At 40.0% G+C, this 115,343-nt stretch carries 105 protein-coding genes, 4 tRNA genes and 4 pseudogenes (1 of these 113 running past the window's edge); 32 read left to right on the top strand and 81 right to left on the bottom strand.

What is annotated here, in order from left to right:
• Together H8S51_RS01090 and H8S51_RS18150 are read right to left on the bottom strand one after the other, a co-directional pair.
• Nucleotides 1-3, bottom strand: partial view of an endo-1,4-beta-xylanase gene (locus H8S51_RS01090; RefSeq protein ID WP_241070829.1) — the 5' portion only. The gene continues 4,116 nt to the left of window position 1, outside the view; the window shows 3 of its 4,119 coding nt (coding positions 1-3); its start codon is at nucleotides 1-3; its stop codon lies off the left edge, out of view.
• A gap of 234 nt (nucleotides 4-237) precedes the next feature.
• Nucleotides 238-4,026, bottom strand: a complete 3,789-nt coding sequence (locus H8S51_RS18150; RefSeq protein ID WP_301332353.1) for a glycosyl hydrolase 53 family protein — start codon at nucleotides 4,024-4,026, stop codon at nucleotides 238-240.
• Between the two features lie 429 nt (nucleotides 4,027-4,455).
• On the opposite strand from H8S51_RS18150, the gene H8S51_RS01070 reads away from it, so the two are divergent.
• Nucleotides 4,456-6,474, top strand: coding sequence for a methyl-accepting chemotaxis protein (locus H8S51_RS01070; protein ID WP_186900494.1), 2,019 nt, complete (start codon nucleotides 4,456-4,458; stop codon nucleotides 6,472-6,474).
• Nucleotides 6,475-6,661: 187 nt separating this feature from the next.
• On the opposite strand, the gene rpsR is transcribed toward H8S51_RS01070, so the two are convergent.
• The 11 genes from rpsR to H8S51_RS01015 form a co-directional block, all read right to left on the bottom strand.
• A complete protein-coding gene (gene rpsR / locus H8S51_RS01065) occupies nucleotides 6,662-6,925 on the bottom strand; it encodes a 30S ribosomal protein S18 (RefSeq protein WP_006856617.1) in 264 nt (87 codons plus the stop codon).
• Between the two features lie 30 nt (nucleotides 6,926-6,955).
• Nucleotides 6,956-7,402, bottom strand: a complete 447-nt coding sequence (locus tag H8S51_RS01060; RefSeq protein ID WP_006856616.1) for a single-stranded DNA-binding protein — start codon at nucleotides 7,400-7,402, stop codon at nucleotides 6,956-6,958.
• A gap of 49 nt (nucleotides 7,403-7,451) precedes the next feature.
• A complete protein-coding gene (gene rpsF, locus H8S51_RS01055) occupies nucleotides 7,452-7,742 on the bottom strand; it encodes a 30S ribosomal protein S6 (RefSeq protein ID WP_006856615.1) in 291 nt (96 codons plus the stop codon).
• 118 nt (nucleotides 7,743-7,860) lie between these two features.
• Nucleotides 7,861-8,061, bottom strand: coding sequence for a DUF951 domain-containing protein (locus tag H8S51_RS01050; protein WP_117920538.1), 201 nt, complete (start codon nucleotides 8,059-8,061; stop codon nucleotides 7,861-7,863).
• A gap of 22 nt (nucleotides 8,062-8,083) precedes the next feature.
• Nucleotides 8,084-8,557 (bottom strand): LURP-one-related/scramblase family protein, encoded by a 474-nt coding sequence (locus H8S51_RS01045; protein ID WP_055194607.1) that lies wholly within the window; start codon nucleotides 8,555-8,557, stop codon nucleotides 8,084-8,086.
• A 41-nt stretch (nucleotides 8,558-8,598) separates the two neighbouring features.
• Nucleotides 8,599-9,321 (bottom strand): NAD-dependent protein deacylase, encoded by a 723-nt coding sequence (locus H8S51_RS01040; protein WP_015561138.1) that lies wholly within the window; start codon nucleotides 9,319-9,321, stop codon nucleotides 8,599-8,601.
• 2 nt (nucleotides 9,322-9,323) lie between these two features.
• Nucleotides 9,324-11,030 carry a methyl-accepting chemotaxis protein gene (locus tag H8S51_RS01035; RefSeq protein ID WP_186900493.1) on the bottom strand — a complete coding sequence of 569 codons (1,707 nt, stop codon included), beginning with the start codon at nucleotides 11,028-11,030 and terminating at the stop codon, nucleotides 9,324-9,326.
• Between the two features lie 163 nt (nucleotides 11,031-11,193).
• A tRNA-Met gene (locus tag H8S51_RS01030) sits at nucleotides 11,194-11,267 on the bottom strand.
• Nucleotides 11,268-11,333: 66 nt separating this feature from the next.
• Nucleotides 11,334-11,858, bottom strand: coding sequence for a spore maturation protein (locus H8S51_RS01025; RefSeq protein ID WP_006856611.1), 525 nt, complete (start codon nucleotides 11,856-11,858; stop codon nucleotides 11,334-11,336).
• A 52-nt stretch (nucleotides 11,859-11,910) separates the two neighbouring features.
• Nucleotides 11,911-13,575 carry a two-component system response regulator gene (locus H8S51_RS01020; RefSeq protein WP_015521781.1) on the bottom strand — a complete coding sequence of 555 codons (1,665 nt, stop codon included), beginning with the start codon at nucleotides 13,573-13,575 and terminating at the stop codon, nucleotides 11,911-11,913.
• Between the two features lie 91 nt (nucleotides 13,576-13,666).
• Nucleotides 13,667-14,287, bottom strand: coding sequence for a hypothetical protein (locus H8S51_RS01015; protein WP_015521780.1), 621 nt, complete (start codon nucleotides 14,285-14,287; stop codon nucleotides 13,667-13,669).
• A 146-nt stretch (nucleotides 14,288-14,433) separates the two neighbouring features.
• On the opposite strand from H8S51_RS01015, the gene H8S51_RS01010 reads away from it, so the two are divergent.
• Entirely contained in the window at nucleotides 14,434-16,311 is a 1,878-nt protein-coding gene (locus H8S51_RS01010) for a DUF885 domain-containing protein (protein ID WP_241070828.1), read from the top strand.
• A 5-nt stretch (nucleotides 16,312-16,316) separates the two neighbouring features.
• On the opposite strand, the gene rsmI is transcribed toward H8S51_RS01010, so the two are convergent.
• The 29 genes from rsmI to H8S51_RS00865 form a co-directional block, all read right to left on the bottom strand.
• The gene (rsmI, locus tag H8S51_RS01005; RefSeq protein ID WP_186900492.1) at nucleotides 16,317-17,162 is read right to left on the bottom strand and encodes a 16S rRNA (cytidine(1402)-2'-O)-methyltransferase; all 846 of its coding nucleotides are present in this window, start codon (nucleotides 17,160-17,162) and stop codon (nucleotides 16,317-16,319) included.
• A gap of 359 nt (nucleotides 17,163-17,521) precedes the next feature.
• A complete protein-coding gene (locus H8S51_RS01000; protein WP_241070783.1) occupies nucleotides 17,522-18,847 on the bottom strand; it encodes an IS1380 family transposase in 1,326 nt (441 codons plus the stop codon).
• A gap of 136 nt (nucleotides 18,848-18,983) precedes the next feature.
• Complete coding sequence (locus H8S51_RS00995) at nucleotides 18,984-19,133, bottom strand: hypothetical protein (protein ID WP_186900507.1); 150 nt, start codon at nucleotides 19,131-19,133, stop codon at nucleotides 18,984-18,986.
• A 46-nt stretch (nucleotides 19,134-19,179) separates the two neighbouring features.
• Nucleotides 19,180-21,027: a DUF262 domain-containing protein gene (locus H8S51_RS00990; protein WP_186900508.1), complete on the bottom strand. Its 1,848-nt coding sequence runs from the start codon at nucleotides 21,025-21,027 to the stop codon at nucleotides 19,180-19,182.
• 112 nt (nucleotides 21,028-21,139) lie between these two features.
• Complete coding sequence (locus H8S51_RS00985; RefSeq protein ID WP_022461260.1) at nucleotides 21,140-22,453, bottom strand: ATP-binding protein; 1,314 nt, start codon at nucleotides 22,451-22,453, stop codon at nucleotides 21,140-21,142.
• Between the two features lie 192 nt (nucleotides 22,454-22,645).
• Nucleotides 22,646-22,999: a TnpV protein gene (locus H8S51_RS00980; protein ID WP_186900509.1), complete on the bottom strand. Its 354-nt coding sequence runs from the start codon at nucleotides 22,997-22,999 to the stop codon at nucleotides 22,646-22,648.
• 139 nt (nucleotides 23,000-23,138) lie between these two features.
• Entirely contained in the window at nucleotides 23,139-23,645 is a 507-nt protein-coding gene (locus tag H8S51_RS00975; RefSeq protein WP_241070992.1) for a MerR family transcriptional regulator, read from the bottom strand.
• On the bottom strand, nucleotides 23,629-24,462 hold the full coding sequence (locus tag H8S51_RS00970) for an ABC transporter ATP-binding protein (RefSeq protein WP_186900511.1): 834 nt from the start codon (nucleotides 24,460-24,462) through the stop codon (nucleotides 23,629-23,631). The genes H8S51_RS00975 and H8S51_RS00970 overlap by 17 nt, the downstream gene beginning before the upstream one ends.
• Nucleotides 24,463-24,489: 27 nt before the next feature.
• Nucleotides 24,490-25,272, bottom strand: a complete 783-nt coding sequence (locus tag H8S51_RS00965; protein WP_186900512.1) for an ABC transporter permease — start codon at nucleotides 25,270-25,272, stop codon at nucleotides 24,490-24,492.
• Nucleotides 25,272-26,342, bottom strand: coding sequence for an ABC transporter substrate-binding protein (locus H8S51_RS00960; RefSeq protein ID WP_186900513.1), 1,071 nt, complete (start codon nucleotides 26,340-26,342; stop codon nucleotides 25,272-25,274). Before H8S51_RS00960 ends, H8S51_RS00965 begins: the two co-directional genes overlap by 1 nt.
• A 30-nt stretch (nucleotides 26,343-26,372) precedes the next feature.
• The gene (locus tag H8S51_RS00955) at nucleotides 26,373-26,714 is read right to left on the bottom strand and encodes a P-II family nitrogen regulator (RefSeq protein ID WP_006856601.1); all 342 of its coding nucleotides are present in this window, start codon (nucleotides 26,712-26,714) and stop codon (nucleotides 26,373-26,375) included.
• A gap of 15 nt (nucleotides 26,715-26,729) precedes the next feature.
• Entirely contained in the window at nucleotides 26,730-27,092 is a 363-nt protein-coding gene (locus H8S51_RS00950; protein WP_186900514.1) for a P-II family nitrogen regulator, read from the bottom strand.
• A gap of 62 nt (nucleotides 27,093-27,154) precedes the next feature.
• Nucleotides 27,155-28,861 carry an allophanate hydrolase gene (locus tag H8S51_RS00945; protein ID WP_186900515.1) on the bottom strand — a complete coding sequence of 569 codons (1,707 nt, stop codon included), beginning with the start codon at nucleotides 28,859-28,861 and terminating at the stop codon, nucleotides 27,155-27,157.
• 16 nt (nucleotides 28,862-28,877) lie between these two features.
• Complete coding sequence (uca, locus tag H8S51_RS00940; protein ID WP_186900516.1) at nucleotides 28,878-32,459, bottom strand: urea carboxylase; 3,582 nt, start codon at nucleotides 32,457-32,459, stop codon at nucleotides 28,878-28,880.
• A 30-nt stretch (nucleotides 32,460-32,489) separates the two neighbouring features.
• Entirely contained in the window at nucleotides 32,490-33,143 is a 654-nt protein-coding gene (locus tag H8S51_RS00935; protein ID WP_157350674.1) for an urea amidolyase associated protein UAAP2, read from the bottom strand.
• 70 nt (nucleotides 33,144-33,213) lie between these two features.
• A complete protein-coding gene (locus H8S51_RS00930; RefSeq protein ID WP_015561129.1) occupies nucleotides 33,214-33,933 on the bottom strand; it encodes an urea amidolyase associated protein UAAP1 in 720 nt (239 codons plus the stop codon).
• A gap of 194 nt (nucleotides 33,934-34,127) precedes the next feature.
• Nucleotides 34,128-34,913 carry a helix-turn-helix domain-containing protein gene (locus H8S51_RS00925; protein WP_015561128.1) on the bottom strand — a complete coding sequence of 262 codons (786 nt, stop codon included), beginning with the start codon at nucleotides 34,911-34,913 and terminating at the stop codon, nucleotides 34,128-34,130.
• 88 nt (nucleotides 34,914-35,001) lie between these two features.
• Complete coding sequence (locus H8S51_RS00920) at nucleotides 35,002-36,012, bottom strand: ABC transporter substrate-binding protein (RefSeq protein ID WP_186900517.1); 1,011 nt, start codon at nucleotides 36,010-36,012, stop codon at nucleotides 35,002-35,004.
• On the bottom strand, nucleotides 36,009-36,563 hold the full coding sequence (locus H8S51_RS00915; protein WP_186900518.1) for a cysteine hydrolase family protein: 555 nt from the start codon (nucleotides 36,561-36,563) through the stop codon (nucleotides 36,009-36,011). The genes H8S51_RS00920 and H8S51_RS00915 overlap by 4 nt, the downstream gene beginning before the upstream one ends.
• Before the next feature lie 122 nt (nucleotides 36,564-36,685).
• Nucleotides 36,686-37,411: a helix-turn-helix transcriptional regulator gene (locus H8S51_RS00910; RefSeq protein ID WP_186900519.1), complete on the bottom strand. Its 726-nt coding sequence runs from the start codon at nucleotides 37,409-37,411 to the stop codon at nucleotides 36,686-36,688.
• Entirely contained in the window at nucleotides 37,408-37,575 is a 168-nt protein-coding gene (locus tag H8S51_RS00905) for a hypothetical protein (protein WP_022111878.1), read from the bottom strand. Before H8S51_RS00905 ends, H8S51_RS00910 begins: the two co-directional genes overlap by 4 nt.
• Nucleotides 37,576-37,875: 300 nt before the next feature.
• Nucleotides 37,876-38,895: an Ig-like domain-containing protein gene (locus H8S51_RS00900; protein WP_186900520.1), complete on the bottom strand. Its 1,020-nt coding sequence runs from the start codon at nucleotides 38,893-38,895 to the stop codon at nucleotides 37,876-37,878.
• 154 nt (nucleotides 38,896-39,049) lie between these two features.
• On the bottom strand, nucleotides 39,050-39,802 hold the full coding sequence (lgt, locus tag H8S51_RS00895) for a prolipoprotein diacylglyceryl transferase (protein WP_186900521.1): 753 nt from the start codon (nucleotides 39,800-39,802) through the stop codon (nucleotides 39,050-39,052).
• A gap of 122 nt (nucleotides 39,803-39,924) precedes the next feature.
• On the bottom strand, nucleotides 39,925-40,665 hold the full coding sequence (locus H8S51_RS00890) for a tRNA1(Val) (adenine(37)-N6)-methyltransferase (RefSeq protein ID WP_186900530.1): 741 nt from the start codon (nucleotides 40,663-40,665) through the stop codon (nucleotides 39,925-39,927).
• Nucleotides 40,655-41,566: a PSP1 domain-containing protein gene (locus H8S51_RS00885; protein WP_117920553.1), complete on the bottom strand. Its 912-nt coding sequence runs from the start codon at nucleotides 41,564-41,566 to the stop codon at nucleotides 40,655-40,657. The genes H8S51_RS00890 and H8S51_RS00885 overlap by 11 nt, the downstream gene beginning before the upstream one ends.
• 1 nt (nucleotide 41,567) lies before the next feature.
• Nucleotides 41,568-42,617 (bottom strand): DNA polymerase III subunit, encoded by a 1,050-nt coding sequence (locus tag H8S51_RS00880; RefSeq protein ID WP_117920555.1) that lies wholly within the window; start codon nucleotides 42,615-42,617, stop codon nucleotides 41,568-41,570.
• 120 nt (nucleotides 42,618-42,737) lie between these two features.
• Complete coding sequence (locus H8S51_RS00875) at nucleotides 42,738-43,181, bottom strand: YaaR family protein (protein ID WP_117920556.1); 444 nt, start codon at nucleotides 43,179-43,181, stop codon at nucleotides 42,738-42,740.
• Between the two features lie 82 nt (nucleotides 43,182-43,263).
• A complete protein-coding gene (locus tag H8S51_RS00870; protein ID WP_118209767.1) occupies nucleotides 43,264-43,866 on the bottom strand; it encodes a nucleoside/nucleotide kinase family protein in 603 nt (200 codons plus the stop codon).
• Between the two features lie 30 nt (nucleotides 43,867-43,896).
• Entirely contained in the window at nucleotides 43,897-45,387 is a 1,491-nt protein-coding gene (locus H8S51_RS00865; protein ID WP_118209801.1) for an aminotransferase class I/II-fold pyridoxal phosphate-dependent enzyme, read from the bottom strand.
• A 107-nt stretch (nucleotides 45,388-45,494) separates the two neighbouring features.
• On the opposite strand from H8S51_RS00865, the gene mobA reads away from it, so the two are divergent.
• Nucleotides 45,495-46,100, top strand: coding sequence for a molybdenum cofactor guanylyltransferase (mobA, locus tag H8S51_RS00860; RefSeq protein WP_117920559.1), 606 nt, complete (start codon nucleotides 45,495-45,497; stop codon nucleotides 46,098-46,100).
• A gap of 24 nt (nucleotides 46,101-46,124) precedes the next feature.
• Here the strand turns inward: mobA and H8S51_RS00855 are convergent, their stop codons facing one another.
• The 3 genes from H8S51_RS00855 to H8S51_RS00845 form a co-directional block, all read right to left on the bottom strand.
• Nucleotides 46,125-47,000, bottom strand: coding sequence for a hypothetical protein (locus H8S51_RS00855; RefSeq protein ID WP_186900522.1), 876 nt, complete (start codon nucleotides 46,998-47,000; stop codon nucleotides 46,125-46,127).
• Nucleotides 47,001-47,630 carry a type IV toxin-antitoxin system AbiEi family antitoxin domain-containing protein gene (locus H8S51_RS00850; RefSeq protein ID WP_186900523.1) on the bottom strand — a complete coding sequence of 210 codons (630 nt, stop codon included), beginning with the start codon at nucleotides 47,628-47,630 and terminating at the stop codon, nucleotides 47,001-47,003.
• Between the two features lie 269 nt (nucleotides 47,631-47,899).
• Nucleotides 47,900-49,306, bottom strand: a complete 1,407-nt coding sequence (locus H8S51_RS00845; protein WP_118209765.1) for a D-alanyl-D-alanine carboxypeptidase family protein — start codon at nucleotides 49,304-49,306, stop codon at nucleotides 47,900-47,902.
• A gap of 280 nt (nucleotides 49,307-49,586) precedes the next feature.
• Here H8S51_RS00845 and trmB point away from each other — a divergent pair, with 280 nt between their 5' ends.
• A complete protein-coding gene (trmB, locus tag H8S51_RS00840) occupies nucleotides 49,587-50,225 on the top strand; it encodes a tRNA (guanosine(46)-N7)-methyltransferase TrmB (RefSeq protein ID WP_118209764.1) in 639 nt (212 codons plus the stop codon).
• 239 nt (nucleotides 50,226-50,464) lie between these two features.
• Here trmB and H8S51_RS00835 read toward each other — a convergent pair.
• Nucleotides 50,465-50,537: transfer RNA gene (locus H8S51_RS00835), tRNA-Lys, on the bottom strand.
• Nucleotides 50,538-50,721: 184 nt separating this feature from the next.
• On the opposite strand from H8S51_RS00835, the gene pepT reads away from it, so the two are divergent.
• Nucleotides 50,722-51,945, top strand: coding sequence for a peptidase T (gene pepT / locus H8S51_RS00830; RefSeq protein ID WP_186900524.1), 1,224 nt, complete (start codon nucleotides 50,722-50,724; stop codon nucleotides 51,943-51,945).
• Between the two features lie 172 nt (nucleotides 51,946-52,117).
• On the opposite strand, the gene H8S51_RS00825 is transcribed toward pepT, so the two are convergent.
• From H8S51_RS00825 to H8S51_RS00790, 8 genes are all read right to left on the bottom strand, one after another.
• Nucleotides 52,118-53,692: a hypothetical protein gene (locus tag H8S51_RS00825; RefSeq protein WP_241070826.1), complete on the bottom strand. Its 1,575-nt coding sequence runs from the start codon at nucleotides 53,690-53,692 to the stop codon at nucleotides 52,118-52,120.
• Nucleotides 53,693-53,834: 142 nt separating this feature from the next.
• Nucleotides 53,835-53,984 (bottom strand): ATP-binding protein, encoded by a 150-nt coding sequence (locus H8S51_RS00820; RefSeq protein ID WP_186900531.1) that lies wholly within the window; start codon nucleotides 53,982-53,984, stop codon nucleotides 53,835-53,837.
• A 193-nt stretch (nucleotides 53,985-54,177) separates the two neighbouring features.
• Nucleotides 54,178-54,381, bottom strand: a complete 204-nt coding sequence (locus H8S51_RS00815) for a hypothetical protein (protein ID WP_186900526.1) — start codon at nucleotides 54,379-54,381, stop codon at nucleotides 54,178-54,180.
• Nucleotides 54,366-54,797: an Rrf2 family transcriptional regulator gene (locus H8S51_RS00810; RefSeq protein WP_117920568.1), complete on the bottom strand. Its 432-nt coding sequence runs from the start codon at nucleotides 54,795-54,797 to the stop codon at nucleotides 54,366-54,368. The genes H8S51_RS00815 and H8S51_RS00810 overlap by 16 nt, the downstream gene beginning before the upstream one ends.
• A gap of 66 nt (nucleotides 54,798-54,863) precedes the next feature.
• Nucleotides 54,864-55,265, bottom strand: coding sequence for an HI0074 family nucleotidyltransferase substrate-binding subunit (locus tag H8S51_RS00805; protein WP_118209759.1), 402 nt, complete (start codon nucleotides 55,263-55,265; stop codon nucleotides 54,864-54,866).
• Complete coding sequence (locus H8S51_RS00800) at nucleotides 55,249-55,518, bottom strand: nucleotidyltransferase family protein (protein WP_117920570.1); 270 nt, start codon at nucleotides 55,516-55,518, stop codon at nucleotides 55,249-55,251. Before H8S51_RS00800 ends, H8S51_RS00805 begins: the two co-directional genes overlap by 17 nt.
• 96 nt (nucleotides 55,519-55,614) lie before the next feature.
• Entirely contained in the window at nucleotides 55,615-56,988 is a 1,374-nt protein-coding gene (locus tag H8S51_RS00795; RefSeq protein ID WP_186900527.1) for an MFS transporter, read from the bottom strand.
• Nucleotides 56,989-57,013: 25 nt separating this feature from the next.
• A complete protein-coding gene (locus H8S51_RS00790; protein WP_186900528.1) occupies nucleotides 57,014-59,026 on the bottom strand; it encodes a right-handed parallel beta-helix repeat-containing protein in 2,013 nt (670 codons plus the stop codon).
• A gap of 287 nt (nucleotides 59,027-59,313) precedes the next feature.
• On the opposite strand from H8S51_RS00790, the gene H8S51_RS00785 reads away from it, so the two are divergent.
• Complete coding sequence (locus tag H8S51_RS00785) at nucleotides 59,314-60,270, top strand: helix-turn-helix domain-containing protein (RefSeq protein ID WP_186900529.1); 957 nt, start codon at nucleotides 59,314-59,316, stop codon at nucleotides 60,268-60,270.
• A gap of 51 nt (nucleotides 60,271-60,321) precedes the next feature.
• Here the strand turns inward: H8S51_RS00785 and H8S51_RS00780 are convergent, their stop codons facing one another.
• The gene (locus tag H8S51_RS00780; RefSeq protein WP_241070825.1) at nucleotides 60,322-61,506 is read right to left on the bottom strand and encodes an IS630 family transposase; all 1,185 of its coding nucleotides are present in this window, start codon (nucleotides 61,504-61,506) and stop codon (nucleotides 60,322-60,324) included.
• 82 nt (nucleotides 61,507-61,588) lie between these two features.
• On the opposite strand from H8S51_RS00780, the pseudogene H8S51_RS00775 reads away from it, so the two are divergent.
• Nucleotides 61,589-61,711: pseudogene (locus tag H8S51_RS00775) on the top strand (IS3 family transposase); the annotation flags it as partial.
• Nucleotides 61,712-61,728: 17 nt separating this feature from the next.
• Here H8S51_RS00775 and H8S51_RS00770 read toward each other — a convergent pair.
• A pseudogene (locus H8S51_RS00770) lies at nucleotides 61,729-62,031 on the bottom strand (ParB N-terminal domain-containing protein); the annotation flags it as partial.
• Between the two features lie 811 nt (nucleotides 62,032-62,842).
• On the opposite strand from H8S51_RS00770, the pseudogene H8S51_RS00765 reads away from it, so the two are divergent.
• Nucleotides 62,843-64,155 (top strand): annotated as a pseudogene (locus H8S51_RS00765) (IS30 family transposase).
• 534 nt (nucleotides 64,156-64,689) lie between these two features.
• On the opposite strand, the gene H8S51_RS00755 reads toward H8S51_RS00765, so the two are convergent.
• The 17 genes and pseudogenes from H8S51_RS00755 to H8S51_RS00675 all read right to left on the bottom strand — a co-directional run bounded on the left by H8S51_RS00755 (nucleotide 64,690) and on the right by H8S51_RS00675 (nucleotide 80,931).
• On the bottom strand, nucleotides 64,690-66,516 hold the full coding sequence (locus H8S51_RS00755; protein ID WP_186900488.1) for a hypothetical protein: 1,827 nt from the start codon (nucleotides 66,514-66,516) through the stop codon (nucleotides 64,690-64,692).
• Between the two features lie 26 nt (nucleotides 66,517-66,542).
• Complete coding sequence (locus H8S51_RS00750) at nucleotides 66,543-67,025, bottom strand: toll/interleukin-1 receptor domain-containing protein (RefSeq protein ID WP_186900487.1); 483 nt, start codon at nucleotides 67,023-67,025, stop codon at nucleotides 66,543-66,545.
• A complete protein-coding gene (locus tag H8S51_RS00745; protein ID WP_186900486.1) occupies nucleotides 67,022-67,411 on the bottom strand; it encodes a TIR domain-containing protein in 390 nt (129 codons plus the stop codon). The genes H8S51_RS00750 and H8S51_RS00745 overlap by 4 nt, the downstream gene beginning before the upstream one ends.
• A gap of 14 nt (nucleotides 67,412-67,425) precedes the next feature.
• A complete protein-coding gene (locus H8S51_RS00740; RefSeq protein ID WP_186900485.1) occupies nucleotides 67,426-68,394 on the bottom strand; it encodes a caspase family protein in 969 nt (322 codons plus the stop codon).
• A gap of 13 nt (nucleotides 68,395-68,407) precedes the next feature.
• The gene (locus H8S51_RS00735; protein WP_186900484.1) at nucleotides 68,408-68,620 is read right to left on the bottom strand and encodes a DUF3892 domain-containing protein; all 213 of its coding nucleotides are present in this window, start codon (nucleotides 68,618-68,620) and stop codon (nucleotides 68,408-68,410) included.
• Between the two features lie 295 nt (nucleotides 68,621-68,915).
• The gene (locus H8S51_RS00730) at nucleotides 68,916-69,851 is read right to left on the bottom strand and encodes an RloB family protein (protein WP_186900483.1); all 936 of its coding nucleotides are present in this window, start codon (nucleotides 69,849-69,851) and stop codon (nucleotides 68,916-68,918) included.
• A gap of 3 nt (nucleotides 69,852-69,854) precedes the next feature.
• Nucleotides 69,855-71,237 (bottom strand): AAA family ATPase, encoded by a 1,383-nt coding sequence (locus tag H8S51_RS00725; RefSeq protein WP_186900482.1) that lies wholly within the window; start codon nucleotides 71,235-71,237, stop codon nucleotides 69,855-69,857.
• Nucleotides 71,238-71,481: 244 nt separating this feature from the next.
• Nucleotides 71,482-71,751, bottom strand: a pseudogene (locus H8S51_RS00720) (ParA family protein); the annotation flags it as partial.
• A 17-nt stretch (nucleotides 71,752-71,768) separates the two neighbouring features.
• Nucleotides 71,769-72,740 (bottom strand): ParB/RepB/Spo0J family partition protein, encoded by a 972-nt coding sequence (locus tag H8S51_RS00715; protein WP_241070822.1) that lies wholly within the window; start codon nucleotides 72,738-72,740, stop codon nucleotides 71,769-71,771.
• 205 nt (nucleotides 72,741-72,945) lie between these two features.
• Nucleotides 72,946-73,017 (bottom strand) — tRNA-Arg (locus H8S51_RS00710).
• A 504-nt stretch (nucleotides 73,018-73,521) separates the two neighbouring features.
• Complete coding sequence (locus tag H8S51_RS00705; protein ID WP_330646698.1) at nucleotides 73,522-74,412, bottom strand: DUF3881 family protein; 891 nt, start codon at nucleotides 74,410-74,412, stop codon at nucleotides 73,522-73,524.
• A gap of 88 nt (nucleotides 74,413-74,500) precedes the next feature.
• Entirely contained in the window at nucleotides 74,501-75,535 is a 1,035-nt protein-coding gene (locus H8S51_RS00700; protein ID WP_186900481.1) for an HD-GYP domain-containing protein, read from the bottom strand.
• Nucleotides 75,536-75,560: 25 nt separating this feature from the next.
• Nucleotides 75,561-76,082 carry a DUF4446 family protein gene (locus tag H8S51_RS00695; RefSeq protein ID WP_118209756.1) on the bottom strand — a complete coding sequence of 174 codons (522 nt, stop codon included), beginning with the start codon at nucleotides 76,080-76,082 and terminating at the stop codon, nucleotides 75,561-75,563.
• A 41-nt stretch (nucleotides 76,083-76,123) separates the two neighbouring features.
• Nucleotides 76,124-77,032, bottom strand: a complete 909-nt coding sequence (locus tag H8S51_RS00690; RefSeq protein WP_186900480.1) for a ParB/RepB/Spo0J family partition protein — start codon at nucleotides 77,030-77,032, stop codon at nucleotides 76,124-76,126.
• A 3-nt stretch (nucleotides 77,033-77,035) separates the two neighbouring features.
• Nucleotides 77,036-77,803, bottom strand: coding sequence for a ParA family protein (locus H8S51_RS00685; protein WP_117920589.1), 768 nt, complete (start codon nucleotides 77,801-77,803; stop codon nucleotides 77,036-77,038).
• 1,467 nt (nucleotides 77,804-79,270) lie between these two features.
• Nucleotides 79,271-79,912: a response regulator gene (locus H8S51_RS00680; protein ID WP_117920590.1), complete on the bottom strand. Its 642-nt coding sequence runs from the start codon at nucleotides 79,910-79,912 to the stop codon at nucleotides 79,271-79,273.
• A 14-nt stretch (nucleotides 79,913-79,926) separates the two neighbouring features.
• On the bottom strand, nucleotides 79,927-80,931 hold the full coding sequence (locus tag H8S51_RS00675; protein WP_186900479.1) for a sensor histidine kinase: 1,005 nt from the start codon (nucleotides 80,929-80,931) through the stop codon (nucleotides 79,927-79,929).
• A gap of 184 nt (nucleotides 80,932-81,115) precedes the next feature.
• Between H8S51_RS00675 and H8S51_RS00670 the strand changes: the two genes are divergently transcribed.
• A complete protein-coding gene (locus H8S51_RS00670) occupies nucleotides 81,116-82,087 on the top strand; it encodes an alpha/beta fold hydrolase (protein WP_241070821.1) in 972 nt (323 codons plus the stop codon).
• A 108-nt stretch (nucleotides 82,088-82,195) separates the two neighbouring features.
• Here H8S51_RS00670 and rsmG read toward each other — a convergent pair whose 3' ends face one another.
• The 8 genes from rsmG to rpmH all read right to left on the bottom strand — a co-directional run bounded on the left by rsmG (nucleotide 82,196) and on the right by rpmH (nucleotide 89,437).
• Nucleotides 82,196-82,912, bottom strand: coding sequence for a 16S rRNA (guanine(527)-N(7))-methyltransferase RsmG (rsmG, locus tag H8S51_RS00665; protein WP_186900478.1), 717 nt, complete (start codon nucleotides 82,910-82,912; stop codon nucleotides 82,196-82,198).
• 91 nt (nucleotides 82,913-83,003) lie between these two features.
• Nucleotides 83,004-84,980 (bottom strand): tRNA uridine-5-carboxymethylaminomethyl(34) synthesis enzyme MnmG, encoded by a 1,977-nt coding sequence (gene mnmG, locus H8S51_RS00660; protein WP_186900477.1) that lies wholly within the window; start codon nucleotides 84,978-84,980, stop codon nucleotides 83,004-83,006.
• Nucleotides 84,981-85,080: 100 nt separating this feature from the next.
• A complete protein-coding gene (gene mnmE / locus H8S51_RS00655) occupies nucleotides 85,081-86,454 on the bottom strand; it encodes a tRNA uridine-5-carboxymethylaminomethyl(34) synthesis GTPase MnmE (protein ID WP_186900476.1) in 1,374 nt (457 codons plus the stop codon).
• 128 nt (nucleotides 86,455-86,582) lie between these two features.
• The gene (jag, locus tag H8S51_RS00650) at nucleotides 86,583-87,209 is read right to left on the bottom strand and encodes an RNA-binding cell elongation regulator Jag/EloR (protein WP_006857741.1); all 627 of its coding nucleotides are present in this window, start codon (nucleotides 87,207-87,209) and stop codon (nucleotides 86,583-86,585) included.
• A 24-nt stretch (nucleotides 87,210-87,233) separates the two neighbouring features.
• Entirely contained in the window at nucleotides 87,234-88,526 is a 1,293-nt protein-coding gene (locus H8S51_RS00645; RefSeq protein WP_117920616.1) for a YidC/Oxa1 family membrane protein insertase, read from the bottom strand.
• Between the two features lie 24 nt (nucleotides 88,527-88,550).
• Complete coding sequence (gene yidD, locus H8S51_RS00640) at nucleotides 88,551-88,760, bottom strand: membrane protein insertion efficiency factor YidD (RefSeq protein ID WP_117920594.1); 210 nt, start codon at nucleotides 88,758-88,760, stop codon at nucleotides 88,551-88,553.
• A gap of 27 nt (nucleotides 88,761-88,787) precedes the next feature.
• Nucleotides 88,788-89,126, bottom strand: coding sequence for a ribonuclease P protein component (gene rnpA / locus H8S51_RS00635; protein WP_006857739.1), 339 nt, complete (start codon nucleotides 89,124-89,126; stop codon nucleotides 88,788-88,790).
• 176 nt (nucleotides 89,127-89,302) lie between these two features.
• Nucleotides 89,303-89,437: a 50S ribosomal protein L34 gene (rpmH, locus tag H8S51_RS00630; protein ID WP_015561063.1), complete on the bottom strand. Its 135-nt coding sequence runs from the start codon at nucleotides 89,435-89,437 to the stop codon at nucleotides 89,303-89,305.
• Between the two features lie 690 nt (nucleotides 89,438-90,127).
• On the opposite strand from rpmH, the gene dnaA reads away from it, so the two are divergent.
• From dnaA to H8S51_RS00515, 23 genes are all read left to right on the top strand, one after another.
• Nucleotides 90,128-91,486: a chromosomal replication initiator protein DnaA gene (gene dnaA / locus H8S51_RS00625; protein WP_241070820.1), complete on the top strand. Its 1,359-nt coding sequence runs from the start codon at nucleotides 90,128-90,130 to the stop codon at nucleotides 91,484-91,486.
• A gap of 337 nt (nucleotides 91,487-91,823) precedes the next feature.
• A complete protein-coding gene (gene dnaN, locus H8S51_RS00620) occupies nucleotides 91,824-92,936 on the top strand; it encodes a DNA polymerase III subunit beta (protein ID WP_117920595.1) in 1,113 nt (370 codons plus the stop codon).
• 45 nt (nucleotides 92,937-92,981) lie between these two features.
• Complete coding sequence (locus H8S51_RS00615) at nucleotides 92,982-93,197, top strand: RNA-binding S4 domain-containing protein (protein ID WP_118209752.1); 216 nt, start codon at nucleotides 92,982-92,984, stop codon at nucleotides 93,195-93,197.
• On the top strand, nucleotides 93,194-94,300 hold the full coding sequence (recF, locus tag H8S51_RS00610; protein WP_186900475.1) for a DNA replication/repair protein RecF: 1,107 nt from the start codon (nucleotides 93,194-93,196) through the stop codon (nucleotides 94,298-94,300). Before H8S51_RS00615 ends, recF begins: the two co-directional genes overlap by 4 nt.
• Before the next feature lie 4 nt (nucleotides 94,301-94,304).
• A complete protein-coding gene (gene gyrB, locus H8S51_RS00605; protein ID WP_186900474.1) occupies nucleotides 94,305-96,242 on the top strand; it encodes a DNA topoisomerase (ATP-hydrolyzing) subunit B in 1,938 nt (645 codons plus the stop codon).
• A gap of 89 nt (nucleotides 96,243-96,331) precedes the next feature.
• Entirely contained in the window at nucleotides 96,332-98,956 is a 2,625-nt protein-coding gene (gene gyrA, locus H8S51_RS00600; protein WP_006857736.1) for a DNA gyrase subunit A, read from the top strand.
• Between the two features lie 33 nt (nucleotides 98,957-98,989).
• On the top strand, nucleotides 98,990-100,090 hold the full coding sequence (locus H8S51_RS00595; protein ID WP_186900473.1) for a hypothetical protein: 1,101 nt from the start codon (nucleotides 98,990-98,992) through the stop codon (nucleotides 100,088-100,090).
• A 28-nt stretch (nucleotides 100,091-100,118) separates the two neighbouring features.
• Nucleotides 100,119-101,054, top strand: coding sequence for a hypothetical protein (locus H8S51_RS00590; RefSeq protein WP_186900472.1), 936 nt, complete (start codon nucleotides 100,119-100,121; stop codon nucleotides 101,052-101,054).
• Complete coding sequence (locus H8S51_RS00585; RefSeq protein WP_186900471.1) at nucleotides 101,027-101,962, top strand: helix-turn-helix domain-containing protein; 936 nt, start codon at nucleotides 101,027-101,029, stop codon at nucleotides 101,960-101,962. The genes H8S51_RS00590 and H8S51_RS00585 overlap by 28 nt, the downstream gene beginning before the upstream one ends.
• Nucleotides 101,963-102,288: 326 nt before the next feature.
• Entirely contained in the window at nucleotides 102,289-102,651 is a 363-nt protein-coding gene (locus H8S51_RS00580) for a hypothetical protein (RefSeq protein ID WP_118209747.1), read from the top strand.
• Nucleotides 102,652-102,665: 14 nt separating this feature from the next.
• The gene (locus H8S51_RS00575) at nucleotides 102,666-103,394 is read left to right on the top strand and encodes a hypothetical protein (protein ID WP_118209746.1); all 729 of its coding nucleotides are present in this window, start codon (nucleotides 102,666-102,668) and stop codon (nucleotides 103,392-103,394) included.
• Nucleotides 103,395-103,542: 148 nt separating this feature from the next.
• Entirely contained in the window at nucleotides 103,543-103,986 is a 444-nt protein-coding gene (locus H8S51_RS00570) for a LytTR family DNA-binding domain-containing protein (RefSeq protein ID WP_186900470.1), read from the top strand.
• Nucleotides 103,987-104,040: 54 nt separating this feature from the next.
• Nucleotides 104,041-104,499: a DUF3021 domain-containing protein gene (locus tag H8S51_RS00565; RefSeq protein WP_241070819.1), complete on the top strand. Its 459-nt coding sequence runs from the start codon at nucleotides 104,041-104,043 to the stop codon at nucleotides 104,497-104,499.
• Between the two features lie 142 nt (nucleotides 104,500-104,641).
• Nucleotides 104,642-107,509, top strand: a complete 2,868-nt coding sequence (locus H8S51_RS00560) for a glycoside hydrolase family 3 C-terminal domain-containing protein (protein WP_186900468.1) — start codon at nucleotides 104,642-104,644, stop codon at nucleotides 107,507-107,509.
• Nucleotides 107,510-107,764: 255 nt separating this feature from the next.
• Nucleotides 107,765-108,631: a Rossmann-like and DUF2520 domain-containing protein gene (locus tag H8S51_RS00555; protein ID WP_186900467.1), complete on the top strand. Its 867-nt coding sequence runs from the start codon at nucleotides 107,765-107,767 to the stop codon at nucleotides 108,629-108,631.
• Between the two features lie 32 nt (nucleotides 108,632-108,663).
• Nucleotides 108,664-109,491 (top strand): 3-methyl-2-oxobutanoate hydroxymethyltransferase, encoded by an 828-nt coding sequence (gene panB, locus H8S51_RS00550; RefSeq protein ID WP_118209743.1) that lies wholly within the window; start codon nucleotides 108,664-108,666, stop codon nucleotides 109,489-109,491.
• Nucleotides 109,492-109,503: 12 nt separating this feature from the next.
• Complete coding sequence (panC, locus tag H8S51_RS00545) at nucleotides 109,504-110,349, top strand: pantoate--beta-alanine ligase (protein WP_186900466.1); 846 nt, start codon at nucleotides 109,504-109,506, stop codon at nucleotides 110,347-110,349.
• 13 nt (nucleotides 110,350-110,362) lie between these two features.
• Nucleotides 110,363-110,755 carry an aspartate 1-decarboxylase gene (panD, locus tag H8S51_RS00540; protein WP_118209741.1) on the top strand — a complete coding sequence of 131 codons (393 nt, stop codon included), beginning with the start codon at nucleotides 110,363-110,365 and terminating at the stop codon, nucleotides 110,753-110,755.
• Nucleotides 110,756-110,934: 179 nt separating this feature from the next.
• Entirely contained in the window at nucleotides 110,935-112,080 is a 1,146-nt protein-coding gene (locus H8S51_RS00535; RefSeq protein WP_118209740.1) for a putative ABC transporter permease, read from the top strand.
• A 41-nt stretch (nucleotides 112,081-112,121) separates the two neighbouring features.
• The gene (locus H8S51_RS00530) at nucleotides 112,122-112,967 is read left to right on the top strand and encodes a fumarate hydratase (RefSeq protein WP_118209739.1); all 846 of its coding nucleotides are present in this window, start codon (nucleotides 112,122-112,124) and stop codon (nucleotides 112,965-112,967) included.
• Between the two features lie 102 nt (nucleotides 112,968-113,069).
• Nucleotides 113,070-113,621 (top strand): Fe-S-containing hydro-lyase, encoded by a 552-nt coding sequence (locus H8S51_RS00525; protein WP_117920609.1) that lies wholly within the window; start codon nucleotides 113,070-113,072, stop codon nucleotides 113,619-113,621.
• A gap of 97 nt (nucleotides 113,622-113,718) precedes the next feature.
• Nucleotides 113,719-114,777 (top strand): Gfo/Idh/MocA family protein, encoded by a 1,059-nt coding sequence (locus tag H8S51_RS00520; RefSeq protein ID WP_118209796.1) that lies wholly within the window; start codon nucleotides 113,719-113,721, stop codon nucleotides 114,775-114,777.
• Between the two features lie 173 nt (nucleotides 114,778-114,950).
• A tRNA-Ser gene (locus tag H8S51_RS00515) sits at nucleotides 114,951-115,038 on the top strand.
• The last annotated feature ends 305 nt before the right edge of the window (nucleotides 115,039-115,343 follow it).

Raw genomic sequence — 115,343 nt, 5'->3', positions numbered from 1 at the left:
CAAACCCCGTTCTCCTCCTTTTATATATTTTTGACAGTTACAAATTTATGTTAGCATGAGCAAATATTAAAAATAGGGGATTTTTTATAGAAAAAAACCGGACAAATAATAGAATACACTCTCTGCAGACATTCATTATCATGAGTTAAAAAAGTGGAGAATCCTGCAAAAAACAAAATTCTCCACTTTCTATCATGTTTTTACCACATGACATATATTATAAATTTACTTTTTGGGCTACTTACTGATCTTTACCTTCTTTGCACCGCTGAAACTTCCATAAACTTTTGCGCCTGTGGAATCTTTCTTATAAGCACGCACTTTGACATAATAAGTCTTGCCTTTTGAAAGTTTGCTTAAGGTTTTTGATGTTCCTGTCACTGTCTCTTTCTTTACATTTTTCTTGAATTTCTTATCTGTAGAGTAAACAATCTCGTATCCATCTGCGCCGGAAACTTTCTGAAGAGTTACTTTTGCTTTCTTTCCGGAAAGCGCTGTCACTTTCTTTACAGCGCCCTTTTTCACAACGACTTTTTCCCATTTTGCATATACAGTAATGTTCTTTTTACTGTTCTTTGCGATCGTTGTGATTTTCTTTGTGTACTTGCTGTCTGTATACCAGCCTTTAAATGCATAACCTTTCTTTGAAGCTGCCTTTAAGTTGATTTTCTGGTTGTAATAATACTCCGGATTCTGGTCGTTATTTTTTCCTTTCCCCAGTTTATAAGTGATCTTATAACCTACTGTGATCTTACAGGAAGCACTCACACCACTGCCGTCTTTTGCTGTCGCTTTGATCGTGGCAGTTCCATTTTGCAACGCTTTTACTTTTCCGTTTTTGTCAACGGCAGCAACTTTTTTGTTGGATGAAGACCACTTTACAGCTTTATTTGTTGCTTTCGACGGTGTAACAACTGCCTTCAATGTAAGGGTTTCACCTTTTTTCATTCCAGCCTGTGTCTTGTTTAATGTAATTTTACTTACTTTGACTTCTTTTGTCTCTGTGTCTTTATTTCCGTTATTATCTTCGATCTTATTCCACTTTGCATATACCGTGATCTCACCGGTTGTTCCTGCCTCGATCAGCGTGATCTGTTTTGTAAAACCTGAATCTTTATACCAGCCTTCAAATGTATATCCGGAACGTGTCGGATTTTTAAATGTAACCGTCTGTGTTTTATCATAAGAAGCCGGGTTCTGATCGTTGTTTGTTCCACCATTTAAAATATAGTTGATCTTATATGTTTCATAAGCTTCTGTGCTGTACAGATATACATCATCAATCGTTCCCCATGCTTCTGCATCACCTGCTACATGGATCGTTACGGTCAGTTTATCTCCAGCGGAAGCGGCGATTCCTTCTGCTTTTGGCTGCTGCCATACTTTCCATCCAGCCAGAGAAGCATTTCCGGTCTGTGCTGTATTCTGCGTATCATTGGAAAGTGAGATACTGACTGCCTCAGAATCTCCTCCATCATTACCCTGAATATACATATATGCACTGTATACACCGGATTTTGTAACTGTAACAGTCTGTTTTGCTGTAAAATCAACTGCGCTTGATGACCAGAAATGCAATCCCATGCTTCCACTTCTTGGATCTTCTTTCGTATTTCCCTGTGCACCATTTCCTTCGATCGTCCACGCATCACAGCCATCTTCAAATCCACCCTGCTGCAACAGGTTTTCCGGCAGTACGGACACGCTGCAGGTCGTGCTGAGCGTGGAAGTATTTCCCTCACCGTCTGTATAGGATACAGTACCTTTTACTTCATGGGTTCCATATGTCGTAATTGCTGCAATATCATCACTATTCCATGTTACAGAAGCGGTATCTTCTGATCCGTCATTAAACTGTACTGTAACAACTGCCGGTAATACTGACGCAATATCTGCTCCATATGCAGCTTCCACAGCATCCGGTGTTGTCACTGAATCAAGTCTTTTTGTTGTGGTTGCTCCGGTATTTACATACTTAAATACGTTTAAAGATGCAAGTGGTTTTCCATTAAAATCAAACAATGCCTGATTATCAACTGCTGAACCTCCATACCATTTGCCTGCATCATCTGCATCATATTCGCTTGCATAGCTTGCAGCCCATCCGGAACCGTATTTCTCCCATGCTGCCTTGTTTGAAGCAAGTACTTCTTCTGCATTATCCGCACTGCTGTCGTATACAGTTACCGGAATCCACGCCGGCTCCCAGTAAAATACACCGATACCATTGTCACCGACATTGTTGATCGCTGAAATAACACTTCTTACTTCATTTGCCTGTCCCTGTATGGAAAATGTATAATCCATACCATCTACTTTTGTATCATTATTACCTTTACGAACAGTATTTTCATGTCCATCGCCATCCTCTAAACTTGTTGCCCAGGATGTCTCTGCTACCATTACTTTTTTGTCATAAGTATCAGCAATATTCTTTAAAGTACTGGTAAGATTGTCAAGTGTTCCATGCCAGTATGGATAATAAGAAGATGCAAATACATCATAGCTTACATCATATGTATTCAGATTTTTTGCATAAGTTGCATAGTTTGCGCTTTTTTCCGGATTTGCAAAATGAACAGCAACTAAGATATTCTTTCCTTTTGCCTCTCCTGCTGCGTGAACCGCATCTGCACCGGCATCAAAGATCCTGCACATGTTTTCCCATGTACTCTCACCACAGACACCGTTGTTTGTCTCATTTCCAACCTGAACCATTCCAACATCAACACCTGCATCTAACAGTTCTGTAATGCTCGCTGTTGTATAATCAGATACAGCTGTCACTTTCTGATCGATCGTATAACCTGCCCAGGCTTTCGGTGCCTTCTGTTTTCCCGGATCTGCCCAGAAATCAGAATAATGGAAATCAATTAACACCTTCATGCCTGCGTCGGTTGCCCATTTTCCGATTTTCTTTGCTTTTGCAAGATCGTTATTTCCACCACCGTATCCTTTTCCATTGCTGTCATATGGATCATTCCACACACGTATACGCACATAGTTGACACCTGCTTCTTTTAACTGGCTGAAGAACTCCTGATCACCTATCACGTTACCGTTCCAGTCTTTGAATGTCACTCCGCTGTCTCTTAAGCTGACATAAGATGACACATCCACACCTTTGATAAAATCATCGCTCAGTCCATCTACTTTCTGTACAAAAATACCATCAGCTCCGGTATCAACGATGCCTGCATCAACCAGTGCATCTTTTGCAGCCTGCAGGACTGTTTTAGCTTCTGTTAATTCCTCTACGGTTTTGTTGTCTTTATCCCCATAAACTGCTTTTGCTGATGTAAGCGCTGTCTGTAATGCACTCCAGGTATCTGAAGTGTAATCTGACTCTGTCAGGGCTTCACAGGCTGTGATAAGGGTATTTAAAGCCTCTGCTGCTTCGGTTTTTTCCTCTCCATCAGACAGATTTTTTGTTAATGTAATGTCATCTACATCGAACCAGTATCCGGCACCTAATGTACCTGCAATTTTAATAATAATACTTCCGCTTTCATCTACTACTATATTTTCAACCTTAAACGTCGACCAGTTATTCCAGCCATTTTCCGTACTTAATACTGTACTCTCGTCTCCCGCATAAAACTTTAAATCTGCAGTTTTATCATTTTCTCCATCTATACTTAACATAGCGGTATAATTTCCTGCTGAAAGTCCCGTAATCTCCTGAGACATAACAAACTCGGCTTCGTTTTCCGACCAAATGTTGATATAACCCGTCGTATTATTTGTCATACCTGTGTCTGTACCTTTTTTTAAGTTTGGCGAATAATCGCCACCACCCAACAAAAATGTCCATCCAGATGCATCTGTCTCAAAATCTCCATTTGTTATCAGATTACTGCTGCTTGCAGTTTTTACATTCTCCGTACTTTCCTTTGTCTCTTCCACACTCACAGAAACTGTCTCTTCGCTTCCTGCTGCCCAGACATCCGTTGCCCCGGCACTTGTCACAATCAATGTCGCTGCCAGTGCCGCTGCCAGCATGCGCTTTACCATCCCACTTTTCATTATTTTTCCTCCCTCAACATCTTGTTTGCGCAACGCTGTTGTTCCTATGCTCTGAAAGAAATTTCATTTTCCCAGTTTTAACAACATTTCTCGTTTTTTTCTTTGCGCAACCGTTTGTTCATATTGCTATTATATATGCCACATATAACTTGCGCAATAGACACAAATCATAGAATTTGCATGCACTTTTTGTGCACTTTGTCTTTATATTGCATTTTATTCATATTATTTTTGTGCTTTTATAAAATATTTTTCTATAAATCCACGCCCAATTTTTGCGCAACAGCGTTCGTTTTTTTACTATACTTTTCCATTTTATCAGCAAAAATTTCTGTTTATTTACTTTATTTATAATTATTTTCAATAAATTCGTTGTTTTTCGTTTGCATGGGTATATAATGGAAGAAAAACGCAAAGGAGCATACGGTTATGAAAAACAAAAGAAAACAGATTTCCAATGAAATCTCAATCCGCATTCTGTCGGTCGTTATCACAATATTCGTCATTTTCTCTATTGTAGTTGCGATCATGATCGGGAACATCAGCTTGTCCTCGCAGAAAGACGAACTGGAACTGCAGTCAAAAGCTGCTGCATATCAGCTTGAAACCTTTTTTAAAAAATACACAACGACCGTGGAACAGATGGCTCTCAATCCCGATATACGGGAAATCCTGACTGAAACTAAATCCGGCGATTCTATTAAAGAAGCCACCCTTTATCAGGATGTATTTAAAGAGCTGCAGAGTCATCAGGCAACAGACAGTGAAAACATTCTTGCTGCCTGGATCGGTGATATTGATGCTAATGTTCTGACCCAGTCAGACGGCTATACCAGTGACAGTTCTTTTGATATCACGCAAAGAGACTGGTATCAGGTAACACAAACCGGTAAAAGTATGCTCACCAACGCTTACACAGATGTCAGCACAGGCAAATTAATTTTAAGCGCCGCCGCACCCGTATACGATCCTTCCGGAAAAAATGTTGTCGGTGTTGCCGGATTGGATATTGCCTTAGACCATATCAACGAATTATTTTTCTCCTACACAGTAGGTGATAATGGTTTTGTAATTCTTTTAACATCTGACGGAACCATCATTTACCATCCAAATACAGATTATCAGTTAAAAACCCTTACTGAGATTGGTGTAAGTGATGATGTTGTCAATGCTCTTGGAGGTGGAAATACCGCAGTAAAATATACCATTGGAAATAAATCGAGATATGGATATATTGTAGACATTACAGATACCGATTATTTTGTTTTAAGCTGTCTGCCATCCAGTGAATATTTTTCCAGCCTCACCATATGCATGGTTATTATGCTTGTACTGATTGTCATCGGTATTGCAGCCACTGTCATTGCCATCCGCAAAGTCGCTTCTGCTATTACAAAACCGATCAGTACATTAAATGATGTTGCACAGGAACTTGCCAAAGGAAACCTTGATGTATCCCTTAAGATTCACTCTGACAATGAAATCGGCGAACTGTCTGACTCCATCCAGTTAACGGTAGACCGCCTGAAGGAATACATTAATTACATTAATGAGATTACCTATGCCTTAAACCGTTTAGCAGATGGAAAGTTAAAATTTACACTGAAATATGATTATGCCGGAGATTTTTCAAAAGTAAAAGAAGGTCTTATCAATATTTCTGAATCCATGCAAAACATCATGACTGATATTATCAACACTTCCAGTCAGGTGTCTGCCGGTTCTGAGGATCTTGCCAAAGCAGCACAAAGTATTGCGGAAGGCGCCACCACACAATCGGCTTCCGTAGAAGAACTTGTTGCCACCACAACTGCTGTTACCGATCAGGTAAAAGAAAATACTGCTGCTGCACAGGTTGCGGCTGATGAAACATTAAAAGTAACTGATATGATGCGAAACAGCAAAGATCAGATGTCACTAATGACAGAAGCAATGAATAAGATCACACAGACCTCCAATGAGGTTGTCGGCATCATTAAGACAATTGAAGATATCGCAGACCAGACAAATCTGTTAGCATTAAATGCTTCCATTGAAGCTGCACGGGCAGGTGAAGCCGGAAAAGGATTTGCTGTTGTTGCCTCCGAGATAGGTTCTTTAGCCGAGGAAAGCTCCAAAGCAGCCAATACGACCAAAGATCTCATCGGTATTTCCATTAACGAAATTGAACATGGAAACCAGATTGTAAATGACGTCGTCACTTCCATTCAGGAAGTCATGGAGGCTGTTCAGAAAGTAAATGAAATGATTTCAAAGAGTTCCGAAACTTATGTCCAGCAGGAGCAGAGCATGGAACAGCTTGAGATTGGTATTGAAGAAATTTCTAAAGGAGTGGAAGACAACTCTGCCGCTGCCGAAGAAACTTCTGCCACATCGGAAGAGCTTGCCGCTCAGGCTACTACGCTAGAGCAGCTTGTACAAAGATTTGACCTGACCAACGAGGAATAACACGCGGATCTAACGCCGGAACAGTTAAAAAATCCCCTGTAACCAGCAATACAAATATAGCAGGTTGCAGGGGATTTCTTCTATTCAATGTAAATTCTATTCACTGTGAATTTTATTCGTTGCGAATTTATTCGTTGCGAATTTATTCGTTGCGAATTTATTCGTTGCGAATTTATTCGTTGCGAATTTATTCGCATACGTATGGCATTAATGCAACGTGACGGGCTCTCTTAATAGCTACTGTAAGAGCTCTCTGGTGTTTTGCACAGTTGCCAGTGATACGACGAGGAAGAATTTTTCCTCTCTCAGAGATGTATCTCTTTAATTTGTTTGTATCTTTGTAATCGATTACGTTATCTTTTCCACAGAAAACGCAAACTTTTTTTCTTCTATGCATCGGGCGTCTCTTCATTGGTGCGCCATCTTTGTCTGCTGCTTTATTGAAAGCCATGATAATTACCTCCTGTTGTTATGATCTCCATTAGTTAAATGGTAACTCTTCATCAATTCCATCCGGAATATTCATGAAGCCATCACCTGCTGCACTGCTCGGTGACGGTCTGTCGGAAGGATTAAAACCGGAATTATCTCCGCCGCCGCTGGCATTTTTGCTCTCTGCAAACTCTACATTTTCAGCAACAACGTCCGTCGTGTAAACACGCTGTCCGTCTTTGTTGGTGTAGCTGCCAGTCTGAATACGACCTTCCAGAACGAATTTTGTTCCCTTACGTCCGAATCTCTCCAAAAACTCTGCTGTTCTGCCAAATGCAACACAGTTGATAAAATCTGTATTCTGATCATCTCCGTCACGGCGGAAACGGCGATCTACTGCAAGTGAAAATCTTGCGATCGCAGTAGCACTCTCGCCCTGAGAATAACGGATCTCTGCGTCTCTGGTTAATCTTCCCATAAGAATAACTTTGTTCATATACGATTCCTCTCTTCTATCAAACAAACCGTTGTCAGTTCAAAGAATCTTATTTCTCGTCTTTTCTTACTACTAAGAAACGAAGAACATTGTCCATGATGCGGACATCGCGCTCAACTTCTGCCGGAACAGTAGATGCAGCGTCGAACTGGATGAAATAATAGAAAGCTTCTGACATCTTCTGGATCTCATATGCTAATTTCTTCTTACCAGCCTCTTCTACTTCTGTTACGTTACCACCGGCACGAGTGATGTACTCTTTTGCCTTCTCTACGGTAGCTGTTCTCGCATCGTCTTCGATCTTTGCACTAACAACAAGCGCTAATTCATACTTATTCATGCGAATTTTCCTCCTTTTGGTCTCTGGCCCGCTCTTATAAGAGTGAGCAAGGAATTTAATAATATATCACGAAGATATATTTTATCATAAAAATCAATAGTTTGCAAGAACTTTTTACTCAGCTTCCTTGCTTAGCTTCCTTTTTGCGGATTTCTCTGGTATTTTTCTCCACAAGTTTTCTTGCGATCATGATCTGGTGCCCGCAGCCTAAGCATTTCAACCTGAAATCTGCACCCACGCGCAGGATCTCCCATTCACTGCTGCCGCACGGATGCTGCTTTTTCAACCGCACCACATCACCAACTTCATATTTATCCATAAATCCTCTCTATTCTCCTATACTATTTATTCTGCGAGCAATTTGCTGCATCAATTGCGATCACAAGCATCATTCCAAGCAGTTCATCGCCCGGATTGGTAAAATCGATCACATACGTATCACCCCAGTGGAGTAATTGTTTTGAAATATGAATAATGGAACTGCAGCCGGAATATACATCATAATCCCAGCCAAGGAAATCTCCCTCCACACGCCATCCATTAAAATCAATATCATATTTCGGCCGGAACAGGGTAAACTGTTTTTCGATCTGTCCTCTTTTGATCCCACCTGTTTCAATTTCAAAGACCGGAAGAAGATTAAACAGCTTCTGACGGATCATTCCAACCTCAACATGTGCCGCATCATAGACATGGATCTGATGTCCAAGTGCAAACACCTCTGCCCTGACAAAATACCGTACATTGCCCTCCTCATCATAGACATCATAAGTATCTGACCATGAAAACACTCTCTGTTTTATCAGTAAACGCATACATTCTCCTTTTTAGACGTTTAAAATAGTACTTGCTCTGTTTACCGGATCTGTGAAAACACCTCACCAAGCCCTGCCTGGATTAAAAGATCTGCTCTGCCATCCATCGGTGTTGTAGATTTATTGATAAGCACCAGCTTGTTTCCCCGGTAATAGTCGATCAATCCTGCAGCCGGATATACTGCCAGCGAAGTTCCACCAATGATAAGCACATCTGCATGGCTGATATAAAATACAGCATCCTCTAAGGTCTGCTGGTTCAATCCCTCTTCATAAAGCACCACATCCGGTTTGATCTTACCTCCACACGCATCACACAGAGGAATCTCTGTACCGGATTTTAAAATATATTCCGCATCAAATCCTTTTCCACACTTCTGACAGTAATTGCGATGCACGCTGCCATGCAGCTCTAAAACATGCCTGCTTCCTGCCATCTGATGCAGTCCGTCAATGTTCTGTGTGATGACGGCCTTTACCTTGCCCGCAGCCTCTAACTCTGCAAGTTTCTGGTGTGTCACATTTGGTTTTGCATCAAGGCATAGCATCTTATCACGGTAAAAACGGTAAAATTCTTCTGTATGTCTCATATAAAAGGTATGACTTAATATCGTCTCCGGTGGATAATCATATTTTTGATTATAGAGTCCATCCACACTCCTGAAATCAGGGATGCCACTTTCGGTAGAAACGCCTGCTCCCCCGAAAAATACAATATTATCTGACTCCTGTACCATTTCTAAGAACTTTTCTATATTTGACATGATCAATCCTTTCTCAGGACAAACTGTCCCACCAGTTCATTTAAAGACACTGCCTGTGCAGACAGCTCCTCACTGGTTGCAGATGATTCCTGTGCTGCTGCAGAATTTGACTGAACCACCTCTGAGATCTGGTTTACCCCTGATTCTGCCTGTTCCATCGCTCTTGCCTGCTCTGCCGACTGTTCGCTTAACATCTTTGATTCCTCAGCGATCTCTTTGATTCCTTCAACTACTTCCTCTAATGCCGCAGAAGCGCTTTCTGCCGCCTTATTCCCCTCTGCGATCTCCTGCAGGGAACCTTCGATCAGCTGGCGGGTATCAACTGCTGACTGCGCACTCTGCTCTGCCAGTTTCCTGATCTGGTCCGCAACAACCGCAAATCCTTTTCCCGCTTCCCCTGCACGGGCAGCTTCGATCGCTGCATTTAAGGATAACAGATTCGTCTGGCTTGCAATATCTTCGATATCAGAAATAATATTTTCGATTTTGGTTGATGTCTCATTGATCCGTCCCATAGCATCCGTCAAAGCCGTCATCTGTTCGCGGCTGTTATCTGCCTGCTTTGCATACTGGCTTGCTTTCTGGTGCGATGCCTCAAGCTTTTCTGCCGTGGCATTGACATTGTCCGTAATGTTCGTGATCGTTGCCGTCAGTTCTTCCACGGAACCTGCCTGGTCTGTTGCCCCTTCTGCCAGTGCCTGTGCAGATTCTGCCAGATTTTCAGAACCAGCAGAAACCTGTTTTGAAGCATCTTCAACCTGCTGTAACGTACTGTTCATCTGACGGTTCATCTTTTTCATGGCATCTTTTAAGGCTACGAATTTTCCGACATATTTATCTTCGTTCCTGGTTCCGACAGCATAATTACCAGCCGCCATTTCTCCTAACAACTCCCCTGCATCCGTAATGATCAGGTTCAGATTATGCGCCATCTGTTCTGCTTCTAAGATCATCTCTTTGATCTCGTCATCTGCCTCGCTCTCCGGGAACGGGCTGTCAAGATCACCTTCTGCAAATGATTTCAGACGTTCTGCCAAAGCTGTCAGAGGCTTTTCTATATCTACAGCTATCGTATTTCCGATACGGATGGAAATCACAATACAGACCACGATCACCGCTATGATCACGATCATAAATATGAGCTCCATATTATGTAATGATGCCTTTGATGCATCACCCTTTTGTACATTCAGATCCATCAGTGTTGCCAGATCCTGATAAATTTTGTCATACTGTGGTGAGAGTTCACCGGTGTCGATTTCCTGTGCTTTTAAATAACCATCATCCGAAGATGATGTTGCAAGCTCTAAAACTTCTGCATCAATATCCCAATAGCCGTCCAGATCCGTAACTAACGTATTATATGCCTCTTTTGCCTGTGGGAAAACCATGGTACTTTCTATGTCTTTCAGATATGTTTCAAAGGCTTCCTTTTTCTGATCATGCAGCGATACCTGTGCCTCGATCATGTCCTCCTCATCATATCCAACAACAGCACGCAGGGCGCTTCTCGTCTCTGAAAATGTAACCATTGCCTTACCGATATCTCCCTGCGAGAATCCATAATTAGTCATCGCATATTCATATCGGCCAGACGCGACCAGCATTGCAATAATTCCAAGCACTGCTGCGATCGTCGCAATGCCTGTTACCATTTTAAATCCGGTATTTAACCGCTTTTTTATCTTCATGTCTTTCAGCTTTTGCATAACCGTTCACCTTCCCTTTTGTAATATACCTTTATCATGCATAATTCTAGTATATTTTCGATGCATTTTCAAGGTTTGCCACCTACGATACTGCTAAATTTTATCATCAAAAAACAGTAGTCTAGCAATCTGCTTTCTGCAGCTCTAAACTACTGTTTTTTAGTTGCGGGAACAGGATTTGAACCTGTGACCTTCGGGTTATGAGCCCGACGAGCTTCCAGACTGCTCCATCCCGCGATATTGCAACAGAACAAATGCCCTGTTCGTTTACATAACATTATTATAGACCTTTTTTTCTTTTTGTCAAATCATTCCTGCCAGCACTACGCTCGCAGCCATTCCTGCTGCCGTTGCAGCCAATGCCCCGGCAAGCGTATACCGGCTTTTTTTAATCTTTACACTCATGAAATAAACAGACATCGTGTAAAAAATCGTCTCCGTACTTCCTAGCATGATCGATGCCATACGCCCTAAAAGCGAATCTGTTCCATACTCCTTATAAATGTCTAAAAGTAATCCTGTTGCCGCCGAAGATGAAAACATTTTCACAACAGCAAGCGGAAGCAGTTCGGACGGGAATCCGATCTTTTCTGTGAAAATAGCACATACATTTGAAAAACATTCCAGAAATCCGGACGCACGCAGGATTCCAACAGCAACCATCAGTCCGATCAGTGTTGGCATGATCCCTATGACTGTTTCAAATCCGTCTTTCGCTCCCTCGATAAACTCTTCGTAGATATTGTGCCTGCACAACAGCCCATATCCGATAATCAAAAAAATCAGAAGTGGTATCATGATATCGGATAAAAACATCATTATCTGCATAGGACACTTCCCGAAGCTGCTGTTAGTTTATTATATGTATCAGCGATTCACATTATTCATGCGATTTTCGCGCCAGACGTTCATAATCCTCCTGTGGCATTGGTTTTGCGAAATAATATCCCTGAATATAATTACAGCCAAGTCTCTTGAGCATCTGTACCTGTTTCTTTTCTTCAACGCCTTCTGCAATGACCGGCATATCCAGCGCTTTTGCCATCTGGATAACTGCCGCTAAGATCTTTTCTCCGCGCCCATCATCTTTGCCTTTGGAAAGAAACTTCATATCAATTTTCAGCACATCCAGATCAATGTCCTTTAACACGTTCAAAGATGAATATCCGCTTCCAAAATCATCCATCAGAATTGTAAATCCTGCCTTGTGCAGATAATTCACCGCATTTAAGATGACATTTTCCGTATCGGAAAAAACACTCTCCGTCAGTTCTAAGTGCAGGTACTCCGGTGGTATCCGGTATTTTTCCACAAGATTGACCAGTGACTCTAAAAAATTTGGATTATAAAGGTTGACACGGGAAACATTCACAGAGATCGGATCCGGCTTACGTCCTGCTCTTAACGCCGTGGCAATAAGCTGGCAGACCTGATCCCACACATAATAATCAAGTTTTATAATAAAACCGTTTTTCTCGAAAACAGGTATAAACTCTCCCGGTGAAACCATCGTCCCATCCGGTTTTTTCCAGCGTACAAGTGCTTCCGCGCCACGCGGCGTATAACCATCTAACTCATACTTCGGCTGAAAATAAACGACAAACTGTTTTTCCTCAAGTGCCGTATCCATTTCGTTTATGATCTGCTGCTCCCGCTGCATCTCTTTTCCCATCTGTTCCGTGTAGAGTGCCTCATGATGCATATACTGCCCCTTGCATTCCTGTGCCGCAATTACAGCATGCTCATAGATTGCCGATACCTCCATCTCCTTGTCCCGGATGATATAACATCCCGCCGACGTCTCAAGATAACAGCGCAGCTCCCCGTTTTTCTTCACCTGTTCCCGGATCTTCTGGGCGATCAGCAGTGCATCCTGTTCTTTTTCTACCGCAACACAGATTCCAAAAACATCGGAATTTAATCTGCCATAAGTATACGTCTTATATGCGCTGAGTACACCGCAGATATTGTGCGCCATACATCTTAACAGACGGTCTCCTTCTGCCGCACCATAGAAAGAATTGATCATTTTAAACCGGTCAATATCCAGCCGGATAAATGCAAATGTCTGATCCTTACTGTCATCCAGCATCTCCCTCGTCTTCTGGTAAAACATCTGACGGTTATAAATTCCTGTCAGGGAATCATACTCTAAAAAGTGCTGTTTGCTCCTTTTGATGGCATTCATGACACGAAACCAGATGATCTCCCGGTGGAATGACTTCGGTATAAAATCCCATACCCCATACTCCAGACAGCGTTTTTCATTTTCTACATTGTCTTCCGTTGTCGCAATGACGATCGGAATATACTTATATTCACTGTGTTTTTTGAATTCCTCCAGGAAAGCAAATCCATCCATTACAGGCATAATAAGATCCAGTATAATTGCCGCTACCGAAAGTCCTTTATCCTTTTTCAGATACTCCAGTGCCTTTTTCCCGTCTTCTGACTCTACGATCTGATAAGCTTTACGGAAAATATCAGCCAGGGACTGCCTGTTGAGCTTATTATCATCTACAATCAAGATCTTATTTTTTTTCATTGGTATCCCTCACTTTCTCTGAGGATTTGTCTTACACATAAATCTATTCTCATTATAATGTCTTTTATCAAATAGTACAACGAATTATTTGTCAGATTTTATAAATATTTTGTCTGATTTTACAAAAAATAATCGCAGTCAGTGTACTGCATGTCGTTGCGATCAGTGCCGGACCGACGATCTGCGCCGGATTCACACTTCCATACTGGCTGCGGTAGGCAATAATGTTTACCGGTATGATCTGAAGGGATGAAATATTGATGATCAAAAAATCACACATCTCGTTGCTGGCGGTCCGCTCCCCTTTTTTTACTGTGCCATCTGAAAATGCTTTCTTTCCACGCTCTTTTTCTAATTCCGCCAGCGCCTCCATCGCTTTTAATCCGGCTGGTGTTGCTGCCCATCCCAGTCCGAATATATTTGCAATCATATTGGTGGCAATATATTTATTTGCCGGATGATCTTTTGGAATATCCGGGAACAGAAAATGCAGCACCGGCGCAAGACGCCTTGACAATCCTGCAATGATACCTGTTTTTTCAGCGATTTTCATCAGTCCAACCCAGAAAGACATCACTCCCATCATGGTAATACAGAGTGTTACCGCCTCTTTTGCCGAGTCAAGCGCTGCCTGCGTAACCGCCGGAAGTGTGCCGTGAAATGCGGCAAATACAACGCCTGTCAAGATCATAAATGCCCAGAGATAATTCATATGTACCTCTCCGGTTTTTCTTTTATTTTATTTCTATATATCGCCATATATGTACCATTATTCATATAGAACTTTTTCAGTTATTTTTTCTAAATGTCAACATATATATCACTAACACCTGGATTTTTGAACTGAGGTATTTTATCTTGATATGGTTTTCTGATATTTTTCACAAATTTCCACGCTTAAGCCGGATATCCACACTTTTTCTCATTTTGCTGGTCGTTTTCCCCACAGTTTTCTCAGACGGATGCGCTTTCTCCAGGCATGCTCCGGATCAGTCTGCCCGTATCTCTTCCGGATATGAACCGGATCAGGCAGATTCCGTTTCTTCTGAATCCACTGATAATGACAATCAACGCACAGACAGCTCATCCGCGAATGCCTTTGACGAGTTTTTATTGCAGCTTTTCCGCTCGGAGGCTGCCCAGAATACCATAAACCTTCATTTTTCCCTCTCCTCCCCGGAATCTTACGGAATCACAGAAGTTCCAATTTCACTTGGCAGTATTTCCAGTCAGGCATCAAAGGAAAACCGTGCAGCCCTGGAAAACACGACTGCCGCCCTAAAACGTTTTGACCGCGAAAAACTGTCCAAAACCCGGCAGCTGACTTACGATATTTTGTCGGATTACCTTGCCATGGAGCAAAAGGGGACTGATTTTTCACTTTATGAAGAATACTTAACCCCTTCCTCCGGCACTCAGGCACAGCTTCCAGTACTTTATGAAGAGTATCGTTTTTCCTCCGAAGATGACATCAAAACTTACCTGAAACTGCTGCCCCTGACCAGTTCCCATTTTGACCAGATCATTGCTTTTGAAAAGCAAAAAGCTGCCGCCGGGCTCTTTATGTCCGATGCCATCTGTAAAAGTGTGATCGAACAGTGTTCCCGTTTTGCAGACGATGGGGACGATCATTATCTGATCTTAACTTTCAATAAAAAAGTGGATGCTTTTAAGGATCTGTCAGATGAACAGAAGACCGCCTATAAAAAACAAAATGAAAAGATTGTAAAAGAAGTGATTTTCCCTGCCTATACTTCACTGGCATCTTCCTTAACCAGCCTGCTTGGCAGCGGAAAAAATGAAAAAGGGCTCTGTTATCTGAAACACGGCAGAGATTATTACGAATATCTCGTCTACGAAAATACCGGCTGTGCGGATTCGATTGCGGATATACAGACTATGATCGGTCAGAAAAGACTTTCTGATCTAAGCGAAGCCGCCGCCCTGACGGATTCAAATCCCTCTCTCTGGAAGGATGCACAGAAAGCTTCTCTTTCCTATGCAGAACCCGCCTCTGTTTTAGAACAGTTGAAAGAACAGATGCAGGCAGATTTTCCAAAGGCTCCGGATGTTTCTTACACCGTCAGTCCTATTGAGGAATGTATGGAAGATTATCTTGCACCGGCTTATTATATCACTGCACCAATTGATGATTACAATGCCAATTCAATCTATATCAATGCAAAAACGGATGCATCCACCATGCGGTATTTCACAACGCTCGCCCACGAGGGTTTTCCCGGCCACCTGTATCAGACGATCATGTCCTATCAGTCCGGACTGCCGGCGATACGCAGTATTTTAAACTATCCGGGATATGTGGAAGGCTGGGCGACCTATGTGGAGATGATGTCCTATCATTATGCCGGGCTGAGGGAGGATGCCGCAACGCTTCTCGCCTTAAACCAGTCTGCCCTTTTAAGCCTTTATGCCTCGACCGATATCGGCATCCATTATGACGGCTGGTCGCTTGCCGATACGATAAAATTCTGGAACGATTACGGGATCAGCGATCCGGACACCATTGCAGAGATTTACCGCTATATCATATCAGAACCGGCAAATTATCTCCGTTATTATGTGGGTTATCTGCAGTTTCTGGAATTAAAGGACTATGCAAAGGAAATCTTTGGCAGTGATTATAATGAAATCTCATTTCATCAGGCAGTGCTTTCGATCGGCCCGGCACCGTTTCAAATCGTAAAGGATTATCTGAAAGATTTTTACCAGAAGTGACGAATCTACTCTTCCTTCAGCAGTGCCTGATATACATCCCGTTTGCTCATGCCGCGGTCTTTTGCCACCAGTTTCATCGCCTCTTTGTGCGGTATCCCCTGGCTTTCATATACCTGCATATGTTCCTCTAACGACATATCCTCCCAGGACTTTCTTGCCTCCTCGGCAAGTTCCTCGAAGGTTTTTCCATGAATCACGAGCACATACTCCCCGCGGGGTTCGTTCTCCTCATAGTAGGCAAGACTTTCTGACAGAGTCGTGCGCATTTTTTCTTCATAGCGCTTCGTGAGTTCCCGGCAGATGGATATCTGCCGGTCTCCGAGCGTATCATACAGTTCTTCTAATGTTTTTACAAGATGATGCGGCGCCTCATAAATAATGATCGTGCGTGTTTCATCCTTTAACTCCTGCAGAATAGCAGCCCGCTCTTTTTTCTCCCGCGGCAGAAATGCCTCGAACGCAAAACGCCTTGTCGGAAGCCCGGACATCGTAAGTGCCGTAATACACGCCGCTGCCCCCGGCAGGGATGTCACTTCAATTCCTTCCTCATAACAGATGCGCACTAAATCTTCGCCCGGATCGGAAATTCCCGGCGTACCCGCATCCGTGATCAGCGCAATGTTTTTTCCTTCCCGCAGCTTATCTGCAAGCTGATATGCTTTTTCTATCTTATTGTATTCATGATAACTCGTCATCGGCGTTTTGATCTCAAAATGATTCAACAGCTTAATGGAATTTCTGGTATCTTCCGCTGCGATCAGATCCACTTCCTTTAATGTGCGAAGCACCCGGTAGGTGATATCCTCAAGATTGCCGATCGGCGTTGCACATAAATATAATTTTCCTGACATGCCAGTCTCCGTTTCTGTTTTTAAAAGTGGTTTTTGTTTCGACACAACTTCTATCTATTAGCACATTATAAGGCTGCCGTGAGGAATTGACAAGAAAATCCTGTCCTGATGTACACAGTACGAATTGTATTAATTTATGCTATTTTTTCCGTACAGCTCGAAATATTTATCCGCCTGCTGCAGAGATATATTTAACCTGAATTATTCACAGAACAGTATCTGAACTGATAACTGTACCATGAATCCCCAAATTGACCCATGTAGCCTAAACATCGCTCAACCAATCTCCAAAAAGGGTATAAAATCCCTGTAGCAGAGTCCTGAGCGGTTATTAAGCTGTCAAGGTTCGTTAATAGTTGCTATTCCAGCTGTACATTCAGCTTACCGATATTTGAAAGTGTCTCATAGAATTCATTCTTATAAGGGCAGCTGCTACACAGCTTGAATGTGATATATCTTGCTGAACGAATTACTTTTGCAGCAATCTTCAGCAGTTTTAAACGGACGGTATCTATGCGTTGTTTTCGCATGTTTGCTGATAACGCCAATCGTCTAAACCAATTAAATATGTTATACGCAAGAGCGTGTACCTGAAGTCTGTTTGCATTTACGATTCTGGTATGACTGCTTACGGAAGCAAAATCAAAACCGGATTTGCTTTCTTTGATAAAGTTTTCCATCAGACCTCGCTTGCAGTAAAATTTGATAAGATACTCTGGTGCGGAATCCATGTTTGTGACAACAAATGTGTACATGTAAACCATCTGGTTTTCCGGCTTTTCAACCTTGCATACCACACGCCTTTCATAAGGCCATGACTTTGCTTTGTACATGAATTCACCATAAACTACCGCATAATCCACTTTGTTATTTCTGGTGATTTCATTAAGTTCATCCACAAAATAGGATGCTTTTTCACGGAGAAGACCATTCTCCTTCAGCCGGATCACATAGCTTGTGCCGTTTTCTTCACACTGCTTATAAAGATCAGGAGTCGCAAAACCACTATCACCACGAAGCAGAATACGGATTGCAGGATAATCATTCTGGTATTCATCCAGTATCGGCTGCAGGAAGTCAACCACTCCTGTACAGGAATACTGTGTTCCATCACGAAGCTGTACTTTTATCAGATCTCCAGTCATTCCGTCATAACAGACAAGCGGATGATAACCATTGCTTTGATAATGAAAGTTAAAGGCTCTGCCTTCCTGTCTGCCGTATGCATCAAGAAGGGTGGAATCCAGATCCAGAATAACAGCCGATGGCATCTGAATACTGTAAATTTTCTTCCGAAGCACTCTGGCAATCGCAAGGAACTGGTTTAAGGTATCTTCATCCATACGGTTAAAGAATCTCGATACCGTAGGCTGTGATGCAAGCGCATCTTTTTCAAGTACAGACTTGAATACCGGATCATTGGTCAGTTCATCGGAAGCATCATCTTCGAAATAACCGGCAATGATCATATATATCATCTGGAGCAGATTTTTCTGATCCGTGTGATATCTGAATAATGCAGGATCATTGGTCTTGAAAGTTTTGTCTAAAAGCTTATCAATACCAAGCTTGCTTATGAATTCTTTGATAAGAAGCAGACCTGCATCGGAGGAGAGATCTCCTCCATCAAAATTTATTTTTATCTGTCTATTGCTTTCTAAGGCTAAGGTGTTTACAATACTCATAAAGGGCTCCTTTGGGTTATTTTTTAAGATTCGACACCTTAATTTTACCACAAATGGATGCTCTTTTTTCATTCATCTGATAGGTGAAAAGCAATATTCAGTTAAAATATAGAAACTATGTGGTTTTCAGCCACTTTCACGGCTGTGCCGTGAATAATATAGGCTCAATTTTCTTTTTGCCGTCAACACCTGTAATGTTAATATATCCATCTTTTTGGGCTCTTTGTAACGGCGTAAACAGCACTGGTTCAAATGCTGTTTTAGCTATATCATTGATATCAAACATTTTCATTCTCCTTATCTGGAATTTTAAGCTCTGATAGAAAGTAAAATTACTCGCCAAAGATAAACCTAACGATTCTATCACTTGCTTTGTCAGTGGCGCTCATAATATCATCTTTCTTCCAATAAGGCTTATTAGCACTCTGATATTTGGAAACCAAGGCACGAGCTATAGGATATTTGCTATCGATATATCCTGTCTTGTTCTCGAGTTTAGTTGAAACCTTAGTTCTAAACCATTCGTTTCCGATTGCTCGATTAATCTTTTCTTCAAGAAGAATCTTGTTGCCTAATTTGTTTACGACGTCGTAGAATTCTTCTTCACTGTCAATCTCGGCATCTTTTCTAATTTCCTGAAGGTTGTTGCCGCTATATGGCATAATGTGTTCAATGTCATATTTTGTTCCAAGTGTAAAACTCAGACCTTTTTCTTTTGCAAAAAGAAACTCGTTCAGATATACCAGCACATTGCCATCATAGTCATGTAAAGCTGCCCAAATAGTTTCTTTATCCCAATTAGAACGGATATGTTCATTAAAATCCTGTGTGATTGCATCGACAGTGGTGCTTTTACTAACGAGCTTGACTTCTGCCCCAAACAAAAATGTCTTAAAATATTTACTGGAATAACCAACATCGACAAGTTCGAGAAGAGAAAACAGACGAAGCAAGCACTCAAGAATCGGTTCAACAAGTTCTTCTGTAATATTATCCTCATCGAATCTAAAGAAGTAGCTTGCCAAGAACAGTTTTGTGTTCTCGTTGAACTTTAGCAGAACTTTCATTTGAGGATATTCAGAAACCTTTTTCCAAACCTTAGCCAGTTTAACCATATCAGAACACATACCGATAGGATCAGTAATTGGCATTTTATTAATCTCAGTAAAATACCTTCTCAAGCCAGGTGTAGTCACATTGATTGCACCTGTTTCACTTATCGTTTCTTTGTTAACCGTTCGTATGTAATACATATACTGCATCAAGATCGAATTGATATCTGCTATACGAGTGCTTTCCAATTCGTTTATGCAGTTGTTCAACTGTTTCCACAAATCCGCAAACTCTTTTTCTTTTCCTCTTTTTTCTGCTTCCGCATATAGTTTCGCAGAGATGATATCCGAGTCGTAAAGAGGAAGCCCATCAGAGTTGAGAGAATTAAACATAGTGATAGCTTGCTCAACTTGCCAACTTTTAATTTCAATTACTTCACAGTTGTCCGTAATGGATTTTGCAATACTGTTCAATTGAGAATCTGACAGTTCACTTATCTTTCCATAGAAGAATTTGAAATTCCTAAAAAAGTTAGTATATCTGTTATCTTTTTGCTTGTATTTGATTTTAATTACTCTTGCTTCTGCTGAAGCGTAATCCGTAGCTTGAAGAATTGTTGACAATTCTGTCTTGTATTGCTCGTTTATAGAAAAATTCTCAAGGATGATTCCACGACGGCATATTTCAGCATCTTTAGCTGCATCGGGCTTGTCTGAAATATCTTCTGTTTCTGCTTTGTACAGAATACCCATTATTCTTCTTCTGCGTTCCTGTAAACCACGACAAAGGCTTGCAGAGTCCTCGTCACTTGCGGTCCTCTCAATTGCAATATTGATTCTGACCAGCAAAGCTTTTAATAACAACAAAAATGTGGTAGTTCTCTGCTGACCGTCAATAAGTCCATACTTTGTGTCATTATCCTGACAGTTGATAATAATTGTTCCGAAGAAGTATCTATCCTTGCTTTCGCTTTCAACAAAGTCATTGATGTCTTGCCAAAGCTTATCACAATTATCAATGCCCCAAGAATACGCACGCTGGTATTCCGGTATGGTAAAAACAGTATCTTCTTCGAGTTTCAGATAATCACCAATCTTTTTAAGTTTGGGTTCAATATTCTTTGCCATAATCAGGCCTCCATAACCGTTCTAAATATTTCATTGAGCTACCGTTCGTCTAACAATAATATTTATCCATTGTCACACATTACTCAGCTTGGCGCTGTAATGAGAATAACATTTAACTTAGCTCATCTATTGTTTTATCAATCTTCTCAATTGCATAGAGCGGCAAATTTATAAGCCAATCTTCCTTTTTGAAATCTGCCATCGAAGTACGAACAGATATATCAGGTGAAAACTTCTCCTGATATGTTTTCAAGCTCTTTGCTCTAAGGTTAACTTCTGCCTTCACTTCAACCGGAATAATTTGCTCACCTGTATCAATAACAAAGTCAACCTCACAAGAACCCCTATCGTTGGTATAATAATAAATACCTAAATCTTCGATGGTTTTTAATTGCTGACAAACATACTGTTCAGTAAGAGCGCCTTTGAATTCGACAAAAAGATCGTTCCCATCAAGCAAAGTACGTTGACGAAGCCCCGTCATGCATCCGAGCAATCCCACATCTACCAAAAATAACTTAAATGCTTTTAAGTCCTCATACGCCCGTAGCGGGATGCCCGTTGCATTTACACGGCTGACCTTATGAACGAGACCGCAATCACTGAGCCACATAATTGCGGTTTCATAGTCTTTCGCACGGGCACCTTCACGGACAAGCCCGTAAATGAATTTTTTGTTTTCTTTGGCTAACTGAGAAGGAATACTGTTCCACAACATACGAAGTCTTGGTACAATCTCATTTGGAGCATGTTTAGAGAAGTCTTGTTCGTAGGCTGCAAGGATTCGCTTTTGAATTTCACGGACCTCGTTAAAGTCTTTGTTCTCTGCGAAGCTTTGCACAGCTTCAGGCATACCACCGACAAAGTAGTATTGCTTTAAGGAATCGATATATGTTTGCTTAAAGCATGTAATCATCCCAAAGTCTTGCTTATCAAGAAGTTCGGCAAAACGTTCCTTATCGGTTGCCATCAAAAACTCTTTGAACGAAAGAGGATAAAGCTTTAAGAAATCTACCTTGCCAACGGGAAAAGATGTGCCTTGATGCAAAGCGATACCAAGCAAAGAACCGGCACATACAATGTGGTACTGCGGGGCGTTTTCATAAAAATACTTAAGAGATGCCAGCGCTCTCGGAACTTCCTGTACTTCATCAAAAATCAATAAAGAATTGTCTGGATCAATTTTGCGACCAGCATACAACTCTAATCCCATAATTAAGCGGTCAGTATCCAAGTCAGAAGCAAATAACTCTGCCATTCTGGAATTAGAGTCAAAATTGATATATATGGCATCTGTATACGCCTGCTTGCCGAATTCTTTCATTAGCCAGGTCTTGCCAACTTGACGTGCCCCTTCAATAATTAAGGGTTTGCGGCGTTTACTTTGTTTCCATTTTAATAGCTTTTCAATAGCAATTCGGTACATACATGCACCTCCGTCATCATAGTGTAAGTATAGTGTATCACACAGTCACAAAAATTACAACGATTTTTAGTCTGTTAAATACATTTTTACAGCGATTAAAGTTGATAAGTTTCACAATATTCTGACAAATATTAAAATACAAGCGATGCTTGGTAGGTTTACCGAGCACCGCTTGCGTGTAACTTTATTTAGTTAGCAATAAATCAATTCACATTTGATGATTCCTTCTGCTCGATTACGAATACTGTTCATAGCTCCGACCCATGCCATTTGGTTAGTTGCTTTTAACTCCCCTGTCACGCCCTCAGAAGCCTTCAATTGCTCAATAATAAGTTCCAGACGGTTCTGTGCCTGCTCATTCAAATCAGCGAGATATGTCCATAGCTCCCCGGTCAAGCAAAGGTCATCAAAGCGGATGGGATTGGATTCTCTCAAATATTCTCTGTGTATCCGTCCCCATCGACCAATAGATCTTGTTTCCTCTTGTAATTTAATATCAGGTATGAAGTAATCTCCACAACGAATATAGTTCAATTCTTGCATCATGTACGCCTCCTACTAAAGTTGAATAAATATATTAGTGATGAAAAAAGCGATACCTAGTTGTTAAAACCAAGTATCGCCAATTTTTCTTGTCGCACCCTGTACGGCAGCTACCCTATGTCAGTAATGTTCTCATGCTGTCTTATTGGAAGCTGCCGTCATCGCTCAGATTTTGTTTTAACATTGTCACATCCAAAAGATACTCTTCCATCTCTGTCCGATATACTTTCGAGACAACATATATGCTCTCTTTTAAATGACAGATTTTCCACTCCTGTGGTACACCGGCAGCTTCTTCTTTTTGCATCTGCTCAATGTAGCATCTTTTTTCCCGGATATTTTTAAGCAGTCTGCGTTTTACGGCAATTTCTTTTTCCAGTTCGGTTTCTTTCTCCGAAAGCAGTTTCAGGGACATTGCAACATCTCTGTTTTCCATAAATGTGCGAATGTCCCCAAGACTCATACCCATGTCCCGCAGCTCTAATATCGTATCGATCTGTTCAATCTGATCTAAGGAGTAATACCGGTATCTGGTGTCCGGATCAATATACCCCGGAGTAAACAGACCGATACGGTCATAATGCCGCAATGTTTCTGTTGTAATGTGCTTGATCTTCCCAAGCTGCGTTATACTAAGATAAGCTTTCATGTTCAATTAATTGATTCACCTTCCTGCGGAGTTCAATGAACTCATCCGTATCTTTAAGTGACAGATCACGATCATACGGCAGCAATACCGGAACCTCTGCCTTTACGGTTCCCGGTCTCTGGGTCAGCACATAAATTTTGCTGGATAAAAAGACTGCCTCCTCTATATCGTGTGTGACAAAAATAACAGTCGGCTTTTCCTCCTGCCAGATCTGGCGCATTAAAAGCTGCATGTCCGCTTTGGTCTGCGGGTCTAAGGCGGAGAACGGTTCATCCATAAGCAGTACCTCCGGGCTGTTTGCCAGTGCTCTTGCGATCGCAACCCTCTGTTTCATACCACCGGAAAGCTCCCTTGGATAACTGTCACGGAATTTTTCCAGTTTGATGATCTTTAAATATTTATTCAGAATCTCTTCCTGCTGGTCCGTCGGCATTTTCCGCAGTTTTAACCCGAACTTAATGTTATCTCCGACTGTCATCCACGGAAAAAGTGTATAGGACTGGAATACCATGCCACGGTCCGCTCCAGGGCCTATGATGTCACGATCCTGAATGACGATCTTTCCCGATGTCGCAGTGTCAAGACCGCCGATCATACGCAAAAGAGTGGATTTACCACAGCCGGACGGTCCTACGATCGATACAAATTCATTTTCCATGACATTGATATTCACATCTTTCATCGCCTGGACATCGCCTTTGGCAGACGGATATATTTTCTGCAGATCTCTGACATAAACGGTACTGTTTGCAAGATTTGCCTCTATATGATCTTCCGCAGGCGGAAGTATATTCTTTTTTTTCTTAAAAAATCCCATATGCTAAAACCTTACCTTTCTAACGGTTTACGCAGCCGCCCACGGAAACAGTTTTTTATTTAAAAATGCAAAAATGCGGTCCGTAATCAGTCCAAGCAGACCGATCAAAATAATGTTGGCAAAAATAGCGTCCGTCTTTAAGAAACGCTGCGATTTTAAGATTGTGTATCCAAGTCCTGTATTGGCAGCTACCAGTTCGGCGCTGACCAAATAGGTCCACGCCCAGCCGATCATCATTCGCAGTGTTTCCATCAGCCTTGGCATCATTGCCGGAATCAGGATCTTAAAGATCGTCTTTGGAGTGTTTGAACCTAACGTATAACCGGCATTGATCAGATCATCCGGTACCGCAAGCGCATCATCCGCAACCATTAATACCAGCTGGAAAAATGTACCGATAAAAATGACCGTGATCTTTGCACTTTCCTCGATTCCCACCCATACCATGATAAGAGGTACAAATGCCGGAACCGGCATATAACGGACAAACTCACACAGTGGGCGGATAAATGCTTCTGCCTTTTTGAATGTTCCAACTAAAATACCGATCGGGACACCTAAAAGAACCGCATATACAAAACCAAGGGTGATCCGGTAAATACTGATTCCTGTGTTTTCAAGCAGGCTGCCATCCTTGATGGACTCTATATAGAAGCGCACCACATTTTGTGGTTTCGGAAGAAAAATTTCCTTGATCGCACCACTCTCACTTGCAATCAGCCACGCAGCAAGCACAAAGACGAATGAAAGTATTGCAAACAATAGATATTTTTTCCTGTCGATTTCCTTTCTTATCTTAATTCGAATCATTATTCTGCCCCCTTAATGTAGGTATCATCCAAAATAGAGCTTAAATCATCCGGGATCTCATCGATCATCTTAGTTGATAACAGGAACTCAGCCGATTTCTGTAACGTATAAGAAAGATAGGTGTAATCATCACCGTCTTTAAAAGTTTCTTCATTCTTTGCCTTATCAAAAATAGTAACCCCGTCTAACATGGTCATATAATCATCTCTGGTAAGCTCTGCACCGTCGCAGATTGCCTGAATGAACTCATCATCTCTTGCATTTAATTTTTCAACACCATCAAACCAGGAATCGACGATTTTCTGTACCGCATCGGAACTTGAATCCAACACTTCCTGTCTGACCGCAAGTGTATCCGGGATCAAACCAGGCTCTTCCTTTGTTCTGTACAAAAGTTTTCCACCTGCATTGATCGCTGTGGAAAGTGTCGGCTCCCAGAGCACTGCTGCATCAATACTTCCCGCAATGAATGCCGGCCCTGCATCGTTGATCGTCATATTGACAAAGTTGACATCATCGACCGTCATATTGTTTTCTTCTAATATTTTCAGCAAAAACATATGCTCTAAGGTACCAACCTCAGTTGCAACTGTCTTACCCTTTAAATCTTCAATACTGTTAATTCCATCCTGTACCACGATACCATCTGCACCGTAGGAATTATCATTGACTAAAACAACTTTAAAATCCACACCCTCATTGACCGGCGCTACCGCATCGGAAGCTGCAATACAGATACCATCCACCTGTCCGGAATAAAATGCAGTCAGTGAATCGCTATATACCGGGAAAAACTGGAGGTCAACATAGACACCATTCTGTTCAAAAATACCGGTGTCCTTCACGCCGTACCATGCATACCAGCCGGACATCGGGCTGACACCAAGGATGAACGGATTGCTTTCTGTTCCTTTTGCCTTACCTGCATCTGCAGTCTTTTCCGTCGCTTTTGCACTATCACCATTTGCTGTACTGTTTCCTAATGTGCTGTTATTTCCACATCCTCCTAACATGGCAAGTGCCATCATTGCAATAAGCAGAATACTGATACTTCTCTTAATTTTTTTCATACGGTTGTCCTCCTCTTCCTCTTACTGCGCTTACATGATCGCTTCGATTCCTTTTTCTCCGGTTCTTACGCGGATCGCATCATTAACCGGAAGTACAAAAATTTTTCCGTCTCCGGCATGATTCGTCTTATTAACCTCCACAACCGTGTCGATCAGTTTCTGTAAATCTTCATCCCTGACAAACATATCGATCATTCTTTTTGCGACCAGTCTGTGTTTTACCGGTGCCCCCTCATCATAATCGTAATGTACCGGGCATTTTCCTCTTCCGATGATTTCACGGATCGTCATGGAATGAAATCCTGCCTGGTCTAAGGCATCTTTCGTCGGAAAATACATTTTCGGTCTTAATATAATCATTACCTCTTTCATCGCGGCACCTCCGTCCTATAACTCGTCTTTTCCACTGCTGATCGTGATTGCACGCTCCACATCGCTGACAAAAATTTTTCCATCTCCGTAGGTTCCGTTTTTATCCACTCTCGCGTTTTCAACAATTACTTTCAGCACCTTATCCACGTCCCCATCTTCCACAACAAGCATGATCAGTTCTTTGGGGATTTCATCATAATAGGTGTCACCTACTTTTAAACCTTTCTGTTTTCCACGTCCAAGCACGCTCATTTTGGTTGCTGCTGCAAAACCGCCTGCAAGCAGTGCATCAAGTACATCCTCTGATTTTTCCGGTCTGACGATCGCTTTTATCATCTTCATATTTGTATCCTCCATTTCTTCCTGCTTATTGTTCATTAGCTACTTCATTCCTTATTTATGCCTTTTATCATTACATGTTTGTTATTACGTCTTTATTGTTACACTTCGTACTTCCCGATATCAGTGATCTCCTTTGCGTTTGCCAGCCCGTATTCCTCACACAGAAATCCTTTTACAATCCTGCCATCGGATAATTCCACATCCCCGATACAGAGTGGTTTCCTGATCTGACCTAAAAATGCTCCGACACTCACAACCGGCAGTTCATAGATATCAACTGCGATCGCAGCGCCTTTTTTATCGTCATACACCATGCCCGGTTTCTCCGGTACCGTATCCAGACGGTACATCCTGTAATGTGGTGCGGTGTTTACACTTTCCCGATAGGAAGCCCCAAGCTCTGTCAGCTGGCTTTCCAATGGAAATCCTTTTTTATGCAGTCCGCATACCGCAAACGGGATACTCTGTGTCTTTAAAAACTGTTCCGCCGTGCCAAGGATCTCGCCCTCCTGATCGGATAATGAGAAAATGGTAATTCCAAACGGAATGCCTGTATCTGCCGTATTTTCCGGCACTGCTATGGCACACATGTCAAGCAGGTTACAGTGATTTGTATAAAGTCCCATCTGACTGTTTGTGGAAATCGGATCTTTTCTGACATCATCTCTTTTAAATGTACCGCCCGCCGTCGGCATGATGAGAACGGCGTCTTTTAAAATGTGTCTTGCCCGCATCCGGTATTCCTGTAACTGGTGCATCGCCTCGAATACTTTTCTTGCCGTGTGCTCCGGTTTATCGCCTGACCTTAAAACTGTTTCTGTTACCGGAAATACTTTTCCCGGGTGGCTCTCCACGAAATCACCGAGATCTTTCCAGCGCTCTGCCACCCAGGGTCCGTCATAAAGAATGGATGCTGCCTTTGAAAACATCGTGTAATCGATATATTCCACGGTAATTCCCATATCCTCGATCCGCTTTTTCGCCTGTTCCCATTTTGCTTTGTAAATATCTGCATATGGTCCGTAAAATGTCACACCGTCTTTTGCCAGACAGATTTTTTTCGGAAGTTTTGGCAGTGGCTCTTTGTACGCCCTTGACCAGCAGCACTCTTCATCCACGCCGCGTGCCGCAAGGTTGACTTTCTCTGCATCTTCCAAGCTGTTTGCAAACACGGTGACACAGTCAAGGCTTGCGCATGCCGGAACCACTCCTTTGGTCGACCAGGCACCGAGAGACGGCTTGTAGCCCACCAGACAGTTTAATGCTGCCGGTACACGGCCGGAACCTGCGGTATCTGTTCCCAGTGAGAACGCTGCCATTCCAAGTGCCACAGAGACTGCGGAACCGGAACTTGATCCACCGCTGATCAGCTCTGGATCAAGTGCGTTTTTTACTTCTCCATAAGGGCTTCTCGTTCCGACAAGACCTGTTGCAAACTGGTCTAAGTTGGTTTTCCCAACCGGAAATGCGCCTGCCCCGATCAGTTTTTTTACAACCGCTGCATCTTCTTTTGGATCATATGCATAATCCGGACACGCTGCTGTCGTAGGAGATCCCGCCACATCAATGTTGTCCTTGACTGCAAACGGGATACCCCATAATGGAAGCGATTCCATATCTTTTGGAAGTTTTTCAATGTAACCCATCATCCGTTTCAGATCCGGCGCGACAATCCAGATATTATAATCCCTGTACTTTTCTGCCCGGCGCACGATCTCGCCGGCAAGCTCCGCCGGGGTAAGTGATCCTTCTTTATAACTGTTTCTGATCCATGTCATTGTCAGTTTTTTGGGGAAATATTTCATATTTATCACTCTCCTTTTACACGCGGATACTTGCCGCAAGCTGTCCGGAATTTACCTGTTCGCCCGGTTTTAAATATACTTTTTCAATGGTTCCGCTGTACTCTGCCGTAACCGGGAATTCCATTTTCATGCTCTCTAAGATCACAAGAGTGTCCCCCTCTCTGACCTTCTGTCCGTCCTCAACTAATACCTTCCATACACTTCCCGGAATATTGGTTCTTGCTGCCTCACAGCCGTCCGGTACGGTTTCTTCCACGATTGCCGGTGCATCCTGTGTCTCGGAATCAAACTCATCGAGTCCTTTTTCTTTCCACATCTGCCGCTCAGCCTCAAAAGATGCTTCCTGATGGTCTTTAAATACACGGATCGTATCTTCATGCTCTTTTAAGAACTCCTGATATTTTCCAAGATTGAAGCTTGTCTCTTCTATCTTAATCTTGAATCTTCCACGAAGAAAATCTTCTCTGTCTTTTAAAATTTCCTCTGCACTGACCGGATAGAAACGGATCTGGTCAAAGAAATCCAAAAGCCACGGTTTTCCGGACTTAAAGTATTCTGTCTCTTTGAGTGGGTTCCACATCTGGATGGTACGTCCGACAAACTGATAACCGCCAGGGCCCTCCATACCATAGACACACAGATAGGCGCCGCCAATACCAACTGCATTTTCCGGTGTCCACGGTCTTGCCGGATTGTATTTCGTCGTTACCATACGGTGTCTCGGATCGACTGGTGTTGCAACCGGAGCACCGAGATATACATCTCCAAGTCCAAGTACCAGATAATCTGCATCAAATACGATTTTCTTTACATCTTCGATACTGTCTAAACCATTGATCCTGCGGATAAATTCCGGGTTGCTCGGACACCATGGTGCATTTGGTCTTACCGTCTGCTGATAACGTTTTGCTGCAAGCTGTGTCTGCGGATCATCCCAGGATAACGGAAGCCAGATGATTCTTGACGGAACCGTTACATCGGAAAGTTCCGGTAATGTGCGGTTGGTTTCAAGTACCGCTGCAAGCATTTCCTTAAGAGAAATCTTTTCGATATCAAAATGTACCTGTAAGGAACGGATGCCCGGTGTCAGGTCAATAATCGGCAGATTTTTTTTCTTTAACTCCTGCATTAGAACGTGAACACGGAAACGGATCGCAATATCGAGTTCCATCTCTCCGTATTCCACCAGAATATTATCTTCACCATCAAGTCTTGCAACGATCTTTGTTCCCGCTGCCGTTTCCTCTGCGAGGATCGCGTAATGATAATCAAGATCTTTTTGCTCCGGCAGTACAACTTCTTGATATTCATGACGAAGATTTGCTTCCTCCGCTTCCCGGATTTCCTTTGCCTGATCTAAATCAAGAAGCCTGAAGTGAACTTTATCGCCCGGATGAAGCTGTCCTAATTTCCACATCTCGCCTTTTGCCGTTGTCACGGAACATACAAATCCGCCAAGGCTCGGACCGTCCGGTCCAAGTAAAATGGACTGGTCACCGGTCAGATCCAGGGTACCTACCGCATAGGCATTGTCGTGAATGTTTGACGGATGAAGTCCTGCCTCGCCGCCATCCTCCCGTACCCACTGAGGGATCGGGCCATTTAAACGGATACCGGTTCTCGCGCTGTTAAAGTTTACCTCATACTCAGATTCTGTTAAGGTCTTTAAGTATTCCGGTTTCAAATATTCCGGTGTCGGCTGTGGCCCCGGGATCACACCGATCGTCCACTCATTCGTCAGTTTTGGACGATATTTTTCCGGCATGGAATCGATCGAATCGATCACACATTTTTCCTGTAAACGAAGCACATCTCCGGTGCGTAAGGTACGTCCGTTGTGTCCGCCGAATTTTCCATCAATAAAGGTAGAACTGCTGCCCATGATCTTTGGCATATCAAATCCGCCTGCCACTAAGAGATAGGTTCTCATTCCGACTTTACAGTCTTTAAATTTCAGCACCTGCATGGCGGATGCATGTACCACCTGATACATCGGGATCTCCACTCCATCTAAGGTTGCCTTCATATCTGCACCTGTGATACAGAAACTTACGGTTGTACGGAAACGGTAACTGCCGCCTCTTAATGTCAGCTCTAATCCCGGTGCACTCTCATCATTGCCAAGAATGCTGTTTCCAATTCGGAAGTTATAAGCATCCATTGGGCCACATGGTGGAACTCCTACAAACCAGTAACCGATCATGCCCGGATAATCCTGAACCGTTGTCTGTACTCCGCCGTCAAGTACTTCGATTGCATGCTCCTGTGGCATAAAATCTTTTAACATTCCGGTAAATAATGCACCGGTCTGATAGGTTTCTGTTTTTAACAGTGCTGCTAAATACTGCATATTTGAGGTAATTCCGTACACTCTTGAATCTTTAAGTACACGTTCCATCTTTGCGATCGCATCGGCACGGTCACTTCCATGTACGATCAGTTTTGCAAGCATCGGATCATAAAGGGATGTTACCTCCACACCTTTCTGGATCCAGGTCTCCACACGCGCTTCCGGTGAAAATGTAACCGCATCGATCTTTCCTGTGCCAGGGCGGAATCCGTTAATGCAGTCCTCAGCATAGACACGAACCTCGATCGCATGTCCCTGCGGCTTATGTACCAGTGATTTTATATTTTTTAACTCACCAGCAGCCTCTTTGACCATCCACTCCACAAGGTCGATCCCAAGTACCTCCTCTGTGATACCATGTTCTACCTGAAGTCTTGTATTTACCTCAAGGAAATAAAATCCTTCCGTCTGATCATCGTATAAAAACTCAACCGTTCCGGCACTTCTGTAGGAAGCTTCCTTTGCAAGCCGTTCTGCTGCCGCATACATTTTTTCCCTGACTTCATCCGAAAGATTCGGTGCCGGACTCTCCTCAACAACTTTCTGGTTTCTTCTCTGTACCGAGCAGTCTCTCTCTGCCAGTGCTGTTGTCTCACCGTATTCGTTGCCGAAAATCTGCACTTCCACATGGCGGGAACGCGTTACATATTTTTCAAGAAATACGCCGGCATCATTAAAGTTTGCTGCAGCGAGATGACAAACTGCATCATAAGCCTGCCGTAATTCTTCGGTGGAGTTACAGATCCTCATTCCAATTCCACCGCCGCCTGCGGTGCTCTTTAAGATAACCGGATATCCGATTTTTTCTGCCTCTGTAACTGCTTCTTCCACTCCGGACAAAAGTCCTGTTCCAGGTAACAGTGGAACATCTGCCTTCTCTGCAAGTGCTCTTGCGGAATGTTTCAAACCGAATAACTTGATCTGTTCAGAATCCGGTCCAATGAACTTAATGCCGTTCTCCTCACATTCTTTCGCAAAATCTGTATTCTCACTCAAAAATCCGTATCCCGGATGGATGGCTTTTGCACCGGTATCTAATGCAGCTTTTATGATTTTTTTTGTATCGAGATATGTCTCTTTTGCCGTACCATCGCCAATGTATACTGCCTCGTCTGCACGTTCCACATGTAAACTATCCTGATCCGCCTTAGAATATACAGCAACACTGCCGATTCCCATTTTCTTTAAGGTACGTTCAATTCGAACTGCGATTGCTCCACGATTTGCTATCAGTACTTTATCAAACATAGGGAATCCTCCAAACTTTTTTCACATTTTTTACTCTGCGTCCCAGATCAGCATCTTAATCGGGGTCGGGTTGTATGCATTACATGGATTGTTGAGCTGCGGACAGTTGCTGACTAACACCATCGTATGCTCTAACGCCTTCATCTCCACATATTTGCCCGGTGCAGAAACACCGTCATCGAATTTTGAACCGCCATCCTTTGACACCGGAACATTCATGAAAAAGTTAATGTTTGGGGCAAGGTCACGTTTCATGAAACCATGCGTATCATCTGCAAGCTGTAACATAAAGCTGTCTCTGCAATTGTGCATGTAAATTTTTTCTCTTGCATATCTTACGGTATTGCTCTGTGCGGAACATGCACCGCCGATCGTGTCATGACGTCCGGTCAGATCTGCCGTGATCTCTAACAACGGCTTTCCTGACTCAGTTCTTAGGATCGTACCCGTAGTCAGATAGATATTTTTCTGCATCACGATCGTTGGGATTGCTCCGTAATGATCCTCCGGGTTGGTCATGTCATAAAATGTGGTATCGACTGCCTGATTTCCTTCCATGTCTACAATTCTTAAGGACTGTCCCGGAAGCAGTTCATGCATCCAGCCTTTCCCGGCTTCCACGACTTCGTTATAAATTGCATTTTCTTCTTTTAAATCACTTGTTTTCTCTATAAATCCGTACATATCTTAACCTCCGTTTTCTACAACAATTTTCTCTGCCTGATTGTTTACTGATTTGGCTCCGTTCTACCTTTTAACGTCCCAGCAGGTTGTAATATTCCCATGTATTTTCAAATGCTCTGTAATTCTCCGGACGATAATTGACACATTCATCTGTTAGGTCAACTTCCGGTGCATCATATACTTCAATGGAAACCGGAACCGAAGGAAATTCTTTTGCAGGATCTAACGGGTTTGGCGTGTTTGATACGATAAAGATCATATCCATCTCCGTGCGGAGTGTTACGGTTGCGCCCTCTTTGCAGTGTCCTTCCTCAAAATGCATGCTGCCATCTTCCTCGATGTAAACTTTTGAGAAGAGATTCACACATGGAACTAAATCTCTTGCACTCATATTGTTGCGGACAAGTTCCATTTTGAAGTTTTCCTCTCCGCAACGGTGCCAGTCATTTCTCATTTCCTGATAAGTTGTCTTTCCGTATTTCTCATCGGTGAGAAGCCTTGTCGTATATCCTGAGATCGTATCATGCCATCCAAGGCTGTCCTCCACGATACTGGCCAACACACGTCCGTTATCGCTCATCAGCACATTTCCTTTTGTCAGGGAGGAAATAAACTGTGCTTTTAACGTATCCGGCATGTTATAGCGCTCCGAAGTATCTAACATGTTGTACATCAACATGGAAACATTTGCGTCATCGCCGAGCGCCTTGAAATGAATATATTTTCCACGTCCAATATTTCCTGACCATTTCTCTCCCGGTCTTAATGTCCTGCTCCAGATTTTCTTCATAATAATTTCCACCTTTCTTTGAATCTGCTGATCAAACGCTTATTTTGGGTACAAAAAAGAGGAAACGCAAAGGCTGCTTTTTATGCACCTTTGCATTTCCTCTTTCTGTTTTCTTATGCACTGATTGTAGCATCGGAAAAATAATGTGACAATTGAACTTTGTATGCATTTTTTTCTGTATAATTAGAACTTTTTTAGAACTTTGTAGAGTTATATGTCTCTAAAACATTACGAAGCTGCGCTCTGGTGTCTACCCCTACTTTTTCAAAAATATGGTAAACATGTTTTTTTACCGTAGAAAGACTGATTCCCATATTCTCTGCGATCTGGGCATTTGTCATTCCCCCGTCCATACAGGTCAGCGCTTCTTTTTCCCGCTCTGACAGTTCAAATTCTGCCGCAAGATGTGCAAGCATCTTATTCCTGTCGCCTGCCGCCTGCTTTGTTCCATTGAGTAGTCCTGCCAGTTTATGGGAAAGGTGCCCCTTTAGCACTTCTAAGATAAACATATCTTTGTCCGAAAAATCCCCAAGAAGTTCACTTCGGAAAAAATTAACAATACCAATCGGTTTTCCATATCTGCGAAGCAGTATCCCCGCGCCAAACGGGATATGATTCGGTTTTAAAAATCCCTGATAAAACTCTGTTTTCTGCCGCAGTGACTCCTCCATAATATCGGTATCACGGTAAGTGATCGTATGCTCAGACAATTCAAATGTATATTTCATGTAGTCTTTTTCATAATAAGAATCCAGATATTCTTCATAGACTCCCGGCTCCATCTCAATAAAGGACGATTTTTCGCTTTCAATGCCGCCTGCTTCATTAAAAACAATAAAATATCCTTTCGTATATGGGATCAACATACGGTAAGTTTTTAACACCCGTTCCGTAAATTGATCAATATCGGTAATATCATACATTTCCAGCAACACTTTATTGATGGTCAGCCATTCTGTTTCTTTTAATGTGTTTTCCATATCTGCTCATTCCAACTCGTATTTTCCCCAATTCTATCACAGGAAAAATCATACGACAATATCCGTTAAAAGCAGCCGGATCCTGCTATTATTCTTCTGCCAGTAAGTGTGACGGTTCCACTGGCTTCTCAATAATTCCTTTATCAAAATAGAAACCGGAAATCTTCCCGACTGCCTGATATACAAGACCTTCATCTTTTAATTCCGCAGAAGAATCCTCCGGTGAATAAAGTTTTATCGTAGAAATCATGGAATCTGCTTCATCTGCACTCACTTCAAGATGTTTTGCCACTATCTCAACTGCCTCTTCATGTGTGCTGTCATCATTTAAATAATCCAGACCTTTCTCATATGCCTCATTTACCTGTGCAAGCCACGCTGCATCCTTATTGTCTGTTCCTACAGCAAGTACATCTACAATAGAACCCGGTGCATCTTTACTTGAAAAGATCAGTTTTCCTACTCCCTGCTCTACCGCATTGCTAAGATATGGCTCCCATGTAACTGCCGCATCCAGATCACCACTGATAAAGGATACTCCGGCATCAGAGGAAGTCATATTAACAAGATCTACATCCGCATCCGTAAGTCCTGCTGTCTCAAGTGCCTGCATCAGCAGATAATGTGACGTCTGGTTGATAGACACGCCGACTGTCTTTCCTTTCAGATCTGCAATACTGTTAATATCATTTTTGACAAGGATTCCATCCGCTCCGGCAGACTCGTCCACGATTGCCGTTACATCTAACATATCTTCCTCATACTGGCTCTCCGCAATGATCGCTGCATCCAAAGTTGTATACGCAAGATCAACTTTTCCTGCTAACAGTGCCGAGCAGGATGCACTCGAATCATCAAAATCCACCATGGAAAAATCCAGACCACAGTTCTCAAAAAATCCTTTATCCATCGCAACATAAAATGGCGCCAATCCCACAAACGGATTTGACGCCATCGTCACAGTTATATTTTCAGTTGTATCTGCTGTACCTGTTTCTTTTTGCCCCGTCTCTCCAGTCTCGTTACTTCCACATCCTGTCATAAGTCCTGTTGCCATTGTCAAAATAAGTACCATCGAAATCATTTTTTTCTTCATCATTCACACACCTCTTTCTCACTGATCACTGCTCCATGCTGTAAATATTCAATTGCTGCGAGGGCTGCCTCATGCGCCACAAGAGACGATCCTCCCACTGCTTCACGTACCACATGAATATGATAATCATGCTGATGTGCATCCGCACAGGTATAATGTACACAGACGTCCGTCAGCAAACCAACCGCATAGATATGCTCAATTCCAAGTCCCTTTAATAAAATCTCCAGATCTGTGCCAAAGAAACCACTGTAACGCCTTTTTACTATCTGATATTCTTCCGGCAACGGTTCTATTCCGGTAAAATAATCAGCTGCGCGTGTTTCTTCTACTGCATGGACATCCTCATCTCCGTCAAGTTCTCTTCCGAAATCCACCAGATTTTTCCGGTGTACCTCCCGAAAATAGATAATCGGTCTGCCCGCCTTTCGAAATGCCTCAATCACATGTTTTACACTCTCAACCACCGAAAGACCCTTCATCTCCTCCGGCAGCCCCTCTACAAACTGGTTTTGCACATCAATCACCAGTAGTGCGCTTTTGTCTGCTATCATAACAACCACCTCTTTCCAAATCTGTTGTCATGAATTATAACGGCAGGTATATATTTTCACAATCAGCAGAATGATTGATTTGCATACTACTTTCGATGTACCAATACTTCTTTTCCTCTACCTTAAAATAACTGTGTCCGCCTGCTGATTCCCAGTTTTTCAAAAATATTACTCAGATGTTTTTTTACTGTTGCCTCACTGATCAGAAGCTGTCTGGCGATTTCCTGATTGGAATATCCTTTTCTTACAAGCTGCACGATTTCCTGTTCCCTCCCCGAAAGAAGATCTGCCTCCCTGTTTTTTATGGTATTTTCCGCACCCGAAACATAATGGTTTGCATAGGCAAAAACATTTTTTTCAAAATGAGGCAGAAATGTCTGCAAAATTTCCATCTCATGCCCTGTAACGTCCGGTTCTCCACACTTCCGCAGCAGATTCAAAAATACCCGTGTCTTTCCCTCTTTCATAATGATAAGCCCGCATCCCATATCTAATTTCTGGGGTTTAAAATACTCACGGTAAATCACCGATGCTCTTCGTTTCTCATCCGTTAAAAGATCGGTATCGCGGTATGCCATTGATTTTGTAAAATTGCACATCTGCATCAGATAGTCTTTTGCAAAATAAGTATCTAAGTATTTCCGTTTCATGACAGGATCCACATTTTCAAATACCGAATGCGCCACGTCTAACCTGCCGTCTTCATCTATCACTAAAAAATAACCCTGCGCATATGGAATCAATATACGGATCAGTTTTAAACATCTTTCTCCAAACGTCTCCAGGCTTCCGGCATAATAGATTTCCAGAAGAATGTCATTGAACATGCGCCATTCTTTTTCTGTCATAACGTAATATCCTCCACAGACACTCCAAGAGATGCCAGCTTTGCAATCGTCACTTTGATCTGATACTCCAACTCCTGATTTTCCACCCCATTGTTTGCACGTTTGATGCGCTGTAAATCTGTATATTTATCAATTAAAACCGTGATCAGTTCTTTTTCTGTCATATCCTCCATCCTCACTACCGCCTTTCTCCGATATAAAAAATAATAGCCTGCGCTTTTCGAATATTCTATTGTTGTGAATTGTATCTGTATTCTGTAATTTTCTATATTTTAGCGGATTTTATTTTTGGTGTAAACATGCAACTTCCATTTATCTTTTGTACTTCCCGCCATCTGTTTCCTGCTGTTGTCCACACCTATTGTGTGAACAGCAGCAATTTTCTTTCACAATCTGATGCCATGCCTGACTTTGTGCTTTTGTTCCTATTCCAGTTTTTGTCTATACAACAATCCCTGCACCTTTTATTCCTTCTCTTTCACATACACCGTCATGCGTTCCTTTGTTCCATCCTCACTGGCGTAGACATAAGACCTGCCAGCTGCTTTCGCAGTGATAACCCCGTTTGCATCTACCGACACCACATTGGAGTTAGAGCAGGAATACGCCGGCTGATTGCCGGAAGATACCGTCGCATTTACTCTTGCACGTTCCCCCGGATGAAGTGTAATCGTCGTCTGCTCAAATGTAATCTTTGGAGATCTGACCGTCACTTCACAATTTTTGCTGACTCCATCTACGGTTACAGTAATGACTGCCGTTCCATGTTTGACCGCGGTTACTTTTCCTGTTTCATCCACAGTCGCCACACTTTTTTTGTTTGTTTTCCACACTGGCGTGGATTTTGATGTGGAAGAAACTTTCAATTTATACTTTTCCCGTCTGTATAGCGAGATTTTAGACGGCATCAGGCGAACTGTCGGACTTTTTACTGTCACTTTACAATTCACAGACGTACCGTCGACCTTTGCAGTAACCGTAGTTGTTCCCGGCTTCTTTGCTGTTACTTTTCCATTTTCACTTACCGATGCAATGCTTGTCTTTGCCGACTTCCACGTTACCTTGTGTCCGGTAGAAGAAGCTGCCGAAAGCACAGCACTCTCTCCGTTTTCCAAGGTCAGACTGGTCTGATTCAACGTGACTTTCGTCTTTGTCACCGTGATCTTGCAGCTTGCCTCCGCATTTTTGCTTTTTGCAGTGATCGTCGCACTTCCCGCCTTTTTGGCAGTAATTTTCCCATAGGTGTTCACTGATGCAACCTTTGAATCACTGGATGTAAATGTCGGCTTTTTACTGCCGGATGCAATCACGGACAAACAATAAGTGTCCCCGATTTTCAATGTTTTTTCATATGCGCTTAAGAAAATAAAACCATATCCTGAAGCCGCATACACTTCTACTTTCTGATACTCTGAAATAAAAAGCATGGAAACCATGCAGAGGATGGCTAATGCCATCCGGATGACTTTTTTCCCTGATTTCATAGATATTTCCCCCAATCCTTCTCTGAATGACAGATGGCGGAAATGTACAAAAGAAAAGGTCATCCGGCACATTTTCCACACCGGATGACCTTATTATTAAATTATCATAGCTGATTACGGATGTAAACCGAACAAATCATAAAGTTTTTATAATTTACGCTTCCTGTTTTCTCTTCCCCATCACCAGATAGAACACAACTCCCGCTGCCACACCCCCGATGGAAATGATCTGTGACGTGGAAAGTATGCCGATGCTTCCCCGGTAATCGTTCCGGAAAAACTCAATGATAAATCTTCCGATTCCGTAAAGCACCATATATCCTGCTGCCACCTGTCCTTCTTTCGGCTTTCTTCCTGCGTAAAGAAGCAAAAGGCCACAGATCAGAAAGTCCCCTGCAGATGACATGAGCTGTGTCGGCAGAAGTTTCACACCGTTTGGTGCAAAATCGGAATGGGTAAATGTAATGCTAAACCACGAATCTGTCTCCCTGCCATAACAGCAGCCTGCAAAAAAGCAGCCGAGGCGCCCGAATCCCTGCGCAAATGATACCGAAGGCATTACAAGATCAAAATACGGCAGAAAACGTTCTTTCTTGACGCGGCAATAAATGAAACTCGTCAGTGCTCCGCCTATGATTCCACCATAAACGACATATCCATTTTTAAAATTCCAGAGTATGGACGGATCTTTTAAAATCTCCGGAATCTCCACAATATAATAAAGCAGACGGCAGCCGATCATTCCTCCGAAGATTGCACAGAAGAATATTCCATAAATAATGTCCTCATTCAATCCGCGCTTTTTTCCGCGTTTTAAGCACATCATCAGTGCCGCTGCAAAACCGATCGCGATCATAAGACCGTACATATGAAATGTAACCGGTCCTATCTTTATATCATTAAACATATATTTTAATTTATCCTTTCTGAATCACTCAAATACATACTGATTATGTTTCATACCTGTCATTTTCCACACAAAATAATTTTTCTGCTGCTTTATACACAATATGGTTTTAAATAATCCACTTAATACCCATAAATATCATAAATCTCATCTGTATACACGCCCTGTTCTTTATAAACAATCAGCGGCTTTTCTACGGTAAGCCTTGATTTTCCGCCACGCAGTCCTTCGATCAGCACCATATTCGGTTCTTTATCCACAAACGGATACACAAGCTGCATGCGCTTGGGTTCGATCTTGTACGCAACCATTTTACTCATGATCTCCGCAAGCCGGAATGGGCGGTGTACCATATAAAACCTGCCTCCCGGAACCAGCATTTTGGCAGTTTCGCGCAGGATATCATCCAGTGTACAGAGTACTTCATGCCTTGCGATCGCTTTTGCCTCAGACGGTGAATTTTGTCCATGTGTTCCGATCATATACGGCGGATTTGTGGTTATCACATCAAATGATGATCCTCCAAATATGGCAGATGCCTCCTTAATATCGCCGGTCACGATCTCAATCTTATCTTCAAGATGGTTATAGCGCACGCTGCGGCGTGCCATATCTGCACTTTCTTCCTGAATCTCAAGTGCCTTAAAATCCTCAGCTTCCGTCTTTGCCTCCATCAAGATCGGGATGATTCCCGTTCCCGTACCAAGGTCTAATACACGCTCCCCTTTTTTTGCCTTTGCAAACCCGGAAAGTAAAACCGCATCCATTCCAAAACAAAAACGTTTTGGATCCTGAATGATAAAGTAGCCGTTGCGATGCAGTTCATCAAGTCTCTCATGCTCATAAACCAGATTATTTGGCATCGTCAATTTTGGATTTTCCTCCCTTGTCCTCTAATGCGGAAAGCTCTTTTAATTCCTGTGCAGTCAGTTTGACATGATCTTTTCTGCGTTTCGGCTTAAATTTCAACTGATCAACAGAATAATCTCGGATTTCCTTTTCGTCATCCACTTCTACGAGTACTTTTACCATCTGGCGCAATACACTGACAGAAGATACCTCACCTTTTAATCCATCATCCGTTGTCACATAATCTCCAACGTTTGGCAGGCGGCTGTTCAGATATTCGTAAGTTTCCTCTTCATTTTTCAGACAGCACATCAGTCGTCCGCATACACCGGAAATTTTGGTCGGATTTAAGGACAGATTCTGCTCTTTTGCCATTTTGATGGATACCGGTGCAAATTCGGAAAGATAGGAATGACAGCAAAGCTCTCTTCCGCAGATTCCGATACCGCCCATGATCTTTGTCTCATCGCGGACACCGATCTGGCGAAGTTCAATCCTCGTGCGGAAAACCGCCGCAAGATCTTTTACCAGTTCACGGAAATCGATACGTCCGTCCGCCGTAAAATAAAAGAGCAGTTTATTATTGTCAAACGTATACTCTGCTTCTACAAGTTTCATATCCAGTTTATGTTTTGCTATTTTTTCCAGACAGATCTTAAACGCTTCTTTCTCTTTTTCACGGTTTTTTAATGCTGTCTTTTCATCTGCTTCCGTTGCGATACGGATAACCGGTTTTAACGGCTGGATCACACTGTCATCGTTTACTTCTCTTGCAGGGATCATAACCGTCCCCATCTCAATGCCGCGTGCAGTCTCCACAATTACGTGCATTCCTGCGGTCAGATCCAGATTTCCCGGTCCGAAATAATAAATTTTACCGGCATTCCGGAAACGGACTCCTACTATTTTTATCATGTTAATTCTCCTTTATGGTCAGCAGAAGCAGTTCGATCACCAGATCAAAATTTACATTTGCATTCAAACGCACCTGTGCTTTTGATAATGCCTGTAATATTTCCTCGATCCCATTATAGGAACTCTGCTCTGCCTGTCTTTTTATGTCATAAACCTCATCCTTGAAAATAAGGCCATTTACATCCTTCGTTGCTTTATAATACAATACATCACGATACCAGATCATCATAAGATCAAAGTAATCGTTGATCTTAAGTTTGTATTCACTGATCTGCTTTACCGCCTCTGTCATCTCATAGAGATCGATATCGTGCAGACGCTTGATGAGCTGGAGCGCCGATGCTTTTAACTCATTAAAATCATCTGATGCCGCAAGCTGGATCGCTTTTCCGACATTTCCCTGTGCAAATGCCACACAGACATCTGCCTGATAGTCCGGGATCTGATAATGTGCCATCAGATATTTCTTGATCTTTTCATCCGGCACTGCCTTTAAATTTAATGTCACACAACGCGATAAGATTGTCGGAAGAAAGCTCTCCGCATTGGTGGTCAAAAGCAGGATCACCGCATATGCAGGCGGTTCTTCAATCGTTTTTAACAGCGCATTCTGTGCCTGCTGGTTCATTTTTTCCGCTTCATCCACAATGTAGATCTTATGTTTACTGCTGTATGGTTTGATCACAATGTCGTTGTTTAGCTGCGTCCGGATATCGTCTACCGAGATCGTATTCGGCTTTTCATGGCTGACATAAATAATATCCGGCTGATTTTTGCCTGCTGCCTGTTTACAGGAATGACATTCCATACATGGCTCCGCCGTAAATCTGCTCTCTATTCTTTCAGATTCTGTTTCCCCTGCAAGTTCCTCTAATTTTTTATTTACTGCTTCACACTGCAGCGTCTGTGCAAATGCCTCCGCGATCATCATTTTTCCGGATTTGTCCGGACCGTTTAATATATAAGCATGTGAAACTTTATCCATGGTAATGGCATTCTGCAGGTGCTCTATGATCTGTTCATGTCCAACGATGTCCTTAAATGCTGGCATATCATTCCTCGTTTCTGCACATATTTTTACGGTTTATTTTACCGGATCATCTGCGCTATGTGCCGCGCTTTTATCCACCCGATCGGGGCAGAATATCTTTCTTATCCACATTTCAAAAGATCAGGTGAGGATATCTAATATCAATCCCCTTATCTCTCCGATCTTACTTAAAATAGCGATATGGTCTTTCTCATCCTTTACCAGCTCCTGTGCCAATTCGTCCAGATTTGAATCGATCAGCTTGATCAGACCGTACACTCTGTGACGGCCTCTCCGGTCAAGGAAGTTCTCTCTGGAAAATTTGTGGGAACGGAATACCACTTCGTTCATAAATTCACGGATCAGACCGCGGTATTTCTTCATATCACGGATATCCATATGCTGTGCAATACGATTACCCTGTGCTGTAATATCAGAAAGAAGCATGTCCACTTTTGCCTGAAGATCTGCATCTGTGATCGCACTCGCAAGTGTAAACTTAAAGGAACCATCCCCCTGTACATTCTGGCTGGTATCCGGTACCTGTGTAACCTCTGTTACATGATTTAATTTGTTAATATCCAAAGTTTACACCTTCTTCCTCTAAAAAATCCCTACACTTTATCTGATATTTCTGTGGCATGCACCTGATGCCATACACTTTCCGCTATGCATCCTGATGCTGCTCCTGTGCTCTGATATACGCTGCAATCCGCTCTTTTGTCTCGTCTAATAACTCATTGCAAAATCTTTTGGTGATTCCCGCTTCTTTTAATTTTTCCTCGGAAAAATCTTTTTCATCTGCAAGAAAACGACGGCATAATTCCTCATATTTCGGAGTTTCCTGCCTGCGCTCCCTGTCAAGTGCACGCTGTAAGCGCATACCATCCTCTACTTCTATATATATCGGAATAACTTTCTTAATTCCAAAGTATTCCCGAATCTTAAGATAAGACTCTAATGTTCCAATCATAAGATAACTCTGACGATCCAGATCGACCTGATGATCTGCTACGGTGAAATACTTCCAGATGCCATGAACCGTATGATATGCACGCAGTTCAATGATCTTTCCTTCTGCTGCGAGCTTTTCTACCGTATCTTCGTCACAGAAATAATATGATACACCATTTTCTTCACCGGCACGCATCGGTCTCGTCGTATATGGAACCACAGTCTTTAGCTTAAGTGTCCCATCTTTCATCAGCATCCCATACAAAGTATCTTTACCAGATGAGCTTTTTCCCATCATGTAATATATTTTTCCCATTTGTCCTGCCTTATCAGTATAATATAGTCTTTAAAAATATACAATCTTTATCCGTTCTGCATAAAGATCTGTACTTCCCTGTAAATTTAATTTCAAATGGATACAGGTGCGGAGTCTTTCTATAAATTCTGCCGTGATAATTTCTCCCGGAACAATCAGCGGGATTCCCGGCGGATATAAAAAAATGAAATCTGCAGCCACCTTATCTATCGCCTCATCAAAGGGAACCTCTGCTATCTTTCCCTCCTCTGCTTCATAGATCTGCACCCGGCATGGATTCGGACGATAAACCTCTTTTACAAAAGAACTGTTTCCTTTTTGTGCCTGACTTGCTTCTTCCATACCACAGCCCGGCGAGTCTTTTTGCATGCAGCATTTCTGTTCTTTTTCTCCTGATCCACACAGCGACTGCTCGATCTCATGCAATGCAGAAGAAAGTCTCTGATATCCTTCATCCGTATCCATGATACTCGTCATCGCAAGCGCATAATCTCCCGACGCCATTTCAAGCTGAAGATGATATTTCAAAAGAAGTTCTTTATAAAGCCACTCACCGCTTTTACTGCTGTCCCGGACAAATATAACGATCTTAGAATCATCCCAGGCAAATGCCTCTTCTTTCGATAAATCCTGCTCCGTCATAACATGTATTTTTTTTAAATCTTCACAGCTTTTATAAAATTCATTTAATTTTCGCCTGTAATTGTCAAATAGTTCCGCTTCACATTCTTTTACGGTGCGGATACATGCATCCATTCCAGCCATAAGAATATAGGAAGGCGAACTTGTTTCATAGATTCCAAGATATTTTTCTATGCGTGATCTGGAAATACGGTCTGAATTAAGATGAAGCAGTGCTGTCTGTGTAAAAGATGGCAGTGTCTTATGCAGGCTCTCGATTGCAGCATCCGCCCCAAGTCTTACCGCATTTTCCGGAAATTCCCCGCCAAATCCAAGATGTGCTCCATGTGCTGAATCTACAATCAGCGGAATCCCATATGCATGCACGATTCCGGCAATTCCTTCAATATCAGAGATAATTCCCTCATATGTCGGCGAAGTGATCACAACGGCTGCGATCTCCTGATCACTTTTTAACGCATCTTCTACCTGCTGGGGTGTGATCTGTCCCTGGATTCCACATTCTGTCACTGCCGGATAAAGGTATTCGGCAACAAGCTCTGACAAAAACAGGGCATGATATACCGCTTTATGACTGTTTCTTGCCACAAGAATCTTTCCCCGTTTTCCCACTGCTGCACAGATCGACGCAAGAATCCCACAGGTGCTTCCATTGACAAGATAATAACAATGCTTAGAACCATACAGATCAGCCGCACGCTGTTGTGCCTCTTTTAAAATGCCCTCTGCATGATGCAGATTATCAAATCCATCGATCTCGGTAATATCTATCCCATATACTTCCGGAAAAGGCAGCGGATTTCTTTTATGTCCCGGCATATGAAATGGATAAACATCGCTTTTTCCATATGTCTCCAATGCCTGATCTAAATACCTCATCTGCAACCGCCTTTCTGCTTACACAATTTATTTTAACACTTTACATACCAGCCTGACTACTTTAAAATAAGAACATCTTTGGAAAAGAATGGAGCAATAAACCTATTATGAATTACGCACTTGTGATCCTTTGCGGCGGAAACAGTGTCCGTATGGGAACGGATAAAGCACTCTTACCTTTCGGTGACTGCTGCCTGTTAGAATACCTTGTACGCAAATTTAAACCACATTTTTCAAACATATATCTGTCCGTAAAATATATCGGAGATTACGCGCATCTGAATCTTCCGGTCACTGAGATTGCGGACGTTTACGGCAATGCCGGACCGATGTCCGGTGTTTTTTCAGGTCTGTCCATGATCAATGAAGATGCCGCTTTCTTTATGTCTGTGGATACACCTTTCATGGAACCCGAAACCGGTATTGCACTTTTAGATGCGATCGGTGATGCTGATATCTGCATGGTGCGCGGCAGGGCAGGCTATTTAGATCCCGCTACGGCTGCCTATTCCAAAAACTGTATTCCAACGATTGGAAAAAGTCTTATCCTTCGTCAGTTTACCTTCGATGCGCTTCGTGAAAAATGCAAAACTGTCTGCGTAACAGAGAAGGCAATCGCCAACTACACAGCGACCCCCATAGACCGGCAGTTTTTTAACTTAGATACCAGACAGGATTATTATCAGGCATTAAAATTGTATCTGCAGTTATAGCACCACAATATGACCACGCTCGTCCTACCCAAGAAAACGCTCCAGTTCCGGCATCCAGTCTCCAAAAAATACTTCATCTTTGCAGACTGCTTCCCACATATCTCTAAGGAAATGTGCCAAACGCTCCATCTCTTCTTCCCATTTCAGATTTTCTGTTCCGGTGATCACGCTGTGCCTGCAAAACTTTTCCCAGCGTTTTTTCATATAAGGATACTCCCGATAAGATAAGATCTGCTCCATGCGCTCCATATCCGGTTTCAGTCCCTGTGCTTTACACATATTTCCAAGCAGCTCACATACATGTCTGCCGCTTAAATTTTCGTTTCTTAATATAAGAAATACCTCCCGGTATATTTCCATGTCCGGAATCAGTTCCATATCCCGCAGTATCACAAATATCTGTTTTGCCAGCACCAGTTCTGCCGGAAACTGTTTCCATGCGATCCGCTTCGTCTCATCCAGCAAAAATGGAATTTCTTTTTCGACCAGTCCCCATATTTTTCCCAGATGCATAAAATGGATACCAACAGTTACCGGAACTTTCATTTCTTCAAACTGCCCCTGCAGTTCTAAGCATGCCCCCATCTGTTGTAAGGATTCTGTACCCTGCCATCTTACCGGGCTCCCCTCTCTTTTTCCCAGATACAACTGCAACAGTTTTTGTGGTATATTCTCATCCGGCTCACAGAAAAAATCCAGCTTCAGAATGTTTTTCTTTCGGTATTGTTCTAACCCAAACATATATCCATTGCGCAGTAAAAGCCTATCATTAAATTCAGAAGCGGAAAATCTAAGCATAAATTCTTCTAAAACAAATCCTGCGAGCAGATTTGAAAATGGTATCTTCCACTCTTCACTTTTTTCCTGTAAATCTGCTATTTTATACTTTTTATCCTCCATTTAAAGCCATACCCCTATCATCGATTGTACTTTTTTTACCACACGACGCTCTCTGGCATATTTCATCAGCTTCGCAACATCCTTTTTTTCATCTTTGATATAAGAAAGAACTCCTTCTTTAAAAACCGTCCGCTCCATCTTGTCTTCATATTTCAGACATTCACAGATCAGTCTGTCTTTATCAAAAATCTGCATCTTTGCATTTCCAAAGTCAATACTGTCTACCCCAAACTGCAGCGTCTCCGGTTCTGCATAAAACGGCGTGACCTTTGGAAACTCCAGCTTGAATCTGGATTTTGATGTATTCTTGTCCACAGCAACCTGATATCCGTACGGCTTTCTCTTAATATAGCCATACACATACAATGCACACTCCATGGTAAGCACTGCATCCGGAAATAATTTTGCAATTAATTCATCCTCCGAATAGTCTCCGATCCGGATCGTATAATATCCACTTTTAATCCGGATCAGATCCCCTTTTTCCACAAAATCAAGAATTCTCCGGTAATCAATGTGCAATTCTTCCAGTTGATTTTTCTTTACGATCCCGCCATTGGCAACAATAAAATCCTTTACTTTCTGTAAGATTAACTCCCTTTTTTCATTAACTGCATATGATTCTGACATAACAACCCCATTTCTGCGTTTTCCTGCGCATTGTGCAAACCCAATTCCCAATGACTATCTATGTTGTGTCTATATTTTCCGCTCAAAACTTATGCTTGTGGTACTAATTTTAATATAATCAAAACCTTATCTTCTGTCAATTATGTGCGTATTTATTTTGTCGTATATCAATAAATACCGCAGCTTTTTTCATAAAAATACCGGCATCTGATCATCAGATCTCAATCTGACTTTCAGAGCCGGCATCTGTTTACGTTTTATTTTGCATATCATCTGCGTCTTCTGCGCCTTTTATTGCGTTTCTTTTCACGCTTAAATACTCTTTTGTGTTCTTTTCGCACCTCGTAATTATGTTTGATAATATAAAAGTTATCTGCAACCTTCTTTATAATGATTCCAAGAATAATTAATACAAGAATAACAACCAGTACTGTTATGATCGTGCTCATCTTAATCTGTATCTTTGAAACATGCTCTGTTTCTTCGGTCTGTGCCTCTTCGTTTACATCTGTCTGGTTGCTGAATTTATACTCCGGGATCTGCACATTTGTCTTTACAATATCTGCCTTTCCAACTTCATGTCCCGCATATGTGTATTCGATCGTCCCGACCGTATCATTCGTCACATCATCATAGATGATTTTAGATGTTGCGTCCGAAAACTCTGCTGTCTTTGGAAGTACGATACCTGCATCCTTATCAATATCCACAAACGGTTCATTTGTATTGAGTGTCCCTACACTTTTTTGTTCTGCAGATGTATAATTTGTCTCATTTTCTGCAATATTAAAAAGCTGGAAATTATCAAAACAGTAATCAAACAGATTTCTGCTGTCAAGCCACTGATTTGGCGACTGTGTATTCATAACCACACAGATCAGTGTCATTCCTTCCCGCTCCGCATAAGTCACCAGCGTACTGTTTGCGGCATTCGTATAACCTGTCTTTCCACCTGTACAGCCATCATACACATACTTGTTCGTCTGGAACGGATAAAGCATCTCGTTATGATTCTGCAGATCTGTCTGCTCGGAGTGTTTATTTGTCGGCGGGATCGTATAACGTGCCGTTCCCACGATAATACGAAATGTTTCATTCTGATATGCCGCCCTTGCGATCAATGCCATATCATAGCAACAGGTATAATGGTTTTCATCATGCAGACCGTGCGGATTTGCGAAATGCGTATTCTGGCAGCCAAGTTCTTTTGCCTTTTCATTCATCATCGCAACAAAATTTTCAATGGTTCCTCCGACATGCTCTGCAACCGCATACGCACATTCATTGGCAGATGCAAGCATTACCGCATAGAGACACTGCTCCATCGTCATCTGCTCACCATAATCCCTTGCGATACCGGAACCTTCTGTATTATCAATTGCCGCATCCGAAAAAGTCACGATATCATTTAAATCAGAATTTTCCAGCGCGATCAGCGTTGTCATGATCTTTGTGATACTCGCCGGATAGTGCTGCTCTAAACTTTCCCTCTCATAGAGTATCGTTCCGGTAGAAGCCTCCATCACGATAACATTTGGTGATACGACCTCCGGGCCTTCAGGCCAGTATTCAGCAGCGAAAACCGGCGTACACATGCTTCCGGTCAATAATATAAGGCTAAGCAGTAAACATAAGAAACGCGTTATTTTATTTTTACGATCTATTTTATATCTCATTTTTTAATAAGTAATCTCCTGATTTATAAGTGCAGCTTTTTCAGTACACTAGTATCAGTATAAACTTTGAAAAAAATACATGCAACCTTTATCCACAAATTTTCTTTTAAGGTTTTCTTAAAATAATGCTACTTTTTTTCATTATTTTATTGTAAAATACCTCTGTGTGCTTTCTGCACTTAAATCCATTATCTGCAATAATGCAAGATTACACCTATCAGAAATCAGTGTGAAAAATATATTTTATATACTTTAAAAGAAAGGCAGGACCATAATTTATATGCGATTAAGAAATATCCCTGGCGCTGATGAAGCCATTTTAAACAGTGAATACTGCATCAAGGAACCGGAAAACAACAAAGGCAACTGGCAGTCTGTTTTTCCTTCCACCCAGCCTCTCCATATTGAGATTGGAATGGGAAAAGGCCGCTTTATCATGGATATGGCTGCAGCACATCCCGACATCAATTATCTTGGCATCGAACGCTATTCCAGCGTACTTTTACGTGCGCTTCAGAAAATGGAAGAAATACCTATGCCAAACTTAAGATTTATATGCATGGATGCCGCCGATATCACAGAAGTTTTTGCTAAAGATGAGGTTTCCCGCATTTACCTGAACTTTTCAGATCCGTGGCCAAAGGATCGCCACGCAAAACGCCGTCTTACTTCCCGCCAGTTTTTTGCACGTTATGATGCCATTTTAAAACCGGACGGCAGACTGGAGTTTAAGACCGATAATCAGGATCTCTTCACCTTTTCTTTAGAAGAAATCCCGGAGGCAGGATGGCATTTAGACGCTTTTACCCGCGATCTCCATCAGGATGCGGTTTTAAATGAAGGAAATATCATGACAGAATATGAAGAGAAATTTTCCTCAAAGGGAAATCCGATCTGTAAACTTATCGCTTCCCGCTAATCGGAATCAGTAACCTCTCTGCAAGGTGCGTATCCTTAAACGGAGCTGATATTACTTTATAACACATATTTTCCTATAAAAATAAAATGCATGCTCAACGAAAATTTATAATTTCAAAATTCTCGTTGAGCATGCATTCTATTTTGTGGATAAATTTATTCAGGAGATCATATCATATAAACCGGACAAAAAAAAGCACCATCCCCATAGCCATCTGCTATAAAAACGGTACTTCGTAGTGCGCCACCAGGGGTTCGAACCCTGGACACCCTGATTAAGAGTCAGGTGCTCTGCCAGCTGAGCTAGTGGCGCATATGTTTATCTCTCGTGAACACAAATGATATTATATATTAATTTATTTCAAATTGCAAGCATTTTTTTAGAAAATCTTAATTTTTTTCGTTGGCGAATTTTCTATTCTGTGGTATTTTATTCATAGACTAAAAAATGCATTTTTTTGCAGTTTATAAAATTCAAAGGAGGTCACTCATTTATCATGCATGTTGATGAAAGACTATTAAAATATGTTTCCTGCTTTACCACTTCCTGTGAAGACTCCGATACGATTCCTTCCACAGACAGGCAGTTTACCCTGGCAAAAGAATTGGAAAAAGAACTTCTGGATCTCGGTTTACAGAAAGTAACACTGACAGACCACTGTTACATCTACGGTCTGATTCCTGCTACTCCGGGATACGAAACCAAAAAAGCTGTCGGATTTATTTCCCATATGGATACGGCACCGGATTTTTCCGGCGAGAACGTTAAACCTCAGATTATTCCGGATTATGACGGCAAGGACGTTGTTTTAAAAGGTACCGGTGATATCTTAAAAACTTCTGATTTTCCCGAATTAAAGACTTTAAAAGGAAAAACCCTGATCACAACAGACGGTACAACTCTGCTTGGTGCAGACGATAAAGCCGGAGTTGCGGAAATCATGACCGCTGTCGAACAGCTCATCTCCTCTGATATTCCACACGGCGATATCTGGATCGGCTTTACACCGGACGAGGAAGTCGGACGCGGTGCAGATCTGTTCGATCTTGATTATTTTAAAGCAGATTTTGCTTATACGGTAGATGGAGATTATGAAGGTGAAGTGGCCTATGAAAACTTTAATGCTGCAAGCGCTGTCTTTTCTGTGAAAGGTGTGAATGTTCACCCTGGAGAAGCAAAAGATATCATGGTCAATGCTGCTCTCGTTGCATGCGAGATCCAGTCCCTGCTGCCTCCGATGGAAACACCAGCCCACACAGAAGGCAGAGAAGGTTTTTACCATCTGACAGATATGTCCGGTGATGTTGCCACAGCTACCCTTTCCTACATTATCCGTGACCATGACAAAAATATGTTTGAAACACGTCAGAAAAAAATGCAGGAAATCGCTGATGCCATGAATACCAAATATGGTGCCGGAACTGTTACACTGACTATCCACAATTCCTATGCAAATATGTTGGAAATCATCGAAAAAAATACCTATGTTGTGGATATCGCAAGGAAAGCCATTTCTTCCGTCGGACTTGAGCCGGTTTCACGTCCGGTACGTGGCGGTACTGACGGCGCACGCTTAAGTTTTATGGGACTTCCATGTCCAAATCTCGGTACCGGCGGTTACGGTTTCCACGGCCCATTCGAGCACATCAGTGTCGAGGGAATGGAAACTGCTGTAGCTGTGATCAAAGAGATCGTACGCATCACCGCAGAACTCGATTAACCAGTGTACCTACCGTGCCAGGCATATTGTTACAGACTGCCATTCATAGGACAATGTTCTATGAATGAGAAAAGAGCTGAGGCACCGGCTGATTAAAATCAGCAGTGCCTCAGCTCTTTTTATGTGCATCATCAGATACACTTTGCTTACTATAAATTTTTTTACTACAGCTTTATAAATTTGCGATCAATGCAGCGATTTCATCCGGCGTCATGATCTTATTCGGATTTCCCATATCCGGCATGGAAGCTGCTGCCTCCTGCTTTGGAACCTCTTCGATCACTGACTCATCTGCAGAAATCGGTATTTCTTCTGTGATCGTTTCCTCTTCCGGGATCTTTACCTCTTCGATCACTGATTCGTCCGGGGAAACCGGTATTTCTTCTGTCAAAGTTACCGTATCTGCATCCGTTGCGTCCTCTGTAAAGACCGGCTCATCCGGATCTATTGTAGTCTCATCCGTAATTACCGGTTCGTCCGGGTCTATTGCAGGCACATCCGTAATTATCGGTTCGTCCGGATTTATTGTGGTCTCATCCGCAACTACCGGTTCGTCATTCAAATCACCACTATCAGATAATTCATCCCCTAATGTCGGCAGTTCCATATCTGACAAATCATCATCTACTGCTGATATTCCTAAATCCGGCAATTCTTCACCAATCGCTGACATTCCCAGATCTGGAAGCTCCTCATCCACTGCTGACATTCCTAAATCTGGCAATTCCTCATCTACTGCTGACATTCCCAGATCTGGAAGCTCCTCATCCACTGCTGACATTCCTAAATCCGGCAATTCCTCATCTACTGCTGACATTCCCAGATCCGGCAGCTCCTCATCTGCTGCTGACATTCCCAGATCCGGCAGCTCCTCATCTGCTGCTGACATTCCCAGATCCGGCAGCTCCCCATCTGCTGCTGACATTCCTAAATCCGGCAGCTCCTCATCTGCTGCTGACATTCCTAAATTCGGTAATTCCTCCGTGGTTTCTGCGGAAGCCGTCATCACAGGATTCTCTGCAGCGAGGTCTGCTTTGATCGAATCTGCAGCCTGGCTTGCAGCTTCCTTTACATAGATATGTATCTGTTCTATGGCAGCTGAAAGTTCTTTTTCCAATGTATCATGGATCATTTCTGAAAGGACATTCTGCATATCACTTTCTAATGTCTCTTTTATAGTATTCAGGTTATCCAGAACTAATTTCTGTTTTTCCATCAGCTCCTGTATTTTTTCATCCATCATGCTCTTCTGCATATCTATGATCTGCTGATTGTTTTCTGAAAGTTTTTCTTCTACTTCCAGTGTTTTTTCAATCACCTGCTCATTGGAATGCATGAGAGCATCTGTATTTTCTTTATTACGCGCAAGTGTCAGTTTCGCGATCGCTTTCTGGGCAGTAATGATCTCGTCCGCCGGAACAGCAACTTTTTCCCTAATATTTTCTATTTTTTCTATAAGTTTTTTCTGCATCAGATAGTTTGCTTTTCCTGTACGCAATACTTCTTCTATCTGTTCATCAAAATGGGATTTTTCTGTATTTTTCATATCGTAGATATACTTAACAAGCAAAGCAACCCACACTAAAATAAGTACCGAAATAATAACTGCTACTACCAGTTCCGATGATTTTTTTACAAATAAAAATAAAACAATCCATAAAAATGATATCAGCATTGCCGATATGAAAATCATCATACGATTAAAATCTTTTTTCTTTGGTTTCTTTAATGAGTCGTCTTTAGCCATAACAGAACCTCCCGCTTTTTGCACTATCATGCATAGATTTACAGTTCAATTTTACCACAATAAACCAACCCTGAAAACAGCCTTTGTAAAATATTTATGCGGCGTCTCCATTATTTTAATAATTTCTATACGCTGGGAATTTCTATTTTTCTACCGGTCTTCTTATCTCTGTTTCCCTGCTGATCTTAAACGGCAGTTTTACAACGCATGTAGTGCCTATGCCCTTTTTGCTATTCATTTCTATCGTTCCATTTAGCTTATCAACGAGCTGTTTGGCTATTGCAAGTCCCAGACCTGTGCCTTCGTATTACACTTCCGCCAGACCGGTTAAACTTTATCGCATTATCCGCAAGATTATGCAGTATCCTTTCCACAAAAATCGGGTTTCCGGATATCATACGACATTGCTGAGAGAAATTGCGTTTTAGCCCTGCTTGCCTGCTCAGAAAGCCGTGCTGCCTCACGCAGACGATGATTCATGCTGATCAGATAATTCCATCTATCACCATAAGTACCACTAAGGTTCCACAGACGATAAAAATGATATACCATGCATCTATGGATGCATTTAAATCTCTCTTACTTGTCACGCCAAGAATATCTCGTGATGAGTTTTTGCCCATATTTTTCAATACTTCATCCCCAATTTGTCTGATCAGACATCGTTTTACTGCTATTTTTCTATGCACAAAGCAACATCATTTTTCACATCTGCAAGTGTCATCGTTGCCAGTTTATCTTCCATTGCTTTCTGAACCTGATTTAACCGGTCATCCAGCACATGGTGGATATTTTTCCCAACAGGACATTTTGGATTCGGATTCTCATGAAAGTGAAACAGTTGTTCATCCGGAGTACATTCCACCGCCTTATATACATCAAGAAATGTGATCTCATCTAATGGTTTCGTAACCGTGACACCACCGGTTCCCCTTGAAACTTCAATTAATCCTGCAGCCTTTAACTGTTGTAAGAGTTTTCGTACAATGACCGGATTTGTGCCAATGCTGGCTGCCATAAAATCACTTGTCATCTTCCTGTCTGTAAATGTATCTATACAGGCAAACATGTGTATTGCCATTGTAAATCTGCTCGAAATCTGCATTTTTTACGCCTCTTTCTTATCATAAATATTCCATCTGTTCTGGTATGTTTTTCTGCCGAGTCATTTTCATCCCAGTAATTGTTTTACCGTATTTTCAAATTCATAAAAAAGATCAATATATTTTTGCACGATCGTATTGCAATGTTCTTTTACGATCTCACAATCATAGTCATGTGCCAGTTCATTTCTCACCTTAAGCATATTCATCCACGCTTCATCTGAAATTAAGTTTGCCTTATAGGATTCTCTAAGTACTTCCCTCGGCGAACCAGCTACAAATCCGGTAATTGCATAGTACTGCACCAGTATATCTTTCATAACTTTCCATGACAGATCGAATGTAATGCTAAATTTGGCACTTGTACCACTAAGCACGAATGAATCCGTGAGATCTCTCTGTCTTGCTTCCGCTAATGCATCCAGGGAATTGCAAAATGATAGAAATCGTCTGTTAAATTTTTCGTCCATATTGTCTGATATCCTCCAACAACAATTGATTTTTACATGTATCCATATTCACAAGATCCACACTGTAAAGTGTTGGCAGATCTTCTACTTTTTCTATCAGTGCTTCAAAATCTTCTATTCCGGACACCGCTATATCAATGTCACTGCGTTCCCTTGCCGTTCCTTTTGCCCTTGAACCATACAAAATCACTTCTTTTGCATGAAAACTATTACATAATTTTGCTACTTCCTGTATCACTTCTTCTGCCCGCACGAATACCACCTGCCTTTATTATAATATTTTAGCATAAAAAGAGCGATACCGTATAGATGAATCCATACAATACCGCTCTTTTTTATTATCCTTCTCTTATTTTTCACTTCTTAATTTCTGATTTACTTTTTCTACATCAAGTTTATAATAAAGAAATACGATAACTACTGTAATGATTAACGGAATACCGGCAAACATAAATGCTAACATATTGGTGCAGGATGCACTCTGTACTGCTGCCGTTGCATCATAATGAGACGCTGCGAGTAACCAGCCGCTGATTGCTGAACCCAGTCCATTTCCTACCTTCATGCCAAATGATGTGCAGGAATACATAGAACCATCCATTCTTTTTCCGGTGTTTAAATAAGTATAATCAGATGCCTCAGATACGAGTGCATTGAAAGTACCACCCAGTGTGCAGCATGTAAGAGCAACCAGCCCATACATCCATACTACCACAGATGCATTTGCCTGCATAACGAAGATCATATAAATAGCGCGTACTATCACATTTAAAGCAAAACACCCCAGATTTAAAAGACGAATATTTTTCAGTTTCTTTACAAGTACAGGTGCTGCGATCAGACCGATCACATTGGCTGCCGAAAATACAGTTACCATATTTCCAAAATATCCGGCATTTCCACAATTGTATGTAAAGTAATAAATGGCTGCTCCCATAGATACACCTGTCATCAGATAAAAGAGCAGATAGATCATCGTCAGCATATTAAAATATTTATTGGATACAAGAGTTTTTAAAGTCTCAATCAAGCCAATTTCTTTTTTTTCTATACCCTCTTTTTTCGCTTCCCTGTATGTTTCATTCAGTTCTTCTTCCGGAAGTTCCTTTACAGATAATACAGAAATTGTGTTAACAACAAGTCCAATTAATGCAAAAATGATTGCCGTTGTTCTCCAGCCTGCATTACCACCACCAAATTTCTCTACCAGAACTAATGTATAATTGGAAACCAGAAGATTCCCCAGTGTAGAACCAATAAAACGGAAAGTTCCCATCTGCACACGTTCCTGGCTGTTTTTTGTAATTAACGATGTGAGTGCAGAATATGCTATATTATTTGCTGTATAAAAAATAGCATTCAGTAATGTATATGCTATAAAGAAATACGCATATTGCAGCTTGGAACTCATGTTCATAGGAATAGAAAACAATGCAATAAGCGCAATTGCATTACCAAAATAGGACCAGAACATCCACGGTCTTGCCTTACCAAATTTAGAATGTGTTCTGTCAATCAGACTGCCAAACAAAATATCTGTAACACCATCTAGCAGCTTGGACAACAATATTAATGTACCTATAATACCTGCATCCATTCCAATTGTATTTGTCAGATAAATCATAACAAAGCTGGAAATCAATCCATATACCATATTGGCAGCAAAATCGCCCCCGCCATATCCTGCTTTATTGTAAAATTTTAAATATTTTTTTTCTTCCATCGTAAATCCCCCTCTATATCCTAATCTATCGTAAACTCCAGACCGCTGCTTCTTTTGCAGCAAAAGGTCCCGGTACTGCTGTTAAGCTTCTGTGATTACCAAAATAATCCCGGTCAAAGGTAATCGTACTGCCGTCAGGATTTTCAAATCTTTCCTCCGGCTCAAAAGCCTCCCCCAATACATCACTATCTATGATAGATGTCGTATAATCACCAAGTATCTCATATACATTTGTTTCCAATGTATACCGTCCGTCCTTTTCCACCAGATTGACATACACTTTATCTGCTGTATTCACAAAATGATCCGTTTCATTCTTCCATGCTGTGGCACCATTAAAATACGCATTTCCATTGATCCATACCGGCAGCTTACCAAAATGATAGTCCTGCATAACAAACATGTTTGGTTCCGGATTGTCCAGTTCAAATGCTTTAATCCACTCTTCATAAGTAGGAAAATCATCAAATACACTTGTACCCTGCACCTGATTATCCACCATGATAAATCCCATATCTTCTTTGATTTCTTCTGGTTTTACCGGCCAATTCTGGATAAATATATTATTATATATCCTGTCATCTCCATGCAGGAAAGTCATCATACCCGCTACCTCTGTCCTGTGTGCAATATGATACGGAGTATATCTTGGTGCCATAGTTCCATTCTTTAAAGGCATGTCAGAACCACTTCCAATAGAACTCATCGGTCCAAGGCAAAGATTATGCACAACTGCTACACCCTGCGATGCGATCTTCATAGAAAGTTTGGACAGGCAGATATTATGATCTATAAGTGTCGGACCGTGACTTACTTCCACAAAGATATCACAGCTTCCCATTCCTCCCGGTACAAGCGGAATATCCTCAGAAGGTGCGTTATTATCATGGAACAGATTTTGTGTGATTCTGGTTCCCTGCGCTTCCCAGTCACACCAGATACCCATGGTGCAATGATGAAAATGATTGCGGCGTATTGTTACATCAATTGCTGCATGTAACTTAATACCTGCTACCTCTGCTCCTGCAAGTTCCTGCATATTATTGATATGATGAATATGATTATCCTCTATAGTGGAAAATACACCTCCCATTCTCCCAACAATACCGGTCTGCTCACAATGGTGAATATGACATCTGCGAACGATATGACTTCCTATGTTTTCTTTCGTCCATCCATGATACTGCCCTCTGCAGACGGCATCTCTTTCCATCTGTGTTGCACTTTTGACATGCCGATTTGTAAAATAATGGTCATTTTCTGCATCATAATACTTTCCGAGAGATATTCCACAGCACTTACTATTACTGATCTCGCAGTCTTCAATAATCCAGCCCTTTGCCCAGTGAGGACCAATCATACCATCCTGGTAAGCTGCCGGAGGTGCCCAGGTAGTAGCCGCCTTATTGATATCAAAGCCACTGACTGTAATATAATTGATATGATTTTCAGACGGCATAAAGCAATTACGCCGTGCATTAATCTCCACCTTTTCCACCCGTGGATCTTTTCCCTGAAAATTAGCATAGATAACTGTTTCGTTTTCTTCCTGCTCTGTATACCATTTATACACTGACCATTCCGGCTCCCAGGAATGTATATATACCTTTCCTTCCCTGCATTCTTCCAGACTCTGTACTTCATATAATTGTCTGTCGTTCAGATACACCGCACCGGTATGCCTTACAAAAGGGCCAAAATACCAGTCGCCTTTCACAAGAGTTGTGTATGGGTTATAACCACCAAAAACACCATTATCAATTCTGCATACCCATACATTTCCATCAAGGTGATTCCAATTGCGGACTTCTTCCGCTCCCGTTATGACAGCTCCCAAAGGAACCTCACTTTTATAGATGATCCGTGCATCTTCTGTGCCGGCATTTTTGGGATCTACATATTCTCGATAAACACCGGGTGCCACCAATACCTCATCGCCTGCTGCTGCTACCTGTGCCGCATCGTTGATAAAACGAAACGGACTTTCTTTTGTTCCATTGCCATCTTTACAGGCATTGCAATTTACATAAATATTCATTTTCCTCTCCTTTCAAAGAGTACGGCTCATCGGGCCCTTGATGATCACATGCACATTACTCTTGCTTTGCTGTTACCTGTATTATATAATCGAACTTATAGTTCCAAAATATCTAAAAGAGAGCAAATATAAATAAAATGTATCCAAAACAGACTTTATTTCAAACGATTCCTACACAGTCAAATGCAAATTACAGAAAAGAACTCTCCAGACATCATGACATGTCTCACTCTAATCTGATTCTGCATAATAATGAAAATTCACTATATCAATACTTTGAGATCAATATGCCTTATCTTATTCTCTATGAAAATGTCAATCCGACCACTAATCTCTCTACATATATGGAATTGTCGGAAAGCAGTATCGTGGATACACATATGCCTTACAAGGATTTTTTGTCCATGGGAGGATTACGGCTTCACTCTCACGACTTTTATGAACTGACTTTTGTTTTGTCTGGAGAACTAAAGATGCGGATTGAGGACGAATATATTACTTACCACCAGGGTGAATGTTGCCTATGCAACAAAAATATTCACCATGTGGAAATTATGGATCATTCTACAGAGATTGTCCTTTTTCTGCTAAAAGAAGAGTATCTGCGCGATGTGATCAATGCAAATTATTATTACGACCAGAACGGAAATCCCCATGCGATCGGTTCTGTGTTTCTGCACCTTTTTGAAGAAAATAACAAAAACTCGCTCTATGATGCCAAAGTGTATACCGATTTCAAGCTCTTAGACACATCCTGTCAGGATCAATTCTTTGATATCATTAATCACATGGTGGATGAAATTTCCGGAAATCATTCCGGCAAAAGCCATATGATGAAAGCATTGTTCTGTCGTTTTATCGAAATGCTTGAATTTAATGATACCCATCAGGTAGAAGTTCACTGGGCAAAATTGTCAAATGATGAACAGATCATCTATAAAATAGCAAATGCCTATCAGAATAAAATGGGAATTTTTTCCAGGTCAGAAATTGAAACATTAACCGGTTATAACAGCGACTATGTAGAACGAATCTTGAAACGCTCTACCGGCAAAACTCTTTCTGAATATGGAAGGACTTTTTTGTTAAAAAAAGCTGCGGATATGCTAACAGAAACAAATAAAAAAGTTGGAGATATCTGTGAAACACTCGGATACTCCAACCGTAATTATTTTAATAAATTGTTTATGAAAGAATATGGCATGACACCGCTTACTTATCGCAAACATATGCGTCATTTATAATATGTATTGCTGCTAGTGTACTATACTGTGCACTAGTATTTCATCCTTTAATTAACTCGACTTTTTGACAGACAGTGTATCAACAATGATTTCTTCCGATACATCAATATCATCGAGATTATATTTCCAATGGAACACAATCGGCTCTTCGTTTATTTCTACAAAATATCTGTAGATACGATTAGTAAGTTCCTCCTTAGATTTAACACGGATACCTCTGAGCATCTGACGAGTCATCTTGCTAAAGAAACTTTCAACCATATTGAGCCATGATCCATGTTTGGGAGTGAATACAAATTCGAATCTTCCCGGTACAGTTGCCAGGTATTTTCTGGTCGCCTCTGATGTATGAACTTTAAGATTATCGAGTACGATGCGAAGCTTGTCTCCCTTTGGATACTTATCATCTAACAGCTTCAAAAATTCAATGTATTCCGTGCTGCTGTACTTGTCTCTTACAAGAGGAATCGCTTCTCCTGTTTGAAGATCAATTGCAGCTAATAATGAAAGAGTCCCCAAACGTTTATATTCGTAATCTCTATTGATGGTCGGATGCTTTTCGTTCGGCATTAAATCATCTGATGTTGTTGCAATAGCCTGTATTCCTGGCTTTTCATCATAAGACAGCACATGTATAGGTGTATCTTCAGATATAATGAGCTTTCCAGATTCATCAAACTGCATTTCAAGCTGCTTATACACAAGCAGGACATTATGCATTTTGGAATCAAAATTAGGATCCCTGTTCTCACAATAATAAGTTATTTTATGTGGCTTTATATCTGCCTCGTCAAGAATTGTATGTACTGTACTTTTATGAATGGTGGATAGTCTTGTGTATCCAGCTGCTTCAGCAGTTTTATTGATATGTGAGGTTAGCTTTGCATACGTCCATGTTTCAGCAGCATATCCAAAATCAATTGGCTTCTGGCATGCAATGTTAATGATCCAGGCTTTTTCTTCGTCTGTAATCTCTGCATTCCTGCCACGACCAGGGGCATCAAAGAGTGCATTTTCAATGCCTCCTTCTTTAAACTTTTTCAGGCAAAGCATGACGCTGCAGCGGTTGATCCCCACTTTATCAGCAATCGCATCTATTGATACGGAATCCGCACGTAATAATAGAATGCGCGCTCTTGTAACTGTTTGAGCCTGAATTGTTCTGGCACGAGTCTGACGTTCCAGATATTCTCTTTCTTCATTGCTGAGTTCGATTGATGATGCTCTTTTGCCCATGCAAATGCCCTCCAAAATCTTTATAAGGACATTATAGCACAGGTTCTGAATATAGTCGAGTTATTAAAAGAATATTATACTAGAAGAACTGAAGATAAAACTATGGGATTATGTAAACTGGTATAATCATCACCGTATACATTCCTCCCTAGGGTATCAAACGCCTGTACAATATCGGGAAAATAACCTAAAAAAATTTGTCTGAAAAAGTGTTGACAATCCAACCATTGATACAACAGCTTCATCATCTTTAAGGACTCGTATTATCACAGGAACCTTTCTATATCCTATTTTCTCAGCAGCAAATTTTCTTCTGTGCCCGGATATAATTTCATAGCATCCATCTTTCTTCGGTCTTACTATTAAAGGATTTAAGATACCATACTTTCTGATACTCTCCTGTAATTCAATCATCTGGCTGTCTGCTCTGACCTTGAATGGATGATTTTCAAATCCTCTCAATCTTTCCAGCTCAATCTCAACTACTTTTTCATCTTCTTCTAATAATTCTGTTTTTTCTGCCATAGGCAACTTCCTTTCCCTGAACGTAAAAAAGCCCGTCCAGAATAGATTGTTATTATCTAATCTGAACGGACTCTTCCGACAGGCCTTATACCAGGCAAGAAAATTGTGTTATTTTAACTCTGATTTACACCCCAAATCTTATCCTACATTGTACCTTATCTCTCCGGGTGACAATCTTAAAAATAAATCCTGATGACAAGATTTCATTTTCGCTGACAAAATCCATTTTTCAATCACTTTTCGCTGACAAATTTGCCATCGAAATTGATAAAATTGCATGAAAAAAGCGGCAATGATTTTATCTTCATTACCGCTAAAATGTAGCGTCTCCTATAGGAATCGAACCTACAATAGAGTCTTAGGAGTTCAAGTCACCTTAGTTCCCACATGTCACCTGATGTCAACCAACGTCAGTATTTATCAGGAAAGTAGGCACTTAATTGGAAATCCTTGTCAATATAAATTAACAGATATAATCCCATTTTTGATATTCTCTGTTAGCAGTTTGTTAGCAATGCTAACGTACGGGATTAACTAATGTGTACCTCAAAATTCATAAACATGACCATCATTCCCCTGCTACTGTCGGTAATGATTGATCAATATTTCTATTAGATTACTTACATTATATCGTGTGATAGGTCGGATGTCGATGCTTTTTTGACCTTTTTTACTTATACCTAAAATGAAATTTTAAATTCCACTGCCCTACAGGGCGGTAGAATTTAGTCCTGCACAGTAGATATTTACTCTTTCATACATCAGTGTTATTGTAAAAGTTCCTTCTGACAGCAGTAGAAGGAGAATTATCATGAGTAAATATATCCCTGGAAACCAGAAACATCTAACACTTAATGACCGTATCTACATCGAAAACGAATTATCCAAAGGTGCGACTTTTAAAGACATTGCGGCATTCCTTTGTAAAGATCCTACAACCATCTCAAAAGAGGTTAAATCACGATGCCTTTCTGACTGGTGCCACAAAGGAACTTTCTACAATGCCAAAAACTTTTGTGTACACCGCTATCACTGTAAAAAAACAAATGCCTGTGGAAAAATCATGCTCTGCGATATTAAATGTACATCCTGTCCAACCTGCAACCAAACCTGTAAGGATTTCGAAAAGGAACGGTGCTGCAGACTTGATAAGGCGCCTTATGTATGTAATGGCTGTCCAATGAAAATCAATCATTGTACCATTGCCCATAAATACCGCTATGATGCCCGTTTTGCCGACCGTAAGTACCGCGAATTATTAAGTAGTTCCCGTGCCGGAATAAATATGACTCGGCATCAGCTGCACCAAAAAGACCAGATTGTTACTCCATTGATTGCCCAGGGACAGTCACCCTATCAGATCCTGATCAATCATCCGGAACTGGATATGTCTGTCCGCTCCATGTACACATACATCGATAAGGGACTGTTCACAGCCAGAAATGTGGATCTGAAAAGGCAGGCAAAATTCAAACCAAGAAAGTGCCACAAAACACAGATCAAAGACCGCGAAGTATTTACCAACAGAACCTATGCAGACTTCTGTTCTTTGGAATTAAATTCTTATGTACAAATGGACACAGTAAAGTCATCAAGGGACTCCCAGAAAACGCTGTTAACCATGATCTTTACAGAGGAAAAACTGTTTCTTGCATTTTTATTAACCGGTGCACAAAAGGTGCCGTCCGTGCTGTATTTGACCGTTTGGAAAAACGTATGGGAACGTATGAATTTACATCTGTTTTTGAAAATATCTTAACCGACCGTGGCTCTGAATTTGGGAACCCAGAAAAATTAGAAACTGGAATTACCGGTATACAAAGAAGCAGCATTTATTACTGTGATCCAATGCGTAGCGGACAAAAAGGAACCATCGAACAGGCGCATACCATGCTCCGCATGATATTACCTAAAGGAACATCCTTTGAATTTCTAACCCAATGGGATGTCAATCTTATTGTGAATCACATAAACTCTACTCCAAGAGAAAGCCTTGACGGCAAAACGCCGTATGATGCTGCCCTGGAAACACTTGGAGAAGATGTTCTTAAAACCTTTCAGTTCAAGCTGATTTCACCAGATGAAGTCAATTTAACGCCTAAGCTGATACGCTTTAAGAAGTAACTAATTAACTGATCGGAATCTGCTCCCGACTGGAAGTAAACATTTCACATTTTTTAAATGTGGCTGGTGGAATTTAGTCTGACACACCGAATTCCAGTAGCCTGTTTTTCATGCCATAAAAACAACAAAATTTCGATAAGCTAGCTTAATTATAACAGAAAGCAGGAGATTTTGTTAAAAAACTTCTGAAAATCAGCAAAATTTAAAAGCCGATGGAATTTACTCTTGCACTGAAATTTACTTTTTCAAGTCAGCCATAATTTACTTATATTTACTCCGGGCTTCCTCGATTGAAAAAGGTGGAAGCTACTACTCCCACCTTTGCATTTATACTTATCTCATCAGATGTACAAACTGAAATTATTCAGACTCTATAATGAGCGCTGTATTTAGTAAGCCCATTTTTCTTTTGGTACTTATGTTGTAGGGTTATTCCAACTATTCCATGTATTATTTTGGTTTAGAAGATTTTTGCATTTTTGCAACCGTTATCGTTTTAATTTTTAATTGAATTACTTAGCATTATATCAATCCTTATCTCTTTTTCATTTCCAATAACCTCAAGTACTCGAACTGTTCTCCGTTATTACAAATTCCCCCAATTGCATTTTTTCGTACAAGAATCATTCCTATTTTTTTCATTTGTAACATTTTTTTAACCTCTAACCAAAACACTTCATCCATTCCAACAATTTGATAATTTAATAATTTAGGATTTTCCTTTATCATCCTTTTACGATAATTTTCCGCACTGCTTTTATCGTAAAAATATACAATTCCTAACTTATTTCCTACTGATTCCATTTCTTCTACTATTATGGTCTCACACTTCATATTCCCGTTATTTTCTCCGTTTTCAAATTCCATCAATATCCAAAACGGCATTGCTTCCGTTTGCAGGGTTGGTAACACAGCATTAATATAAAAATAGTTTTTCCCTACAATTTTAAAAATATTATCTCCGATATCAAATTTTACCGAATTTAATAACTTAGAGCATGGATTGTCATTATGTATAATATTACCTTTACTTTTTGTCACAAATGATATTGTTTCCTTTAACACAGTTAAAATGTTCCCCCAATCATTAAATACAGAAAAAATATTATAAAATCCCATTCCATTTCTCGGATACTTAACCTGCTTTACAACTTGCAATTCTTCAAATATATTATTCGCAATTATGCTTAATGTCGGAAACATATATATCACTTTATCACAATTTCTTTTTCTAAAATAAATTACCGTGAAAAAATTTTCTGCACTCTTATCATTAATATCGCCTATATATATTTCTTCAAACTCCATAATATTCTGAATCCATTTTTTAAAATCTCTCACAGTATCAAGTAATACAAATTTTATCGTGTCATTTATTTCCTCACACTTAGCCTCATTTTTATTAAATAAAAACTCGTCGCACGGAACTATTACATATCTTTTTTCCTCTAAAATTTCATGTATTATACTTTTATCTAATTCAACAATTTCATATATACCATCGTCCATAAAATTTTGAATTATACAAGTCCCAACTTTTCCATCACTGATATGCAACACTTTAACTACACATACGGCTCCACATTTTGAATCATATTTTTTTCCCTCTGTGATTCCAAGTTCTGAATAATCAAATACCTTTACATTCTCCAATAACAACTCTGTTAAATTTTGATTCAAATGCGCCTTACTATATTGAAATCCTTCCTTTAATCTTTCAGCAAGGTAATTAAATTTCTTTTTTGCAATCCCAATAATTTCATCTTGATTAAGTTTCTTTGAATCCTTCACACATTCTTGATTCATAAATGCATAGTTTAACCTATCGGCAATTATCTCTCCCAAACGTATCGGCTCCTGTAACCATATCCAAAATTGTTCTGCCAATATATCCATATCTAAAACAGAAACGCACAACTTGTTGATTTGCCTTTTCCTATTTTCTATTGTTTCTTCTACATTGTCCCAATTTTTCTTTGCAATATCCAAATACCGTTTATAATCATCAAGTTTTTTTTCATAAACCTGATTTCGCACTTCTATTCCATAGTTTTCTTCTACCCAAAGCAATTCAAGACTATTTGCATAAACCTCTTGTACAGATCTTGTTGACTCATACAAAGCGTCTCTTGTTCTAATCAAATCTGTCATATATTGTAAATCTTCTTGCTCACTATTAAGTTCAAGTTCTATCAAATGCATTAGTATTCCTGCATTAGATATCAATGCTAAATGCGCATGAAATAGTTCATGCATACAGGATGCTGACTCTAATCCATATTCCATATTGTCGCCTGGAGCTAAATAAATCTGTCCACCCTTATCATATGAGAATTTACCTAATGTAATATCTTGAAACATATTTCCTCCTGTATGCATATTATATACTATAAATGCTTCTTCAGTTCCTGATAAAATCTCTGTGTTTCTGACATTCCACCATCTGTCCTTTGATAGTATCCATGATTAAATGCCTTTTCTAAAATGATATGTTTAGAAACCTTATTTCTTATTTCAACATACTTTAAAACATCTTCTTGGCTCTTCAAACGTGGCCAGTATGTCAAATAATCTGGTAAACTTTCCTGACTAATCAAATAATTTGCTATAGGCATATCCTTTTCCGTTGCCATTCCAATTTCAAACGGAACCCACCATGATTTTTTTGTATTGTTTGAAAGAATAACAATCACATCTGTACACTCATGCAGTTTTCCTCGTATATGCTTAGTCAATTTTTCACCATCATCTGCAGTAATATTATCTAGCAAATCTAAATAAGCATCTACCCCTATTGATGTCAATGTATGAACAACCTTTAACGCCGTCAACTCATCTTCTTTTTTATGTGAAATAAAGATTTTCATCATCGACTTCCTCCAATCAAAGCCTTAAGATTATCCCAAGTCCATTTATACATTTTGTCTATACTTTTTGCACCAATTGGCTTAACACACTTTTCTGTACTTCTACCATAGAGTAAAAAGTACGGAATTCTCTCTTCCTCTGCAATCTTTAATTCCGCACTTACTCCCGTTGCCTTATTTGTATACATTCCACAAATAACAACTACTACATCACAACCTTTAATACGTGAGCGAGCTTTGGCTTTCCAATTAGAATCAATGGTTTCTTTAATAGACATATCCATAATTTCAAACGGAGAATCTGAATTTTTAGCCTGTCCAATCAATAAATTCTTCAAATCATTATCATGATCATAATCAAAGCTGATAAAAGTTCTTTTTTTTGCCATTTTCATTTCCTCCCTTAAATAGCACCTTTGTTAACCAATCGCCAATACTGTTTTCCGATAGAAGTTAATTCACAACCTTTTGATTTCATTGCTGCAAAATACATATGCTCTTCCTCAACAGGTACAACTAATCCAACACCTTCTAATTTTTGTAATTCCGCAAATACTTTCATATTCTGCTCAGTCGCATAAGGTTCCAGCAATTCATGATTATCTTCTGGGGTATTTGTCGGTTCAAAAGATGGATCAAGTGGCAAGACACTATTTTCTTCTTCGAAATATGTACATATATTTCGAATTATTGAGATATCTATCTGTGGAACTACATCTTTCAGTGATGTAAAGCGTGTCACATTGGTTTTAAATACAGGGCGCTGCTCCCATGGACCTAAAGCTTTGTCAATATATGCATATATTCCGCCTAATGATATATGCCCTGTCACATCAGCAGCACCACCTTTAAGTGCTTCTAATAAAAGCGAAGTGAATAACCCATGACCATTTATTTCAACAGAAGTTTCTGTTGAATGACTAGCTGTTAATATCGTTACACCTTCTCCAATAATTGATGTATTTTGTCCTAACGTGCTAATTGTACCTAATGTGCCCGAATAACAGCTATCAAGAATTATGACTTTATCCTTACACTGAGATTTATTTGCAATTGTTAACACGTCTTGCAATGATAATCCATAGTCTCCAACTGTATAATCCGGTGTTACAAGATAGCCACCAACTGTATCAACATGTCCATGCCCTGAATAATAGAAAAGCGCCACATCTGCACATCCAGAAAAACACTGTTCCACCAATCGACGTAATTCCCCTTTTGTTTGCACATTCAAAACTTTTCTTACTGCAAAGTTCGGAGAACCATCTCCGTTTTTTATTAGTTCATCACTCACTGCCTCCGCATCATTACAACATCCATATAATGGACAATTTGTATAATCATCAATTCCAACAATTAAAGCTTTTCGCATCTATAATACCTCCCTACTCAATATTATTCTTTTTGCTGTCATCCGCAATTGAGCGAATATAAGTTGTGCCATTCGCCTTGTTTACAACTTGATAGTTTTCATAACTTTTATTACCTTTATTTATTTGAGTAACAGCATGCTCTAATGAGATATGTCTACCCGTTTCTATATTTACAAATTCAGTGTTCAAACCTTTTGGGTTTTCTTTCGATACCTTCAACTTCATTGTTTTCCCTCCTTTAAGGTACACTTAATACAGTAGTACAATTCGTACTACCAAGTTACTCTATATAAACAAACAATGACCTAGTTTGAGACTAATTTTCAAACATATGTTTAGGGATTGATTTATCGAATGATAAATGATAGATTAGAATTGTTTAAATATTCCAATGGTCATTTATGGTCATTAACAACAGGTCGAAGTTGCCGCTTCGACTTTTTTGTTGCCACATTCACATATTTCCATATCCCAATATTCCTTTTGTTTTACCAACCTCCTTTCCTCTACAAAACAATAGCTATTTTTGCATTTCACGTATTAGCATTCCCACATTACTTCCTATCGTATTTTTCAATTCTTTTTCATTCTCACAATATAGGCTCTCATTTCGAATTGCTTTTTCCACATTTCTTACCAATCCAATTGCATCATATTTAGATTTACTATATTTAGGAATTCTTTTTCTTAACTCCTGTTCGCAATACCTTCTTTCCGCAGATACTTTAGGATTTTCCAGCAGTAACTCTTGATCTAGTTCCTTTACGTCATCAAAATGCATTAGCAGCCAGAATTCAAAGCAAGGATTTGTAATATATATCCCATAATTTCTATTTTCACACTGCTCAACTACATAATCATACTGTACAGGTGTAAAGCTATCCTTATCTCGATCCACAATCAAACATATCTTATCAATTTCTTCTGAGTACGTTAATACACTATTATTAATTACTCTTGGAATATCAGCAACTATATTTTCAAGTTTCGATTCTTCTTTCAATATATCAAAGATCATCTCGCATGCCATTTGAAGATTGCCAACCTTTTCCTCGAGAGATACCCCTAGCTTTTCTTCACATATTTGCTGCAATGTAGTCCAATAACTTTTTGCTAACGGTCGATTATTTTCCAAAATACCATAATCCTGAAAATAATCCATTATCCAATTGAGAAGCGTTTCATATGACACTTCACCGCTTTTTAATTCTTCAATATTTTGTATGACTCTATCAAGAATTTTCTTGGGATTACTCCATCCGTCTTCACTATAGCTTCGAATAACTGGGATAACCTCTATCAACGGGTTAATTGAAATATACTCTTTTAATACGTCAACCGCTTCAAAATAAATAGCTTCTGTATTTTTCCCCTCATATACCAAAAAGTATTTTTTCTTTACCTCGTCATTTGGAAGAACTCTGGTTCTTTCTGAAAAACTTCTTTTTTCTCTCATGCACTATTCCTCCTTTACAGGAAAAACCGTGCTAAAAATAGGAACACCTCCATATCGACCTTCCAAATATGCTTTGTCAATTTTTTGGTCAAACCTTGCATTATATTCTTCTAGCGAATATACAGTCGACTTTCCTAATTTATTCTTATTCACGAACCAGATTTCATCTCTTCTTAATAATTCAAAATCTAAAAGTCTTGATTCATGTGTTGTTACAATCAATTGTATATTTCTTTCTTCTGCAACTTGCAAAAATGTTTCCACAAACTTATATGTCAAACTTGGATGCAAGCATCTATCAAGTTCATCTATTACATAGGTTTTTCCTTCACCCGCAAGTAAAATTTCCAATAAATCTAATACACGTACAGTTCCATCAGACTCTTCCGACAACTGAAATAGTACATCTTTTTCTCCGTGAGAAAATTCTATTGTCTGACATTTTATTCCATCTTCTTCACTAAGAGTAATAATAAAAAAGTTTGTATTACTTCTCATAACCAGCGCAATTTGAGATAATTTTTCATTTCCTCTAATTTCTGCTTGCTTCTGTTCAATATCTGAAATTATTCTTTTCTGCAATTTCTGTGGTAACTCACCAAGCACCTTTTCTACCGGTACATCTACCATTTTAAAATCCGTAATTCCAGTACCAAATGCAGAAATAACTCTACAGACTTCCTGAACATCCTTTGCCTTGGCCAAGTAAGAATAATCCGAAATAGGTTGATCTGGATAATTAATATCAAATTGCTCTTTTATCCACAAAAACACATCTCTTATTATGGCAGCATCATCAAACTCGCTATATAAATTTTTCTTATTTTGGTTCATTAAATTTAAAAACAATACCGATGTATCGTCACTTACATCGCTTGCATAAACATCTATTTTCTCATAAAGACCTTTATGTCTTAAATCTTTTCCAAGTTCATATTTTCCTGTCAAAATATCTCTTTGGAAAATTACTTTCTCTGAGTTATCTGTATTTAATTCAATCAACCATTCTGCAATAAATTTACTTTGGCTCAAAATCACTTCAAATCCATATGCATAATATTTATTATTTAATAAAATCTCTAGTTCAAAGTAACTAGCTTCATCTTGATTTGAAGGCTCTATTTTACAATAACGCTCAGTATGACCGTCTGGCAACCCCTTTATAACTGTTTGACGCATAAAATCCATTGCTTTAACCAAATTAGATTTACCCGCTGCATTTGCCCCATATATGGCAGCAAACTTTAATAACTTCATCTTGCCATCATCATAAATATGCTCTTTTTTGTTTCTTACCTTTCCTGAAATCATAGAAAACTCTTCTGTTTTTCCATCTTCTCTTCTATCAAAAGACAAAAAATTTTTAACATTAAATCTAATTAGCATATTATGCACCTCCATTATCTTACTCGTTTAGTTTAAGTGATTTTTTCACTTTTGTCAATATTATATTTATTATTTTTATCTATTTACTGAGTTTTAAACCGCTTTTTTCGTTTTTGCAATCCATTTCCACAACAAAAATTTTCTATAACAAGTCAATTAGCAAAAAAGTCACCCTATGAGTTTGATTTCTAATGTCCAGAGCATAACTGTCACCAATCGCAAAGGAGTATGTAGCCTGCACCGATATTAGATCCACACCTTCCTTATGATGAAGGATTGTTTTTTCAATATTCAGTTTTTCATCATTCACAATATTCATCATGAGTGTTGCCAGAGAATACTCCATTTCATCCGGCTCCTCATATCCAAGGCTGATTGTCAGACTTCCCTGTGGATCTCCGTCTATCAGCAGAACTTTCTTTCCTTCCTGAGCCAGACCTATACCCAGATTCACACATGATACGGTCTTTCCGACTCCACCTTTTTGATTTGATACTGCAATAACCTTACACATAACATTTCCTCCTGTTTTTAATAATTCAGTACATACAATTTCAAAAGTTCAATTATTTCTCTCTTCATCTGTTCCGTAGAATAATTCTTTGGAAAATACTTATGAAGCTGATCATTCTTAAACACTACCCGGTCTGTTTCTTTCTGCTTTATTTCGCTTAGAATATCTTCAACTCTCTGGGTTGTTAATTTTCCATCAGCACTCAGTTTTTTCATACGCATTGCCTGCGATAACGATGGTGTACATAGTGTTAATTCCATATCATCAAGTACATCCTTCTGCTCTTTTTTCTTTAGATATGCTATCTGCACAGCCGGAGTAAATCCCATTGAACCATCATCTACCTTTTCCAACAGTTCAGGAATCAGATCTGCCATCTTGATATATCTCTGCACCTGCTTAGGACTGTCTCCAGTTTCCTCACTGATAATCTCCAATCCCTTTTTCCCTGAATTGTGGTCAACTTGGTCAGCTTTCCTTCTTCCTGATTTTCTTTTGAGCACATCATATTTCATCTTATAAGCAAATGCTTTTTCACTCGGTTGGATTCTCTCCCTTTGCAAGTTTGAATCTACCATTGCGATAACTGCCTGATCATCTGTCATGTAGCGGATTATCGTAGGTACTTTTCTATATCCCAGTTTTTCCGCTGCAAATATTCTTCTATGCCCTGATATGATTTCGTAGTATCCTTCCTTTCGTGGTCTCACTATTACCCGAGTTATTATTCCGTATTTCTTGATACTGTCCTGAAGATTTTTCATCTGGCTATCCATTTCCACTCGGAACGGATGGTTTTCAAATACTCTTAGCCGTTCAATCGCTATTTCAACAATCTTTTCATCTGGATCCATCTGATCCACTTTCTCTGCATAGGCATCCTCCTTCTTCCTGAAATAAAAAAATCCGCCCAGATTAGAACCTAATCTAATCTGAACGGAATACTCATTCAGGCTTGATATTTTCCAAGCAGAAATATTTTTAATCATTACCCTTTTGTTAGCTACACCAATTTACAGCCCTTTACACCAGCTGCATTATAGCTTTTCATTTCTGTTAGCAAATCTACAATAATTTTACTGTTAGCAATTTGCATTTTCTGTTAGCAAAAATGCTCATATTTTGATTTGCTGTTAGCAGAAAAACAACAAAAAAACGGCAATGATTTTTCTCTCATTACCGCTTAAAATAGAGCGTTCCCTATAGGAATCGAACCTACAATAGAGTCTTAGGAGGACCCCGTTATATCCATTTAACTAAGGGAACAAATGCCGTATTTTCGGGCTTTTCAGCCTTTTTGGCTCCGGCTGCCATGTTTATGAATCCAATCACTTGCGTGATGAATTGCCTCTGTTATTATATATTGATTTTAGCCTTTTTGCAAACTCTAAAATCCCGTTGTGTCTCACTAAATGGTCTCCACTTAGTTGCCCCTTAGGAGGCGCTTGTTATATCCATTTAACTAAGGAGACAAGCGCCGTATTTTCAAGGCTTTCATACCTTTTTGGCTACGGTTGCCATATCTATGAATCCAATCACTTTCGTGATGAATTTCCATTGTATCTTACTTTGACATCTTCGTCAATCCCTGTTGGAATCGAATTCCGATTTACCACCTCTGTGTTTTCACTGGGTTTAACCATGATTAAACCTTAGGAGGCGCTTATTATATCCATTTAACTATGAGAACTTATATAAGATATATGCTGTATGTGGTAAATCCACATACAGCTTTTTTATTCTATCATACTTCCTCAAAAATATCTATACTTATTCTCTATATTTTATACTTCCCTGCATCCATACAATGCCCTTAAATCGTCTGCCAACCTGTGGTTCCCCAACCAGATCTTTCTGATTGATACATACACCAAAATTCATTTCATTGCAGCAGATATCAAGTACCCATACATTCTCACCTGTAAGATTATTCTGCTCCATCCTGCAGTCCATGATTTCGCCAAGGATTGCATACTGATCGCTTTCAATACCATATGGCATAAAATAAGAATCGACAATGCTGAGTACATCCTCATGGGTAATGCGTCTCGATAACATGGAATATGTATCAATATCTTCTAATGTTAAATTTTCAATCGCATTCTCATCCCCGTCTCTTGCAGCTGCAACCAGATAATTGCGATCTGTGGTATTCTGCTGATTCTGTTTATTTTTTTTCTCAGCTTTGTTAATTGGGAGCAAAATTTTTCCCTCTGTGGAAAGTGCACCTAAAATGACACCCTCTTCCAGATTTATATATCTTTTTGATCCTTTTACTGCCAGAAAATCAACAACATTCTGCAGATAGAAAATTAATGTTACACCTATTCGGACTTCATCACATATCCCCGCATAGGACTCTTTTTCCGCATGCTTTTCCACTTCTGCCTGTTCTCTTGTGGATAACATTGTGCCAAAAAAATATGGATAGTAATAATCCATCTCAAATGTATCATCTTCCCGATAGGTACCTCTTAATGTCAGACCAAAAAAGTCACCAAACTGATAACAAAGTTCTGCAAATTCATTTCCTTCAGAATCCTCTGCCACCTTAATCGTATCTGGTTTTGCTTCTATATCTTTACATATTTTTTCGAGTTCTTCTTTCTTAATATCAGAAAGACCGACTGCTCTTAAAAATTTATGCATACTTATCTCCATTCCTGCGCCTTCCTCCAGCGCATCTCAAGTTTGTGTGTCAGCACAAATCTTGTGTGTGAAAAATGTATTTTTCACACTATCTCCATTCTTAAACCAACTGCAGAATTGATATTTTTTTATTTTTTGTCAGGTCATACCTGATTTCCGTCATTTGATTCGTCTGATCCAATACCACAACGATTGGACGAATCGAATTATCCGTCTGGCATATGACAATCCCTGTTTCTCCTGTATTCAGCCTGATTTTCGTACCAACCGGATAATATGCAACCATTTTCTGTATTACTTTTACAATTTTCCGTTCAAATAAGAGGTCTGCCGCCTCGATCATTGTCTCAAGTGCCTGCTGTACACTGATTCTTTTACATTCCATTCCGGAAATCATACAATCAAATGCATCACACACCTGTAATATATTACACTCTATATCCTTTGTTTTTTGTTTTAAAGGATATCCTGATCCATCTTTTCTCTCATGATGTGTTAATACCATTTTTTTTGAGACCGGTGATATCCAGTCTTCACCTTCTAACGCTGAATATGCCAGTATTGTATGTTTTTTTAATTCAAATACTTCAGATGCCGGTCTGCTATCCATATCAAAATTAATATATGGAACCGTAGTATAACGCATACCAAGATCATGCAATAATGCCCCTATGGCAATATCAATATAATCCTCTTCTTTTACTTTTAACATTTTTGCAACTGCCAGAGATAACATAGTCACCTGTACCGTATGCTCATAAAGATTTCCATTGCGTTCTTCTATATCTATTACCTTAGGCTGTTCTGCTTTTGTTATTTCACTGACAATTTCATTTGCCAGCTCAGCCATTTTGCTCAGTGAATTTTTTCCATGGTATATATGATTCTCCAGAATTTTCTGTACTTCACTGACATAATACTTTTCTCTTTCTTCATTGATAATCAAATGTGTTGTTTCAAAGGCTTCATACGGATCTTCGATACATACTGTATCAATTCCCAAAAAAGAAATCAGATCCAAATACTCCGGTTTTAACACAGTTCCGCCGGATATCAATATTTCTTTTTCTTTCGTTATAACCGGTTCCGCCAGTGTTTCTCCGCCTACAAGTGATTTGACCTGCCGTATTATCATTATCTCTCCATTATCTTATTTTTCATTATTCCTCATTTGAATTTTTCAAATCGCTATTTGGATTCATTGCTCGTTTTAAAGCTTCCTGCTCTTCCTCTGATAAAACAATTACAGAATTGCCATCAATAATTTCTTTAATATATGTATAGCAGCCTTCTCTGGTGTGCATTGCGTTAATAATAAATCCATTATTGCGCATATCTAACATTGCAAGAGAAAAACTTAATTTTCCGCCCATCTCATGAAATGCATCATACTTAATAAGTCCCATTTTCTGATAGGTACACTGCATATTTTTAGAGAGTACTTTAATATTTCTGTCATTTTCTTCATTTGATTCTAACAGGGAATCAACCTGATCGAGCCTTTGAATCAATGTATCTTCCAATGTCTTCGCATCTTTTCCGCTCATAAAAATACGATAATTCTTTTTCAGTTTTTTCATCTGAACAATATTTATAATCACCAATATAAATAAAATCAACAGAACCCCGCAGAGTCCTATAATAATATAATCTGAATCAATTCCTAAATACTTTGAAATCATTATTTTACCTTTCGTTATTTAGAACAAATGTTCTGTGTATTTTATGCGATTGTACGAATCAGATCAATAATCCGGTCTAATTCATCCATAGAATAATATTCAATTTCAATTTTTCCTTTTTGATCATCCTTTTTATTGATAGCGACTTTTGTTCCAAGGATTGATTTCATCTTTTCCTCTAAATCATGATAAATTGCTTCCATTGCAGGATCTGAAACCTTTTTCTTTTCTACAGGAACATCTTTATTCTTTTGGATTTTTTTTACCAGCTTTTCTGTCTCACGTACGCTCAAATTTTCGTCAAAAATTTTCTGAGCCGTTGCATATTGTTTTTCCGCATCTTCAATTCCAAGCAGTGCCCTTGCATGACCAGTTGTAATCATATCATCAATTACCATTTGCTGAACACGTTCATCTAATTTCAAAAGTCTCATCGAATTGGTTACTGCCGTTCTGCTCTTAGAAACACGCTCGGCAACCTCATCCTGTTTCAAATGAAATTCTGTCAAAAGTCTTTTATATGCAAACGCTTCCTCAATTGGATTTAAATTTTCTCTCTGTATATTTTCCACCAATGAAATTTCTACTACTTCCTGATCCGTAAGATTCATGATTCGGACTGGAACTTCTTTTAATCCTGCAAGTTTTGCAGCTCTCCAGCGTCGCTCACCTGCAATGATTTCGTAATAATCCTTTTTATCTAATACAAGTAATGGCTGAAGTACCCCTACCTGTTTAATGGACTCTGATAAATCTACTAATAAATCTTCATCAAAATTTTTTCTTGGCTGTTCCCTGTTTGGTTCTACTTTATTAATATTGACAAAAATTCCATCTTTCTTCTCAGAATCTGCATTTACCTTTATTGTCTCTGATTCTTTATTTACATTTACTTTATTTGGAATCAATGAATCTATTCCCTGTCCCAAACCACGTTTTTTTGTTGCCATATTTTATACATTCTTCCTTTCCATAACTTCTTTTGCTAACATGCGATAGCTCTCTGATCCTGCAGATTTTGTATCATACATGTTAATAGGTAATCCATGTGATGGTGCTTCTGCAAGACGTATATTTCTAGGTATTAATGTATCATAAATCTTTGTATCAAGATTTGTTCTTACATTTTCAACAACCTGGTTTGATAGATTTGTTCTTACATCATACATGGTAAAAACGATACCATCAATATGAAGTTCAGGATTCAATCTCTGCTGTACAAGATCAATAGTGTGTATCAACTGACTGAGTCCCTCTAATGCATAATATTCACACTGGATTGGAACAAGTACAGAATCAGCCGTAGTCATGGCGTTAATTGTCAACATATTCAATGACGGCGGACAATCAATAATTATAAAATCATAATCATCCCTGACATAATCTACAGCATTTTTCAAAATATATTCTTTATCTTCAATGCCTAACAGTTCAATTTCTGCTCCTGCAAGATTTACATTGGACGGTATAATTTTCATGCCTTCCACTACCGTATCTACCATACTTTCTTTGATAGAACATTCATCCAGCATTAATTCGTATACCGTGTTTTCCAATTCATTTTTATTTACACCTAATCCACTCGTCATATTTCCCTGCGGATCAAGATCAATTGTCAAAACTTTTTTTCCTGCTTCGGCTAAACAGGAAGCAAGGTTAATCGCCGTTGTTGTTTTACCTACACCACCCTTTTGGTTGGCGATTGCTATAATTCTGCTCATTTTAATCCTCATTTCCTTTTTTATTGTTTTCATTATAGCACTTATATATATGCATTTCTATAATAAAATGTTTCACGTGAAACATTTTGTATAATTTTACTTTTATTATTCATCTGGAATTAAAAGAATTATATATTTTTATCGAATTAAAAATTATTTACTTCTTCATCCGATAAAGAACCTTTTGTAGCTCTTTCGTATACTTGGACTGTCCCGTTTATAGCCATTTTTGATTAGGTACAATTTCTGGTCAAAATGACTTTTATATTCATAAGACACAATTATCTGTGGAAATTTTGGTAGTAAAAAACTTTTGTATAAATTATCAGCCAACAAATCACACAAAGTCAAGGCTTTTGTATAGCTTTAGTTAAAAATTATTTTTTCTGGTCATAATATAATATTTTACAATAATATAACATAGGCCTAATGTCTCATATGTAATGTTTCATTGATCACGAATCATTCAAAAAATATATATTCCTAATAAAAAATTTTAATTTGACAGATAAGCATATAAATTCTATTCTGATGCTTTCAGATTGTGTGCAATTTTATTGATATAATAATATGTACCTCCTATTATCATGAGTTAAAAATGTTTCACGTGAAACATTTTTAATGTTTTCTTTTTTATATTGATATTAATATAAAATATATTTTTAGTTTTGTCCTTGTTACAAATTTCCATTATATAAGTATAATTTTAAATATATGAATCTTACCTTTACACTATTTTTCCTTGAATATTTATTTTAAGAAAACAATTAATTTATAAATATAATTAATCAACTTCTTTTTAAGAATGTTTCACGTGAAACATTCTATATATAACCATCTTTATAGATTTAATAATAGTCTGGTCAGATATCACTTATAAATTAGTTTTTAATGTAATATATTACAAAGCACTAAGATTAATTTTGCGGATTCTATAAAATCAATACATTTTTACTTTCTTTTATCTAATATGCTAATTTACTAATTTAATTTTCTGAGCAAATTTGTTGTAAAGTAGTAATGTAATTATCCCATTTACGATACTATCAAATGTATCTGTTTTGTTTAGGAACAACAAATAAGCTATTAAACTTATTTGTAACCTAATTTTAAAATAACCTATACCAAGAACAAGAAATGACACACATTTTAAATTCACTGTTACGCTAGAGCGGTGACAAAGTGGTGCTGTTTACAGCTAATTTTTCCACGAAGTGTTTGATCCTGACCAAAAGAATTTAATTCATAGGGCGCATTTTTCTGTAAAGATCCGGATGTCAAAAGATGATTTTTAATTTTTTGATTGGCATATTGCACAAAGTTATGAATCACCTTTTGACACCTAAATTCTATAAATTTAAAAAACCCATATAATGTTTCACGTGAAACATTACATGAGCTTTTTATTTATTACTAATCTTATATATTTAGTAGTAATTTTCGACTCCGCAAACGTATTGACTATGATTAAATTGTAATCAGATTATTACGAATTGCAAATACGGCTGCCTGTGTACGATCTGTAACTCCAATTTTCTTAAAAATATTAGATACGTGATTCTTTACCGTACGTTCACTAATATTTAACTGCTCTGCAATTTCTTTATTATAAGTTCCATAGGAAAGCATCTTTAAAACTTCAAGTTCTCTTCTGGTAAGACTTTCAATTTTACTGCTGTCGCTGTCACGATCAAGCATCTTGGAATTTAAAACCGGTATTAAACTTGGCTGTATATAATCTTCCCCATTAACAACTGCTAAGATTGCTTTTTTTAATTCTGCAGATTCAGAATCTTTTAATAAATAACCATTTACTCCAATATCAACTGCCTTCAAAAGATATTCGACCTCATTATGTACTGTTAAAACCATTACTTTAATTTTCATTTTCATATCTTTTATTCTCTGAAGGACTTCGAGTCCATTCATATTTGGCATATTGATATCAAGTAATAATATATCAGGTACAACTGTTTTTAATTTTTCAAGACAATCTACTCCATCACATGCTTCTGCAATAACCTCAAACTCGCCTTCTAACTCTAATAACTGCTTTAAACCTTCACGAATCATTGAATGATCATCTGCTATCATAACTTTTACTGACATCGTTTTGTACCCCCCTATTCGGCAATTGGAACTTCAACCTGAATCTTCGTTCCTGCATTTGTTTTTGAATGAATGTCTATTTTTCCAGATAAAAGATATACTCTTTCTCTCATCATTGACAAACCAAATCCAGAATTATCTGCTTTGCAATTACACTCATTCTCCTCATATACAAATCCCTTTCCATCATCTTCAATAGAAAGTATAATTGTTCCCGGTTGATAGTTTAAAACTACCTTTATTACAGAACAATCTGCATGGCGGATTGCATTACTGCAGGCTTCCTGAATAATTCTTAGCAAAGTAATTCCAATAACAGGATTTATTTTGTAAGACTCACCAACTACAGAAAAATTTATCTTTTTTGTTTCACTGCTCTCTAACTTTTCTAACGCACGTTCAATCGTAACTTCTAAGCCTATATCATCAAATGACATTGGTCGCAGATTGTAGATCATATTTCGTGTATCATTGATAATATCACGCAAAGTTTTAGACATGATATTTAATTCCAGTTTACATCTGACCTTATCCATATCAATTAATTTACTGCATAATTCTGTTTTATGAACCAGACTTGTCAGATTCTGCACCGTTGAATCATGTAATTCCCTTGATATGCGCTGTCTCTCATTTTCCTGTGTTTCTAATAATTTTAACCGGAATATCTCATCGCTTATATCAGAGTTATTATCATTTATTTTTTGTTCCAGCTCAGAAATTGCATCATTTAATTCATTCAGCTTTGTAACACAGGATGTATATTCTTTTTTTCTGGTATCTAACTGTTCCTGTAAAAGTTTCTGCTGCTCCTCTAAATGTAAAATCTGTTCCCTGCCCTTTGGATTAACATCCCTGGGGCTGAATGATTCATAGTTTGAATCATTTTCTTCTTTTAAAAGCATTATAAATGCCTTATTTTCTTTCATCTGTAATTCCAGTGTCTGAATCGATTTATGTATATCTTCCTTATTAGTCATCAGCTCCGACTGAAATTTTTTTAAATATTCACTTATCATATACTTCCTTCGAACGTATGTTTTATATTACATAAATAATAAACCATTTTTATTTTATACTAAATTCACTTTGTTGAAAAGATAAATTTTTCATGAATCAAAAATTTAATTTGTATAAGCGGCCAAAAGCGGCTATAATATTATTATAAAAATAGCCTGTTATTTGGCAGATATGGAGGCATTTATGAATAAGAGTATGAAAAAAAATATCAGACATTTTTTTCTGTTAACTGCATTAGCTGCCGGAACCATTCATTTCGTAAATCGTTTTATCGATCTTACTGCTTCAATGAAAAACATCTTAAAGACGGAAAATGGTAATTTTTTTGATTGGAAGAATGGAAAAATCTATTACACAAAACATGGTTCTGGAACACCTGTTTTATTGATACATGATCTGAGTCCACTCAGTTCCTCTTATGAGTGGTGCCGTTTTGCAAAAAAACTTGAAAAGCAGCATACCGTATATACGATTGACCTCTTAGGATGCGGACGTTCAGAAAAACCTTATCTGACATACACTAATTACTTATATGTTCAGCTTATTACTGATTTTGTAAAAGAAGTAATAAAAGATACCCCTACAGTAATTGCAACGGGTTCTTCCATTTCATTTGTGACGTTGGCAGAAAATATGACGAATCATTTATTTCACAAAATCATTGCTATCAATCCGCCAATGCCTGAAAAATTTAACCGCACGCCAAGTAACTCTTCTACTTTAAAGAAGACATTACTGGAAGTTCCTGTTCTCGGAACATTTATTTACAATGTAAAAACGCATGAAAAAAATATACAGAAACTATTTTATACTGAATATTTTAACAAACCACAGCTTGTCTCCTCTAAAATGCTGGATGCCTACTACGAAGCATCACACATGAATGGCAGCCACGGAAAATATTTAATGGCAAGTATTGAGGGACAGTACACTGACAACTGCATTTTACATGCACTAAAGAAACTTTCCATTCCATTCTATGTTGTGGAAAGCCGGAGCAATCCTGATTCTGTTCAGATCGTAACCAGCTATGCAAAACAAAGTTCCTTTATTGAAACTTCATATATTTCTAATGTAAAATACCTTCCACAATTAGAAGCTCCTGATAAGTTAGCTGAAGTTATTCAGATGCTTTTTAATCGTGAAAAAAATTAATTTTATATCGAATCAACAGACGGTATGTTCTGGGAATATTTTATTACCATGAAAAAAGTGACTGTGAAAAGTAAATTTTCTACAGTCACTTTTTTTATGAACATAATATTAATGTAATGGCTCTTTCGTCGGCGTCCCGGCTTTTCTTGGATATATTTTCGGTGTGTGCTTTTCCTTGTTGATCACAACAAACGATCTTTTCTGTTCATACAGATCAAATTTATACACATCCGTTACTTTTCCACCTAAAACAAAAACAGCTTTTTTCGCTTCTGCCACTTCTTCTTCAATGCTGCCTGATTTATATGAAATAAATTTGCCACCAACTTTCACAAATGGTATACAGTATTCGCTAAGAGAAGACAAATTTGCCACTGCACGTGAAACACATACATCAAACTGTTCTCTGTAATCTTTATTTTTACCAAGCTCCTCCGCTCTGGCATGAACAGCAGTAATATTTTTCAGCTCCAGTTCATCAATTACCTGGTTTAAAAATTTAATCCTTTTATTTAAGGAATCTGCAAGTACCAGTTCTAAATCTGGAAATGCAATTTTAAGCGGGATTCCGGGAAATCCTGCCCCGGTTCCGAGATCTAAAATTTTAACATTATCTTTTAAATCGTATACACGACACAAAGAAAGACTGTCCAGAAAATGTTTTTCCACTACTTCATCAAATTCTGTGATTGCAGTCAGATTCATCACCTTATTGGTTTCTACCAGAAGTTCATAATATTTAAGAAACTGATTGATCTGTTTATCACTCAATTCAATCTGAAGTTCTTTTAAACCTTCTTTAAACTGTTCCAGATTATAATTCATTCTGATCTCCATTCTCTGTTTTATATGCAAATGTCCTAATTATATAAAATCTTCGTTTTTTTAATCTGCCGACAATGTCATTAAATTTATTTTAGTCTTCCGATTTCTTCTCATGGTACTTCATCTGCTCCATATACACAAGCAGTACTGATACATCTGCCGGCGATACTCCTGAAATACGGGATGCCTGTCCGATTGAAGTTGGTGAATAAGTCTTTAATTTCTGACGTGCCTCAATTCGCAGACTTGGAACATCATCATAATTAAAGTTTTCCGGTATCTTTTTCTTTTCAAGTTTCTTAAAACTTTCCACCTGCTTCATCTGACGCTTAATGTAACCATCATACTTGATACTGATATTTACCTGCTCAGTAACTTCAGCAGGAAGATCCGGACGTTCCGGATCGATCGGTGCTAATTTATCATAATCAAGCTCCGGTCTGCGGATCAATTCTGTCAGAAATGTTCCTGTATTTAACGGAATACTGTCATAACTTTCCAGCAATTCCTGTACTTTTTTATTCGCACCAATTTTTACTTTTGCAACACGTTCAATTTCCTGCGCGATCAGTTCTTCTTTTTTGCATACCCAGTCATAACGTTCTTTTGAAATTAAACCAATTTCATAACCTTTTTTCGTCAGACGCAGATCTGCGTTATCCTGTCTTAACAGCAGGCGATATTCTGCACGTGAGGTCATCATTCGGTATGGCTCGTGGTTTTCTTTGGTCACAAGATCATCGATCAATACGCCAATATAGGCTTCTGACCGGTCTAAAACCAGAGGTTTTTTTCCTAAAATACTCATAGATGCATTGATACCTGCGATCAGTCCCTGACAAGCTGCCTCCTCATAACCGCTGCTTCCGTTAAACTGTCCACCGGAAAAAAGTCCTTTGATCTTTTTAAATTCAAGTGATGCATAAAGCTGATTTGGGTTAATGCAGTCATACTCGATCGCATATGCATTTCTTACAATTTTAACATGCTCCATTCCAGGCAGCGTGCGGTACATCTCATGCTGAACATCCTCAGGCAGTGAAGATGACATACCTCCAACATACATTTCATTTGTATTAATGCCTTCCGGCTCAATAAAAATCTGATGACGGTCTTTGTCTGCAAATTTTACTACTTTATCCTCAATGGAAGGGCAATAACGCGGACCGGTTCCTTCAATAATTCCGGCATAAATTGGTGAACGATCCAAATTTGCACGAATGATTTCATGTGTCTTTGGATTTGTATATGTCAGCCAGCAGGAAACCTGATCAATCTGCACATCATCCGGGTTTGTTGTAAATGAAAATGGAACTACTCTCTCATCTCCCTTTTGTTCCTGCATTTTTGAAAAATCCAGAGAACGTTTATCCACTCTCGCAGGCGTTCCTGTCTTAAAACGAAACATCTCGATTCCATGCTCTTTAAGTGAATCTGTAAGATGATTTGCTGCCATAAGACCATTCGGTCCGGTATAAGTGATCATCTCGCCTGTCAGACAGCGTGCTCTCAAATACGTTCCTGTACAAAGTACAACTGCCTTACAATGATAAATTCCACCGGAAACAGTCTTTACCCCGGTAATTTTCTGAAGTTCGCCATTAACTTCTATAACCTGTCCATCTTTTTTTCCTGCATTTATATATTCTTCTGTAACAGCAGAATTTACCGGAACCGTAATGATCTCGGCTACTTCTGCCTGTCGGATTGTAAGATGCTCTGTATTCTGAAGTGTTTTCCGCATCTCCATGCTGTAATTCACTTTATCTGCCTGTGCACGCAGGGAATGTACTGCAGGACCCTTGGATTTATTTAACATCTTAGACTGGATAAATGTCTTGTCAATATTAATCCCCATCTGTCCGCCAAGTGCATCAATCTCTCTCACAAGATGCCCTTTTGAACTTCCTCCAATATTTGGATTACAAGGCATCATCGCGATACTGTCCACACTTACTGTAAAAATAATTGTCTCCAATCCAAGCCTTGCACATGCTAATGCCGCCTCACATCCCGCATGACCTGCCCCCACAACTACCACATCATAATTTTCTTCAATCGCAGGCATCTTCTTATCCTTCTTTCTAAAAAATCTTATCAAAAAAGCCAGTACACCGGAAGAATGCTGCCTTTGCATTCTTCCAATAATTGGCACCCATTGGTGCCAATTATTTGCCCAGACAAAACTTACTAAATATCTCATTCACAAGATCATCTTCGACTGCCTCACCAATGATGCTTCCCAGTTCTTCATATGCATTCATCAGATCAATAGAATAAAAATCTTCCGGCATACCGTCCATAATACTCTGCACCACTAAATTTAAACTATTCATTGCTTCCTGTAAAGCAGTTTTATGACGAATATTTGTGATATACACTTCATCATTAAATGTAACTTCTCCGGTGAAAAACATCTCACGGATTGTCTCTTCCAGTTCCCCGATCCCGGTCTGCTCCTTCGCGGAAATTGCAATCATCTTTTTATCCAGATGCTTTCTGATCGATTCTCGATCAGTAACCGGAGCCAGATCCGATTTGTTTAAAAGAATGATTGCTTTTCTGTCTTTTAAAAGCTCCATAATTTCAAAATCATTTTCATCCAACTGTGTTGATGTATCCACAACATAAATCGCCAGGTCTGCATCATTTAAGTATTTTTTTGCACGATCCACGCCAATTTTTTCCACAACATCATCCGTTTTCCGGATTCCCGCTGTATCGATCACATTTAAAATAATTCCATTTAAATTGATCTGTTCTTCTAATACATCCCTTGTCGTTCCTGCAATATCAGTAACGATCGCCCGTTCTTCTCCAACAAGTGTATTTAACAATGATGATTTTCCGGCGTTTGGTTTTCCAATGATTACCGTTGAAATACCTTCTTTTAAAATTTTTCCATTATCGCTGTTTGCAAGGAGTTTCCTGATTTCTTTACCTGCTTCTTCCACGATACCCTGAAGTGTTTTAGGATATCCATCCAGACTGATATGTTCCGGATCATCTAATGCAGATTCAATAAATGCAATCTCATGCAGTAGTTTTTCACGGACTGTTTTTACTGCAGACGAAAGAGAACCGGAAAGCTGCCGTTCTGAACTCTTTAATGCAAATTCATTTTTTGCATGAATAATATCTATGACAGACTCCGCCTGCGCAAGATCGATCCTGCCATTTAAAAATGCACGTTTTGTAAATTCACCAGGCTCTGCCGGACGCGCACCGTATTTGATCACAGTCTCAAGCACACGCTTCATGACATATACTCCGCCATGACAGTCAATCTCGACGGTATCTTCTTTTGTGTAACTTTTTGGTGCCCGCATCAGCACTACCATAACTTCATCGATCACTTCATCCCCATCTTTGATGTGACCATAATGAATCGTATGTGTCGGCATATCGGATAAATTTTTTTTATTTTTCATAAAAAAAATCCGGTCAACAATCTGAACTGCCGCATCCCCACTGATCCTTATAATGCCGATTCCTGAACTTGACATAGCTGTTGCTATCGCAGCAATCGTATCTGTTCTCATAATCCCTCATTTCTGAGCAGCTTGTTAAACTGATCCCTCGTCTCTAATATACAAAAAAATTCGTGGACGTTTTCTCTATCCGCCACGAATTTTTCTGTGTCATTCATCACACACGGATGAAAACTGTTTTACTGTCTCTTTAATGTTACAACAACATGACGATAAGGTTCGTCTCCTTCGCTGTGTGTTGTCACAAACTTATCATTCTGCAAGGTAGAATGAATCACTCTTCTCTCATAAGGATTCATCGGCTCTAAAGAAACCGGACGTTTTGTTCTCTTTACCTTGTATGCAATATTCTTTGCAAGATTCTCTAATGTCTCTCTTCTTCTCTTGCGGTAATCTTCCGTATCAATTTTGACTTTTACAAAACTCTCTGCATTTTTATTAACAGCAAGATTGGTCAGGTACTGGAGAGAATCTAAGGTCTGTCCTCTTTTTCCGATCAGAACGCCCATGTCATCACCTTTTAAATCAACATTGATCACATTGCTGTTTTCCTCTGCAGTCATAACGATCTCAACTTTTAAATCCATCGCTTCGAATACTTTATTTAAGAAATCTTTGATATCATCATTCACAGAATATTTCTTGCGTACTTTGATAACTGCATCTTTTCTTCCGATGCCGAGAAATCCGTTATTTCCTTTTTCAACGATCTCATATTCGATTCTGTCACTGGTTGTGCCCAGTTTTACCAGTGCTTCTGTGATTGCTTCATCGACTGTTTTTGCTGAAATTTCAATATATTCCATATCCAAAACCCCTGTCCTTTCTTATTATTTTCTGCTGTTTTTCTCATTAAAATCACGAACCATATTGGCTTTTGCAGCCATACTTCCGGCTTTTGCCTTTGCTTTTGTGGCATTTGCTTTTTCTAATTCAAGTTCACGCTGTGCCTCACTCATACCGGACTTTTTATCTTCTTTTTTCGGCTCATTGATCTGTCTTGTATTGATTTTTGCCGCATTGGAAATCTGATTTTCAGCAATTCCCATTTTTTCACGTTTTTTCTTTGCTTTCTCCTGATTCTTCTTAATGATATCCTCAAGGTTGATCTTCTCAAAATGCTTATTTAAGAAGAACTGCTGAACACTTCGAACTACCGCACCGGCGATCCAGTAAATACCAAGACCTACAGGAACTGTAAAACACATTACAAATGAGAAGATCGGCATTGTACGGTTCATCATCTTCATCTGCTGTGCAGCCATATCATTTTCATTATTGCCATTAGATGGAGCAGCCTGTGGCATCAGCTTGATATTAAGTACCTGAGTCAGATAAGAAACGATCGGTACAAGCAGCGCTAAAACTACAAATAAAAAGTTATGTGATGCAAAATTAGATGTCATAACCTGCCATGGTGTATCTGAAATATTCAGTCCCAGAAAGTTATTTACATGTGAAACTGTATCATATGTTGCATTAATGGTATCCGTTAAAGAAGGGAATGCACTCTTTAAAGTATCCCATCCATTCGAATTCATTTTATATAAAACATCAACAATAGAGTTAGAAAGTGCAGTCGGATCTGATACTGTAAAGTCTGCTGCCGGCTGTGTCATAACTCTTAAATCTGTAACGAGCTGCGTCATCTTATCCTGATAACCGCTTGTTGCCATAATTCCATCAACCAGTGCAGAGAAATTGTTCTTTACACCGGATACATATGCCGGAACATTCAAAAATACACGGTAAAGTGCAAACAGTAATGGCATCTGGATCAGCATCTGAACACAGCTTCCCATCATGGAAACACCATATTTTTCGTATACTGCCTGTGTTTCTTCCTGCATTGCCATCATAGATGCCTGATCTTTTTTTCCATTATATTTTTTCTGGATTGCCTGTAATTCAGGCTGCATCTTCTGTGATAATTTTGAGAACTTCTGCTGTTTGTAAGTTAACGGGAATAAAATCGCATAAATTACGATTGTAAAAATGATGATAGAAAGACCAACATTCTCAATACCAATCATTGACATCAACGCATAAATACCATTCATTACCCAGCCAAGTACTTTGGCGATCGGTCCTAAAATAGCACCATTGTATGCTGTTAATAACATATCTGACACTTGTAAATACCTCCGCTATGGAACTGGATCATATCCACCTTTTGAAAAAGGATTACATCTTAAAATTCTCCATAAAGCAAGTGCTCCTCCTTTTATTGCCCCATATTTTTCAACTGCCTCTAAACCATATAGAGAACATGTCGGACAATACGGACACTTTGTCGTTTTCATTGGAGAAAGATATTTTCTATAAAACTTAATTAAAGCAATTAATATTTTTTTCAAAATGATTCCATCTTCTTTTTTCTGAAATTAACGATTGATTACTTTGTGAAGACCTCCAAGATGCAACAGGGCACTTTCTGTTTCATGATAACTGATATCGCGTGCCGTGCTTCTTGCGATGACTACAATATCCAAACCATTATTGAACATGTCTTCATGTAGTCTGTAGCTTTCCCGGATCAGCCGGGTCAGATGATGTCTGATAACACTGTTTCCAACTTTTTTACTGACGGATATGCCAAGACGATTTCCTTCTGTATGATTTTCCAGAACATACATTACCAGATAACGGTTCGCATAGGATTTTCCCTGTCTGTACACTTTCTGGAAATCACTGTTCTTTTTTAATGATTCCGAAAACTTCATCCTAGTATGCCCTTTCTGATTATTTACCTAAGGCACCAATTACCTTCTGTCTGTTTTGAAGGTCTGCTTACTTCTCTTATAAAATATCTTTGAATGAACAAATAGGTGGTACAAAATGCACCACCTCATTATTCATCCATTCTTCTTAAGGAAAGAAAAGACCACAAAAATGTGGCCTATGCTGATAATTTCTTTCTACCTTTTAATCTTCTAGCAGCCAATACTTTTCTTCCGCCTGCTGTGCTCATTCTGCTTCTGAAGCCATGAACTTTTGATCTCTGTCTTTTCTTCGGCTGAAATGTCATCTTCATGTTATATCCACCTCCTCTGCCTGGCATTCACCATCATCCAAAAATGACGGTGCGATAGAAAACGTCCTAAGACGCATATTCTCAGTTAAAAAACATCATTTTCAATTATAACAGAAAAATGTTTCAAGTCAAGCACTAAAATTCTGATTGATTGGATTTTACTTATCTACATTTCAACATTTATCCATTTGTGGAAAATGTTGACCACTATATATATAAGGAAGAAACTCTATCTTTCTATATCTTGTTATTTGCATTTCCACAGTTATCCCCATGAAATGTTAAAAAATGTGGGTTAAAGAATGCCGATTTTTAGCGGGTTTGCAAAGTTATCCCCAATTTGTGGATAACTTGTGGATATTTTCTGGATAATCCACGGATAATGTGTTAATAAACAGTATAACCCCTTGTATTTAGCGGTCTATAACTTTTTTCGACTTATTCACACATATTTTTTTTATTTCTACAAATTTTTATTATTCAGGCTCTCTATTTTGCCCAAATCGGGATTTTTTTGCATTTACCCTAACTTGAAATACCCTGTACAAACTTTTCATTGATAAAAGCGAAAAAATAGTGTAGGATAGAACTATGTAGGATTTTTTATGATAGGCGTTAATGTGGAAAACTATCCACATGCAGATGAAAATACTCTTTTCATTAGAAAACAACGCAAAAATGAGGATTAAAATGGATAAAATTTTAGAAAAATGGGACGAGATTCTCTCAACCGTCAAACATGAACATGATATCAGTGATATTTCTTTTGATACCTGGATACGTCCGCTCGAAGTTTACGGTGTTGAGGGTAATACATTATATATACTGGTTCCATCTGAACAAATGACCCTGAGCTATATCTCAAAAAAATATTATCTTCCTTTAAAGGTAACGATCGCAGAGCTTACAGGAACAGAATACGAGATTCAGTTCATTCTGCCGGAACAGACAAAAAATATCCGTACCGGCAATAACAGTGTACCGAAAAAAAATGCACTTTCCGAAAAAGCGGACAGATCTAATCTTAATCCGAACTATACCTTTGACACTTTTGTCGTCGGCAGCAATAACCGTTTTGCCCAATCGGCGTCACTTGCCGTTGCCGAATCTCCGGGCGAAGCATACAATCCACTTTATATTTATGGAGGACCTGGACTTGGAAAAACTCACCTTATGCATTCCATCGGTCATTTTATATTAGAAAGAAACCCGAATGCAAAAGTACTTTACGTTACATCCGAGGAATTTACCAACGAAGTAATTGAATCAATTCGAAGTGGTAATGCCTCAGCAATGAACAAATTACGTGAAAAATATCGTACGATCGATGTACTGATGGTCGATGACGTTCAGTTTATCATTGGTAAAGAAAGTACGCAGGAAGAATTTTTCCATACATTTAATGCACTCCACTCTGCCGGCGAACAGATTATCTTAACATCTGATAAACCACCAAAAGACATGGAAACTTTAGAAGACCGGATTCGATCTCGTTTCGAATGGGGTCTTATTGCTGATATCGGAACGCCGGATTATGAAACACGTATGGCGATCCTCCGGAGAAAAGTCGAAGCAGACGACATGAAACTCAGTGATGAGATTCTAAATTATATTGCAACGAACATCAAATCAAACATCCGTGAACTTGAGGGTGCCTTAAACAAACTTCTGGCTTATTCCAATCTTGAAAAGACTGATATCACGATGGAAATCGCCATGAAAGAACTTCAGAATATTATTACACCGGACAAGCCAAGAGAGATCACACCTCAACTGGTAATCGAAGTTGTCACTGAACACTTCAATATCTCGCTGGATCAGATGATCTCCAAAAACAGAAGTAACGAAATCGCAAGACCAAGACAGATTGCAATGTACCTCTGTAAAAATATGACTGACATACCACTTGATTCGATCGGGCAGTTACTTGGGGGAAGAGATCATTCCACCATTATTCATGGTATCAAAAAAATTGCCGACGAGTATGAATCAAACGAAAATACACGCAATTTAATAGAAACTATCAAGAAAAAGATCAATCCTAACTAAAGTTATCAAGGTTTTTCGAAGTTATACACGAAAAATTGTGGATATCTTGTTAAATTAAAGTGAATTCCGTATGGACAAGTCTCATTTTCATGTTTAAAACCTGTTTATGGCATTTATGAGCTTCATCCTCAATTCACATCATTTCAAGATAATTTCCGCATGGTTTTCACAGGGTTATACCACCTCAAATTTTTTTGAACCCCTTGAAAATTAAGGCTTTGTGCGGTTATCAACTTATTAACAGCCTCTAAGACGACTACGGCGGATTTCTATTTATTTTTTTATGAACACGTTTTGGCGAGCCACTACGTTTCACCAGGAAGGAGTTATCTACAACATGAAATTAATTTGTTCTAAATCTAATCTGTTACATGGCGTTAATATTGTTTCAAAAGCAGTTCCTACCAGAACGACCATGGCAATATTAGAATGTCTTCTGATTGATGCTTCTGCAAATGAGATTAAACTTACCGCTAATGATATGGAACTTGGAATTGAAACTAAGATTGAAGGTGAGATTGCAGAACGCGGAGTAATCGCACTGGATGCAAAAATCTTTTCTGAGATTGTCCGTAAACTTCCGGACAGTGATGTCACGATCGAAACAGATGCATCTTTTAAAACAACGATCACCTGTGAAAAAGCAAAATTTAACATTGTCGGTAAATCCGGTGATGATTTTTCCTATATCCCATATATTGAACGTAACGAACCTATCATTATGTCCCAGTTCACCTTAAAAGAAGTCATTCGTCAAACAATTTTTTCAATTGCTGATAACGATAACAACAAGTTAATGACAGGAGAATTGTTTGAAATCGAAGAAAATGACCTTAAAGTTGTTTCTCTCGACGGTCATCGTATTTCAATCCGTAACATCGAACTGAAAAATAATTATTCTCACAAGAAAGTTGTCGTTCCGGGAAAAACACTTCAGGAAGTCAGCAAAATTCTTCCTGGAAGTGCAGAAGACGAAGTATCTATTTTTCTGACAGACAACCACATTGTTTTTGAGTTTGAGAATACGACAGTTGTTTCGCGTCTGATCGAAGGAGAATATTTTAAGATCGAACAGATGTTGTCTTCCGACTATGAAACAAAAGTTAAAATTAACAAACGCGAACTGTTAGACTGTATTGACCGTGCGACTCTTCTTGTCAAAGAAGGAGATAAAAAACCGATCATCATGAATATCACAGATGATTCCATGGAACTGAAGATCAATTCATTTATTGGTTCCATGAATGAAGATATTGATATAGCCAAAGAAGGAAAAGATATCCTGATCGGATTCAATCCGAAGTTTTTCATTGACGCATTAAGAGTCATTGACGAAGAGGAAGTTACACTGTACATGGTCAATCCAAAGGCTCCATGTTTTATCAAAGATGATGAAGGTACATTTATTTACCTGATTCTTCCGGTTAACTTCAATGCAGCTGCAAACTAATCATTTTTTGATTGATATTGCCGTAAGGCGATAGAAAGGAATTCCATGATAGAGATTCAGATCAGAGAATCAGATGAATTTATAAAACTTGGACAGGCTTTGAAAAAAGCCGGTCTGGTGGAATCCGGAGTTGACGCAAAATTTGTCATCCAGGATGGTTTAGTAAAAGTTAATGGCGAAACAGAATATCAGCGTGGAAAAAAAATCCACGATGGTGATGTGATTTCCTACAACGGAGAAACGGTGAAAGTCTCAAAATGATCATTCAATCCATTGAATTGAACAATTTCCGCAATTATGAAAATCTCCAGATTTCGTTTGATGAAGGGACTAATATTTTATTTGGTGATAATGCGCAGGGAAAAACCAATATCTTAGAAGCTGCTTACTTAAGTGGAACTACCAAATCCCACAAGGGAAGCAAAGATAAAGAGATGATCAGGTTTGGAACAAACGAAGCACACCTTCGGACTATGGTTTTAAAAAAAGGCAAACAATATCAGATTGACATGCATTTAAAACACAACCGTTCCAAAGGAATCGCTGTAAATAAAATACCAATGAAAAAAGCGAGTGAGCTTTTTGGAATATTGAACATCGTATTTTTTTCGCCAGAAGATCTGAATATCATAAAAAATGGTCCATCAGAGCGCAGACATTTTCTGGATGCTGAGTTATGTCAGTTAGATAAGATCTATTTATCTGATCTGTCGAACTATAATAAAATTCTGAATCAGCGCAATAAACTGTTAAAAGATATGGTTTATCGTCCTGAATTATCGGATACACTTCCGGTATGGGATATGCAGCTTATTGATACCGGGAAAAAAATCATCAGGCGCAGGGAACAGTTTGTAAAAGAACTAAATGAAATTGTTCATGAAATACACTACCGGATATCAGGTGGGAAGGAAGAACTTTTTCTGTCCTATGAACCAAGTGTTTCGGCAGATATGATGGAGCAGGAGATAGAGCGGGTAAGGCAGCGTGATCTGAAAATGTGTCAGACATCCGTAGGACCACACCGTGATGATCTGCTTTTCTCCATTGCAGATGTTGATATCCGCAAATTTGGTTCACAGGGACAGCAGAGAACATCTGCACTCTCTTTAAAATTATCCGAGATAGAGCTGGTAAGAAAATCAATCCATGATACTCCGATACTTTTACTGGATGATGTCTTATCAGAATTAGACAGCAGTCGTCAGAATTATTTGTTAAACAGTATATGTGACACCCAGACAATTATTACCTGTACCGGTCTGGATGAATTTATCCGTAACCGGTTCGAGATCAATAAAGTTTTTGAGGTAATAAGTGGTCAGGTATTTGAAAAAGGTCAGGTTATAGAAAGGCAAGGTTAGCAGAATGGCAACAGAGAAAATTGAAAATCCAAATGAATACGGAGCTGACCAGATCCAGATTCTGGAAGGACTTGAAGCAGTTCGTAAGAGACCAGGTATGTATATCGGCAGTACATCGGCGAGAGGACTCCATCATTTGGTCTATGAGATTGTAGATAATGCCGTGGATGAGGCACTTGCCGGATATTGTAAAAACATAGAGGTTACCATTAATCCGGATAATTCTATTACAGTCGAAGATGATGGACGTGGTATTCCGGTTGGAATGAACCATAAGGCTGGAAAATCAGCACTTGAAGTTGTATATACAGTTCTTCATGCCGGCGGAAAGTTCGGCGGTGGCGGATATAAGGTATCAGGTGGTTTGCACGGTGTAGGTGCATCAGTCGTAAATGCGCTCTCCACCAAACTTTGTGTCGAAGTGTATAAAGAGGGACAGGTTTATTTTCAGAGTTATCATATCGGAAAACCGGATGAACCGGTCAAAGTGATCGGAACCTGCGATCCGGAGAAACACGGCACAAAGGTTACATTCCATCCAGATCCGGATATCTTTGAGGAGACTGTTTATGATTATGACACTTTAAAACAGCGTCTTCGTGAGACTGCGTTTTTAACAAAAGGACTTCGCATCGTACTTACGGATACGAGAGAGGAATCCCATCATTGTCATGAGTTTCACTATGCCGGTGGTATCAAGGAATTTGTTACTTACTTAAATCGCAGCAAAGAAGCATTGTACCCGGATGTCATTTACTGTGAGGGAACCAGGGATGGTGTATATGTCGAAGTTGCCATGCAGCACAATGATTCCTACAATGATGCGACATACAGTTTTGTAAATAATATCATTACACCGGAAGGTGGTACGCACCTTGCCGGATTCCGTAATGCGCTGACAAAAACATTTAACTCCTATGCAAGAGCAAATAAGATTTTAAAAGATTCCGAACCTGCACTGACCGGTGATGATATCCGTGAGGGACTGACTGCGATCATCAGTATCAAGATCGAAGAGCCACAGTTTGAGGGACAGACAAAACAGAAGCTCGGAAACAGTGAGGCGCGTGGAGCAGTCGATTCCGTGGTAAGTGAACAGCTCACTTATTTCTTAGAGCAGAATCCGACGGTCGCAAAGAGTATCTGTGAAAAATCACTGCTCGCACAGCGTGCAAGAGAAGCAGCAAGAAAAGCGCGTGATCTGACCAGAAGAAAAACAGCCTTAGAGGGTACTTCTTTACCGGGAAAACTTGCGGACTGTTCAGACAAAGATCCGAAAAACTGTGAGATTTTCATCGTCGAGGGAGATTCTGCGGGTGGTTCTGCAAAGACAGCAAGAAGCCGTGCAACCCAGGCAATCCTTCCACTGCGTGGTAAAATCTTAAATGTAGAAAAAGCAAGACTGGATAAGATTTATGGCAATGCCGAGATCAAAGCGATGATCACTGCGTTTGGTACCGGAATCCATGAGGATTTTGATATTTCCAAGCTGCGTTATGATAAAATTATTATTATGACAGATGCCGATGTCGACGGTGCCCATATTGCGACCCTGATGCTGACATTTTTATATCGTTTTATGCCGGAGCTTATCAAGCAGGGACATGTATATCTTGCAACGCCGCCACTTTATAAGATTGAGAAAAATAAAAATATCTGGTATGCGTACGATGATAACGAGTTAAATAATATTCTGGTTGAGATCGGTCGTGACAGCAACAACAAGATCCAGCGATACAAAGGACTTGGAGAGATGGATGCTGAGCAGCTCTGGGAGACAACTATGGATCCGGAGAAACGTATTTTGAAACGTGTCATGATCGATGAGGAAAATTCTTCCGAGATTGATGTGACATTTACGACCTTAATGGGCGATAAAGTAGAGCCGAGACGTGAGTTCATTGAGGAAAATGCAAAATACGTGCAGAATCTGGATATTTAACAGATCGGTACAGCCGGATTTTTGAAATATGTGATCCGGCTGCAGATATCCGGATGACAGAGACGAGTTAGAAATGGAGAAGAAATCAGATGGATGATAAAATTTTTGATCAGATTCATGACGTCGATTTGAAAAAAACGATGGAAACATCCTATATCGATTATGCCATGAGTGTTATCGCACAGCGTGCGCTCCCTGATGTCAGGGATGGTTTAAAACCGGTACAGCGCCGTGTGCTTTACTCAATGATAGAGCTGAACAATGGTCCGGATAAGCCGCATCGTAAATGTGCGCGTATCGTCGGTGATACGATGGGTAAATACCATCCGCATGGAGACAGTTCTATTTACGGAGCACTTGTAAATATGGCACAGGAGTGGTCGACCAGATATCCGTTAGTTGACGGTCATGGAAACTTTGGTTCCGTGGACGGCGATGGCGCGGCTGCCATGCGATATACGGAGGCACGTCTCAGCAAAATTTCCATGGAAATGCTTGCTGATATCGGAAAAGACACCGTTGATTTCGTGCCAAACTTTGATGAGACGGAGAAAGAACCTACCGTTCTGCCATCCCGTTATCCGAACCTTTTGGTAAACGGAACTACCGGTATTGCCGTTGGTATGGCGACCAACATTCCGCCGCACAACCTGCGCGAAGTTATCAATGCCGTGGTAAAGATCATTGACAACAAAGTTGAGGAGGACCGCGATACCGACATCGAAGAATTACTCTCTATTGTCAAGGGACCGGATTTTCCTACCGGAGGAATGATCCTTGGAACAGCCGGAATCAATGAGGCTTACCGTACCGGACGTGGAAAAGTCCGCGTGCGTGCTATTACAGATATCGAACCAATGCAAAACGGCAAGAACCGTATCGTGGTAACGGAACTTCCGTACATGGTCAACAAAGCAAGACTGATCGAAAAAATCGCAGAGTTAGTGCGTGATAAGAAAGTAGACGGGATCACAGATCTTCGTGATGAGTCAGACCGTCAGGGTATGCGTATCTGTATTGAACTCCGTCGTGATGTCAATCCAAATGTAGTACTTAATTTACTTTACAAACATACACAGCTTCAGGATACATTTGGTGTGATCATGTTAGCGCTTGTCAATAACGAGCCGAAGGTATTAAACCTCTACGACATGTTAAAGTATTACCTGATCCATCAGGAAGAGGTTGTTACCAGAAGAACCAAATACGAATTAAATAAAGCCGAAGAGCGTGCCCACATTTTAGAGGGCTTGCTGATCGCACTTGACAATATTGATGAAGTCATCAGCATTATAAGGAGCAGCCAGAATACACAGGAAGCAAAATCACGTTTGATGGAGCGTTTCTCCTTAAGCGATGCACAGTCACAGGCAATTGTAGATATGCGTCTGCGTGCACTGACCGGTCTGGAACGCGAGAAACTCGAAGCAGAGTATGCAGAGCTGATGGACCGCATTGCAGAACTGCGTGCAATTTTGGCAGACAAGAAAAAACTGCTCGGCGTGATCCGTACGGAGATTCTGCTTATTGCGGATAAATACGGCGATGACAGAAGAACATCGATCGGATTTGACGAGTACGACATTTCCATGGAGGATCTGATCCCGGTAACAAATACCGTCATTACCATGACAAAGTTAGGTTACATCAAGCGCATGAGCCTTGACAATTTCCGCGCACAGAACCGTGGCGGTAAGGGAATCAAGGGAATGGAGACGATCGATGACGATTACATCGAAGAACTTTTGATGACGACATCCCATCACTACATGATGTTCTTCACAAACACCGGACGTGTATACCGTATCAAGGCTTACGAGATCCCGGAGGCAAGCCGTACCGCAAGGGGAACTGCGATCGTGAACCTGCTCCAGCTCCAGCCGGGCGAGAAAATTACGGCAGTTATCCCGATTCGTGAATACACGGAAGGACATTTCCTGTTCATGGCGACAAAGAAAGGCATTGTGAAGAAAACACCGATCACCGACTATGCAAATGTCAGAAAGACAGGACTTGCTGCGATCAGTTTAAGGGAAGATGATGAGCTGATCGAGGTAAAAAAGACAGATAACAATCAGGATGTTTTCTTAGTGACGAAATATGGTCAGTGTATCCGGTTTAAAGAGACAGATGTAAGAAAGACAGGCCGTACTTCCATGGGAGTCATCGGTATGAATCTTACGGATGGGGATGAAGTTATCGGTATGCAGATGCAGTCCCAGGGGGATGCACTCATGATCGTTTCAGAAAAAGGTCTTGGAAAATGTACACTGATCTCCGAATTTACCACGCAGAACCGTGGTGGTAAGGGTGTAAAATGTTACAAGATCACCGAAAAGACCGGAAATATTGTCGGCGTGAAAGCGGTAAACCAGGACAATGAACTGATGCTGATCACCACCGAAGGAATTATTATCCGTATCAAAGTCAGTGATACAACGTTGCTCGGAAGAATTACTTCCGGTGTCAAACTCATCAACTTAGATGAGAATGTCACGGTGGCAAGTATCGCAAAAGTGCGTGAGGATAAGAGTCTGATCGACAATGCAGACACATCCGAACTGCTCAGTGAGGAGGAAGAAAAGGAAAGTGCAGCCATCGCTGCGGAAAATGCAAAAAAGGCATCGGTAGAAAATACAGAGACAGACGACGAGCTGATGAAAGAACTGTTAGAGCGCGCAGAGGCTGATGGTTCCGAGGATGAGGAAGAATAGATAACCGTATAGTGAAGAAAGGGCAGAAGCTGAATGGAAAAAACAGTGTATGAACTAATGCATGGCGAAAAGATAGTAGCAGACATTGGGACGAACGGAGTATGCACAGTTTTGGACAGGGTGTTTCTGCCCTTTTCCATTTATCTGGAGGATACAGCAGAAAATGATGATCTCGATATCCGCATGGATAACCTCACAAATTTTTATTACTGGTGTGCAACCCGTGTTCTGACACTTGACCGTGTCTATGCAAAGGAAATTTTAAACAGTATCGGAGCACTGCAGGCGCAGACCGACCGTGACCGTGCCAAAATAGCGCTGTCCTATCACTGTCTGTCACTGACTGATATTTTCTGGGTTCGGGAAAAAGGGGAGAATATCACATTTTCACAGATCAATCTTTTTGAAAATCATCTGGATAATGCACTTGTGGATATTTCCCTGAGAGGAAAACAGATGGCCGTAGAGAACAGTTACCTGATTGCGGACGATCTCTCAACCAATGGCGTGTTTCCAAAAGCGTGGATCAGAGAGAAAAATTCATTTGCACTTTTAAAAGATGGAAACAGCAGGGCTGTGGAGAATGAAATTCTTGCAAGTAAGATCTACCGCTGTTTTGAATGTAGACAGGTGCTTTATGAAGAAAGCATTTTTGACGGACAGAAAGTTTCAAAAAGCAGGATCATTACGTCGGTGGATTACAGCATGGTATCGATGGAGGCATTTGAAATCTATGCAGCAAATCATGACATTCACGTTATGGATTTCGTGTTAAAGCTGGATGCATATTCCTACTACATGATGAACCTGCTCGATTACCTGATTGGTAACACGGACCGCCACTGGGGAAACTGGGGATTTCTGGTGGACAACCGCACAAACCAGCCGGTACGCCTGTTTGATCTGATGGATCTCAACCAGACTTTTTTGGCATATGATACGCCAGATGGTGCAAATTGCATGACGACCGGAAACCGGAAAATATCACAGCGTGAGGCTGCGGTGGAAGCGGTGAAAAAGATCGGGCTGAACCAGAGGGCTGAGATAAAAGATGAGTGGTTTGAAGGCAGGGAAAAAGAGAGGGAGATGTTCTGGTGCAGATTTGGAATATTAAAGGAACAATGGAAAGCGTAAAAATCTGAAGTTGCAAAGAGCGTGGGTTATGGAACAAAAGACAATGGAAGTAGTATTAAAATATTACAGGGAGAAGTATCACCTGAGGCAGGAAGATATCTGCAGAGGAATCTGTTCTGTTACCACTTTGTCGAGATTGGAACAGGGGAACAGGGAAGTCGATTCACTTCTTGGACAGACACTGCTTGGAAGGATTGGAAAAGAAGTCACACTGTTTGAAACAATTTTGAGTGAACAAGATTACGAATTGTGGAAAATGAGGGAGCAGATTGAAAAATCTGTGGAAAACAATCAGGTAAAAACTGCGAAAAAGAAGATTAGAGAATACCGGGGAGTCATGCCACAGGATGAATCTGTACATGAACAATATTGTCTTTATCAGGAAGCACGTACCATGATCGCAGAAAAGAATACTGGAAGCAGTTTGTGTGGGATTTTAGAAAAAGGAATCTGTCTCACAATTCCTGAGTTTAGGAAATCAATGGAAAAGGTGCGTCTGTACAGTTCGGTTGAGATTGAGATGATACTGCTGCTCATAAACTATGATTCGCCGAAGACAGAGATGGCAGAACAGGAATTATTAAATATTTTAGCGTATGTCAGTGGGTATCAGTCCGGGAGCAAAAAAGAAAAAGTCAGTACGGATATTTTTTTAGAGCTGATCTCCATACAACAGAGAAAAAATGATTACAGAAAAATTATGTTTTACACAGAAAAAGCGATTCAATGTATCAGTGAGGGAGCGGGTTTTTATCATCTTGCAGACATCTATTTTCTGCGGGCAAAAACGAGAGAAAAGCTCACGCCAAAAAATGCGGATAAAAATATGCTGTTAAAGAAAGCGATGGAAGAATGTAAGATTGCTGCGTGTCTGTATCAGTTGGAGGGGCAGGATGAAAAGGCACGGGATGCAGAAAAGTATGGTGAGGGATTAGTATGTCAAACTACAGAGCCGGAGATATAATACGGATGACAAGAGAGTTTGTTGGAATGTCCAGGGAAGAACTGAGTGATGAGATTTGTTCGGTACAGACATTGTATCGTATCGAGAGCGGAAAGACTCGCGTAAAAAGAGAACTGTATGCAAGACTCATGGCAAAAATGGAGCGTGTACCGGAAAAGAGCTATGCCATCTGTGTTGGGAAGAACTTAGAACTGTTAGAGGAACGAAAACTTTTTGAGCAGGCAATGCAGAATTATGACTATGAAAAAGCAGATTTATATTTAGGCAGGATGAAAGAGAAAGCGGATGATAATGTGATCACCAGGCAGTATCTTTTAAAGTCAGAAGCATTGATGGACTATTACTGCAAAAGAAGTGACAATCAGGCAGCAATCGAAAAATTGCAGGAGGCAGTCCGGCTGACACTTCCGGATTATGAGGAATGTCTGAAAAAAGATTTCCCGTTTACCGAACAGGAAATCATGAATCTGATGAGCCTTGCAAATGCTTATGCACATGCCGGGGATGTGGATGAGGCGGTGTATATTTTTGAGAGACTGCTGCAATGCTTGCAAAAGGACTATATTTTTGGAAAATATGCAGAACATATGAAACTTATTATTTTGCGAAATTTATCGGTTGCGTATATTGAAAAACGACAATATCATAAGGCAATTACACTCAATGAAAAATGTTTGAATATGGCAAAAGAAAACGATGAAGGGAAGGAACTGCATATTCTTTTGAGTGACAGAGCTTGTATTCTAAAAAAACAGAATGAGTGTGGACAGATAAATCGTGGAGAATTATGTATGGCGGAAAAATATTTAAAGCAGGCATATCTTTTAGCTTGTGCCAGAAGAGATAATAAAATGGCAGGAAGGTTAAAAGAAGTTTATCAGCATATGTTTGAAAAAGATTTAAATTAAAACTCGTTATAGTCCCAAATGGTATCGCCACTTAATGTAGATATATAAAAAAGAGTTTTTTGTTGTGGGTAATTTTTTAAATTAAATAGTAAACATAAAAACGACAATATAATTATAGCCTTTTTTAGAAAGTAATAGAAATTTTTCATAAAACTAGATACTCCTGTAAATCTTATTTCGATTTAATATATTACAAAAATAAGCAAAAAGACCATACCATAACTGGAAAATAATGTTTTCCAGTTATGGTATGGTCTGAAAAAATAAAATCATGTATCATAAATATGTAATTATAAAAATTGTTTGCAAAACAGGGGGGAAAACAAATGAGAAAAAAATTATTTTCAAAACAATTAGTCTGTTGTATGATGGTATTAGTAATGGTATTTGGGATGACAAATACTGCAAGTGCATGGACTGCAAGATATGCAAGGTGTCCAAGGTGTGGCGTATCAAATAAAAGTTATGGATTTGAGGGAAGAATATATACAGATACATTAAATTATGGTCCGGGGAAAACATGTCCAGTATGTAACATTGTTGTACCGGTAGGAAGCAAACATTATGTAGATGTAATATATGATAGATATTATTTTTTATGTAATGGAGCAAAGTGTTCTGGATTAAGTATTGAGAATCGAAAGTATACTATTTTGGTTGAATCTGATAGACAACATTGGCAAAAGTAGAAAGGAATGTTGATATGGATGTAGGATCAATTCAAAGTAAAGTCACAAGAGGGAACTATTTCAATTCTAAAAAATCTGTGACTTTAGCAGGTGAGCAGGAGTTTTTGCCGGAAAATAAAGATGCAGGGCAGCAGTCTGGAATCAGCCATTGGACATATACGACTGTTTCCAATTCATCTGTTCACAATCCGATGCAGGATAAACTGCAGTCTGAGAGTGAACAGATTCAGGATGATGGAGTAAAAGACTTATTTCAGCAGATGGTAAATTCATATAAAAATCTGAACCTGAATCTGGTTGAATCTGAGGAAGAGTGTAAAGCGACTGAAGTGGCAAAAGATGGCGACCAGAATAAAAATAATATCATCAATGTAGATAGAAAAGTTATTTTATCTATGAAACAAAGCCAGGAATATGCAGAACGGGTCAATCATATTTTACAGAATGCAAATGAAGTGACAAGCGGATTTATCGAAGACTGTATACAGCATGCAAAAGAACTTTCAGACGATGAGACAATCTGTACGGTAGGAAAAATTGAGACAAAGCTCATAGATAATGGTGGCAAACCGGCATTGGTCACATCCGTGCATTTTGAATATACATCGAAACATTCGGATGAAGTGAAAGAACACAGATGGGACGGAAATGTGGAAAACCTGAAAAAAGAATATATGCAGAAAATAGCGAAAAAATTTGAGGACAGAGTGGAAGAATTGTTAAGAGACAGGGAAAAACATTGATAAGTTATCAAAACAAGACACGAAAAAACAGGGTGGCAGCACCCTGTTTTTTTTCCATCCACCGACCCAAACCGACCACTTACCGCAAATCAGTAGAAAACGTCTAAGCCATTGCCTATAATGACATCAGAAAGGAGGAAGTGAGAAAATGCAAATAGAAATAAAACTCGATGAATCCTGCAAAGAACCTAAAATCATCATCCATACAGACAAGATGACCGAAGAAGTATCACAGATCGTAAAGCTGCTGTCGGAAGAAAAACCGGAAGTCTTTGCAGCGATTCACGAGAATGGCGAAATCGTTTTGTTAGAACAGACGGAAATAATACGGATCTATGCAGAAAACGAACGGGTATATGCAAAGACAAAAGACGGCAGCTACCGGTTAAAGGCAAGACTGTATGAGTTGGAGGAGAGGCTGAACAAAAAAATGTTTATCCGCATCTCCAATTCGGAGATCATTAATCTGAAAGAAGTAAAAAAATTTGACTTAAGTTTTTCCGGGACGATCTGTGTTTCGATGTCAGACAAAACAGCAACGTATGTTTCAAGGCGTTACGTCAGAAAAATTAAACAGGTATTGGGATTATAGAAATGGTGGTTCGTGTGAAAAATATATTTTTCACACACAGGAATGGAGGTTATCATGAAAAAAAGAATTTTATGCAGAGCGCTTACAGGTGCGCCAATCGGTCTGGCAATCAGTACCGCAATTACAATTTTCTTTTCGCTCATATACGGTGACGGAAATTATTATCCGGTCGTCCCAGCATTGGTGGAGCAGTGTGGAAATGAAATCAATGCGGTGATGGCGCAGATGATCGCATCTTTGCTGTACGGTGCAGTCTGGGCAGGCGCGTCCGTGATATGGGAGATGGATGACTGGAGCCTGCTGCGGCAGACAGTGACTCATCTGCTGGCAGGTTCGATTGCAACATTTCCGGTTGCATATCTGATGTATTGGATGAAACATAGCATTGCAGGGGTCGTTGTATATTTTGCGATATTTATCGGAATCTATGTTGGAATCTGGATCACATTATACAGCAGGGCAAAGAGAGAGGTCACAAAGCTGAATGAAAAAGTAAGTTTACAAAACCGGTAAGAGATCTGTTTTTTATTGCAAAACACCGCTCCATTTGCAGGTATTTTTCTAAAAAGAGAAATGATACATTGAAGAAAATGAGAAACTTGCAGGAGGGAGGCTGCTGTATGGAACACAGGTTCTTACGGCAGCAAGGCAGAAAATGGAAAAAAATATAAAATTTGAACAGAATACACCGCTGTGGGATAACAGTCTTTCGATAGAAGAACGTCTTGACTATCTGACAGGGGCAATGACGCTTGAAGAAAAAATACACTGTCTGACAACCGGATGCTCTGACATTCCGAGGCTTGGAATCCGGGCAACTTATATGGGCGGTGAGGCTGCACACGGGATTGAGGCGAGACATGACCAGGCATTTAATAAAGGGGTGCCGGAGCCGACCACAGCTTTCACTCAGCCGATTGGTATGAGTGCGAGTTTTGACAGGGAGCTGATCAGAGAATGTGGTCGCGCTGTCGGCGAGGAAGCCAGGGCTTTGTATACAAGAAATGGTGGAGGCGGGCTCTGCCGCTGGGCGCCAACGATTGATATGGAGCGCGATCCGAGATGGGGAAGGACGGAAGAGTCATACGGCGAAGATCCGTATCTGACCGGAGAGATGGCGGGCGCATATATCCGCGGTATGAGGGGCGAGGATCCTTTTTATATCCGCTGCGGGGCAACGCTGAAACATTTTTACGCAAACAATGTGGAGAAAGACCGCATTAAGATCTCATCTTCCGTGGACCGGAGAAATAAAAACGAATATTATTTAAAACCTTTCAAAAAGGCGATCATGGAGGGCGGTGCGGAGGCAGTCATGACATCCTACAATGAGATCAATGGAACCCCTGCGATTGTCAATGATGAGGTACGTCATGTTTTAAAGGGCACTTATGGGCTGCCGGGACATGTGGTCTGTGACGGTGGTGATTTTTCACAGACGGTGAACGATCATCATTTTTATCAGACGCACGGGGAAACACTGGCAAATGGCCTGAAGGCTGGTGTAGACTGTTTCACGGATGATGGCGAACTCGTTTATGCTGCGGCAAGGAAAGCATTGGATAACGGCTGGATCACGGAAAAAGATATTGATGAATCGGTGCGCAATTCATTCCGGACAAGGATAAGGCTTGGCATGTTTGACAAAGAGGGCGACTGCCCGTATCAGAACATGGGCGAAGAATATATCAACAATGAGGAACATCAGGAGCTTGCCCGTAAAATGGCGGCTGAGGCGGTTGTCCTTTTGAAAAATGAAAATGAAATTCTTCCGTTGGATGAAAATGCAGTAAAAAATGTAGCAGTAGTAGGTCCACTCTCTGATGTGTGGTACAAGGACTGGTATTGTGGCATCCCTCCTTATGAGGTTACTGTCTTAGATGGGATCAAAGAAGCATTTCCAAATGCAAAGATCAGCCATGAGACAGGACTTTCTGAGATCCGTATCCGTCTGGCAGATGAAACCGGTGATAACTGCTATGTAGGACTGGATGAGAATACCCGGTTAAAACTGGTAGCAAAAGAACAGGCAGAAACATTTATATTGAATGACTGGGACTGTGGCAGTATGACCCTGGTGGCAAAAAGCAACGGCAGATTTGTCACTTTAGAGGAGGATACAGATATCATCAAGGCGGACAAAAAAGAAGCCTTTGGGTGGTTTGTCCGTGAGTTGTGGAATTTGAAGTGGGAAAAAAGCAGTTTTACACTGGAAAGCTGGAATAAGAAGCAGGTAATTGTGGATAAAGATGGTCATTTTTCCATCTGCGTGGATAATCCGCCGGCAAGATTTGAGATAGAGATCGTAAAAGACGGGAAAACTGCTGCGGAGAAAACAGCAAAAGAAGCTGATCATGTGATAGCAGTCATTGGCTGCAATCCGGTCATCAACAGCAAAGAGGAAGTTGACCGCACCACGATTGTACTTCCGACGGAGCAGGAAGAACTGGTAAAACGGGTGGCAGCAGTGAATCCGAACACCATTGTGGCTTTGATCAGCAACTATCCGTATGCCATCGGTGAATTGGAGAAAAATGTTCCGGCGATCCTGCTGTCTGCATCGGGCAGTCAGGAACTTGGACACGGAATCGCAGATGTGCTGACCGGAAAAGCAGCAGCTGCGGGACGATTAAATATGACATGGTACCGTTCGGATGAAGATCTGCCGGATATGAACGACTATGATATCATTCAGGGAAAACGCACTTACCAGTATTTTGACAGAGAAGTGCTCTATCCGTTTGGATATGGTCTGACTTATGCAGCATTTTCCTACGAAAAAATGCAGATCAAAAAAGAACGCGGCTGTATCAAAGTGAGCTGCTTTATCAGGAATACCGGAGAAAAAACCGGGGATGAAGTCGTACAGCTTTATGTGCATAAAAAGGATTCCCGTGTAAAACGACCGATCAAACAGCTGGCTGGATTTGAGCGTGTCCATAATATAAAACCGAAAGAAATCAGAAAAGTTAACTTTACAGTACAGTTGTGGGAGTTAGAGTATTATGATGTGATCTCAGAGCGTATGATCTTAGAAGACGGAACATATCAATTTATGGCAGGCGCGTCATCACAGGATATCCGCTTAGAACAGAGTATTGAAATTGATGGAACGCATGCCGGAAAAAGAAATCCGTTCCAGGCAACTGCTGCCGACTGTTATGATGCATATGACCACATGTTTTTACATCGGGGAATCAACGGTTCATCCTGTGTGATCCCTGGCTGTGCCGGAGATGATCCGGATGAGATGAAAGAACAGCCGGTGAGTGGAAAGTTAATTTATCATGATTTTGTATTCAGCAAAAAGCCGCTTAGGCTGAACATCACGTTAAAAGTATTAGAACCGGTCAAGGTGACTGTGACAGGGAAAAATGTCGCAACGGTCACTGCAGAGCCGGTGGACTGTTACCGGATGTTAGAGATGGATCTGCCGGAAAATTTTATTGAAACCGGAAAACCGGAAACCATTCAGATCCAGGTGGAGGGAAAATGTAAGATATCCAAATTTGTGTTTGCCTGATAAAAAATTCACAATTGAACCGTGCGCAGTGAAGTGTTATAGTATGTTTTGGATGATATTCCGTATACAGGAAATCATACCAGAACATATTTTTTATCAGAAAAAGAGAATAAAACCAGGAAAACCGCTTGTATCCGTCAGTCGACGGAATGAGACAGTCGCATGCTGCTTCACAAAACGGGGAGTGAAATCCGGTTCACATTTTGCTCCGCCAGACAAAGGGGGAAAATCCCCTGTCCGTCAGAGGAGGATTGCATGCAGATCAGTTTTATTGGCGCCGGAAAGGTCGGCGTGTCACTCGGAAAATATTTTATCAGTAAGGGCAGGAAAGTAGGAGGTTATTATAGTCTAAGCCCAGAGTCTGCCGCATGGGCAGCAAATTTTACACACACAAAGAAATATCAAAGTATCAAAGAAATCATTAGCAGCAGCGACATGATCTTTTTTACCGTACCTGATGACAGAATCAGGGAAGTCTGGGAGTCGGCAAGACCGTATACCCATGGTAAAATCATTGCACACTGCAGCGGGATTCACAGTTCGAACATCTTTTCTGATATAGATCGTACTGGTAGTATGGCCTATTCTATTCATCCACTCTGTGCCATCAGTGACAGGGAAACATCCTGGCAGGCGCTTGGTGATGTACTGTTCACCATTGAGGGGGATGCACGAAATATCTCCAATATCCAAGAAATGTTTACGCAGATGGGAAACCGTACCTGTTTTATTTCTGCGGAAAACAAAATCAAATATCATGCAGCGGCGTCTTTGGCATCAAACCATATGACGGCGGTATTTTTTATGGCGCAAAAACTGTTCTTAGAGTGCGGTTTTACGGAACAACAGGCAAATGAGGAATTGTACCGGCTTGCAAAAGGCAATCTGGAAAATATCCATGCACAGGGATGTATTGCTTCCCTGACAGGACCTGTGGAGCGCGGTGACAAAAATACCGTACAGAAACATCTGGATGCATTGAATGCTGACATGAAAAAAGCCTATCTGGAAAATGCAAAGCAGCTTTTAGAGATTGCGGAGCAGAAAAATCCGGATAGAGATTATGCGGCAATGAAAGAAGTTTTCATGCCGACAAAAATTGAAAAATCGTGTGAAAAATAAAGATTTTCACATGCAGGAATGGAGAATGAAAAATGAAAAACACAGTACTGACTTTGCAGAAGCAAAAAGACGAACACGACAAGATCACAATGGTAACGGCTTACGATTACACGACCGCGAAGATCATGGATGAATCCGGCGTGAACACGATCTTAGTCGGAGATTCACTGGGTATGGTCATGCTTGGTTATGATGATACATTATCCGTGACCATGGAAGATATGATCCATCACACGGCAGCAGTGACCAGAGGAGCAAAAAATGCATTTGTTGTTGCAGATATGCCGTTTATGTCCTACCAGACTTCCGTCTATGATGCGGTGGTCAATGCGGGACGCCTGATGAAAGAGGGCAGAGCAAACGCAGTCAAATTAGAGGGTGGAGTAGAATTTGCCCCGCATATCAAAGCAATCGTACAGGCATCGATCCCGGTCGTTGCACATCTTGGACTGACACCACAGTCAGTCAATGCATTTGGCGGATTTAAAGTACAGGGCAAAGATATCGAAGCAGCACAGAAACTGATCGAGGATGCAAAAGCAGTGGAAGAAGCAGGTGCATGCATGGTTGTTTTGGAATGTGTACCGGCAAAACTTGCGAAGAAAATCACGGAGACACTTAAGATTCCGACCATCGGTATCGGGGCAGGCGCAGATTGTGACGGTCAGGTGCTTGTTTATCAGGATCTGCTTGCCATGTACGGTGATTTCCGTCCAAAATTCGTAAAAGTATTCGCAAATGTCGGTGATGCAATGCGCGAGGGAATGGCAGCATACATCAAAGAGACAAAAGAGGGAACATTTCCGTCAGCAGAGCACTGTTTTAAAATAGACGATTCCGTGATCGAAAAATTATATTAGGGGGACAAAAAAATGAAAATCGTATCAACCATAAATGAAGTAAGAGAACAGGTAAAAGAGTGGAAAAAAGAAGGAAATACGATCGGTTTTGTTCCGACCATGGGCTATTTACATGAGGGACATGCGAGCCTTATTGATGCGGCACGCAAAAATAACGGCAAAGTAGTGGTCAGCATTTTTGTAAATCCGATCCAGTTCGGACCAAATGAGGATTTAGACAGTTATCCAAGAGATTTAGAGCATGACGCAAAACTCTGTGAGGAGCATGGAGTTGATCTGATCTTCCATCCGACACCGGATGAGATGTATGGGGATAACTTCTATACCTTTGTGGATATGGATGTGCTCACAAAAGAACTTTGTGGATTAAGCAGGCCGGTTCACTTTCGTGGAGTATGTACGGTTGTATCCAAGCTGTTTAACATTGTGACTCCGGACAATGCATATTTCGGACAGAAAGATGCGCAGCAGTTAGCGATCATCAAACGTATGGTCAAAGATTTAAACATGCCGTTATCCATCCACGGCTGTCCGATCATCCGTGAAGAGGATGGTCTTGCAAAGAGCTCCAGAAATACATATCTTTCCCCGGAAGAGAGAAAAGCTGCACTTGTTCTGAGCCGTTCTGTTTTCCTTGGTGAAAAAATGGTAAAAGAAGGAGAGCGTGACTGTAAGAAAGTGATTGCTGCAATGACCGCGGAAATAGAAAAAGAACCGTTGGCAAAAATCGATTATGTCAAAATTGTAGATTTATCCACAATGCAGCAGATCGATACAATCGAACACGGCATACTTGCAGCAATGGCAGTATACATCGGAAAAACAAGACTGATCGACAACTTTATGATCGAGGACTAGAAAAGAGGAAAATATGACAATTTCAATGTTAAAAGGAAAAATCCACCGCGCGACCGTAACACAGGCAGAACTTGACTATGTGGGAAGTATTACCGTAGATATCCAGCTTTTAGAGGATGCCGGAATCTTCGAATATGAAAAAGTACAGATCGTGGATGTAAACAACGGCGCACGCTTTGAAACTTATACGATCGCAGGGGAGCGCGGCAGCGGAGTCATCTGTTTAAACGGTGCAGCAGCCCGTATGGTACAGACGAATGATAAAGTGATCATCATGGCATATGCAGATGTGACGCCGGAAGAGGCAAAACAGCAGAAACCGGTTGTTGTGTTTGTAGATGAAAATAACCATACGACTGAGATTACAAACTATGAACATCATGGGGAGATATCGGCGATCCGTTAAAGAAATCCGGTAACAGCAGATATGAGAATGTGGCGTTGGTGAAACGGTAACAGTTGAATCATAAAAAGCAATAAGTTATAATTATTTATAATTTATTGCTTTTTTTAGTTATGTCAATTTATTTTTGCAGAACAAAATTCATTTTTTGAAAAATAGATCTGTTTACATGGAGGGAAAATATGCCGCATAATTTTTATGAACTCGTATGGATTTTTATCATTTATGCCTTTATCGGCTGGTGTACGGAAGTATCTTATGCAGCCTTAGACCGTGGAATTTTTGTAAACCGTGGATTTTTAAATGGGCCTTACTGTCCGATTTATGGCTGTGGCGTTGTGATCGTCGTTGCGGTGTTAACCCCATTGAAAGAAAATCTGTTGATATTGTTTATCGGTTCATTTTTACTGACATCCATTCTGGAATATATTACAGGATATCTGCTTGAAAAAGTATTTCATAACCAGTGGTGGGATTATTCTGACAAGCCGTTTAATATTCATGGCTATGTCTGCCTCAAATTTTCCATCTACTGGGGACTTGCATGTACATTTATCATGGATGTTCTGCATCCGATCATTTATAAAGGAATTACGCTGATGCCGCATATTCCAGGCGTAATATTGCTGTGTATTATCATGACTGTCTTTTTTGTGGACTGCGGCATTACCGTTGCAACAATCCTGAAATTTAATAAACGACTCAAAGTTATGGATGAAATGGCGGAACGTATACATAAACTGTCTGATGAGATCGGAGAAAACATTTATGAGAACGTGACGGACATTGTAGAAAAATCAGAAGAATTCCAGAAGACACATGCGGAGCTGCTGGATAAATTAGCGGAAACAAAGGATAACCTGATGGAGATTCCGGGCAGTGCCAAAGAAAAGATCACAGAAACGACTGGTGCAGCGAAAGATAAAATTGTTGAGACAACTGGAACTGCAAAGGATAAGATTGCAGGAACGACTGGTGCAGCAAAAGATAAGATTACAGGAACAACCGGCGCAGCGAAAGATAAATTTGCAGATACTGCCGCAAATGCCAGACTTGTGCTGGAAGAAAATATTATGGAAGCTAAGAGCAGTTTTGAAGCTAAGAAAAATGCCTGGACTGAAAAATCCGAAGAGTGGAAGAAAAACCGCGAAAGACAAAAGGCGGAACTTTCCGAACTTTCCGAAAAATATGAACATCTTTTTGAGGAGAAGAACTTTGGTTTTAAGCGTCTTATGAAGGCATTCCCTGATATGAAGTCAAGAGAGAACGATAAGACTCTGACGGAATTTAAAAAACATTTTCATTTAGACAAGCCGGAACAAAAATAAAATAAACGCACAGCGGGCAGCAGTGCAGAAACGGAGAAAACATGATCAGAACAGTCGATACCAAGATAATTACAGAAAATATCAAAGAGATGTGTATTGAAGCAAATCATTATCTTTCAAAAGATATGGACATTGCAATGAAGCAGGCAGTTGAGACAGAAAAATCCGAACTTGGTAAAAAAATCTTAAACCAGCTTCAGGATAACTTAAAGATCGCAGATGAAGAGATGATACCGATCTGTCAGGATACCGGAATGGCAGTCATCTTTTTAGAAGTTGGACAGGATGTTCATTTTGAGGGAGATGCGATCGAGGATGCCATTAACGAAGGCGTGCGTCAGGGATACACAGAAGGATTTTTACGGAAATCTGTTGTAAAAGATCCATTGATCCGTGAAAATACAAAAGATAATACACCGGCAGTTATCCATTATTCCATCGTACCGGGAGATAAAGTAAAGATTACGATTGCACCGAAAGGATTCGGAAGTGAAAACATGAGCCGCGTGTTCATGTTAAAGCCGGCAGATGGTATCGAAGGAGTGAAAGATGCCATATTAACAGCCGTAAAAGATGCAGGACCGAATGCATGCCCGCCTATGGTCGTGGGAGTCGGGATCGGTGGTACGTTTGAAAAATGTGCAATTCTTGCAAAAAAAGCGCTGACCCGTCCGGTTGGCGAACATTCCGATATCCCTTACGTGAAAGATATGGAAGAAGAACTGCTTGGAAAGATCAATAAACTTGGCATTGGACCGGGCGGACTTGGCGGTACGACAACAGCACTTGCAGTCAATATCAATACTTATCCGACACATATCGCAGGACTTCCGGTAGCTGTTAATATCTGTTGTCATGTAAACCGTCATGTAGTAAGGACAGTCTGAGATTAAGACTTTTCAAATGCAAAATACATTTTTCACACGCAGGATTTGTGCTTCGCACAAACTTGTGATGCGCTTAAAAGCAGCGTAAGAATGGAGGTTATCATGGATAAACACATTACAACACCGATTACGGAAGAAGTCACAAAAGATTTAAAATCTGGTGATTATGTTTATATTACAGGAACGATTTATGTAGCAAGGGATGCTGCACATAAAAGAATGATCGAGGCACTGCAGCGTGGAGAAGAACTGCCGATCGATATTAAGGACAGCACAATATATTATATGGGACCGTCTCCGGCACGAGAAGGGAGACCAATCGGTTCGGCAGGACCAACAACAGCTTCACGTATGGATAAATATGCACCGACATTACTTGACCTTGGAGAAAAGGCTATGATCGGTAAGGGGAAACGCACAAAGGAAGTTATTGATGCGATTGTACGTAACCATGCAGTTTACTTTGCGGCGATCGGTGGTGCAGGAGCACTGTTATCAAAATGTATCACAAAATCAGAGATTGTATGTTATGAGGATCTTGGAGCAGAGGCAATCCGCAAGATTGAGATAAAAGATTTCCCGGTTATCGTTGTCATTGACAGCCAGGGGAATAATCTTTATGAAACAGCGATCAGGGAATTTGCATCCATTTAAGAATAAAATTTTTACATGTGAGGATTTGTGTTTATGCACCGACATGCAGATGAAAAAGAGATTTTCACTGGAAAGCAGCACAGGAATGGAGAATTTTATGGAAAGAAATTTAAACTGGGCAGTTCTTGGAACCGGTGTGATCGCAAATGAGATGGCGCAGGCTTTAAATACCATGGGGAAAAAACTCTATGCAGTGGGAAACCGTACTCATGAAAAGGCAGTTAAATTTGCGAAAAAATATCAGGTAAAAAAAGTATATGATGATTTTCATGAGATGTTTACTGATCCACAGGTGGATGTGATCTATATCACTACACCGCATAACACCCATATCGAATTTGTCAGGGAAGCGCTGAAAAATAAAAAGCATGTGTTATGTGAAAAATCAATTACTTTAAACAGTCTTGAACTGGATGAAGCATTGCAGCTTGCAAAGGAAAATAATGTTATTTTTGCAGAAGCGATGACAATCTGGCATATGCCGCTTTATAAAAAATTATGGGAATTTATCGATGCGGGGAAAACGGGAGAATTTTCTTCAAATCTGAAAGAAGAGTATGCAGAGATTGCAGACTGGTTGAAAGAAGGGATACCTGCACTTGGAAAAGTCCAGATGATCCAGCTTAATTTTGGAAGTTATAAAGAATATAATATGGATAACCGTTTCTTTAATATGAATCTTGCAGGTGGGGCATTGTTAGATATCGGTGTCTATGCACTCAGTATTGCACGCAGTTTTATGGAGAGCAAACCGGATCAGGTTTTGAGCCAGGTAAAATTTGCACCTACCGGCGCGGATGAACAGGCAGGCATTTTACTGATGAACAAAGAATCACAAATGGCAACGCTTGCTTTATCCTTACATTCAAAACAGCCAAAACGTGCAGTCATCAGTTGTGAAAAAGGATATATTGAAATCATGGAATATCCGCGGGCAGATCAGGCGGTGATTGTGGAAGCTGAGTCCGGGGTGCGCCATATTGTGACAGCAGGAGATACAAAAAAGGCCTTACAATATGAAATGGAAGATATGGAGTATGCAATAGAGACGGGAGATATCCGGAAACTCAGAATATCTGATACAAAAGATGTCATGGATATTATGACAGGTTTAAGGAAAGAATGGAATATGAAATATCCGGGAGAGATATGGTAAAAGTATACTGGCATTTAAAATGCCTTTTCTGTGATATAAATAATTATAAATCCGTATTCCGGGAATAAAAAACAGAAATGTGAAAATAATAGTTGACAAATCAGGAAAGATTTAGTATAGTTATTCATGCGTTACGGCGCACGAACAATATCATATTGATAAATAAAGACTTTGGAGAAGTACTCAAGTGGCCGAAGAGGTGCCCCTGCTAAGGGTATAGGTCGGGTAACCGGCGCGAGGGTTCAAATCCCTCCTTCTCCGCTTATTATTTACAATATGAGTTGTTCAAATTTTTTTTGAAAATGTTGTTGACAAACATCACAAACTTTGGTAATATAAACGAGTTGTGAAAAATAAGAATTACAAATTGTTTAAAAAAACATGAAAATTCAAAAAGTTACAACAAATCAGAAAAAAGTTCTTGACAAACAGAACAACACATGATAAGATATCAGAGTTGTCGCGTTTGAGATAACAAATCGGACATAAACGATTGAAAGAAATTCTTTCAAAAAAATGAAAAAAGTTCTTGACAAACCAGTCTTGATAAGATATAATAAACAAGC

The sequence above is a fragment of the Roseburia rectibacter genome (genome assembly GCF_014287515.2).
GTDB classification, from domain to species: domain Bacteria; phylum Bacillota; class Clostridia; order Lachnospirales; family Lachnospiraceae; genus Roseburia; species Roseburia rectibacter.
This window is presented reverse-complemented; position numbering and strand designations above follow the sequence as displayed.

Excerpts from the sequence above, each read along its gene's own strand:
- H8S51_RS00985 (WP_022461260.1), bottom strand. The coding sequence starts at position 22,453 with ATGTACCGAATTGCTATTGAAAAGCTATTAAAATGGAAACAAAGTAAA.
- H8S51_RS00980 (WP_186900509.1), bottom strand. The coding sequence starts at position 22,999 with ATGATGCAAGAATTGAACTATATTCGTTGTGGAGATTACTTCATACCT.
- H8S51_RS00975 (WP_241070992.1), bottom strand. The coding sequence starts at position 23,645 with ATGAAAGCTTATCTTAGTATAACGCAGCTTGGGAAGATCAAGCACATT.
- H8S51_RS00935 (WP_157350674.1), bottom strand. The coding sequence starts at position 33,143 with ATGTACGGATTTATAGAGAAAACAAGTGATTTAAAAGAAGAAAATGCA.
- rpsR (WP_006856617.1), bottom strand. The coding sequence starts at position 6,925 with ATGGCTTTCAATAAAGCAGCAGACAAAGATGGCGCACCAATGAAGAGA.
- trmB (WP_118209764.1), top strand. The coding sequence starts at position 49,587 with ATGCGATTAAGAAATATCCCTGGCGCTGATGAAGCCATTTTAAACAGT.
- H8S51_RS00995 (WP_186900507.1), bottom strand. The coding sequence starts at position 19,133 with ATGTTTGATATCAATGATATAGCTAAAACAGCATTTGAACCAGTGCTG.
- H8S51_RS01015 (WP_015521780.1), bottom strand. The coding sequence starts at position 14,287 with ATGAATTATCTCTGGGCATTTATGATCTTGACAGGCGTTGTATTTGCC.
- H8S51_RS00735 (WP_186900484.1), bottom strand. The coding sequence starts at position 68,620 with ATGAAGTTGAAGGTATCGAAAGAAAACCCAAAAGGTTTGAACACTGAA.
- H8S51_RS00615 (WP_118209752.1), top strand. The coding sequence starts at position 92,982 with ATGATAGAGATTCAGATCAGAGAATCAGATGAATTTATAAAACTTGGA.
- H8S51_RS00910 (WP_186900519.1), bottom strand. The coding sequence starts at position 37,411 with ATGACAGAAAAAGAATGGCGCATGTTCAATGACATTCTTCTGGAAATC.
- H8S51_RS00915 (WP_186900518.1), bottom strand. The coding sequence starts at position 36,563 with ATGATAGCAGACAAAAGCGCACTACTGGTGATTGATGTGCAAAACCAG.
- H8S51_RS00525 (WP_117920609.1), top strand. The coding sequence starts at position 113,070 with ATGGATAAACACATTACAACACCGATTACGGAAGAAGTCACAAAAGAT.
- H8S51_RS00685 (WP_117920589.1), bottom strand. The coding sequence starts at position 77,803 with ATGAGCAGAATTATAGCAATCGCCAACCAAAAGGGTGGTGTAGGTAAA.
- H8S51_RS00890 (WP_186900530.1), bottom strand. The coding sequence starts at position 40,665 with ATGCCAAATAATCTGGTTTATGAGCATGAGAGACTTGATGAACTGCAT.
- H8S51_RS00945 (WP_186900515.1), bottom strand. The coding sequence starts at position 28,861 with ATGAAATATTTCCCCAAAAAACTGACAATGACATGGATCAGAAACAGT.
- H8S51_RS01000 (WP_241070783.1), bottom strand. The coding sequence starts at position 18,847 with ATGAGTATTGTAAACACCTTAGCCTTAGAAAGCAATAGACAGATAAAA.
- H8S51_RS00925 (WP_015561128.1), bottom strand. The coding sequence starts at position 34,913 with ATGGAAAACACATTAAAAGAAACAGAATGGCTGACCATCAATAAAGTG.
- H8S51_RS00880 (WP_117920555.1), bottom strand. The coding sequence starts at position 42,617 with ATGCCAGCATTTAAGGACATCGTTGGACATGAACAGATCATAGAGCAC.
- H8S51_RS00570 (WP_186900470.1), top strand. The coding sequence starts at position 103,543 with ATGCAAATAGAAATAAAACTCGATGAATCCTGCAAAGAACCTAAAATC.
- panC (WP_186900466.1), top strand. The coding sequence starts at position 109,504 with ATGAAAATCGTATCAACCATAAATGAAGTAAGAGAACAGGTAAAAGAG.
- H8S51_RS00535 (WP_118209740.1), top strand. The coding sequence starts at position 110,935 with ATGCCGCATAATTTTTATGAACTCGTATGGATTTTTATCATTTATGCC.
- mobA (WP_117920559.1), top strand. The coding sequence starts at position 45,495 with ATGAATTACGCACTTGTGATCCTTTGCGGCGGAAACAGTGTCCGTATG.
- H8S51_RS00675 (WP_186900479.1), bottom strand. The coding sequence starts at position 80,931 with ATGATAAGTGAATATTTAAAAAAATTTCAGTCGGAGCTGATGACTAAT.
- H8S51_RS00970 (WP_186900511.1), bottom strand. The coding sequence starts at position 24,462 with ATGGGATTTTTTAAGAAAAAAAAGAATATACTTCCGCCTGCGGAAGAT.
- H8S51_RS00520 (WP_118209796.1), top strand. The coding sequence starts at position 113,719 with ATGGAAAGAAATTTAAACTGGGCAGTTCTTGGAACCGGTGTGATCGCA.
- H8S51_RS00850 (WP_186900523.1), bottom strand. The coding sequence starts at position 47,630 with ATGTCAGAATCATATGCAGTTAATGAAAAAAGGGAGTTAATCTTACAG.
- H8S51_RS00695 (WP_118209756.1), bottom strand. The coding sequence starts at position 76,082 with ATGATTTCAAAGTATTTAGGAATTGATTCAGATTATATTATTATAGGA.
- panD (WP_118209741.1), top strand. The coding sequence starts at position 110,363 with ATGACAATTTCAATGTTAAAAGGAAAAATCCACCGCGCGACCGTAACA.
- H8S51_RS00565 (WP_241070819.1), top strand. The coding sequence starts at position 104,041 with ATGAAAAAAAGAATTTTATGCAGAGCGCTTACAGGTGCGCCAATCGGT.
- H8S51_RS00745 (WP_186900486.1), bottom strand. The coding sequence starts at position 67,411 with ATGGCAAAAAAAAGAACTTTTATCAGCTTTGATTATGATCATGATAAT.
- H8S51_RS00905 (WP_022111878.1), bottom strand. The coding sequence starts at position 37,575 with ATGACAGAAAAAGAACTGATCACGGTTTTAATTGATAAATATACAGAT.
- H8S51_RS00825 (WP_241070826.1), bottom strand. The coding sequence starts at position 53,692 with ATGGCTAAAGACGACTCATTAAAGAAACCAAAGAAAAAAGATTTTAAT.
- H8S51_RS00795 (WP_186900527.1), bottom strand. The coding sequence starts at position 56,988 with ATGGAAGAAAAAAAATATTTAAAATTTTACAATAAAGCAGGATATGGC.
- H8S51_RS00900 (WP_186900520.1), bottom strand. The coding sequence starts at position 38,895 with ATGAAATCAGGGAAAAAAGTCATCCGGATGGCATTAGCCATCCTCTGC.
- H8S51_RS00670 (WP_241070821.1), top strand. The coding sequence starts at position 81,116 with ATGAATAAGAGTATGAAAAAAAATATCAGACATTTTTTTCTGTTAACT.
- H8S51_RS00990 (WP_186900508.1), bottom strand. The coding sequence starts at position 21,027 with ATGGCAAAGAATATTGAACCCAAACTTAAAAAGATTGGTGATTATCTG.
- H8S51_RS01050 (WP_117920538.1), bottom strand. The coding sequence starts at position 8,061 with ATGGATAAATATGAAGTTGGTGATGTGGTGCGGTTGAAAAAGCAGCAT.
- dnaA (WP_241070820.1), top strand. The coding sequence starts at position 90,128 with ATGGATAAAATTTTAGAAAAATGGGACGAGATTCTCTCAACCGTCAAA.
- H8S51_RS00960 (WP_186900513.1), bottom strand. The coding sequence starts at position 26,342 with ATGAAAAAAATTAAGAGAAGTATCAGTATTCTGCTTATTGCAATGATG.
- H8S51_RS00810 (WP_117920568.1), bottom strand. The coding sequence starts at position 54,797 with ATGCAGATTTCGAGCAGATTTACAATGGCAATACACATGTTTGCCTGT.
- uca (WP_186900516.1), bottom strand. The coding sequence starts at position 32,459 with ATGTTTGATAAAGTACTGATAGCAAATCGTGGAGCAATCGCAGTTCGA.
- H8S51_RS00530 (WP_118209739.1), top strand. The coding sequence starts at position 112,122 with ATGATCAGAACAGTCGATACCAAGATAATTACAGAAAATATCAAAGAG.
- pepT (WP_186900524.1), top strand. The coding sequence starts at position 50,722 with ATGCATGTTGATGAAAGACTATTAAAATATGTTTCCTGCTTTACCACT.
- H8S51_RS00870 (WP_118209767.1), bottom strand. The coding sequence starts at position 43,866 with ATGGGAAAAATATATTACATGATGGGAAAAAGCTCATCTGGTAAAGAT.
- H8S51_RS00950 (WP_186900514.1), bottom strand. The coding sequence starts at position 27,092 with ATGAACAATAAGCAGGAAGAAATGGAGGATACAAATATGAAGATGATA.
- H8S51_RS00755 (WP_186900488.1), bottom strand. The coding sequence starts at position 66,516 with ATGTTTCAAGATATTACATTAGGTAAATTCTCATATGATAAGGGTGGA.
- H8S51_RS00805 (WP_118209759.1), bottom strand. The coding sequence starts at position 55,265 with ATGGACGAAAAATTTAACAGACGATTTCTATCATTTTGCAATTCCCTG.
- H8S51_RS00845 (WP_118209765.1), bottom strand. The coding sequence starts at position 49,306 with ATGAGATATAAAATAGATCGTAAAAATAAAATAACGCGTTTCTTATGT.
- recF (WP_186900475.1), top strand. The coding sequence starts at position 93,194 with ATGATCATTCAATCCATTGAATTGAACAATTTCCGCAATTATGAAAAT.
- lgt (WP_186900521.1), bottom strand. The coding sequence starts at position 39,802 with ATGTTTAATGATATAAAGATAGGACCGGTTACATTTCATATGTACGGT.
- H8S51_RS00645 (WP_117920616.1), bottom strand. The coding sequence starts at position 88,526 with ATGTTATTAACAGCATACAATGGTGCTATTTTAGGACCGATCGCCAAA.
- rsmI (WP_186900492.1), bottom strand. The coding sequence starts at position 17,162 with ATGTCAGGAAAATTATATTTATGTGCAACGCCGATCGGCAATCTTGAG.
- H8S51_RS00865 (WP_118209801.1), bottom strand. The coding sequence starts at position 45,387 with ATGAGGTATTTAGATCAGGCATTGGAGACATATGGAAAAAGCGATGTT.
- H8S51_RS00785 (WP_186900529.1), top strand. The coding sequence starts at position 59,314 with ATGCCTTATCTTATTCTCTATGAAAATGTCAATCCGACCACTAATCTC.
- H8S51_RS00580 (WP_118209747.1), top strand. The coding sequence starts at position 102,289 with ATGAGAAAAAAATTATTTTCAAAACAATTAGTCTGTTGTATGATGGTA.
- gyrA (WP_006857736.1), top strand. The coding sequence starts at position 96,332 with ATGGATGATAAAATTTTTGATCAGATTCATGACGTCGATTTGAAAAAA.
- H8S51_RS01035 (WP_186900493.1), bottom strand. The coding sequence starts at position 11,030 with ATGCAAAAGCTGAAAGACATGAAGATAAAAAAGCGGTTAAATACCGGA.
- H8S51_RS00595 (WP_186900473.1), top strand. The coding sequence starts at position 98,990 with ATGGAAAAAACAGTGTATGAACTAATGCATGGCGAAAAGATAGTAGCA.
- H8S51_RS01060 (WP_006856616.1), bottom strand. The coding sequence starts at position 7,402 with ATGAACAAAGTTATTCTTATGGGAAGATTAACCAGAGACGCAGAGATC.
- H8S51_RS00555 (WP_186900467.1), top strand. The coding sequence starts at position 107,765 with ATGCAGATCAGTTTTATTGGCGCCGGAAAGGTCGGCGTGTCACTCGGA.
- panB (WP_118209743.1), top strand. The coding sequence starts at position 108,664 with ATGAAAAACACAGTACTGACTTTGCAGAAGCAAAAAGACGAACACGAC.
- gyrB (WP_186900474.1), top strand. The coding sequence starts at position 94,305 with ATGGCAACAGAGAAAATTGAAAATCCAAATGAATACGGAGCTGACCAG.
- rpsF (WP_006856615.1), bottom strand. The coding sequence starts at position 7,742 with ATGAATAAGTATGAATTAGCGCTTGTTGTTAGTGCAAAGATCGAAGAC.
- H8S51_RS00730 (WP_186900483.1), bottom strand. The coding sequence starts at position 69,851 with ATGAGAGAAAAAAGAAGTTTTTCAGAAAGAACCAGAGTTCTTCCAAAT.
- mnmE (WP_186900476.1), bottom strand. The coding sequence starts at position 86,454 with ATGAGAACAGATACGATTGCTGCGATAGCAACAGCTATGTCAAGTTCA.
- H8S51_RS01040 (WP_015561138.1), bottom strand. The coding sequence starts at position 9,321 with ATGTCAAATATAGAAAAGTTCTTAGAAATGGTACAGGAGTCAGATAAT.
- rsmG (WP_186900478.1), bottom strand. The coding sequence starts at position 82,912 with ATGAATTATAATCTGGAACAGTTTAAAGAAGGTTTAAAAGAACTTCAG.
- H8S51_RS00725 (WP_186900482.1), bottom strand. The coding sequence starts at position 71,237 with ATGCTAATTAGATTTAATGTTAAAAATTTTTTGTCTTTTGATAGAAGA.
- H8S51_RS00680 (WP_117920590.1), bottom strand. The coding sequence starts at position 79,912 with ATGTCAGTAAAAGTTATGATAGCAGATGATCATTCAATGATTCGTGAA.
- H8S51_RS01045 (WP_055194607.1), bottom strand. The coding sequence starts at position 8,557 with ATGCGTTTACTGATAAAACAGAGAGTGTTTTCATGGTCAGATACTTAT.
- H8S51_RS01025 (WP_006856611.1), bottom strand. The coding sequence starts at position 11,858 with ATGCAGATAATGATGTTTTTATCCGATATCATGATACCACTTCTGATT.
- H8S51_RS00790 (WP_186900528.1), bottom strand. The coding sequence starts at position 59,026 with ATGAATATTTATGTAAATTGCAATGCCTGTAAAGATGGCAATGGAACA.
- H8S51_RS00955 (WP_006856601.1), bottom strand. The coding sequence starts at position 26,714 with ATGAAAGAGGTAATGATTATATTAAGACCGAAAATGTATTTTCCGACG.
- H8S51_RS01070 (WP_186900494.1), top strand. The coding sequence starts at position 4,456 with ATGAAAAACAAAAGAAAACAGATTTCCAATGAAATCTCAATCCGCATT.
- H8S51_RS00560 (WP_186900468.1), top strand. The coding sequence starts at position 104,642 with ATGGAAAAAAATATAAAATTTGAACAGAATACACCGCTGTGGGATAAC.
- H8S51_RS00705 (WP_330646698.1), bottom strand. The coding sequence starts at position 74,412 with ATGGAGATAAGTATGCATAAATTTTTAAGAGCAGTCGGTCTTTCTGAT.
- H8S51_RS18150 (WP_301332353.1), bottom strand. The coding sequence starts at position 4,026 with ATGAAAAGTGGGATGGTAAAGCGCATGCTGGCAGCGGCACTGGCAGCG.
- dnaN (WP_117920595.1), top strand. The coding sequence starts at position 91,824 with ATGAAATTAATTTGTTCTAAATCTAATCTGTTACATGGCGTTAATATT.
- H8S51_RS00585 (WP_186900471.1), top strand. The coding sequence starts at position 101,027 with ATGTCAAACTACAGAGCCGGAGATATAATACGGATGACAAGAGAGTTT.
- H8S51_RS00590 (WP_186900472.1), top strand. The coding sequence starts at position 100,119 with ATGGAACAAAAGACAATGGAAGTAGTATTAAAATATTACAGGGAGAAG.
- rpmH (WP_015561063.1), bottom strand. The coding sequence starts at position 89,437 with ATGAAGATGACATTTCAGCCGAAGAAAAGACAGAGATCAAAAGTTCAT.
- H8S51_RS00740 (WP_186900485.1), bottom strand. The coding sequence starts at position 68,394 with ATGCGAAAAGCTTTAATTGTTGGAATTGATGATTATACAAATTGTCCA.
- H8S51_RS00965 (WP_186900512.1), bottom strand. The coding sequence starts at position 25,272 with ATGATTCGAATTAAGATAAGAAAGGAAATCGACAGGAAAAAATATCTA.
- H8S51_RS00750 (WP_186900487.1), bottom strand. The coding sequence starts at position 67,025 with ATGATGAAAATCTTTATTTCACATAAAAAAGAAGATGAGTTGACGGCG.
- H8S51_RS01020 (WP_015521781.1), bottom strand. The coding sequence starts at position 13,575 with ATGAAAAAAAATAAGATCTTGATTGTAGATGATAATAAGCTCAACAGG.
- H8S51_RS00715 (WP_241070822.1), bottom strand. The coding sequence starts at position 72,740 with ATGATTAAAAATATTTCTGCTTGGAAAATATCAAGCCTGAATGAGTAT.
- rnpA (WP_006857739.1), bottom strand. The coding sequence starts at position 89,126 with ATGAAGTTTTCGGAATCATTAAAAAAGAACAGTGATTTCCAGAAAGTG.
- H8S51_RS00690 (WP_186900480.1), bottom strand. The coding sequence starts at position 77,032 with ATGGCAACAAAAAAACGTGGTTTGGGACAGGGAATAGATTCATTGATT.
- H8S51_RS00575 (WP_118209746.1), top strand. The coding sequence starts at position 102,666 with ATGGATGTAGGATCAATTCAAAGTAAAGTCACAAGAGGGAACTATTTC.
- H8S51_RS00885 (WP_117920553.1), bottom strand. The coding sequence starts at position 41,566 with ATGATAAAAATAGTAGGAGTCCGTTTCCGGAATGCCGGTAAAATTTAT.
- H8S51_RS00920 (WP_186900517.1), bottom strand. The coding sequence starts at position 36,012 with ATGATGAAGAAAAAAATGATTTCGATGGTACTTATTTTGACAATGGCA.
- H8S51_RS00855 (WP_186900522.1), bottom strand. The coding sequence starts at position 47,000 with ATGGAGGATAAAAAGTATAAAATAGCAGATTTACAGGAAAAAAGTGAA.
- mnmG (WP_186900477.1), bottom strand. The coding sequence starts at position 84,980 with ATGCCTGCGATTGAAGAAAATTATGATGTGGTAGTTGTGGGGGCAGGT.
- jag (WP_006857741.1), bottom strand. The coding sequence starts at position 87,209 with ATGGAATATATTGAAATTTCAGCAAAAACAGTCGATGAAGCAATCACA.
- H8S51_RS00780 (WP_241070825.1), bottom strand. The coding sequence starts at position 61,506 with ATGGGCAAAAGAGCATCATCAATCGAACTCAGCAATGAAGAAAGAGAA.
- H8S51_RS00930 (WP_015561129.1), bottom strand. The coding sequence starts at position 33,933 with ATGAAGAAAATCTGGAGCAGGACATTAAGACCGGGAGAGAAATGGTCA.
- H8S51_RS00700 (WP_186900481.1), bottom strand. The coding sequence starts at position 75,535 with ATGATAATACGGCAGGTCAAATCACTTGTAGGCGGAGAAACACTGGCG.